At 64.6% G+C, this 111,879-nt stretch carries 108 protein-coding genes and 1 riboswitch (1 of these 109 running past the window's edge); of the genes, 69 read left to right on the forward strand and 39 right to left on the reverse strand.

The window, feature by feature from the left end:
- Positions 1–483: the 3' portion of an amidohydrolase gene (locus TQ98_RS07655; RefSeq protein WP_052659251.1), read on the forward strand. 1,152 nt of this gene lie to the left of the window's left edge; the window shows 483 of its 1,635 coding nt (coding positions 1,153–1,635); the start codon falls outside the window, past its left edge; the stop codon is at positions 481–483.
- A 112-nt stretch (positions 484–595) separates the two neighbouring features.
- Complete coding sequence (locus tag TQ98_RS07660) at positions 596–1,120, forward strand: thioredoxin family protein (RefSeq protein ID WP_044874754.1); 525 nt, start codon at positions 596–598, stop codon at positions 1,118–1,120.
- A 144-nt stretch (positions 1,121–1,264) separates the two neighbouring features.
- Here the strand turns inward: TQ98_RS07660 and TQ98_RS07665 are convergent, their stop codons facing one another.
- On the reverse strand, positions 1,265–1,708 hold the full coding sequence (locus TQ98_RS07665; RefSeq protein WP_044874755.1) for a DUF2846 domain-containing protein: 444 nt from the start codon (positions 1,706–1,708) through the stop codon (positions 1,265–1,267).
- A gap of 455 nt (positions 1,709–2,163) precedes the next feature.
- Between TQ98_RS07665 and TQ98_RS07670 the strand changes: the two genes are divergently transcribed.
- A complete protein-coding gene (locus tag TQ98_RS07670) occupies positions 2,164–3,729 on the forward strand; it encodes a PAS domain-containing methyl-accepting chemotaxis protein (RefSeq protein ID WP_044874756.1) in 1,566 nt (521 codons plus the stop codon).
- Between the two features lie 109 nt (positions 3,730–3,838).
- Here the strand turns inward: TQ98_RS07670 and TQ98_RS07675 are convergent, their stop codons facing one another.
- Positions 3,839–4,348 (reverse strand): BRO family protein, encoded by a 510-nt coding sequence (locus tag TQ98_RS07675; RefSeq protein ID WP_242443063.1) that lies wholly within the window; start codon positions 4,346–4,348, stop codon positions 3,839–3,841.
- A gap of 728 nt (positions 4,349–5,076) precedes the next feature.
- On the opposite strand from TQ98_RS07675, the gene TQ98_RS07680 reads away from it, so the two are divergent.
- Positions 5,077–5,496 carry a GNAT family N-acetyltransferase gene (locus TQ98_RS07680; protein WP_082073306.1) on the forward strand — a complete coding sequence of 140 codons (420 nt, stop codon included), beginning with the start codon at positions 5,077–5,079 and terminating at the stop codon, positions 5,494–5,496.
- Between the two features lie 227 nt (positions 5,497–5,723).
- On the opposite strand, the gene TQ98_RS07685 is transcribed toward TQ98_RS07680, so the two are convergent.
- The 4 genes from TQ98_RS07685 to TQ98_RS07700 all read right to left on the reverse strand — a co-directional run bounded on the left by TQ98_RS07685 (position 5,724) and on the right by TQ98_RS07700 (position 11,578).
- Positions 5,724–6,152: a GNAT family N-acetyltransferase gene (locus tag TQ98_RS07685; RefSeq protein WP_044874757.1), complete on the reverse strand. Its 429-nt coding sequence runs from the start codon at positions 6,150–6,152 to the stop codon at positions 5,724–5,726.
- Between the two features lie 222 nt (positions 6,153–6,374).
- Positions 6,375–6,908, reverse strand: coding sequence for a transposase (locus TQ98_RS07690; RefSeq protein WP_044874758.1), 534 nt, complete (start codon positions 6,906–6,908; stop codon positions 6,375–6,377).
- A gap of 342 nt (positions 6,909–7,250) precedes the next feature.
- Positions 7,251–8,498: a ribonucleotide-diphosphate reductase subunit beta gene (locus TQ98_RS07695; protein ID WP_044874759.1), complete on the reverse strand. Its 1,248-nt coding sequence runs from the start codon at positions 8,496–8,498 to the stop codon at positions 7,251–7,253.
- Between the two features lie 188 nt (positions 8,499–8,686).
- Positions 8,687–11,578, reverse strand: coding sequence for a ribonucleoside-diphosphate reductase subunit alpha (locus tag TQ98_RS07700; RefSeq protein WP_044874760.1), 2,892 nt, complete (start codon positions 11,576–11,578; stop codon positions 8,687–8,689).
- Positions 11,579–12,291: 713 nt separating this feature from the next.
- Here TQ98_RS07700 and TQ98_RS07705 point away from each other — a divergent pair.
- Both TQ98_RS07705 and TQ98_RS07710 read left to right on the forward strand, forming a co-directional pair.
- Entirely contained in the window at positions 12,292–13,014 is a 723-nt protein-coding gene (locus TQ98_RS07705) for a response regulator (RefSeq protein ID WP_044874761.1), read from the forward strand.
- Between the two features lie 39 nt (positions 13,015–13,053).
- Positions 13,054–14,670, forward strand: a complete 1,617-nt coding sequence (locus tag TQ98_RS07710) for an ATP-binding protein (protein ID WP_044874762.1) — start codon at positions 13,054–13,056, stop codon at positions 14,668–14,670.
- Between the two features lie 54 nt (positions 14,671–14,724).
- Here the strand turns inward: TQ98_RS07710 and TQ98_RS07715 are convergent, their stop codons facing one another.
- Positions 14,725–15,441: a 4'-phosphopantetheinyl transferase superfamily protein gene (locus TQ98_RS07715; RefSeq protein WP_044874763.1), complete on the reverse strand. Its 717-nt coding sequence runs from the start codon at positions 15,439–15,441 to the stop codon at positions 14,725–14,727.
- 403 nt (positions 15,442–15,844) lie between these two features.
- Between TQ98_RS07715 and TQ98_RS07720 the strand changes: the two genes are divergently transcribed.
- The 3 genes from TQ98_RS07720 to TQ98_RS07730 all read left to right on the forward strand — a co-directional run bounded on the left by TQ98_RS07720 (position 15,845) and on the right by TQ98_RS07730 (position 18,563).
- Positions 15,845–16,450, forward strand: a complete 606-nt coding sequence (locus TQ98_RS07720) for an outer membrane beta-barrel protein (RefSeq protein ID WP_044874764.1) — start codon at positions 15,845–15,847, stop codon at positions 16,448–16,450.
- A 62-nt stretch (positions 16,451–16,512) separates the two neighbouring features.
- The gene (locus TQ98_RS07725) at positions 16,513–17,190 is read left to right on the forward strand and encodes a response regulator (protein ID WP_044874765.1); all 678 of its coding nucleotides are present in this window, start codon (positions 16,513–16,515) and stop codon (positions 17,188–17,190) included.
- A 26-nt stretch (positions 17,191–17,216) separates the two neighbouring features.
- Positions 17,217–18,563, forward strand: coding sequence for an ATP-binding protein (locus TQ98_RS07730; RefSeq protein ID WP_082073328.1), 1,347 nt, complete (start codon positions 17,217–17,219; stop codon positions 18,561–18,563).
- A gap of 119 nt (positions 18,564–18,682) precedes the next feature.
- Here the strand turns inward: TQ98_RS07730 and TQ98_RS07735 are convergent, their stop codons facing one another.
- A complete protein-coding gene (locus TQ98_RS07735; protein WP_044874767.1) occupies positions 18,683–19,681 on the reverse strand; it encodes an AraC family transcriptional regulator in 999 nt (332 codons plus the stop codon).
- A 323-nt stretch (positions 19,682–20,004) separates the two neighbouring features.
- On the opposite strand from TQ98_RS07735, the gene TQ98_RS07740 reads away from it, so the two are divergent.
- The 4 genes from TQ98_RS07740 (at position 20,005) to TQ98_RS07755 (ending at position 24,877) form a co-directional block, all read left to right on the forward strand.
- Positions 20,005–21,300 carry a dicarboxylate/amino acid:cation symporter gene (locus tag TQ98_RS07740; protein ID WP_044874768.1) on the forward strand — a complete coding sequence of 432 codons (1,296 nt, stop codon included), beginning with the start codon at positions 20,005–20,007 and terminating at the stop codon, positions 21,298–21,300.
- Positions 21,301–21,585: 285 nt separating this feature from the next.
- A complete protein-coding gene (locus TQ98_RS07745) occupies positions 21,586–22,725 on the forward strand; it encodes an acyl-CoA dehydrogenase family protein (RefSeq protein WP_044874769.1) in 1,140 nt (379 codons plus the stop codon).
- A 92-nt stretch (positions 22,726–22,817) separates the two neighbouring features.
- On the forward strand, positions 22,818–23,648 hold the full coding sequence (locus TQ98_RS07750; RefSeq protein WP_044874770.1) for an amidohydrolase family protein: 831 nt from the start codon (positions 22,818–22,820) through the stop codon (positions 23,646–23,648).
- Positions 23,649–23,695: 47 nt separating this feature from the next.
- The gene (locus TQ98_RS07755; RefSeq protein WP_044874771.1) at positions 23,696–24,877 is read left to right on the forward strand and encodes a CaiB/BaiF CoA-transferase family protein; all 1,182 of its coding nucleotides are present in this window, start codon (positions 23,696–23,698) and stop codon (positions 24,875–24,877) included.
- Between the two features lie 57 nt (positions 24,878–24,934).
- On the opposite strand, the gene TQ98_RS07760 is transcribed toward TQ98_RS07755, so the two are convergent.
- The 3 genes from TQ98_RS07760 to TQ98_RS07770 all read right to left on the reverse strand — a co-directional run bounded on the left by TQ98_RS07760 (position 24,935) and on the right by TQ98_RS07770 (position 26,908).
- Positions 24,935–25,426 (reverse strand): SprT family zinc-dependent metalloprotease, encoded by a 492-nt coding sequence (locus TQ98_RS07760; RefSeq protein ID WP_044874772.1) that lies wholly within the window; start codon positions 25,424–25,426, stop codon positions 24,935–24,937.
- Positions 25,427–25,553: 127 nt separating this feature from the next.
- Complete coding sequence (locus TQ98_RS07765) at positions 25,554–26,153, reverse strand: Yip1 family protein (protein ID WP_044874773.1); 600 nt, start codon at positions 26,151–26,153, stop codon at positions 25,554–25,556.
- A gap of 155 nt (positions 26,154–26,308) precedes the next feature.
- A complete protein-coding gene (locus tag TQ98_RS07770) occupies positions 26,309–26,908 on the reverse strand; it encodes a DNA-J related domain-containing protein (RefSeq protein ID WP_044874774.1) in 600 nt (199 codons plus the stop codon).
- 99 nt (positions 26,909–27,007) lie between these two features.
- Here TQ98_RS07770 and ttcA point away from each other — a divergent pair, with 99 nt between their 5' ends.
- The 26 genes from ttcA to TQ98_RS07895 all read left to right on the forward strand — a co-directional run bounded on the left by ttcA (position 27,008) and on the right by TQ98_RS07895 (position 49,641).
- Positions 27,008–27,832: a tRNA 2-thiocytidine(32) synthetase TtcA gene (gene ttcA, locus TQ98_RS07775; protein WP_044874775.1), complete on the forward strand. Its 825-nt coding sequence runs from the start codon at positions 27,008–27,010 to the stop codon at positions 27,830–27,832.
- Between the two features lie 73 nt (positions 27,833–27,905).
- Positions 27,906–28,577: a DNA-3-methyladenine glycosylase I gene (locus tag TQ98_RS07780; RefSeq protein WP_044874776.1), complete on the forward strand. Its 672-nt coding sequence runs from the start codon at positions 27,906–27,908 to the stop codon at positions 28,575–28,577.
- A gap of 67 nt (positions 28,578–28,644) precedes the next feature.
- A complete protein-coding gene (locus TQ98_RS07785; RefSeq protein WP_044874777.1) occupies positions 28,645–29,409 on the forward strand; it encodes an NAD-dependent deacylase in 765 nt (254 codons plus the stop codon).
- Positions 29,410–29,488: 79 nt separating this feature from the next.
- Positions 29,489–30,109, forward strand: a complete 621-nt coding sequence (locus TQ98_RS07790; RefSeq protein WP_044874778.1) for a C40 family peptidase — start codon at positions 29,489–29,491, stop codon at positions 30,107–30,109.
- Positions 30,110–30,272: 163 nt separating this feature from the next.
- Positions 30,273–30,800, forward strand: coding sequence for a C40 family peptidase (locus tag TQ98_RS07795; protein WP_044874779.1), 528 nt, complete (start codon positions 30,273–30,275; stop codon positions 30,798–30,800).
- 8 nt (positions 30,801–30,808) lie between these two features.
- Positions 30,809–31,459, forward strand: a complete 651-nt coding sequence (locus TQ98_RS07800; protein WP_044874780.1) for a class I SAM-dependent methyltransferase — start codon at positions 30,809–30,811, stop codon at positions 31,457–31,459.
- A gap of 24 nt (positions 31,460–31,483) precedes the next feature.
- Positions 31,484–31,804, forward strand: a complete 321-nt coding sequence (locus tag TQ98_RS07805; protein ID WP_044874781.1) for a hypothetical protein — start codon at positions 31,484–31,486, stop codon at positions 31,802–31,804.
- Entirely contained in the window at positions 31,805–32,536 is a 732-nt protein-coding gene (locus TQ98_RS07810) for an NAD-dependent deacylase (protein ID WP_044874782.1), read from the forward strand.
- Between the two features lie 125 nt (positions 32,537–32,661).
- A riboswitch (cobalamin riboswitch) is annotated at positions 32,662–32,874 on the forward strand.
- A gap of 65 nt (positions 32,875–32,939) precedes the next feature.
- Entirely contained in the window at positions 32,940–34,805 is a 1,866-nt protein-coding gene (btuB, locus tag TQ98_RS07815; protein WP_044875448.1) for a TonB-dependent vitamin B12 receptor, read from the forward strand.
- A 15-nt stretch (positions 34,806–34,820) separates the two neighbouring features.
- Complete coding sequence (cobO, locus tag TQ98_RS07820; RefSeq protein WP_044874783.1) at positions 34,821–35,432, forward strand: cob(I)yrinic acid a,c-diamide adenosyltransferase; 612 nt, start codon at positions 34,821–34,823, stop codon at positions 35,430–35,432.
- A gap of 63 nt (positions 35,433–35,495) precedes the next feature.
- Positions 35,496–36,794 (forward strand): cobyrinate a,c-diamide synthase, encoded by a 1,299-nt coding sequence (locus TQ98_RS07825; protein ID WP_044874784.1) that lies wholly within the window; start codon positions 35,496–35,498, stop codon positions 36,792–36,794.
- Positions 36,791–37,441, forward strand: coding sequence for a 5,6-dimethylbenzimidazole synthase (bluB, locus tag TQ98_RS07830; RefSeq protein WP_044874785.1), 651 nt, complete (start codon positions 36,791–36,793; stop codon positions 37,439–37,441). The genes TQ98_RS07825 and bluB overlap by 4 nt, the downstream gene beginning before the upstream one ends.
- Positions 37,438–38,346, forward strand: a complete 909-nt coding sequence (gene cbiB / locus TQ98_RS07835; protein WP_044874786.1) for an adenosylcobinamide-phosphate synthase CbiB — start codon at positions 37,438–37,440, stop codon at positions 38,344–38,346. The genes bluB and cbiB overlap by 4 nt, the downstream gene beginning before the upstream one ends.
- Positions 38,339–39,331 carry a threonine-phosphate decarboxylase CobD gene (gene cobD, locus TQ98_RS07840; protein ID WP_044874787.1) on the forward strand — a complete coding sequence of 331 codons (993 nt, stop codon included), beginning with the start codon at positions 38,339–38,341 and terminating at the stop codon, positions 39,329–39,331. Before cbiB ends, cobD begins: the two co-directional genes overlap by 8 nt.
- Positions 39,328–40,797: a cobyric acid synthase gene (locus TQ98_RS07845; RefSeq protein ID WP_103102908.1), complete on the forward strand. Its 1,470-nt coding sequence runs from the start codon at positions 39,328–39,330 to the stop codon at positions 40,795–40,797. Before cobD ends, TQ98_RS07845 begins: the two co-directional genes overlap by 4 nt.
- Positions 40,790–41,311, forward strand: coding sequence for a bifunctional adenosylcobinamide kinase/adenosylcobinamide-phosphate guanylyltransferase (gene cobU, locus TQ98_RS07850; RefSeq protein WP_044874790.1), 522 nt, complete (start codon positions 40,790–40,792; stop codon positions 41,309–41,311). Before TQ98_RS07845 ends, cobU begins: the two co-directional genes overlap by 8 nt.
- Complete coding sequence (gene cobT / locus TQ98_RS07855; RefSeq protein ID WP_044874791.1) at positions 41,308–42,363, forward strand: nicotinate-nucleotide--dimethylbenzimidazole phosphoribosyltransferase; 1,056 nt, start codon at positions 41,308–41,310, stop codon at positions 42,361–42,363. Before cobU ends, cobT begins: the two co-directional genes overlap by 4 nt.
- The gene (cobC, locus tag TQ98_RS07860; RefSeq protein WP_044874792.1) at positions 42,360–42,926 is read left to right on the forward strand and encodes an alpha-ribazole phosphatase family protein; all 567 of its coding nucleotides are present in this window, start codon (positions 42,360–42,362) and stop codon (positions 42,924–42,926) included. Before cobT ends, cobC begins: the two co-directional genes overlap by 4 nt.
- A complete protein-coding gene (locus tag TQ98_RS07865) occupies positions 42,923–43,651 on the forward strand; it encodes an adenosylcobinamide-GDP ribazoletransferase (RefSeq protein WP_044874793.1) in 729 nt (242 codons plus the stop codon). The genes cobC and TQ98_RS07865 overlap by 4 nt, the downstream gene beginning before the upstream one ends.
- Positions 43,652–43,838: 187 nt before the next feature.
- Complete coding sequence (locus TQ98_RS07870) at positions 43,839–44,252, forward strand: MarR family winged helix-turn-helix transcriptional regulator (protein ID WP_044874794.1); 414 nt, start codon at positions 43,839–43,841, stop codon at positions 44,250–44,252.
- A gap of 43 nt (positions 44,253–44,295) precedes the next feature.
- Positions 44,296–45,501 (forward strand): MFS transporter, encoded by a 1,206-nt coding sequence (locus TQ98_RS07875; protein WP_044874795.1) that lies wholly within the window; start codon positions 44,296–44,298, stop codon positions 45,499–45,501.
- 171 nt (positions 45,502–45,672) lie between these two features.
- On the forward strand, positions 45,673–45,963 hold the full coding sequence (locus TQ98_RS07880; protein WP_044874796.1) for a hypothetical protein: 291 nt from the start codon (positions 45,673–45,675) through the stop codon (positions 45,961–45,963).
- Between the two features lie 177 nt (positions 45,964–46,140).
- Positions 46,141–47,439: a Wzz/FepE/Etk N-terminal domain-containing protein gene (locus TQ98_RS07885; RefSeq protein ID WP_044874797.1), complete on the forward strand. Its 1,299-nt coding sequence runs from the start codon at positions 46,141–46,143 to the stop codon at positions 47,437–47,439.
- Positions 47,440–47,615: 176 nt separating this feature from the next.
- On the forward strand, positions 47,616–47,789 hold the full coding sequence (locus tag TQ98_RS27740; protein ID WP_158249348.1) for a hypothetical protein: 174 nt from the start codon (positions 47,616–47,618) through the stop codon (positions 47,787–47,789).
- Between the two features lie 55 nt (positions 47,790–47,844).
- Complete coding sequence (locus TQ98_RS07890) at positions 47,845–48,399, forward strand: redoxin domain-containing protein (protein WP_044874798.1); 555 nt, start codon at positions 47,845–47,847, stop codon at positions 48,397–48,399.
- Positions 48,400–48,630: 231 nt separating this feature from the next.
- A complete protein-coding gene (locus tag TQ98_RS07895; RefSeq protein WP_044874799.1) occupies positions 48,631–49,641 on the forward strand; it encodes a DUF2167 domain-containing protein in 1,011 nt (336 codons plus the stop codon).
- 66 nt (positions 49,642–49,707) lie between these two features.
- On the opposite strand, the gene TQ98_RS07900 is transcribed toward TQ98_RS07895, so the two are convergent.
- The 5 genes from TQ98_RS07900 to TQ98_RS07920 form a co-directional block, all read right to left on the reverse strand.
- The gene (locus TQ98_RS07900; RefSeq protein WP_044874800.1) at positions 49,708–50,961 is read right to left on the reverse strand and encodes an outer membrane protein transport protein; all 1,254 of its coding nucleotides are present in this window, start codon (positions 50,959–50,961) and stop codon (positions 49,708–49,710) included.
- Positions 50,962–51,146: 185 nt separating this feature from the next.
- The gene (locus tag TQ98_RS07905) at positions 51,147–51,626 is read right to left on the reverse strand and encodes a hypothetical protein (protein ID WP_044874801.1); all 480 of its coding nucleotides are present in this window, start codon (positions 51,624–51,626) and stop codon (positions 51,147–51,149) included.
- Between the two features lie 242 nt (positions 51,627–51,868).
- Complete coding sequence (locus tag TQ98_RS07910; protein WP_044874802.1) at positions 51,869–52,723, reverse strand: sulfurtransferase; 855 nt, start codon at positions 52,721–52,723, stop codon at positions 51,869–51,871.
- A gap of 105 nt (positions 52,724–52,828) precedes the next feature.
- On the reverse strand, positions 52,829–54,004 hold the full coding sequence (gene metC / locus TQ98_RS07915) for a cystathionine beta-lyase (RefSeq protein WP_044874803.1): 1,176 nt from the start codon (positions 54,002–54,004) through the stop codon (positions 52,829–52,831).
- Between the two features lie 203 nt (positions 54,005–54,207).
- On the reverse strand, positions 54,208–54,684 hold the full coding sequence (locus tag TQ98_RS07920; RefSeq protein ID WP_044874804.1) for an Lrp/AsnC family transcriptional regulator: 477 nt from the start codon (positions 54,682–54,684) through the stop codon (positions 54,208–54,210).
- A gap of 127 nt (positions 54,685–54,811) precedes the next feature.
- On the opposite strand from TQ98_RS07920, the gene TQ98_RS07925 reads away from it, so the two are divergent.
- Positions 54,812–55,603: a lysophospholipid acyltransferase family protein gene (locus TQ98_RS07925; RefSeq protein ID WP_044874805.1), complete on the forward strand. Its 792-nt coding sequence runs from the start codon at positions 54,812–54,814 to the stop codon at positions 55,601–55,603.
- Between the two features lie 203 nt (positions 55,604–55,806).
- Here TQ98_RS07925 and TQ98_RS07930 read toward each other — a convergent pair whose 3' ends face one another.
- Positions 55,807–56,868 carry an SMP-30/gluconolactonase/LRE family protein gene (locus TQ98_RS07930; RefSeq protein ID WP_044874806.1) on the reverse strand — a complete coding sequence of 354 codons (1,062 nt, stop codon included), beginning with the start codon at positions 56,866–56,868 and terminating at the stop codon, positions 55,807–55,809.
- A 414-nt stretch (positions 56,869–57,282) separates the two neighbouring features.
- Between TQ98_RS07930 and dapA the strand changes: the two genes are divergently transcribed.
- The 6 genes from dapA (at position 57,283) to TQ98_RS07960 (ending at position 62,516) form a co-directional block, all read left to right on the forward strand.
- Positions 57,283–58,137 carry a 4-hydroxy-tetrahydrodipicolinate synthase gene (dapA, locus tag TQ98_RS07935; protein ID WP_044874807.1) on the forward strand — a complete coding sequence of 285 codons (855 nt, stop codon included), beginning with the start codon at positions 57,283–57,285 and terminating at the stop codon, positions 58,135–58,137.
- A gap of 110 nt (positions 58,138–58,247) precedes the next feature.
- Positions 58,248–59,375, forward strand: a complete 1,128-nt coding sequence (gene rnd, locus TQ98_RS07940; RefSeq protein WP_044874808.1) for a ribonuclease D — start codon at positions 58,248–58,250, stop codon at positions 59,373–59,375.
- 47 nt (positions 59,376–59,422) lie between these two features.
- Entirely contained in the window at positions 59,423–59,716 is a 294-nt protein-coding gene (locus TQ98_RS07945) for a YcgL domain-containing protein (protein WP_044874809.1), read from the forward strand.
- Entirely contained in the window at positions 59,716–60,645 is a 930-nt protein-coding gene (locus TQ98_RS07950; RefSeq protein ID WP_044874810.1) for a D-2-hydroxyacid dehydrogenase, read from the forward strand. Before TQ98_RS07945 ends, TQ98_RS07950 begins: the two co-directional genes overlap by 1 nt.
- A 120-nt stretch (positions 60,646–60,765) precedes the next feature.
- Positions 60,766–61,215, forward strand: coding sequence for a YcgN family cysteine cluster protein (locus tag TQ98_RS07955; protein ID WP_044874811.1), 450 nt, complete (start codon positions 60,766–60,768; stop codon positions 61,213–61,215).
- Positions 61,216–61,292: 77 nt separating this feature from the next.
- Positions 61,293–62,516 carry a hypothetical protein gene (locus tag TQ98_RS07960; RefSeq protein WP_044874812.1) on the forward strand — a complete coding sequence of 408 codons (1,224 nt, stop codon included), beginning with the start codon at positions 61,293–61,295 and terminating at the stop codon, positions 62,514–62,516.
- Between the two features lie 86 nt (positions 62,517–62,602).
- On the opposite strand, the gene TQ98_RS07965 is transcribed toward TQ98_RS07960, so the two are convergent.
- On the reverse strand, positions 62,603–63,298 hold the full coding sequence (locus tag TQ98_RS07965) for a type 1 glutamine amidotransferase domain-containing protein (RefSeq protein WP_044874813.1): 696 nt from the start codon (positions 63,296–63,298) through the stop codon (positions 62,603–62,605).
- Positions 63,299–63,327: 29 nt separating this feature from the next.
- Positions 63,328–63,702, reverse strand: coding sequence for a YajD family HNH nuclease (locus tag TQ98_RS07970; RefSeq protein WP_082073307.1), 375 nt, complete (start codon positions 63,700–63,702; stop codon positions 63,328–63,330).
- Positions 63,703–63,838: 136 nt separating this feature from the next.
- On the opposite strand from TQ98_RS07970, the gene TQ98_RS07975 reads away from it, so the two are divergent.
- Positions 63,839–64,165, forward strand: coding sequence for a hypothetical protein (locus TQ98_RS07975; protein ID WP_044874814.1), 327 nt, complete (start codon positions 63,839–63,841; stop codon positions 64,163–64,165).
- A gap of 5 nt (positions 64,166–64,170) precedes the next feature.
- On the opposite strand, the gene TQ98_RS07980 is transcribed toward TQ98_RS07975, so the two are convergent.
- Positions 64,171–66,213, reverse strand: coding sequence for a S9 family peptidase (locus TQ98_RS07980; RefSeq protein ID WP_103102909.1), 2,043 nt, complete (start codon positions 66,211–66,213; stop codon positions 64,171–64,173).
- 92 nt (positions 66,214–66,305) lie between these two features.
- On the opposite strand from TQ98_RS07980, the gene TQ98_RS07985 reads away from it, so the two are divergent.
- From TQ98_RS07985 to TQ98_RS07995, 3 genes are all read left to right on the forward strand, one after another.
- The gene (locus TQ98_RS07985; RefSeq protein ID WP_044874816.1) at positions 66,306–66,785 is read left to right on the forward strand and encodes a hypothetical protein; all 480 of its coding nucleotides are present in this window, start codon (positions 66,306–66,308) and stop codon (positions 66,783–66,785) included.
- Positions 66,786–66,923: 138 nt separating this feature from the next.
- Entirely contained in the window at positions 66,924–67,697 is a 774-nt protein-coding gene (locus tag TQ98_RS07990) for a class II glutamine amidotransferase (RefSeq protein ID WP_044874817.1), read from the forward strand.
- 393 nt (positions 67,698–68,090) lie between these two features.
- Complete coding sequence (locus tag TQ98_RS07995; protein ID WP_044874818.1) at positions 68,091–69,134, forward strand: sterol desaturase family protein; 1,044 nt, start codon at positions 68,091–68,093, stop codon at positions 69,132–69,134.
- A 91-nt stretch (positions 69,135–69,225) separates the two neighbouring features.
- On the opposite strand, the gene TQ98_RS08000 is transcribed toward TQ98_RS07995, so the two are convergent.
- Together TQ98_RS08000 and TQ98_RS08005 are read right to left on the reverse strand one after the other, a co-directional pair.
- Positions 69,226–70,404, reverse strand: coding sequence for a VWA domain-containing protein (locus TQ98_RS08000; protein ID WP_044874819.1), 1,179 nt, complete (start codon positions 70,402–70,404; stop codon positions 69,226–69,228).
- 140 nt (positions 70,405–70,544) lie between these two features.
- Positions 70,545–71,390: a MoxR family ATPase gene (locus TQ98_RS08005; protein WP_044874820.1), complete on the reverse strand. Its 846-nt coding sequence runs from the start codon at positions 71,388–71,390 to the stop codon at positions 70,545–70,547.
- Between the two features lie 222 nt (positions 71,391–71,612).
- Here TQ98_RS08005 and cysK point away from each other — a divergent pair, with 222 nt between their 5' ends.
- Both cysK and TQ98_RS08015 read left to right on the forward strand, forming a co-directional pair.
- Positions 71,613–72,587, forward strand: coding sequence for a cysteine synthase A (gene cysK, locus TQ98_RS08010; protein WP_044874821.1), 975 nt, complete (start codon positions 71,613–71,615; stop codon positions 72,585–72,587).
- Positions 72,588–72,818: 231 nt separating this feature from the next.
- Positions 72,819–73,904 (forward strand): polyamine ABC transporter substrate-binding protein, encoded by a 1,086-nt coding sequence (locus tag TQ98_RS08015; protein WP_044874822.1) that lies wholly within the window; start codon positions 72,819–72,821, stop codon positions 73,902–73,904.
- 70 nt (positions 73,905–73,974) lie between these two features.
- Here the strand turns inward: TQ98_RS08015 and TQ98_RS08020 are convergent, their stop codons facing one another.
- The 3 genes from TQ98_RS08020 to TQ98_RS08030 all read right to left on the reverse strand — a co-directional run bounded on the left by TQ98_RS08020 (position 73,975) and on the right by TQ98_RS08030 (position 77,713).
- Positions 73,975–74,883, reverse strand: coding sequence for a DMT family transporter (locus tag TQ98_RS08020; protein ID WP_044874823.1), 909 nt, complete (start codon positions 74,881–74,883; stop codon positions 73,975–73,977).
- Positions 74,884–75,133: 250 nt separating this feature from the next.
- Positions 75,134–75,865, reverse strand: a complete 732-nt coding sequence (locus TQ98_RS08025) for a TorF family putative porin (protein WP_044874824.1) — start codon at positions 75,863–75,865, stop codon at positions 75,134–75,136.
- A 102-nt stretch (positions 75,866–75,967) separates the two neighbouring features.
- Positions 75,968–77,713: an amidohydrolase gene (locus TQ98_RS08030; protein ID WP_044874825.1), complete on the reverse strand. Its 1,746-nt coding sequence runs from the start codon at positions 77,711–77,713 to the stop codon at positions 75,968–75,970.
- 105 nt (positions 77,714–77,818) lie between these two features.
- On the opposite strand from TQ98_RS08030, the gene TQ98_RS08035 reads away from it, so the two are divergent.
- Positions 77,819–78,736 carry a LysR family transcriptional regulator gene (locus TQ98_RS08035; protein ID WP_044874826.1) on the forward strand — a complete coding sequence of 306 codons (918 nt, stop codon included), beginning with the start codon at positions 77,819–77,821 and terminating at the stop codon, positions 78,734–78,736.
- A gap of 191 nt (positions 78,737–78,927) precedes the next feature.
- Here TQ98_RS08035 and TQ98_RS08040 read toward each other — a convergent pair whose 3' ends face one another.
- Positions 78,928–79,659 (reverse strand): TorF family putative porin, encoded by a 732-nt coding sequence (locus tag TQ98_RS08040; protein WP_044874827.1) that lies wholly within the window; start codon positions 79,657–79,659, stop codon positions 78,928–78,930.
- 98 nt (positions 79,660–79,757) lie between these two features.
- Positions 79,758–81,500 carry an amidohydrolase gene (locus TQ98_RS08045; RefSeq protein WP_044874828.1) on the reverse strand — a complete coding sequence of 581 codons (1,743 nt, stop codon included), beginning with the start codon at positions 81,498–81,500 and terminating at the stop codon, positions 79,758–79,760.
- Between the two features lie 107 nt (positions 81,501–81,607).
- Here TQ98_RS08045 and TQ98_RS08050 point away from each other — a divergent pair, with 107 nt between their 5' ends.
- From TQ98_RS08050 to TQ98_RS08060, 3 genes are all read left to right on the forward strand, one after another.
- Positions 81,608–82,522 carry a LysR family transcriptional regulator gene (locus tag TQ98_RS08050; protein WP_044874829.1) on the forward strand — a complete coding sequence of 305 codons (915 nt, stop codon included), beginning with the start codon at positions 81,608–81,610 and terminating at the stop codon, positions 82,520–82,522.
- Positions 82,523–82,659: 137 nt separating this feature from the next.
- Positions 82,660–84,396, forward strand: a complete 1,737-nt coding sequence (aceK, locus tag TQ98_RS08055) for a bifunctional isocitrate dehydrogenase kinase/phosphatase (protein ID WP_044874830.1) — start codon at positions 82,660–82,662, stop codon at positions 84,394–84,396.
- Between the two features lie 9 nt (positions 84,397–84,405).
- Positions 84,406–85,425, forward strand: coding sequence for an AraC family transcriptional regulator (locus TQ98_RS08060; protein WP_044874831.1), 1,020 nt, complete (start codon positions 84,406–84,408; stop codon positions 85,423–85,425).
- A 51-nt stretch (positions 85,426–85,476) separates the two neighbouring features.
- Here TQ98_RS08060 and TQ98_RS08065 read toward each other — a convergent pair whose 3' ends face one another.
- Positions 85,477–85,824, reverse strand: a complete 348-nt coding sequence (locus TQ98_RS08065) for a phage antirepressor (protein WP_242443066.1) — start codon at positions 85,822–85,824, stop codon at positions 85,477–85,479.
- A gap of 545 nt (positions 85,825–86,369) precedes the next feature.
- On the opposite strand from TQ98_RS08065, the gene TQ98_RS08070 reads away from it, so the two are divergent.
- Complete coding sequence (locus tag TQ98_RS08070) at positions 86,370–87,410, forward strand: histone deacetylase family protein (protein WP_044874832.1); 1,041 nt, start codon at positions 86,370–86,372, stop codon at positions 87,408–87,410.
- Positions 87,407–88,492, forward strand: coding sequence for an extracellular solute-binding protein (locus TQ98_RS08075; protein ID WP_044874833.1), 1,086 nt, complete (start codon positions 87,407–87,409; stop codon positions 88,490–88,492). Before TQ98_RS08070 ends, TQ98_RS08075 begins: the two co-directional genes overlap by 4 nt.
- Before the next feature lie 68 nt (positions 88,493–88,560).
- On the opposite strand, the gene TQ98_RS08080 is transcribed toward TQ98_RS08075, so the two are convergent.
- A complete protein-coding gene (locus TQ98_RS08080) occupies positions 88,561–89,481 on the reverse strand; it encodes a LysR family transcriptional regulator (RefSeq protein ID WP_044874834.1) in 921 nt (306 codons plus the stop codon).
- Positions 89,482–89,947: 466 nt separating this feature from the next.
- Here TQ98_RS08080 and TQ98_RS08085 point away from each other — a divergent pair, with 466 nt between their 5' ends.
- The 9 genes from TQ98_RS08085 to TQ98_RS08125 all read left to right on the forward strand — a co-directional run bounded on the left by TQ98_RS08085 (position 89,948) and on the right by TQ98_RS08125 (position 100,432).
- Positions 89,948–90,403, forward strand: coding sequence for a GNAT family N-acetyltransferase (locus tag TQ98_RS08085; protein WP_044874835.1), 456 nt, complete (start codon positions 89,948–89,950; stop codon positions 90,401–90,403).
- Between the two features lie 312 nt (positions 90,404–90,715).
- Positions 90,716–92,206: an aldehyde dehydrogenase gene (locus TQ98_RS08090; protein WP_044875451.1), complete on the forward strand. Its 1,491-nt coding sequence runs from the start codon at positions 90,716–90,718 to the stop codon at positions 92,204–92,206.
- 156 nt (positions 92,207–92,362) lie between these two features.
- Positions 92,363–93,418: an ABC transporter substrate-binding protein gene (locus TQ98_RS08095; RefSeq protein ID WP_044874836.1), complete on the forward strand. Its 1,056-nt coding sequence runs from the start codon at positions 92,363–92,365 to the stop codon at positions 93,416–93,418.
- 149 nt (positions 93,419–93,567) lie between these two features.
- Positions 93,568–94,554 (forward strand): ABC transporter substrate-binding protein, encoded by a 987-nt coding sequence (locus TQ98_RS08100; RefSeq protein WP_044874837.1) that lies wholly within the window; start codon positions 93,568–93,570, stop codon positions 94,552–94,554.
- A 12-nt stretch (positions 94,555–94,566) separates the two neighbouring features.
- Positions 94,567–95,370 carry an ABC transporter permease gene (locus TQ98_RS08105; protein WP_044874838.1) on the forward strand — a complete coding sequence of 268 codons (804 nt, stop codon included), beginning with the start codon at positions 94,567–94,569 and terminating at the stop codon, positions 95,368–95,370.
- Complete coding sequence (locus TQ98_RS08110; RefSeq protein WP_044874839.1) at positions 95,358–96,191, forward strand: ABC transporter ATP-binding protein; 834 nt, start codon at positions 95,358–95,360, stop codon at positions 96,189–96,191. Before TQ98_RS08105 ends, TQ98_RS08110 begins: the two co-directional genes overlap by 13 nt.
- Positions 96,192–96,390: 199 nt before the next feature.
- The gene (locus TQ98_RS08115) at positions 96,391–97,773 is read left to right on the forward strand and encodes an aspartate aminotransferase family protein (protein WP_044874840.1); all 1,383 of its coding nucleotides are present in this window, start codon (positions 96,391–96,393) and stop codon (positions 97,771–97,773) included.
- A 146-nt stretch (positions 97,774–97,919) separates the two neighbouring features.
- Entirely contained in the window at positions 97,920–99,323 is a 1,404-nt protein-coding gene (locus TQ98_RS08120) for a cytosine permease (RefSeq protein ID WP_044874841.1), read from the forward strand.
- Positions 99,320–100,432 carry a class II histone deacetylase gene (locus TQ98_RS08125; RefSeq protein WP_044874842.1) on the forward strand — a complete coding sequence of 371 codons (1,113 nt, stop codon included), beginning with the start codon at positions 99,320–99,322 and terminating at the stop codon, positions 100,430–100,432. Before TQ98_RS08120 ends, TQ98_RS08125 begins: the two co-directional genes overlap by 4 nt.
- 180 nt (positions 100,433–100,612) lie before the next feature.
- On the opposite strand, the gene TQ98_RS08130 is transcribed toward TQ98_RS08125, so the two are convergent.
- On the reverse strand, positions 100,613–101,794 hold the full coding sequence (locus tag TQ98_RS08130) for an MFS transporter (RefSeq protein ID WP_044874843.1): 1,182 nt from the start codon (positions 101,792–101,794) through the stop codon (positions 100,613–100,615).
- 109 nt (positions 101,795–101,903) lie between these two features.
- On the opposite strand from TQ98_RS08130, the gene TQ98_RS08135 reads away from it, so the two are divergent.
- Positions 101,904–102,773 carry a LysR family transcriptional regulator gene (locus TQ98_RS08135; RefSeq protein ID WP_044874844.1) on the forward strand — a complete coding sequence of 290 codons (870 nt, stop codon included), beginning with the start codon at positions 101,904–101,906 and terminating at the stop codon, positions 102,771–102,773.
- A 360-nt stretch (positions 102,774–103,133) separates the two neighbouring features.
- Positions 103,134–103,268, forward strand: a complete 135-nt coding sequence (locus tag TQ98_RS28255; protein ID WP_277949286.1) for a PA1414 family protein — start codon at positions 103,134–103,136, stop codon at positions 103,266–103,268.
- Between the two features lie 8 nt (positions 103,269–103,276).
- On the opposite strand, the gene TQ98_RS08140 is transcribed toward TQ98_RS28255, so the two are convergent.
- The 9 genes from TQ98_RS08140 to speB all read right to left on the reverse strand — a co-directional run bounded on the left by TQ98_RS08140 (position 103,277) and on the right by speB (position 111,838).
- Positions 103,277–104,002, reverse strand: a complete 726-nt coding sequence (locus TQ98_RS08140; RefSeq protein WP_044874845.1) for an MBL fold metallo-hydrolase — start codon at positions 104,000–104,002, stop codon at positions 103,277–103,279.
- A 246-nt stretch (positions 104,003–104,248) separates the two neighbouring features.
- Complete coding sequence (locus TQ98_RS08145; RefSeq protein WP_044874846.1) at positions 104,249–105,628, reverse strand: sodium:solute symporter; 1,380 nt, start codon at positions 105,626–105,628, stop codon at positions 104,249–104,251.
- Positions 105,629–105,739: 111 nt separating this feature from the next.
- Positions 105,740–106,462, reverse strand: coding sequence for a class II aldolase/adducin family protein (locus TQ98_RS08150; protein WP_044874847.1), 723 nt, complete (start codon positions 106,460–106,462; stop codon positions 105,740–105,742).
- Positions 106,462–107,193: an amino acid ABC transporter ATP-binding protein gene (locus TQ98_RS08155; protein ID WP_044874848.1), complete on the reverse strand. Its 732-nt coding sequence runs from the start codon at positions 107,191–107,193 to the stop codon at positions 106,462–106,464. The genes TQ98_RS08150 and TQ98_RS08155 overlap by 1 nt, the downstream gene beginning before the upstream one ends.
- 10 nt (positions 107,194–107,203) lie before the next feature.
- Positions 107,204–107,947 carry an amino acid ABC transporter permease gene (locus tag TQ98_RS27970; RefSeq protein WP_044874849.1) on the reverse strand — a complete coding sequence of 248 codons (744 nt, stop codon included), beginning with the start codon at positions 107,945–107,947 and terminating at the stop codon, positions 107,204–107,206.
- A gap of 75 nt (positions 107,948–108,022) precedes the next feature.
- Positions 108,023–108,847: a transporter substrate-binding domain-containing protein gene (locus TQ98_RS27975; protein ID WP_044874850.1), complete on the reverse strand. Its 825-nt coding sequence runs from the start codon at positions 108,845–108,847 to the stop codon at positions 108,023–108,025.
- A 73-nt stretch (positions 108,848–108,920) separates the two neighbouring features.
- Positions 108,921–110,441 carry a cytosine permease gene (locus TQ98_RS08165; RefSeq protein WP_044874851.1) on the reverse strand — a complete coding sequence of 507 codons (1,521 nt, stop codon included), beginning with the start codon at positions 110,439–110,441 and terminating at the stop codon, positions 108,921–108,923.
- Positions 110,442–110,465: 24 nt separating this feature from the next.
- A complete protein-coding gene (locus TQ98_RS08170; protein WP_044874852.1) occupies positions 110,466–110,870 on the reverse strand; it encodes a nuclear transport factor 2 family protein in 405 nt (134 codons plus the stop codon).
- A gap of 8 nt (positions 110,871–110,878) precedes the next feature.
- The gene (speB, locus tag TQ98_RS08175) at positions 110,879–111,838 is read right to left on the reverse strand and encodes an agmatinase (protein WP_044874853.1); all 960 of its coding nucleotides are present in this window, start codon (positions 111,836–111,838) and stop codon (positions 110,879–110,881) included.
- Positions 111,839–111,879 lie beyond the last annotated feature (41 nt).

Consider the following 111,879-nt stretch of genomic DNA (forward strand, 5'->3'; position numbering starts at 1 on the left):
TCCCTGGGCATCCTGGCCAACTTCCAGCCCCTGTGGGCCCAGCCGCTGCCCGAAGCCGACGCCATCGCCGAAGCCATGCTCGGCCCTGAGCGCAGTCAGTGGATCTTCCCCATCGGTGCCTTCCTGCGCAAAGGCGTGACCTGCATGATGAGCAGCGACTGGGGCGTGAGCACCTACGATCCGTTCCAGATCCTGCAGTCCGCCGTCACCCGGCAGAACCCCGACGCTGGCCCCGAGGGCCCTGTGCATAACCCGCAGCACCGCATCAGCATCGAGGATGCGCTGCGCGGCTACACCCTCAATGCCGCCCACGCCGCCTGGCGTGACGACTGCACCGGCAGCCTCAGCGTCGGCAAGTACGCGGACCTGATCCTGCTCGACCGCAACCTGTTCGAGATCTCGCCCTACGAAATCGGCCAGACCCAGGTGTTGCTCACCCTGCTCGAAGGGCAGGAAGTGCACCGTGATCCGGGTTTCGGCTGACTGACATCGTCTCAAGGCTGATTAATCGGAGAAGGGCGGAGGGGCCTGCCATTGCCGCCTATGGGCATTTCTGATGGGATGCCGCCTTTCTTCCTGTAATCGAGAAATCCCTATGGCCTCCTTCGAGGAACTCTTTGCCATCGGTGAGCGCTTCGACGCGTTCGTAGGCCGTGGCCTGCCGGCTGAAATCGCTGCGGTCGAGACCGTGCGGCGCAAGCTGGCTGAGCCCGGCACCCTCAGCGCCGCCGCCCGGCAACGCCTGCAAGCCATCCAGGGCCGATACCACCTGCTGGTGGTGGGTGAAATGTGGTGCCCGGACTGCCAGATCAACGTCACCGTCATGGACCACCTGCAACGCACTCAGCCGCAGATCGACCTGGCGATCATCTCCAAGGGGCGAGCCGAGGACGGCTTGCAGGAACGGCTTGGGCTGGACCGCATCTCGCTTCCCCTGGTGGCGGTGCTGAACGCCGACTTCCAACTGATCGGCCGCTTCATCGAACGGCCGCAGGATGTGATTGCGGGTGGCGATGCGGTGAAGCCGGACTACCGCGCCGGGCAGTACCTGGAAAGCACCGTCCGCGACTTTCTGGCGATCTTCGAGGCAGCGGAAGGGCGGGCAGGCGAGGGGATCTGAATCTCTGATTGGACGCAATAGCGCCTACCCCATCAACCTCGCCGATAGGCGATGTGGCCTGCTGATGGGCTGGTGGGAAGGAACTGAAGGAGGAGGCGAATCGGCCACGATTCTCCTCCTCCTGATGCTTCGGTTGGTGCTGGATCAGCGCGCCATCTTCGTTTCGGCTACGCCCTTTTGGCCCTCGGCCTCGGAAACCTGTTCCAGGTTCGCACCGCCGACAAAGACACCGAGCTTGATGTTCTGACGCACGTAGTAGTTCTTGCCCGCTTCGGCGTTCAGGTCAAGGGTGTTGTCGCTGAACTCGGACTCGGTAGCGAGCACGTGCGGGCCGGGGCTGATCAGACGATAGAAATAGGTGTTGGGTGCGGTTTCACCAATCACCTTGCCGTCGACCTTGACCGTTTTCTTGAGTGCGCCGCCAAGCGAAGTATCGCGGAAGATGTAGAGCCCAGCCTGGTCCTGCGACGGTGCCGGGAAGGCCTTGAGTTCCTGATCCTTTTCAGGGGACTCCATCGGTACCGAAGCACAGCCGGAAAGCAGCGCAACAGCCAGCGCCGCCGAACACATCATGAGTTTCTTGGACATGAATCTCTCGTTCCTGAGTGATGACTGTAAGCGGCGATATCATTTCGCCACCGCGCATACCTTAACGGGATGCGCCGAGAGTGCAAGGTCAATGCATTGACTGGCCCCAAGGAAAACCCTGATCTCATTGCCTTGGTCCGTAGTCCGTAGTCCGTAGGATGGGTGGAGCGGAGCGATACCCATCATCTGTCGCATGCATTTCACTCCCCGAAGCCGCTCAAGCACCCGCCGTCCGTCTGTGACGAACCTCCCCTTAGGTGCCTGTCGCGAAATGGAAAGTGCCTGACAGCCAAAGCGAAGTCGGGACGGAGCGCCATTCCTAGGATCTTGAGCTCTGGGCCGGGGCTGCGCCACGCAGCAACGTGGCCCCTGGCACACCGGTATTCCTTGGCCTGTCGAGGTCGGGACTCCGTGGCTCCTATCCATCCGCAACGTTGCTGTCAGCAGGAATACCGATGCGCAAGAACATGCCGATCACCCAACGGGAGCGCAGCATCGCGGCCCACCAGCATCTGACTTCGGTCACCGATTGCCGCGGCGTCATCACCTATTGCAATGACGAGTTCGCCGCTGTCAGTGGCTACAGCCGCGAACAACTGCTCGGCAGCCCGCATAACCTGGTGCGCCACCCCGACATGCCGGAGCAGGTGTTCGAGCACATGTGGGACTACCTCAAGGCTGGCAAAAGCTGGATGGGCATCGTCAAGAACCGCTGCAGCAATGGCGATTTCTACTGGGTCAACGCCTACATCACGCCGATTCTCGAGGCGGGGAGCGTGGTGGGCTACGAGTCGGTGAGGACCCGTCCTGATGCCAGTCAGGTGCGCCGCGCCGAGCGGCTCTATGCGCGACTCAATCGTGGCCGGGCGGCAGCTTCCATGGGCGAGCGGGTTGGCGTGGCTGCGCGCTTCCTGCTGCTGCCACTGCTCGGTGCGCTGCTGGGCGTGACCCTGTACGCCAAAGGGCATGCGGGGTTCGGCATTGCCAGCGTGCTTTTGCTTACCTTCGGACAAACCCTGGCTACCCTGGGCTTCGTGAAGCGTGCCTTGTCCCGGATCGCACAGGCTGCCCCCAAGGCATTCGCCAGTGAGTTGGTGGCGCGCACTTACACCGACGACACCGGGGCAGTGGCGAGCCTGCAATTGGCTCTGATCAGCGAGGGGGCGCGCATTCGTTCCGCGCTTTGCCGGCTTGGCGACTTTGCCGACCTGACCGCCAGCCAGGCCTTGCAGAATGGCCAACTGGTTCAACAAGCCGAGCAGGCCCTGCAAGCGCAACGGGTGGAGGCGGAAATGGCGGCCACGGCCATGCACGAGATGGCGACCTCAATCACCCAGGTGTCCAGCCACGTGCAGCAGACTGCCCAGGAAGCCCGACAAGTCAGCCAGCTTTCAGTGGAGGGCTCTCGACAGGCGCAGCAGAGCCGATTGGTGGTGGAGAAGCTGGCACAAACCGTGGACCAGATCAGCACGTCGGTTACCGGCCTGGCTACCGAAGCCGAGTCGATCCAGCAGGCGGCGGACATGATTCGCGCCATCGCCGAACAGACCAATTTGCTGGCCTTGAATGCGGCCATCGAGGCCGCTCGCGCTGGCGAGCAGGGGCGTGGTTTCGCCGTGGTCGCCGATGAGGTGCGCGCCTTGGCGTCCAAGACCCAGGAGTCCACCGAGGCCATCCAGCGCATCATCGCCAACCTGCAAGGCGTGGCCGGTCAGGCCGTGACGATCGCACGGCAGGGCAGCAGTGAAGCGCGCAGCGGCGTGGAACGCGTGGTTGAAACCGAAGCCGCCCTTGACGGCATCACCGTCGCGGTCGAGCGCATCCACCTGATGGCCGAGCAGATGGCCAGTGCAGCCGGAGAGCAGAGCCAGGTGGCCGAAGACATCTCGCGGCAGATCGGCACCATCTCCCAAGCGGCCGAGCACAATGCCGCGATCACCTCACGCTCCTCCCAGCTGGGCAGCGAGTTGGCCACCACCGCGAATTCCCTCCACGCGCTGGTTGCGCGCTTCAACACCTGAGGCGGGAAGCATCGTCGTAGGTTGGGTTGAGGTACGAAACCCAACGATGCGGAGTCTCGACCGGGCTCCGACGTTGGGCCTCGTTCCTCGGCGCCAACCTACGGGTGAATCAGCCGATCACCTGCGGTGGACGTTGCAGCAGGTTCGGGCAATCGCCCAGGTGCAGCCAGGCCTTGCCTTGCCAGTGCAGGACTTCGAGTTCCCGGTCGAGCCACTGGATGACCTCGCGGTAAGGGCCTTTTTCGTCGAAGCGTTCCTCCTGCCGCAGACGCGGGATCACCTCGCGGTTGATCCAGTGGCGGAGGCCGCGGTTCTCCGGGTGGTAATAGAAGATCAGCACGGCATAGACGCCGGATTCGCTGATCAGCAGTTCCTGTTCGAAGTCGCCATGGCTGTTGCGCATCCAGGCGCGTTGCACCTGGTCGTCGTCCAGGTTGCGCTGCACCCGTTCGGGCACCAGTGGATGGTTGATCAGCCGGGCCAGGTCGCTGGAGGAAAACCAGGGTTCTTCATCCAGCAGCACGGCGCGCAACTGGAGCTTGTGGCGGATGAAAGTGGCGGGCATCAGGACTTCGGCGTCCGGGGACGGGGCGGGGTGGAACTGGGGAAAGTCGGGCATATCCATTACCTCTGTGTGCAGTCGACAGCTTTCTTAGGGCTGTTGGCGTCGGGAGTTAAGAAACCCACACAGAGGCCGGGCGTATTCCCCTTTCGGGTCTTGTATTAGCCCACTCCCGACAGAGCAGAGGTTTTGTGCGGGCGCGAGTATGCCGCAGGCACAAAAAAGCCGCTGAGCTTTCGGGAGCGGTTAGTCCGCTGTGTGAGTAAGCGTTTCTTAGGCGCCGGGGACAGAGGCTATGGGCGGAGCAGTGCAGGGGCAACGCAGTTGGAGCGTGGGATTCGGCTGATTAGCCTCGTAGGGTGGATGACGCTCTTCTCATCCACCAGGCAGAGCCGATCCCGTACTCACTCGCCCCAACTTCCTGCGTCGTCTTCCGACGCGATTCCCGCCCTGTCCATCGGGTAAGTCCCATCCGGAACGAATTGCACATGACCACGTTTCACCGGATGTAAACCAACTCATCTTTGTAATGGATATTTCCTACAAAACGAAAAGGTGGTAACTGATAATCGTTCTCGTATAGCGTAGTTGCTCTATTTGGACAGTCATCGGGCCGGAAATATGAAGGGCGTACTTGCAATTGCAGCATCCTTGGTCGCTGGAAATGCCCATTCTTCAGACAAAGTTCAATCAAGATTGCAGCAGGCATCAAAAAGGGCCAAACCTCACGAGGAGTATGAGAAAATGAATAGCGAAAGTGTGCGGAAGAGAAGGAGTGTATTGAAATGAGTGGGATTTCTGTTGAGTCCGGCAGTGATGACTTGTTGGATGACAAATTCTGCAGTGATATCGCGAGAGTCTATTGTTCTGTGGGGTGGGGAGATAGCTACGAAATTTCTTTAATCAGGGAGTTGTACCTGAATTCTGGGTTCTTTGTGGTGGCAAAAAATAAGGGAGAGTGTGTTGGGGTCTTACGTGCTCTAACCGATAACTGTCTTACGACTTGGATTGCAGAGGTTGTGGTCGATCCAAAATATCAAGGATTGGGAGTGGGGACAGCATTGATGGCCGAGTTAAAGGAGCGATATAAGCACACTGCTATTTACACCGATCCACTTAAGGGGGCAGCAGGGTTTTTCGAGAAAGTGGGGGTTTCGCCTAGGGAAAAATTAGTTGCTTGTTCGCGTAGGGCTGAGCCTTTGTAAGGCTAATGCCGTTTAGATGGATGATATGAATCCGTGAACAGTTTTACCATGGCGCAGGAAGTTACTGAGTTGGCATATGCGCTTCGATCTAAGTGGGTAGGGTGGATGAAGCTATTTTCATCCACCAATCACCTCTCACAGTCACGCTCCCCAATACCCGTCTCCGCCGCCCCATTCGCCCCTACTCGATCCAGTCTGCGTGAGACGGAGCGATAGGAGCACTTGGGCTACCGTACTAATCGCTTCTGGAGAAAGAAGCGCTTATGCGTTGGGGGGAAGTCATCGATGTGACCGAATTTTGTGAAGCCATGTTTTTGGTAGAACTCTGGTGCTTGGAAATCAAAGGTATCTAGCCAGATTCCGACGCAGCCTTTTTCACGTGCAATGTCTTCCGCCATGTTCATCAGTCGCGAGCCTGTGCCTTGTCCCCTCGCTTGTTCAGGTATGGCGAGCAACTCGATGAATAACCAACGATAAAATATTTCACCATAAAGGCCACCAATGACTTCATTGGTGTGCTCGTCGCGGGCTAGCAGGGCTATCGTTTCTCGCTTTGGATCTCCCGCTTGCGAAAAATTATGAGCCCGTAATGGCCGGAGGATAGCCGAACGCTCATCTTCTCCTGGGTTTTCCGACATTTCGATACGAGTATTCATTCGCTAATCCTTTAGATATTTAAACTGATAGGGAGATGTTGAAGCCTTCAAACTCAAGACGTAGGGTGGATGACGCTCTTTTCATCCACCAAACAGGGCCAATCTCCACTCACTTGCCCCGATCCCCGGCATCAATCTCTGCTGCATTTCCCGCCCGACCGCACGTAGCCGCGTAGGGTGGATGACGCTTTTTTCATCCACCAAACAAAGCCGATCCGTCACTCACTCGCCCCAACGGCCAGCATCGTCCTCCGATGCGTTTCCCGCCCAGTCCACCGGGTAAATCCCATCCCGCACCGCACGGTGAAAGCTTGAGTACGGCCAATCCTTCACGCAGGGCACATGACCATGCTTTACGGGGTTGAAATGGATGTAATCGAAATGGCGCTGGTAGTCGAGGTCATCGCGGATCAGGTGTTCCCAATAGCGACGTTGCCAGATTCCCCGTTCCCAGCGCTTTTGTTGGGGTTCGGTGCGAGGTTCGGAATTCGCCAGACGTTTGGAGAAGGCGAACTTGATGGCCTTCCAGCGAATCGCATACGCCATGTCACCGGGCGGCAGGGTCCAGAGGCAGTGCATATGCTCGGGCAGTACGACCCAGGCATCGATATGGAAGGGGTGACGTTGTTTGACCGAGCCGACCACGTTGCGCAGTAGGTCGATTTTGCGCACCAGCAGGTCGTCGCGGCGATCGCGCAGGTTCACGGTGAAGAAGTACGTGCCGCCCGGCATCCGTGCACGGCGGTAATTGGACATGACTCCTCCTGAGTCTTTGGGGCTGGTGGCGCGGAAGCTGGTGGATGAAAAGAGCGTCATCCACCCTACACGAGCCTGAGAGTTGAGTGCTTCCAGGCTACCTCGCTGCGCGGTATATCTTCCGTTGTTTCAGACATCTTTCCCTCGTCTGGTCGCGCAATAGGAAGTCATAAAACAGTCTCTACTCTAAAGTTCTTCTTCTGGCGGTTCTCTGTCGTCCATATCTGCACAAAAACTCAAATAAAAAGCCCCGCTCTAGGCGGGGCTTTTGTCTTTCTATCGCTACCCCGAACTTCCATTTCAGGCAAAGCGTTTATGTTTTCCTAATGTCTTGACCCGGAATCAATCCCAGCTCAGCGCGCCACCAGTTTGGTACTCAATTACGCGAGTTTCGAAGAAGTTCTTTTCCTTCTTCAGGTCCATGATTTCGGACATCCACGGGAACGGGTTGCTGGTGCCCGGGTATTCCTCTTTCAGGCCGATCTGGGTCAGGCGGCGGTTGGCGATGAACTTGAGGTAGTCCTCCATCATGGCCGCGTTCATGCCCAGTACGCCACGCGGCATGGTGTCGCGTGCGTATTCGATCTCGAGCTGGGTGCCCTGGAGGATCATCTGGGTGGCTTCGTCCTTCATCTGGGCATCCCACAGGTGCGGGTTTTCGATCTTGATCTGGTTGATCACGTCGATGCCGAAGTTCAGGTGCATGGATTCGTCGCGCAGGATGTATTGGAACTGCTCGGCGGTGCCGGTCATCTTGTTGCGGCGGCCCATGGAGAGGATCTGGGTGAAGCCGCAGTAGAAGAAGATGCCTTCCAGTACGCAGTAGTAGGCGATCAGGTTGCGCAGGAACTGGCGGTCGGTCTCCGGGGTGCCGGTCTTGAACTCGGGGTCGGAGATCGAACGGGTGTACTTGAGGCCCCAGGACGCCTTTTTCGCGACGCTCGGGATCTCGTGGTACATGTTGAAGATTTCGCCTTCATCCATGCCCAGCGATTCGATGCAGTACTGGTAGGCGTGGGTGTGGATCGCCTCTTCGAAGGCCTGGCGCAGGATGTACTGGCGGCATTCGGGGTTGGTGATCAGGCGGTAGACGGCCAGCACCAGGTTGTTGGCAACCAGGGAGTCGGCGGTGGAGAAGAAGCCGAGGTTGCGCATGACGATGCGGCGCTCGTCTTCGCTGAGGCCGTCCTTGCTCTTCCACAGGGCAATGTCGGCGTTCATGTTCACTTCCTGGGGCATCCAGTGGTTGGCGCAGCCATCCAGGTATTTCTGCCAGGCCCAGTCGTACTTGAAGGGTACGAGCTGGTTGAGGTCGGCGCGGGCGTTGATCATCTGCTTGTCGCCAACCTGCACGCGCGCGGCGGAGCCTTCGAGGTCGTCCAGGCCTTCCTGGATGTCGAGGGCGTCCAGAGCCTTCTTGGCGCGGGCGACGGCGTCGGAGTCGTCGGCCGATACGGCGCGGGCGTCTTCAACGGAGCCGGCGGCTTCGTCGTCGAGCTTGTCGATGGCTTTGGCGGCGGCTTGAGCAACCGCGGGGGCTGCCTTGGCTTCGGTGGGGTCTTCTTTGTCGAATTCGTCCCAGCTGAGCATTGTTCCTCTCCTGGTGTCTGGATGCGTGAAAGGTGGCGCACGCAAAAGCGGTGGTTCATGGCCGGCGGTAGATTGCCTGGCCTGTGCACACCCGGTTTGTGGGTGTGGCTGTTTGGATTACGGTACTGCCTGAGGTTTCCCTCACCCCCGGCCCCTCTCCCGGAGGGAGAGGGGAGGAAGGCGGCCTGTTATTGGCAGGCTTCGCAGTCAGGGTTATCGATGCTGCAAGCTTTGGGGACAGGAGCCGGCTGCGGAGCAGCGGCCGGGGCGGCTTGCAGGCTTTCATCGATCACCGAGGACACGGCGTTCAGCTTGCCGGTGGTGATGGTGGACTTCTCGGTGCTGGTGGCGGCCAGGGCACGGAGGTAGTAGGTGGTCTTCAGACCACGGTACCAGGCCATGCGGTAGGTCACGTCCAGCTTCTTGCCCGAGGCGCCGGCGATGTAGAGGTTCAGGGACTGGGCCTGATCGATCCACTTCTGACGGCGGCTGGCGGCGTCGACGATCCACTTGGTTTCGACTTCGAAGGCGGTGGCGTACAGGTCTTTCAGGTCTTGCGGGATGCGCTCGATCTGCTGCACGGAGCCGTCGTAGTACTTCAGGTCGTTGACCATGACCGGGTCCCACAGGCCACGGGCTTTCAGGTCGTGTACCAGGTAGGGGTTGATCACGGTGAATTCGCCGGAGAGGTTCGACTTCACGTAGAGGTTCTGGTAGGTCGGCTCGATGGACTGCGATACGCCGGTGATGTTGGCGATGGTCGCGGTCGGCGCGATGGCCATGATGTTCGAGTTACGAATACCTTTCTTCACGCGGTCGCGCACCGGGGCCCAGTCCAGGCTTTCGCTCTGGTCGACTTCGATGTACTTGGCGCCACGGGCTTCGATCAGCAGCTTCTGGGAGTCGATCGGCAGGATGCCTTGCGACCACAGGGAGCCCTGGAAGGTCTCGTAGGCACCGCGCTCTTCGGCCAGGTCGCAGGAGGCCTGGATGGCGAAGTAGCTGATGGCTTCCATGGACTTGTCGGCGAAGTCGATGGCGGCGTCGGAACCGTAGGCGATGTGCTGCAGGTACAGGGCGTCCTGGAAGCCCATGATGCCCAGGCCAACCGGACGGTGCTTGAAGTTGGAGTTCTGCGCCTGCGGAACCGAGTAGTAGTTGATGTCGATCACGTTATCGAGCATGCGTACTGCGGTTTTCACGGTGCGGCCGAGTTTCTCGACATCCAGCTTGCCGTCGACGATGTGGTTCACCAGGTTCACGGAACCCAGGTTGCACACGGCGATTTCGTCCTTGTTGGTGTTCAGGGTGATCTCGGTGCACAGGTTCGAGCTGTGGACCACGCCCACGTGCTGCTGCGGGCTGCGCAGGTTGCACGGGTCCTTGAAGGTCAGCCACGGGTGGCCGGTCTCGAACAGCATGGAGAGCATCTTGCGCCACAGGTCCTTGGCCTGGATGACCTTGTGCAGCTTCAGCTTGCCGTAGGTGGCCAGGGCTTCGTAGTACTCGTAGCGCTCTTCGAAGGCCTTGCCGTACAGGTCGTGCAGGTCCGGGACGTCGGACGGGGAGAAGAGGGTCCAGGTGCCGTCTTCGAACACGCGCTTCATGAACAGGTCCGGAATCCAGTTCGCGGTGTTCATGTCGTGGGTACGGCGACGGTCGTCACCGGTGTTCTTGCGCAGCTCGAGGAATTCCTCGATGTCCAGGTGCCAGGTTTCCAGGTAGGCGCAGACGGCGCCCTTGCGCTTGCCGCCCTGGTTCACGGCCACGGCGGTGTCGTTCACCACTTTCAGGAACGGAACCACGCCCTGGGACTTGCCGTTGGTGCCCTTGATGTAGGAGCCCAGCGCACGAACCGGAGTCCAGTCGTTGCCCAGGCCGCCGGCAAACTTGGACAGCATGGCGTTGTCGTGGATGGCGTTGTAGATGCCCGACAGGTCGTCCGGAACGGTGGTCAGGTAGCAGCTGGAGAGCTGCGGACGCAGGGTGCCGGCGTTGAACAGGGTCGGGGTCGACGACATGTAGTCGAAGGAGGACAGCAGGTTGTAGAACTCGATGGCGCGTTCTTCTTTCTGCGGTTCTTCGATGGCCAGGCCCATGGCGACGCGCATGAAGAAGACCTGCGGCAGCTCGAAGCGGATGCCGTCCTTGTGCAGGAAGTAGCGGTCGTACAGGGTCTGCAGGCCGAGGTAGGTGAACTGCTGGTCACGCTCGTGGTTCAGGGCGCGGCCCAGCTTCTCCAGGTCGAATTCCTTCAGCTTGGGGTCGAGCAGTTCGAACTCGACGCCTTTTTCCACGTACACCGGCAGGGCCTTGGCGTAGAGGTCGGCCATCTCGTGATGGGTGGCGCTTTCGACGACGCCGAGGAAGCCCAGGGCTTCGGCGCGCAGGGTGTCCATCAGCAGGCGGGCGGTGACGTAGGAGTAGTTCGGCTCGCGCTCGACCAGGGTACGGGCGGTCATCACCAGGGCGGTGTTGACGTCCTTCTCGGCGACGCCGTCGTACAGGTTCTTCAGGGTTTCACGCTCGATCAGCGCGCCGTCGACTTCGGCCAGGGCTTCGCAGGCTTCGCTGATGATGGTGTTCAGGCGGCCCATGTCCAGCGGCACGAGGTTACCGTCGGCGCGGGTGATGCGGATGCTCGGGTGCGGCTGGGCCACGTCGGCACCGGCGCTGCGCTTGGATCGCTCCTGGGCGCGGGATTCGCGGTAGATCACGTAGTCGCGGGCGACCTTCTGCTCGCCGGCGCGCATCAGGGCCAGTTCGACCTGGTCCTGGATCTCTTCGATGTGGATGGTGCCGCCGGAGGGCATACGGCGCTTGAAGGTCGCGGTGACCTGCTCGGTCAGGCGCGCGACGGTTTCATGGATACGCGAAGAAGCAGCGGCAGTACCGCCTTCCACGGCGAGAAACGCTTTGGTGATGGCAACGGTGATCTTGTCGTCGGTGTACGCGACGACGGTGCCGTTGCGTTTGATCACGCGCAGCTGGCCCGGTGCGGTGGCAGCCAGATCCTGGTTGGAATCGGCGGCCTGCGGCGCTACGGCCTGCGGGTTCTCGCGAGTGGTGTCGGTCTGCATGGGGTTCTCCATGTTCTGATTTATGTAAGGGCGCCTGAACCGTCTTCATTCCCTTTTCACAACGCGATACGCACGGCAACGACGCCGCGTGCGAAAACGTGGTGCTTTCGGGGCTGAAGGACAGGACTCAAGTGCCTTCCTGGCCCTACAAGTCAAACGTCACGGTGTTAAACCGCCGTGACAAACACAATACCTAGTGGTGGACGCTGTTCACGCCGCACCGGCTTCCGGCCCCCAGTCACCTTCTTTGTGTCCTGGGCCGGCACCACTTGCCTGGGGCAGATGGTGGGTGATTTACCGCAAATGACGCACCGGTGGTCGGCTCTGAAAAAGCCTTTTGCGCTTGATTCTAATTGTGTCCGGTGGTACGCCCTCACCCCAATATGTAGGGGCTGGGCTCGATGGGGGTACAAGATAATGCGCTGTTGGGGGTATTGCAAGGCGAGCCCCAACATCTAGCCTGTGGATAACTTGTGGGTGATTTGTGGGTGACTGTGGAGTAACGGAGGCAAAGGCCCGGCGGCTCTAGGCTCTGCCGTTCGTCGCCGCCAAATGGCCTGTTTTTCGGCCCGAATGGTGGTGTCGACGGCGTCGCAAGCTAACACAATATCTTGTGTTTTGGTCTTCAACTGGCATGCGCTGTGCTATCGGCCTGGCATTGCTACAATGCCGACCCTTTTCCGATGGTCCTGACGCTGTCTTTGGAGTGCGTGGTGGAGCAAGAAGCCTGGCGAATCCTCATAGTCGAAGATGATCAGCGACTGGCCGATCTGACCCGCGAGTATCTGGAAGGCAACGGCCTGCAGGTGGCGATCGAGTCCGATGGCGGCCAGGCGGTGGCGCGCATCCTCAAGGAGCGCCCCGACCTGGTGGTGCTGGACCTGATGCTGCCCGGCGAGGATGGCCTGTCCATCTGCCGCAAGCTGCGCGGCCAGTACGAGGGGCCGATCCTGATGCTGACCGCACGCACCGACGATATGGATCAGGTGCTTGGCCTGGAGCTAGGCGCTGACGACTACGTGTGCAAGCCGGTACGTCCGCGTGTACTGCTGGCGCGCATCCGTGCACTGCTTCGGCGGAGCGAGGTGGTGGCCGAGGTGCCGGTGGTGGAGAACCAGCGCCGCCTGGAGTTCGGCCCGCTGGTGATCGACAACGCCATGCGCGAGGCGTGGCTCAACGAGCGCAGCATCGAGCTGACCAGTGCCGAGTTCGATCTGCTGTGGCTGCTGGCCGTGAACGCCGGGCGCATCCTGTCCCGCGAGGAGATCTTCAATTCCCTGCGCGGCATCGAGTACGACGGCCAGGACCGTTCCATCGACGTACGCATTTCGCGCATCCGTCCGAAGATAGGCGATGACCCGATGCACCCGCGCCTGATCAAGACTGTGCGCAGCAAGGGCTATCTATTTGTCAGAGAGGCCGCCGAAGGCCTCTGACGGACCGGCCGGCGGTCCGCAGTTAGCGGGCGACAGTCCATGAACTCGATCTTCCTGCGCATTTATGGCGGCATGCTGGTGACCCTGGTGCTGGTGGCACTGCTGGGCATTTTCACCATCCACCAGGTCAACCAGGTGCGCGCCGATCAGTACCGCGAGAGCCTTGCCCGCGGCACCTTCCGTCTGATGGCGGACAACCTGCAACCCATGAGTGACGTGGAGCGCCGCCGCGCCGTGGTGCTCTGGGGGCGTCTGCTGGGCATTCCTCTGGAACTGCAGCCCGTGAATGAGGTGCGCCTGGACAGCAGTGCGCGCAGCCGGCTTTCCCGTGGCCAGGTGCTGGTGGAAGAAACCGGGCCCCATGCGGCGCGCGTTTTCAGCCTGATCAGCGTCAGCGACGGACTGCTGCTCACCGGAGAGGTGGAGCAGATCAGCGAGCAACTGGCGCGGGCCACCGTCTACCTGTTGATGGACGAACTGGTGCGCTTCCCGGTCAACGAGCAACCCCAGCGACTGGCGTCCATCAAGGAGAACAAGCAGTTCGGTTTCGATCTGCGGCTGATCCCGCTCAAGGATGCCGACCTCGACGCCGACCAGCGCCGCCGGGTGGACGAGGGCGATACCGTGATGGCCCTCGGCAAGGACGGCGATTCCATCCGCGTGTTCGCCGGCATGGTGGACACCCCTTGGGTCCTGGAGATGGGCCCGCTGCACCAGATGAACCCGTATCCACCGGAGATGCTGGTGCTGATCGGCTTCCTCGGCCTGACGCTGATCGGCCTCACCGTCTACTTCCTCGTGCGTCACCTGGAGCACCGCCTGATGGGGCTGGAAAGCGCAGCCACCGACATCGCCCAGGGCAAGCTGGATGTGCGGGTACCGGCCAAAGGCGCCGACTCTGTGGGGCGCCTGGCGGCAGCGTTCAATGGCATGGCGGAGCAGTTGCAGCGCCTGCTGTCCCTGCAGCGCGAACTGATTCGCGCAGTGTCCCACGAGCTGCGCACCCCGGTGGCGCGACTGCGCTTCGGCCTGGAAATGATCGCTGATGCCGAGAGTGACTCGGCCCGGCGCAAGTACATGGAAGGCATGGACGGCGATATCCAGGAACTGGACAAGCTCGTGGACGAGATGCTGACTTACGCCCGTCTGGAGCAGGGATCGCCGGCCCTGCATTTCCAGCGGGTGGACCTGGATGCGCTGTTCGACCAGGTGATCGCCGAGCTTTCACCCCTGCGTGCCAGCGTGCGTATCGAGCGCGGCCTGTGCCTGAACGTCGGCACCGACGGCGCCTGGGTGGAGGCCGAGCCGCGCTACCTGCACCGCGCCTTGCAGAACCTGGTGAGCAATGCCATGCGCCACGCCGAATCGCGGGTGCAGCTGAACTACCAGATTGGCCACAAGCGCTGCCGCATCGACGTCGAGGACGACGGCCCTGGCGTGCCAGAAAGCCAGTGGGAGAAGATCTTCAAGCCCTTCATGCGCCTGGACGACAGCCGCACTCGCGCATCCGGTGGTCACGGTCTGGGGCTGTCGATCGTGCGGCGGATCATTTACTGGCACGCCGGCCGTGCTCAGATCGGCCGCAGCGAATCCCTGGGCGGGGCGCGGTTCAGTCTGGTCTGGCCGAGGCGGCAGAGTGAGGCGGAGAGCCTCTAGGGGCGTTGCTTGTCTGTAGGGGCGAATTCATTCGCCCCTACAAGGCATATCGCCCTATGCGGGAATGGCCACCAGGCTGAGTAGCCTTCCCTGGAACATGCAGTGGTATCCGTCCAGCTCACGTCCAGCCGTCCATTCCTCTGACAGATCAATCAACAGCCGTAGGCGTGCCCGCACGCCGTCGCATTCGAGCAGTTCCGCATCCTGGAAATAGAAGCGCTTGCCCACCAGCGGGTAGAGCGCCTTGAACAGGCTTTCCTTTATAGAGAACGTCAGGGTGATGCGTTCGGCCTGCTGCTCGGGCGACAGGCCTGCAAGGCGCTGCAGTTCGGGCTCGGTGAGGAGCTGTTTCGCCAGCCGCTGGGCGCGGGTGGCGGTCAGGGGTTCTTCCAGGTCCAGGCCGAGGCCGCGCCACTGATCGCTGCGCGCCACCAGTGCGGTGGCCAGGCCGTGGCCGTGGCTGATGGAGCCGGTGATGCCTGCCGGCCAGACCGGTGCCCGGTCTTCGCCCAGGGCAGGCACCTCAGGGCTGCCGGTGAGGGCGAGGAGGGCGTCGCGGGCACAGAGGCGGCCGGCGAGGAACTCCGACTGCCGCTTGGCCACCGAGCGCTGGATATTGTCGGGCGCGGGGATGGCGCAGCGCTGGAGATCGTCGGCGGCGAACAGGGCCGGATCGAAGCGGCAGGAGCGAATGACCACACCTGGCAGGGCGTCAGCGAAGGGCCAGGTGGAATCGAGGGGGCTGCAGCAGTCGGGGAGGTTCAGTGTCATCGCGGCATTCTGACGGGCGCTGGCGGAATCGGCCAGTTCAAACGAGCGTTTACATAATTTTGCAAATGGCAAACAAAGCGAAACGGATCGCCGGACGGGGTTTTGCCAGACTAGCCCTGCGTTTCTTCTGGAACGCAGGTGAGGTTGTAGTCTGGAGTGCTGGCAATGCCGGTTCCGGACATTTTCTCTGAATTGAGTGCGGGAGCCTGAATGGGCTCCCGTTTTTTTTTGCGCGCCGGTTGGGGCTTCCTGCTCTTCTGGTCTGCAGAAAGTGGCGTGGGACGGCGCACGTGGTTTCGTTCAGCCTTGGTTCAAGGAGGGTTCAGGAGCGGTTCAGTGGTCGCTGGGCAATCTGGTTCCCGAGTTCAGCCAACTACTCGATAACCAGAAGAGGAAACTCACCATGAACCGTACCTTCAGCCGAATCGCTCTCGCTTCCGCCCTGGCCCTCGCCGCCGTCGGCGCCCAGGCCGCGGACAACTTCGTCGGTCTGACCTGGGGCCAGACCAACAACAACATCCAGAAGTCCGACGCGCTGAACGCGAACCTGGACAACCCCAAGCTGGACAAGGTCATCCACAAGACCGGCACCTGGGGCATCCGCGCCGGCCAGCAGTATGACGGCGGCCGCTACTACGCAACCTACGAGAACTTCTCCGACAGCAACAATGGCTTCAAGCTGCGTCAGCAGAACCTGCTCGGCAGCTACGATCTGTTCTTGCCCGTCGGCGACTACAACACCAAGCTGTTCGGCGGCGCCACCCTGGGCCTGGTCAAGCTGGAGCAGGAAAGCCGGGGTCTGAGCCGTGACAGCAACATCAACTACGCGGCCGGCCTGCAGGCCGGTCTCCTCCAGGACCTGAGCAAGAACGCGTCGATCGAAGCCGGTTACCGCTACCTGCGCACCAACGTCAGCACCGACATGGCTGAGCCCGGTGGGCCGCGTCTGGGTTCCCTGGACTTGCACAGCAGCGGCCAGGCCTACCTGGGCGCCAACTACACGTTCTAAACCGTTCACGAACATCAGGCCGGGCATTCGCCCGGCCGCTTCATTTGACAGGGAGACCGCACATGAAACTGCTGGTCGTGGAAGACGAAGCGTTGCTGCGCCACCACCTCTACACCCGCTTGGGCGAGCAGGGCCATGTGGTGGACGCCGTAGCCGACGCCGAGGAGGCGCTTTACCGCGCTGCGGAATACAACCATGACCTGGCGGTGGTGGACCTCGGTCTGCCGGGCATCAGCGGGCTTGACCTGATTCGCCAGTTGCGCAGCCAGGGCAAGACTTTCCCCATTCTCATCCTCACCGCGCGCGGCAACTGGCAGGACAAGGTCGAAGGCCTGGCCGCCGGCGCCGACGACTACGTGGTCAAGCCGTTCCAGTTCGAAGAGCTGGAAGCGCGGCTCAACGCTCTGTTGCGGCGTTCGTCTGGCTTCGTCCAGTCCGCCATCGAAGCCGGTCCGTTGCTGCTGGATCTCAACCGCAAGCAGGCACAAGTCGATGGCGAGCCTGTGGCGCTCACCGCCTACGAGTACCGCATCCTCGAATACCTCATGCGCCACCATCAGCAGGTGGTCGCCAAGGAGCGCCTGATGGAGCAGCTTTACCCTGACGACGAGGAGCGCGACCCCAACGTCATCGAGGTACTGGTCGGGCGCTTGCGCCGCAAGCTGGAAGGGGGCTGCGGCTTCAAACCGATCGACACCGTGCGTGGCCAGGGCTACCTGTTCACCGAGCGCTGCCGATGACCCGCAGCAAGTGCCTTTACGTGCGCATGGGTGCGTCCCTGCGTGTGCGGCTGATGCTGGGCGCCGCGGTGATGGCAGTGCTGTTCATGCTGGCGCTGCTGCCAGCGCTGCGTGGCGCCTTCGTCATTGCCTTGGAGCAGTCCATCCAGCAGCGCCTGGCCGCCGATGCCAGCGCGCTGATCGCCGCGGCACGGGTGGAGAACGGCCATCTGCAGATGCCCGAGAAGCTGCCGAACGAGGAATTCGACAACCTCGACGCGCGCCAATTGGGCTACATCTACGACAGCGATGGGCGCCTGGTGTGGCAGTCACGCTCCTCGCGCGATGAGCGGCTGGACTACCGGCCGCGCTACGACGGCCAGACCCACGAGTTCCTGCGGATCACCGACGGTGAGGAGGGCGAGTTCTTCGTCTACGACGTCGAGGTGGATTTGCTGCGCGGCCAGAAGGCCGCCTTCAGCATCGTCACCATGCAGCCGCTCGCCGACTACAAGAGCATGTATGACGGCTTCGTCAACCAGCTCTACCTCTGGCTCGGGGCGGCGTTGCTGGTGCTGCTGGGCCTGCTCTGGTTCGGCCTGACCTGGGGCTTTCGCAGCCTGCGCGGACTCAGTGCCGAGCTGGACGAGGTGGAGTCCGGTAGCCGCGACCGGCTGAGTGACGAGCACCCCCGCGAACTGCTGCGCCTAACCAAATCCCTCAACCGCCTGCTGGACAGCGAACGCCTCCAGCGCGAGCGCTACCGCCACTCACTGGACGACCTGGCCCATAGCCTGAAGACGCCACTGTCGGTGCTGCAGGGCGTCAGCGAGACCATCGCCGCCCGGCCTGTCGACCGTGAGCAGGCACGTGTACTGCAGGGGCAGATAGAGCGCATGAGCCAGCAGATTGGCTATCAGTTGCAGCGCGCTTCCCTGCGCAAGAGCGGCCTGGTGCGCCACCGTGTGCAGTTGGCGCCTCTGCTGGACAACCTGTGCGACGCGCTGGACAAGGTCTACCGCGAGAAACGTGTGCGGATGGCACGGGACTTCGATCCCGGCCTGATGATGCCCATGGAGCGGGGCGCCTTGCTGGAAATGCTTGGCAACCTGCTGGAGAACGCCTTCCGCCTCTGCCTTGGTCATATCCGTGTCAGCGCAGAGGTGCGGGATGGGTGCTGCGAACTGCGGGTGGAAGATGACGGCCCCGGCGTGCCGGTGGACCAGCGTGATCGCATCCTCAAGCGCGGCGAGCGCCTGGATACCCAGCACCCGGGGCAGGGTATTGGCACGGCGGTCGTGAAGGACATCATCGAAAGCTACGACGGCGAACTCTTTCTCCAGGACTCGTCGTTGGGCGGGGCGGAATTCAGGATTCGATTTCCGTTGCTGTAACCACTGGCCGGCTTTCCAGTAGGTTGGGCCGAGGAACGAGGCCCAACAAAGAGCAACCCTGGGTGTTGGGCCTCGCAGTCTCGGCACTCACCCACGGGGCAGTTTCGCTGCCGAGCGGCTCAGGCCTCCTGCGCCCGATACGCCCCTGGCGTCAGTCCCGTCCACTTCTTGAAGGCCCGGTGAAAGGCGGAGGGCTCGGAAAAGCCGAGCTGCTCGGCGACGTCCTGAATCGACAACTCGTCCCGACCCAGATGGTAGATGGCGAGGTCGCGGCGCAAGTGATCCTTCAACTCCTGGAAGCTTGAGCCTTCTTCCCGCAGGTGGCGGCGCAGGGTCTGGGGGCTGGTGTGCAGTTGCCGGGCAACGTCCTCCAGGTCCGGCCAGGTGCGGCAGTCGCGGCCGAGGAGGCGGCGGATCTGGCTGGTGAGGCTGTCGCCACCGTCGGGGCGGGCCAGCAGGTCGGCCGGGGAATGTTCGAGGAAATGCTTGAGCGTGCGCTCGTCCTGCAGCAGCGGCATGGTCAGGTAGCGGGCATGGAAACGCAGGCTGGTGCAGGGCGCATCGAACCGGCGGCCGGTGGGGAAAAGCAGTTCGTACTCGCTGGCGTGGGTCGGTTCCGGGTAGCTGAAAGTGGCTTCCTCCAGACTGATGCGCTGGCCGATCAGCCAACTGCCCAGGCGGTGCCAGATCACCAGAAGGCTTTCTACGAGGAAGTGGTCCGGGTCCCGGAGCGTGGCGTCATCCACTGTCAGCACGGCGAATTCACCGTCCCGCGTGAGCGTGATACGCGGCGCATCGGGAAACAGTCCGTAGAACAGGGTGCCCCGGCCCAGCGCCTTTTCCAGCGTACGGCAATGGATGATCGCGTGGCACATCATGGCGAATGTGCCGCGCTTGCTGCGCTGTTGGCCGAAGCCCATGTACTCGTCGTCCAGCGCTTCCCAGAGCAATTGCAGCAGCCGGGCGAACTGCTCGGGCGCCACCCGCGCGCGGGGTTCGTCCAGCAGGGCTGGCTGGATGCCCGCTTCGCGCAGCACGGTCGCACAGTCCACCCCTTGGTGCATGGCGCCGCGCAGGGCGGCCCGGACGAAATGGCTGGCGATGGTGCGCTCGCGCATGGGGTTGATCCGTGGTCGGGGAGGCCGATGTTAGGGCGCTGAAAGAGGCGGCCACAAGGGCGGAAGTGGCGGAAATCCCCCTGGGGGCTTGGCGGAAATCCGCCCGAAGGGCGCCAGGGTTCATCTTGGTTATTTTATTAAGTATATGAAATATAAGGGTTTTTACTATTTTTCAGGTTTGGCACAGGGCTTGCGTAGGGACAGTGCCGTCCATTCGACTGGATCGCACAACAACAAAAGTCTCCCGGACAGGGAGATATGTCGATCACAGTGACGCCAGGCCTAGACGGAACAGGTCGGGATCACTTGAAAGGAACACTGCCATGTCCCGCCAACCGTTCTACAAGAGCCTGTACGTTCAGGTCATCGTCGCCATCGCCATCGGCATCCTCCTGGGCCACTTCTATCCTGAAACCGGCGTCGCGCTGAAACCCCTGGGTGACGGCTTCGTCAAGCTGATCAAGATGGCCATCGCACCCATCATCTTCTGCACCGTTGTCAGCGGTATCGCCGGCATGCAGGACATGAAAGCAGTGGGCAAGACCGGCGGCTACGCGCTGCTGTACTTCGAAATCGTCTCCACCCTGGCCCTGATCATCGGCCTGGTCGTGGTCAACGTCGTCCAGCCTGGTGTCGGCATGCACGTCGATCCGGCCACCCTGGACACCAAGGGCATCGCCGCCTTCGCCGCTGCCGGCGAACAGCAGAGCACCATCGCCTTCCTGCTGAACGTGATCCCCGCGACCATCGTCGGCGCTTTCGCCAGCGGCGACATCCTGCAAGTGCTGTTCTTCTCCGTGATCTTCGCCTTCGCCCTGCAGCGCATGGGTGAGTATGGCAAGCCGATCCTGGAGTTCATCGACCGCATCGCCCATGTGATGTTCGGCATCATCAACCTGATCATGAAGCTCGCCCCCATCGGTGCCTTCGGCGCCATGGCCTTCACCATCGGCCAGTACGGCGTGGGTTCGCTGGTGCAGCTCGGCCAACTGATGCTGTGCTTCTACATCACCTGCGTGTTCTTCGTCCTGGTGGTCCTGGGCGGTATCGCCCGTGCCCACGGCTTCAGCATCCTGCGCTTCGTCCGCTACATCCGCGAAGAACTGCTGATCGTGCTGGGCACCTCCTCCTCCGAGTCGGCCCTGCCGCGCATGCTGAACAAGATGGAAAAGCTGGGCGCGAAGAAGAACGTGGTCGGCCTGGTCATCCCCACCGGCTACTCCTTCAACCTGGACGGCACTTCCATCTACCTGACCATGGCTGCCGTGTTCATCGCCCAGGCCACTGATACCCCGATGGACATCACCCACCAGCTGACTTTGCTGGCCGTGCTGCTGATCGCCTCCAAGGGCGCTGCCGGTGTCACCGGTTCCGGCTTCATCGTGCTGGCCGCCACCCTGTCCGCCGTTGGCACTCTGCCGGTCGCCGGCCTGGCGCTGATCCTCGGCATCGACCGCTTCATGTCCGAAGCCCGCGCCCTGACCAATCTGATCGGCAACGGCGTAGCCACCATCGTAGTCGCCAAGTGGTGCAAGCAACTGGACGAGAACACCCTGCAGCGCGAACTGGCTTCCGGCGGCAAGACCGAAGCCCCGACGGTTCCGCAGTCCGCTGCCTGATCGACGAACAGCTACAGCGTTCTCCTCCTGGTGAGGAGACACTTTTCAGCCCGGCCCCCGTAGCCGGGCTTTTTTTGTCCCGCTGAATCGCTTCTGGCAAGGGGAGGAGGGTCCGCTGCGCGCACCGCAACTTCCCTGCTGCGCATCCGGCGCGCGGCACACCCTACGGTTGGTCCATTTCCAGCCCTGACCGATTGCGTCAACTGCCCTGAGCGCTTGCGTCATTGAGGGGCGTCGGCACCGGCGCCTAACCTGCGGCACGACTCAGGCCCAGGAGCCACTGCCATGCAGCGCATTCATTTCGAGACCGAACACAACCTGTTCCGCGATGCCTTCCGTGCCTTCCTGCAGAAGGAGGTGGTACCTCACCAGGACGAGTGGGAAGAGGCTGGCGTGGTCGATCGCGGTGTGTGGAGGAAGGCGGGGGAGATGGGCTTCCTACTGCCCTGGGCGGACGAGGAATACGGCGGCGCCGGGCTCAAGGACTTCCGCTACGAGCAGATCATGGCCGAGGAGCTGGCCTACATAAATGAGCCGGGCTTCATGATCCCGCTGCATTCGTCCCTGTGTGGCCCCTATATCGCCGAGTACGGCAACGCCGAACAGAAGGCGCGTTTCCTGCCGGGGATCATCCGTGGCGAGACTATTCTCGCCGTGGCCATGACCGAGCCTTCCGCCGGCTCCGACCTGGCCGGCATGCGCACCACCGCCATCGACAAGGGCGACCACTACCTGCTCAACGGTTCCAAGGTGTTCATTTCAAATGGCCTGCTGGCGGACCTGGTCATCGTCGCCGCCAAGACCGACCCGACGAACAAGCACGCCATGGGCCTGTTCCTGGTGGAGCGCGGCATGGAAGGCTTCGAGCGCGGCCGCAACCTGAAGAAGCTGGGCATGAAGAGCCAGGACACCGCCGAGCTGTTCTTCAACAACGTCAAGGTGCCCAAGGAGAACCTGCTGGGCGATGCCAAGGGCGGCTTCTTCTACCTGATGAACATGCTCGCCCAGGAGCGCCTGACCAACGCCTGCGCCGCGGTGGCCGGTGCCGAGGCCGCGCTGCTCGCGACCATCGACTACGTGAAGGAACGCAAGGTTTTCGACCGGCCGGTTGCGAGTTTTCAGAACACCCGCTTCAAGCTGGCGGAAATGCGCACCCAGATCGACGTCGCCCAGGTCTTCACCGACCGCTGCGTGATGGACCACAACCAGAAGAAGCTCACCCCCGAAGTGGCCGCCGAGGCCAAGCTGTTCACCACCGAACTGCTGGGCAAGGTGGTGGACGAAGGCGTACAGCTGCACGGTGGCTGGGGCTACATGTGGGAATACCCCATCTGCAAGATGTACGCGAACGCGCGCATCCAGCGGATCTTCGCCGGCACCTCGGAAATCATGAAGGAGATCATCAGTCGCGGGATGAAGCTCTGAGGTGGGCGAGCGATTCGCACGGCGCCCCCTGCGAATGTGCCCCGTAGGGTGCGCCGTGCGCACCTTGGACAGACATCATTGAGGCGATCGTCATGACTCACGCACAAGGCGCCATCGACGCATGGGCGCAATTGGCCACCGGCCGCACCCGCGAGCTGATCCCCGAAGCCGTGCGGCTGTTCGAGAAATCCGGCACCACTGCCCTGCTGGACAAGGGCCTGAGCCCCGAGGAAACCGTGGCGGAAATGGACCGCGCCGGCATCGACAAGCTGATGGTCAGCGCCTGGTGCCGCCCGGAGCGCTGGGTCAGCACCAATGACGAGGTGGCCGAATACACCCACGCCTTTCCCGACCGCTTCGTCGGCGTGGCCGCGGTGGACATGAGCAAGCCCATGGCTGCATTGCGCGAGCTGGAGCGGGCGGTGACCGAACTGGGTTTCAAGGCGCTGCGGGTCGTGCCCTGGCTGTGGAAGCTGCCGCCCAACCATCGGCTCTACTACCCGCTCTATGTGAAGTGCATCGAGCTGGACATACCCTTCTGCACCCAGGTCGGCCACACCGGCCCGCTGATGCCTTCGGAAACCGGCCGCCCGGTGCCCTATCTGGACGAGGTGGCCCTGGACTTCCCCGAGCTGCGCATCGTCGCCGGGCATATCGGCCATCCCTGGACGGAGGAGATGATCGGCATCGCCTGGAAGCACGACAACATCTATATCGACACCTCCGCCTACTTGCCGCGCTATTACCCTCAAGCCCTGATCCAGTACATGAAGAGCTACGGCCAGGACAAGGTGCTGTTCGGCAGCAACTTCCCGCAGTTGTCGCTTTCCCGCTGCATGGAGCAGGTGGCTGACATGGGGCTTCCCGATGAGGTCAGGGAGAAGTTCCTCCACGGCAATGCGCGCAAGGTGTTCAGGCTTTAGAGTGAACGGCTGGTGGACGACCGCCGGAAACGAGATCAGGAGTTGCCATGAAAGGCCCGCTGTCTTCGCTGAAAATCCTCGACTTCTCCACCCTGCTGCCTGGCCCCTTCGCCTCGCTGCTGCTGGCTGACATGGGGGCGGACGTGTTGCGGGTGGAGTCTCCCACGCGCGTGGACCTGGTGCGCGTGTTGCCGCCCCACGATGGTGGCCAGTCCACCAGTCATGCCTACCTCAACCGCAACAAGCGCAGCATTGCCCTGGACCTGAAACGGCCGGAGGCGGTGGAGATCGTCAAGCAGCTGGTGCGTGACTACGACATCGTGCTGGAACAGTTCCGCCCCGGTGTGATGGGCCGCCTGGGGCTGGGCTATGAGGACCTGAAAGCGATCAACCCGAAGCTGATCTACGTCTCCATCACCGGCTACGGCCAGACCGGCCCGTACCGCGACCGTGCGGGGCACGACATCAACTACCTGGCCCTGGCCGGCATCGCCAGCTACACCGGCCGGCGCGACAGCGGGCCATTGCCGCTCGGGGTGCAACTCGCGGATATCGGCGGCGGGTCCCTGCACGGTGTGATGGGGTTGCTGGCGGCGGTGATCCATCGCCAGGCCACGGGGGAGGGGCAGCAAGTGGACGTCAGCATGACCGACTGCGCCTTTGCCCTGCACGGCATGGCCGGCGCTGGCTACCTGGGTGCCGGGGTGGAGCCGGATATGGAGAATCAGGCCCTCAACGGCGGCAGCTTCTACGACTACTACCGCACCCGCGATGGCCGCTGGTTCTCGGTGGGCAGCTTGGAGCCGCAGTTCATGCAGCAGTTCTGTGCCGCCATCGGCCAACCGGGGCTGGCGGCCAAGGGGCTGTCGCCCAAGGCCGAGGATCAGCACGCGCTGAAGCGTGCCATCGAGATCGAGTTCGAGAAGCGGGACTTCGCCGAGTGGCTGGACATCTTCTCCGCCCTGGATGCCTGCGTGGAGCCCATGCTGCCGCTGTCGGAAGCGGTGGAGCATCCGCAGGTCAAGGCCCGCGAACTGGTGGTGGACGTGCCGCGCGATGGCCTGCCGCCGCAGAAACAGATCGCCTGCCCGATCAAGTTCTCCGCTGGCCTTCCCGTACCGCGCTTTGCCGGTGGGGCGGTGGGGTTGCATACCGCCGAAGTGCTGGCCGGACTGGGGTTGAGCGCCGAGCAGATCGACGCGCTGAAAGCGGCAAAGGTGGTGGGATAACGCGTGGGGAAAACCCTGTAGGGGCGAATGAATTCGCCCCTACAGAGAAAGCCGACCTTACACCTGGCTCTGTTCCCCGCTGAACACCAGGGTCACCCGGCAGCGTCGGCAGTAGTAGCGACGCCCGCGCGCCACCAGGGCGTGGCGTTGCGCGGAGAAGGGGTGGCCGTCGGGGCAGGCGCAGCGATAAAGGTAGCGGGTCGCCTTGCGCCGTTTCACTTCATAGGTATGGCAGCGGTTGGGTGGCAGCTCGTAGACGCCGCGCATGATCAGCTGCCATTCCTCGCCATGGGGCTGGATGCGCGGGCCGAACAATTGGTGGGCCACCAGGTGCGCCACTTCATGGGCCACGGTCTGGCGCAGGAAATCTTCCTGGTTCTCGCGGTAGAGCTGCGGATTGAAGCGCAGTTTGTTCTCGTCCAGATGGGCGACGCCGGCCTTCTGCCCGCGAAGCTTGAAACTGACCTCCGGGCGGGGGAATCGGCATTTGAAGAAGTCTTCCGCCTGCAGGTAGCAGGCTTCGACGCGGGCAAGTAGCTGCTCGGGCATAGGGCACTCCGTTGGCGCGGAATTATGCCGCAAAGCCGGGGCTGTCCGGAGGAGCTGACGCCGAGTGGTCATTCCCGGCCAAAAGAAAAGGCCGCCCCGAGGCGGCCTTTCTTGTCAGAGGGAATGCTCAGCTGGTGTACACCGGCCCCAGACCGAAGCCCCAGAGGATGACCGCCGAGGCGATCATCGCCACCAGCACCACCAGGCCTACCGCCAGCACCGAGCTGGAGAACAGGAAGCCTTCGTCCTTGGGAATGTTCATGAAGGTCGGTATGCCCACGTAGAGCAGGTAGACCGTGTAGCAGATGGCCAGGGTGCCCACCGTCGCGCCGAACCAGAGGTGCGGGTAGAGGGCCGCCAGGCCGCCGATGAACAGCGGGGTAGCGCAGTAGGCGGCGAAGACGATGCACTCGCTGATGCTCGGGTTGGCGTCGTAGGTACGTGCCATCCAGTGGATGAAGCCGCCCATTACCGCCACGCCGGCCAGCATCGCCAGGTAGGACATGATGGACATCTGCATCGCGCTGGCCTGGGTGAGCATCACGGGATCGCCCTTGCCCAGTATCCAGCCAACCTGGGTCGTGCCGATATACGCGGAGATTACGGGAATTGCAGCAAGGATCAGGACGTGGGTGAGGTACATGTGGCTGATGCTTTCTTCTTCGCCACGGATTTCCTGCCACTCTTGATCGGGATGGGTGAAGAGCCCCCAAACATGGTGAATCATGCTGAACACCTCCTCATTATTATGAGGTCGCCCCCCAGCGAAGCGCCGGAGACGCGTATCCAGCGCCGACCGGTGCTCGGCCGACCTATGCGACCTTACGTCGCAGTATAGGCAGGTTGCCCGGCTCCGCCTTAGAGCGAATCGAAGATAAGTCGTCAGCTGTAATAGCGCTGAAGTATTTCCATGGCCTTGTTGATCGATTGCAGGCGCGACGTGCTGCCGCCGCGATCGGGATGGTGCTGGCTCACCAGCTGGCGGTAGCGCTGCTTGATCACGGCCAGGCTGAGGGGCTGGCTGCCGCTGTGCAGGCCGAACAGTTCCAGCGCCGCGAGCTTCTCCTCGCTGCCCTGCATGCGGGTCCAGAAGCTCGCCAGGAGCCGTTCCACATCTTCTTCCGTGGTGTCCCGCAGGTTGTTCAGGTCCAGGTAGTACTCCCGCAGCGGGTCGAGCTCGCTGAGGGCGGCGTCTGTCCCCGGTTCATAGGGGAGCAGCTGCACGCGCAGGGGGCTGATGGACAGGTGTGCCTGGCCTGCGCCACTCAGTTGGTCCCGCAAGCGGTAGAGGGCGTTGAAGACCAGGAAGTGGGTGCGGAACAGCACCAGCTTGTCGGTGAGTTCCAGGTGGGGGATATGGGTGGAATGACGGGCCTTGAGGGCCAGGATCAACTGATGCTCGCTCAGCCCCTGGGGTGCTCCGCGCAAGAGTTCGTGGAGTTGGTCGCTCAGGTCCTGGCCGGGGTCGAGGTCGGTATTCATCGCCGGAGCCTAGCACAGCCTGACGATGGGGCTGGGGCCGCGCACGCTTTGTGCGTAAAATAGCCAGCTTTTCGCATCTCCCCCGGATTTCAGAGCACCATGGGCACCCTTTCGGTCAACCAGAACAAACTGCAGAAACGCATCCGCCGCCTGGCCGGCGAGGCCATCGCCGACTTCAACATGATCGAGGACGGCGACAAGGTCATGGTCTGCCTGTCCGGCGGCAAGGACAGCTACACCATGCTGGACGTGCTGCTGTACCTGCAGAAGGTCGCGCCGATCAAGTTCGAGATCGTCGCCGTGAACATGGACCAGAAGCAGCCCGGCTTCCCCGAGCACGTGCTGCCGGCCTACCTGGAATCCATCGGCGTGCCGTACCACATCATCGAGAAGGACACCTACTCGGTGGTGAAGGAGAAGATCCCGGAGGGCAAGACCACCTGCTCGCTCTGCTCGCGCCTGCGCCGTGGCACGCTCTACACCTTCGCCGACGAGATCGGCGCCACCAAGATGGCCCTGGGGCACCACCGCGACGACATCCTGGAAACCTTCTTCCTCAATATGTTCTACGGCGGCACCCTCAAGGCCATGCCGCCGAAGCTGCTGGCAGACGACGGCCGCAACGTTGTGATCCGCCCGCTGGCCTACTGCAACGAGGCCGATATCGAGGCGTACTCCGTCCTCAAGGAATTCCCGATCATCCCGTGCAACCTCTGCGGTTCCCAGGAGAACCTGCAGCGCCAGGTGGTGAAGGAAATGCTCAACGAGTGGGAGCGCAAGTCGCCGGGCCGTACCGAGATCATGTTCCGCGCCCTGCAGAACGTGGTGCCCTCGCAGCTGGCCGACCGCAACCTGTTCGACTTCGCCAGCCTGCGTATCGACGAGACCGCGGCGCCGCGCACCCTGGACGTCGTCAATATCTGATCCTGCTTCTTGTAGGAGCCAGCTTGGCTGGCTCCTACCGGAAACCGCACGCTCTGGCTCGAAAGGACTCCCCATGCGCGACTACCGCTGGCTCCACGAATATTGCCTGAACCGCTTCGGCTCGGCCGAAGCCCTGGAAGCGCGCCTGCCGCAGCCGCGCAGCGATGCCGAGCTGCGCGCCCTGGGCGACGACCGCTACCTGTCGCTGATGGCCCTGCGAGTGTTCCGCGCCGGCCTCAAGCACAGCCTGGTGGATGCCAAGTGGCCGGCCTTCGAAGAGGTGTTCTTCGGCTTCGACCCGCAGAAGGTGGTGCTGATGAGCGCCGAGCACCTGGAGCGGCTGATGCAGGACACCCGCCTGATCCGCCACCTGGGCAAGCTCAAGAGCGTGCCGCGCAATGCCCAGTTCATGCTGGATGTCGTGCGGGAGAAGGGCAGCTTCGGTGCGCTGGTCGCCGACTGGCCGGTGACCGATATCGTCGGCCTGTGGAAGTTGCTCGCCAAGCGCGGCAACCAGTTGGGCGGGCTGTCGGCGCCGCGTTTCCTGCGTATGGTCGGCAAGGACACCTTCATTCCCACCGACGATATGGTCGCTGCCCTCAAGGCCCAGGACATTATCGACAAGGCGCCCACGAGTCAGAAGGACCTGGCCCAGGTCCAGGCCGCATTCAACCAGTGGCATGCCGAGAGCGGTCGGCCGCTGTGCCAGCTGTCGGTGATGCTGGCGCACACGGTCAACCACTGAGCCTGCGGTTGCGCTGCGCGGCGCGCCGGGCGGACACTGGGCGCCGATCGGAACAGGGGGACCGAACATGTCGGATATCCAACGTGTGGCCGAAGCAATCAAGGCGGCCAAGCGAATCCTGGTCATCACCGGCGCGGGGCTGTCGGCCGATTCCGGCCTGCCGACCTATCGGGGCCTGGGCGGGCTGTACAACGGCGTGACGGAAGAAGGGCTGCCTATAGAAGAGGCGCTTTCCGGCCCCATGCTGCGGCGCGATCCGGCGCTCTGCTGGAAATACCTCGCCCAGCTCGGCCGTGCCTGCCTCGGCGCCCGGCCAAACGCCGGTCATGAAGCGATCGCCCAATTGCAGCGAATCAAGCCCGAGTGCTGGGTGCTGACCCAGAACATCGATGGCTATCACCGCCAGGCGGGGTCGCCGCCAGAGCGGCTGATCGAGATTCACGGCGAGCTGTCGCCGCTCTACTGCCAGTCGTGCGGGAAGGAAAGTTTCGACCTGGCCCGACATCTGGCAGCAGAAATGCCTCCCAGATGTCATGAATGCGGTGGTATTCTCCGTCCGCCCGTGGTGCTGTTCGAAGAAATGCTCCCTGAGCAAGCCATCGACAGCCTCTACGCCGAGCTCCGCAAGGGATTCGATGCGGTGATCTCGGTGGGAACCACGGCGAGCTTTCCCTACATCATCGAGCCCGTCATCCGCACCCGCCACGCAGGCGGTTTCACCGTGGAGATCAACCCGGCTCGCACCGACCTCAGCCCTGTGGTCGACGTCCACCTCAATGGAAAGGCCTTAGATGTTCTGCAAGGACTGCTAAGTCACATTTCGGGCGATTAAATTTGCAAATGAGGTTGATAGAAGGCATAGTCGCGCCTTCATCATTTTTCATTCCATTTAATTCGACACGGTCGTGCCCATGCTGAAGCGCTTCGCACCCCTCGTGCCTGTCACTTTCGCCCTGTTTCTCGCCGCTTGCGCAGGCGATGTGCAGCAGCAATCCCAGTTCCAGTCTCAGGCTCCCGTAGCCGATGGCGCCCCCGATTCGCTGCTGGCGGATCGCGAGCCCACTGCCCTGGATCTGGCGAACCTCACCGACGACGAGCCCTACCAGATGCCGTCCCTGGCCGATGGCCTGCTGGAGCGTGGCTTCCAGCTGATGGGCACACCCTATCGTTTCGGTGGCCGTTCCCTGAAGACCGGTTTCGACTGCAGCGGTTTCGTCGGTTACCTGTTCAAGGAAGAAGCCGGTATCCAGCTGCCGCGTTCCACCCGCGAGATGATCAACCTGGATGCCCCGGTGATCGCCCGCGATGACCTGAAGCCCGGCGACATCGTGTTCTTCAACAACCGTGGCCGCGGCCGCGTCAGTCACGCCGGCATCTATATCGGCGATGACCAGTTCATCCATTCCAGCAGCAGCCGCAGCGGCGGTGTACGCGTCGACAGCCTCGACGATCGCTATTGGAAGGCCAGCTACATGGAAGCCAAGCGCGTCCTGGCAATGAACACCCCGACTCGCCACCCGACGCATCGCTGATCCAGCGGGTTGCGAGACAAAAAGCCGAGGCGGCCCGATGGCCGCCTCGGCTTTTTTTCTTTCCGGAGGGAACTTTTTCCAGCCAACCCTGCAGCTTTCGCTTGCAATATCACTGTGAGATCAGCAAATTAGCGTGCATTCTTCAAGTCAGGACTGACTTGCCATGCTCGCACCGGACCGCCTCGCCATCCTTGCCTTGGCTGCGCTGCTCACCGCTTGCGCGAGCAAGGCGCCGCCGCCTTATTCCCCTCCCGTCGTCCCTTCTCCTGCCCAGCAGTTCTCACCCGTTGCCGAAGACGTGCTGTTTCGCGCCCTTGGCCTGGTGGGCACACCCTATCGCTGGGGTGGCAACACGCCGGACAGCGGTTTCGACTGCAGTGGCCTGATCGGTTACGTCTATCGCGACGTTGCCGGCATCAGCCTGCCGCGTACCACCGGTGAGCTGATTTCCATGCGCACCCCCAGCATCGGTGTCAACGCGCTGCAAAGCGGCGACCTGGTGTTCTTCGCCACCAATGGCGGCGGGCAGGTCAGCCATGCCGGCATCTATGTGGGGGAGGGTCGCTTCGTCCATGCGCCGCGTACCGGTGGAACGGTGCGGCTGGACAGTCTGTCGAACAGCTACTGGCAGAGAAGCTACCTGAGCGCCAAGCGAGTAATCTTCGATCCAAGCCTGGCGCGCACCCCCTGAGGCACCCCATGACCAACCGCACGCTGAACCTCGACGACGCCCTTTACGGCTACCTCCTCGATGTTTCGCTGCGGGAGGCGCCACTCTTGGCGCGCTTGCGGGCGGAAACCCTGGCCCTGCCCATGGGCCGCTGGCAGATCGCCCCGGAGCAGGGGCAGTTCATGGCGCTGCTGGTCAAGCTCATCGGCGCGCGGCGCATCCTCGAAGTGGGCACCTTCACCGGCTACAGCGCGCTGTGCATGGCCGCCCAACTGCCGGAAGACGGTCGGATGGTCTGCTGCGACCTTCCTGGCGACTACAATGCCATCGCCCGCCGCTATTGGCAGGAAGCCGGCCTTTGCGAGCGGATCGAACTGCGCCTGGCGCCGGCGCTGGATACCTTGCCAGGGCTGGAGGCGGACAGCTTCGACCTGATCTTCATCGACGCCGACAAGGCCAACTACCCCGCCTATCTGGAAGAAGCCCTTCGCCTGGCGCGTCGAGGTGGGCTTATCCTCTTCGACAACGTGCTCTGGAGCGGTCGGGTTCTGGAGGCTGATCCGGATTCCGAAGACACCCGCGCCATCCAGGCCCTGAACCGTGCACTGAAGGACGACGACCGCGTTGACCTGTCGCTGCTGCCGGTGGGCGATGGCCTGACTCTCTGCCGCAAGCGCTGACGCCTGGGCGACATCCCGACCACCATGCCGGAACCCATCCGTCTCCCGCCCCAGCCTGACGCCTGCGAACTCTGCCGCCGCGCCGCCGCGCTGACTCGTCATCACCTGATCCCCAAGGCCCTGCACGACAAACCCTACGTGCAGAAGCGGTTCGCCAAGGGCGAGCGCATCACCGCCACCCTCTGGGTCTGCCGGCCTTGCCACAACCAGATCCACAAGCTGTTCAGCGAGAAGGAACTGGCCCTGAACTTCAACAGCCGCGAGTCCCTGCTGGGCGATGAGCGCCTGCGTACCTTCGTCGACTGGCTGGCTGCCAAGCCGGCAGGCTTCACCCCGAGGCACTGAATGACGCCCATCCCCGACGACCTGATCCGGCACCTGCAGCAGGTCCGCCATTTGGTGATCTTCACCGGTGCCGGCGTTTCCGCCGAAAGCGGCATCCCTACCTTTCGCGATGCTCAGACCGGCCTCTGGGCCAAGTACCGCCCCGAACAGCTGGCCAGCCCCGAAGGCTTCCATGCTGATCCGCAGACCGTCTGGGACTGGTACGCCTGGCGCCGCGAGAAATGCCTGGCTGCCGAGCCCAATGCGGCGCATCTGGCCATCGCCGAGCTTGAACGGCGTCTGCCACGGGTGACGCTGATCACCCAGAACGTCGACGGCCTGCATCAGCGCGCCGGAAGCTCCGCGCCGCTGGAACTGCACGGCAATATCCACCACTTGAAATGCTTTGCCTGCCGGCGGGATGGCGGCGATTGGCCCGATGACGTGCGGACCATCCCGCGCTGTCGTTGCGGTGGCCGGATGCGCCCGGCGGTGGTCTGGTTCGGCGAAAGCCTTCCCGAGACAGTGCTGGGAGCTGCCGCCGAGGCCAGCCAGCACACCGACCTCTTCCTCAGCATCGGCACATCCAGCCTGGTCTACCCGGCGGCCGAGCTGCCCTTTCTGGCCAAGCGCCACGGCGCCTTCGTGGTGGAGATCAATCCTCAGCCCACGCCCCTCAGTGCGCGAGCCGACCTCTGCCTGCAAGGCGCGGCAGGGGAAGTGATGGCCGCGCTGCTGGCGACCAACACATAGGATGCAGTAGAGCGAAGCGAAACCCATCAACCGGACCCTGGGTTTCGCTTCGCTCCGCACCAACCCACGGATGGCGCTGAGCCCGCTCCGTCTGTCGGGTTTGACGCTCTCTCTCCGACCCTCTAACCTTCGCCGCTGCCTCAGGTGCCCCTTGGCTCATGTCGAAGGGGTGAAACAGGGAAGCCGGTCCATTCCTCAGAAGAATCCGGCGCTGCCCCCGCAACGGTAGGCGAGTAGAAAGCCGCAATCGGCCACTGTGCCCAGGCATGGGAAGGCGCGGCAAGGGAGCGAAGCTCCACTCGCAAGCCCGGAGACCGGCCTGGCGCGTTCAGCGCACGCGGAGCCTTCCGCGTGCAGTTCCCACAGATGTCGCGCGGGTGGCACGACGGAGATCCAGACTTTGATTCGCAAGCCTTTCATCGGGCCAGCGGCGTTTGCGCTGCTTGGCACTTCAGCCCTTTCCTCCAACCTGGCCGCTGCGGCCCTGACCCTCGACGAGCAGGTGGTCACCGCCACTCGCAGCGAACATCCGGTACGTGCCAGCCTGGCGGCGACCACCGTGATCGACCGCGAAGAGATCGAACTCAGCCAGGCCCGTTCCGTGCCCGAGCTGCTGCGCAAGGTGCCGGGCGTGACCGTCAGCAATAACGGTGGTCCGGGGAAGCAGACCACGGTGTCCATTCGCGGGACGGAATCCGATCACGTGCTGGTGCTGATCGACGGCGTCAAGGTGGGGTCGGTCAGCAATGGCCTTACCGCGTTCCAGGACCTGCCGGTCGAGTTGATCGAGCGCATCGAGGTCGTTCGCGGCCCCCGGTCGAGCCTCTACGGCTCGGAAGCCATCGGCGGCGTGATCCAGATTTTCACCCGCAAGGGCGGGCAGGACGGCGCCAAGCCCTGGTTCTCGGCCGGTTACGGCACCCACGACAGCTATGACGGCAGCGCCGGTGTTTCCGGTGGCGACGGCAAGGGCTGGTACAACCTCGGCCTCAGCAGCCAGGACACCGACGGCATCGACGCTCTCAATGCACGGAGCAGCTACCACGAGCCCGATGCCGACGGTTACCGCAACCTGTCCGGCAGCCTGGGCGCCGGCTATCGCTTCGACAATGGCCTGGAACTCGACGGCACGCTGATGCGCGTCAAGGCCCACAACGACTACGACCTGGTCAGTCCGTACAATCCCGGGGGAGGGCGGAACGCCAACGCCGACAACGAGCAGCGGCTTATCGGCGGGCGTGCTCGCTTCAGCCCGCTGGAGCCCTGGGATGTGACCTTGCAGGCAGGCCAGAGCGAGGACCTTAGCCGCGAGGAAACGGGTGGGCAGTTCTCCTCACGCTTCGATTCCCAGCGGAACTCGGCTTCCTGGCTGAACGACGTGACCCTGGCCGAAGGCCATGTGCTGACCCTGGGCTACGACTGGCAGCAGGACGAAGTCAGCAGCTCCACCGTCTTCGACAAGGATTCACGGCTGAACAAGGGCTGGTTCGCCCAGTACCTCGGCGAAGCTGGCCGCCAGGACTGGCAACTCAGCCTGCGCCGCGACGACAACGAGCAGTTCGGCACCCACGACACCGGCAGCGCCGCCTGGGGATACGCCCTGACCGACGCCGTGCGCTTCAGTCTTAGCTACGGCACCGCGTTCAAGGCGCCTACGTTCAACGAGCTGTACTTCCCCGACTACGGCAACCCCAACCTGGATGCGGAAACCTCCGAGACCTTCGAAGTCGGCCTGGCCGGCGAGCATGACTGGGGACGCTGGTCGGCCAATGCCTTCCGTACCGACGTGGATGATCTGATCGTCCATGACGCGAACTCAGGGCTCGGGCCCTTCGGTAGCCCTAACAACATCGGCAAGGCGCGCATCGATGGCCTCGAGCTGGTGCTGGGCAGCCAGTGGCTGGGCTGGGACTGGCAGGCCAACGCGACATTGCTCGATACCGAGAACCGAGCGAACGACGCCAATCACGGTAATGAGCTGCCGCGCCGGGCCCGGCAGGTGTTCAACCTCGATCTGGACCGCCGCATCGGCCGCTTCGGCGTGGGCGCGACCCTGCACGCGGAAGGACGGCGCTTCGACGATATAGAAAATGATCAGCGCCTCGCCGGCTATGCCACCGTGGACCTGCGCGGCGAGTACTGGCTGACCGAGGAGTGGCGCCTGCAGACCAAGGTGACCAACCTGCTGGACGCCGACTATGAAACCGCACTGGACTTCAATCAGCCCGGACAGGCAGTGTTCTTCTCCGTCCGCTACCAGGCCATTTGACCCCGAGGAATTCCCATGAGCGAATCCGCCGAACGCGATGCCCGCCACAAGGCCCGCATGCAACGCAAGAAGGCCGTGATCGACGAAAAGATCGCCCAGGCCCAGGACGAATACGGCCTGCTGCTGGTGCACACCGGCAACGGCAAGGGCAAGAGCAGCTCGGCCTTCGGCATGGTGGCCCGCGCTCTGGGGCATGGCCTCAAGGTCGGGGTGGTGCAGTTCATCAAGGGGGGCATGTCTACCGGCGAGGAGGCTTTCTTCCGCCGCTTCCCCGAAGAAGTCAGCTACCACGTGATGGGCGAGGGCTACACCTGGGACACCCAGGATCGCCAGCGTGATATCGAAAAGGCCCAACAGGCCTGGGCCGTGGCGCGTACCCTGCTGGACGATCCGCAGGTGGGCCTGGTGGTGCTGGACGAGCTGAACATCGCCCTCAAGCACGGCTACCTGGACCTGGAAACCGTACTCAAGGACATCGAGTCCCGCCCCGAGCATCAGCACGTGGTCGCCACCGGCCGTGGCGCGCCTGAAGGCCTGATCGAGGCCGCCGACACCGTCACCGAGATGTCCCTGGTGAAGCACGCCTTCAAGTCCGGCGTGAAAGCCCAGAAGGGTGTGGAGTTCTGATGCCGCGCGCCGCTGCTTTTGCCCCCTCTCCCTTCAGGGAGAGGGCGGGGGAGAGGGCAATCCATGCCTGATCAAGCCAGAAACTGTCCGGCCCTGCTGATCGCCGCCCCCGCCTCCGGCCAGGGCAAGACCACTGTCACCGCCGCTCTGGCGCGCCTGCACGCCCGTCAGGGCAAGCGGGTGCGGGTGTTCAAGTGCGGCCCGGACTTCCTCGACCCGATGATCCTCGCCCGCGCTTCCGGTGCGCCGGTCTACCAGCTGGACCTGTGGATGGTGGGCGAGGCGGAAAGCCGCCGCCTGCTCTGGGAGGCGGCCGGAGAGGCCGACCTGATCCTGATCGAAGGCGTGATGGGCCTGTTCGATGGCTCCCCCTCCGCCGCTGACCTGGCCCGTCACTTCGGCGTGCCGGTCCTTGGCGTGATCAACGGCGCCGCCATGGCCCAGACCTTCGGCGCCCTGGCCGTGGGCCTGGCCACCTACCAGCCGGGCCTGCCTTTTGCCGGCGTGCTCGGCAACCGTGTCGGCAGCCAGCGCCACAGTGACCTGATCCGCGACAGCCTGCCGGACTGGATTCGCTGGTACGGCTCCCTGCCGCGCAGCGCTGATGTGGAACTGCCCAGCCGCCACCTGGGCCTGGTGCAGGCCGAGGAACTGGCGGACTTGGACGCCCGCCTGGATGCCGCCGCCGATGCCCTGGCCGCCAGCGCGGAAGTGGCCCTGCCACCTGCCGTGTGCTTCGCCGCCCCCGAGCCCCAATACATCGGCGACGGGCTGGCCGGTGTGCGCATCGGCGTGGCGCGGGACACCTCCTTCGCCTTCCTCTATCAGGCGAACCTGGACCTGCTGCAGCGCCTGGGCGCCGAGCTGGTGTTCTTCTCGCCCCTGACGGACGAACGACTGCCCGAGGTGGACAGCCTTTACCTGCCCGGCGGCTACCCCGAGCTGCACCTGAAGCAACTCGCTGGCAACCGCGCCATGGCCGACGCCATTCGCGCCCACCACGAGGCCGGCAAGCCGACCCTCGCCGAGTGCGGCGGCATGCTCTATTTGCTGGAGTCGTTGACCGAAGCGGGCGGTGAATCCGCCGAATTGCTGGGCCTTCTGCCTGGCCGCGCGACGATGCAGAAGCGGCTGGCTGCCCTGGCCCTGCAGGAAGCATGGCTGCCGGAAGGCAGCCTGCGCGGGCACACCTTCCACCACTCGTTGCTGGATTCGCCCCTGGAGCCCATCGCCCGGGGCCTTTGCCCGAATGACAAACCGGTGGCCGAAGCGGTATTCCGCATCGGCCGCCTGACCGCCTCTTATATCCACTTCTACCTGCCGTCCAATCCCCGGGCGGCTGCGGAGCTGTTCCGACCATGAGCGAACACGCCTTCGACCCTGACCAGCGCGCGGCGGTCTACCGCGCCATCGCCGAGCGTCGCGACATGCGCCACTTCAGTGGTGGCGAGGTAGCGCCCGAACTGCTGGCGCGTCTGCTTGAGGCCGCCCACCAGGCGCCCAGCGTCGGCCTGATGCAGCCCTGGCGTTTCCTGCGGATCACCTCGAAGGACCTGCGCCGGGACATCCATGCGCTGGTGGAAGCTGAGCGCGTGCGCACCGCCGACGCCCTGGGCGAGCGCTCGGACCAGTTCATGCGACTCAAGGTGGAAGGCATCCTCGACTGCGCCGAGCTGCTGGTGGCGGCACTGATGGACGGCCGCGAGGCCCATGTATTCGGTCGTCGCACCCTGCCGGAAATGGACCTGGCCTCGCTGTCCTGCGCCATCCAGAACCTCTGGCTGGCGGCCCGCGCCGAAGGCCTCGGCATGGGCTGGGTGTCGCTGTTCGAGCCCCAGGCCCTGGCTGATCTGCTGGGCATGCCCGAAGGCAGCAAACCTCTGGCGGTGCTGTGCCTGGGGCCGGTCACGGCGTTCTATCCGGCGCCCATGCTGGCCCTGGAGGGCTGGGCGCAGCCGCGCTCGCTGGCCGATCTGGTCTTCGAAAACCAGTGGGGGCAGCGCTCATGAGCCTGGGATTCCTCACCCTCGGCGCCGTAGCGCTGGACGCCCTGTTCGGCGAGCCGAAGGGCTGGCACCCGTTGGTGGCCTTCGGCAAGTTCGCCAACCGCCTGGAACGCCGATTCAACCCCGGCGGCCGTGGCTGGCGCAGCCACGGCGTCAGCGCCTGGGTGCTGGCCGTACTCCCGCTGACCGTCGGCGCCTGGCTGCTGTCCGAGCTGCCTTATATCGGCTGGCTGGTGGGCGTCGTCGCCCTCTACGCCGCCATCGGCCTGCGCAGCCTCAACGAGCACGCCGAGCCCGTCGCCAATGCGCTGCAATCGGGCGACCTGCCGGAAGCGCGCAGGCGCGTGGGCTACATGGTCAGCCGCGAAACCCGCGAGCTGGACGAGTCCGCCGTGGCCCGCGCCGCCACCGAGTCGGTGCTGGAGAACGGCAGCGACGCGGTATTCGCCGCGCTCTTCTGGTTCGCCGTGGCCGGCGCACCGGGCGTGGTGCTCTATCGCCTGTCCAACACCCTGGACGCCATGTGGGGCTACCGTAACGAGCGTTTCGAGCGCTTCGGCTGGGCGGCGGCGCGCATCGACGACGTCCTCAACTACATCCCCGCACGACTGGTGGCCCTGACCTACGCCCTGCTGGGCAAGACCCGGCTGGCCCTGCGCTGCTGGCGCCGCCAGGCCCCGCAATGGGACAGCCCCAACGCCGGTCCGGTCATGGCCGCTGGCGCCGGTTCCCTGGGCGTGGCGCTGGGCGGGCCGGCGGTCTACCACGGCGAGTTGCACCAGCGCCCGGTGCTGGGCGAAGGCCTGGCGGCCCGCGCCGAAGATATCGGCCGGGCCATGGACCTGGTGCGCCAGGGCGTGCTGCTCTGGCTGGTAGCGTTGATCTTCGGAGGCTGGCTCCTTGCTTGAACACGGCGGACGACTGCGCGCGGCGGCGCAGCGCTATGGCATTGCCGAGGCGGACTGGCTCGACCTCTCCACCGGCATCGCTCCCTACGGCTGGGACCTGCCGGCCATCCCGGCCTCCGCCTGGGCACGTCTGCCGGAACGGGACGACGGTCTGGAAGCGGCGGCATGGCGTTACTACGGCTGCGATTGCCTGCTGCCGGTGGCCGGCTCCCAGGCGGCGATCCAGGCCCTGCCGCGCCTGCGTGGTCGCAGCCGGATCGGCGTGATTTCTCCGTGCTACGCCGAGCATGCCCACGCCTGGCGCCGTGAAGGCCACGAGCTGGAGGAACTGGACAGCGAGCGCGCCGAACGGGAGCTGGAACACTTCGACGTGCTGCTGGTGGTCAATCCCAATAACCCCACCGGCCAGCGCATTTCGCCGGAAACCCTCCTGGCCTGGCGCGCACGCCTGGTGGAGCGGGGCGGCTGGCTGCTGGTGGACGAAGCCTTCATGGACTGCACACCGGAAGACAGCCTGGCGAGCCACTGCCCGCTACCGGGCCTGGTGGTGCTTCGTTCCTTCGGCAAATTCTTCGGACTGGCGGGCATCCGCCTGGGCTTCGTGCTGGCCGAGGCGATGCTGCTGGAGCGTCTGGAAGAACTCCTCGGCCCCTGGACGGTGAGCGGCCCGGCACGGGTCCTGGCCAAGGCGCTGCTGGAAGACGAAGCCGGCCAGATGCGCCAGCGGCAAGCGCTGCTGCGGGACGGCCAGCGCCTGGAGCGCGTGCTGCGTGACGGCGGGTTTGCACCTTCGGGCGGCACGGCGCTGTTCCAGCGGCTGGTGCGTGACGATGCCGCCGTCCTGCACGAATTCCTTGCCGCCCGCGGCATTCTCACCCGGCAGTTCACTACACCGGCCAGCCTGCGTTTCGGCCTGCCGCCGGACGAGGCCGGATGGGCGCGACTGGGCCAGGCATTGAACGACTACTCCAAGGAATTCCCATGACCACCCTGATGGTGCAGGGCACCACCTCCGACGCCGGCAAGAGCACCCTGGTGACCGCCCTGTGCCGCTGGCTGCGCCGCCAGGGCGTGGCGGTTGCGCCTTTCAAACCGCAGAACATGGCGCTGAACAGCGCGGTGACCGCCGACGGCGGCGAAATCGGCCGTGCCCAGGCGGTGCAGGCCCAGGCCTGCGGGCTGGCGCCCCACACCGACATGAACCCGGTGCTGCTCAAGCCCAATACCGACATCGGTGCGCAGGTGATCATCCACGGGCGTGCCGTCACCAGCATGAACGCCGCCGCCTACCACGATTACAAGAAGGTCGCGATGACCGCCGTGCTGGAGTCCCACCAGCGGCTGTCCGCCCGTTACCCGGTGGTGATGGTGGAGGGCGCGGGCTCCCCGGCCGAGATCAACCTGCGGGCCAACGACATCGCCAACATGGGCTTCGCCGAAGCCGTGGACTGCCCGGTGATCCTGGTCGCCGATATCGACCGGGGCGGCGTCTTCGCCCATCTGGTGGGCACCCTGGAGCTGCTGTCGCCGAGCGAACAGGCGCGGGTGAAGGGTTTCGTCATCAACCGTTTCCGGGGCGATATCGCACTGCTGAAGCCGGGCCTGGACTGGCTGGAGCAGCGTACCGGCAAGCCCGTCCTGGGCGTGCTGCCTTATCTCACCGACTTCCACCTGGAAGCCGAGGACGCCATCGACCCGCGCCAGTCCGTCAAGTCGGGCGACCTGCTGCGGGTCGCCGTGCCGGTGCTGCCGCGCATCAGCAATCACACCGATTTCGACCCCCTGCGTCTGCACCCGCAGGTGCAGTTGAGCTTTGTCGCTCCCGGCCAGCCCATTCCGCCGGCGGACCTGATCATCCTGCCCGGCTCCAAGAGCGTCCGCGCCGACCTCGCTCGCCTGCGCGAACACGGCTGGGACCAGGCGCTGCGGCGCCACCTCCGCTACGGCGGCAAGGTGCTGGGCATCTGTGGCGGCTACCAGATGCTGGGGCATTCCATCGCCGACCCCCACGGACTGGAAGGCCCAGCAGGGGAGAGCGCCGGCCTCGGCCTGCTGGACGTCGACACGGTGCTGGAACCGGAAAAGCAGCTGCGCAATGTCAGCGGCTGCCTCGCCCTGGAAGACGCCGTGGTGAGCGGCTATGAGATCCATGCCGGGGTCACCACCGGCGCCGGCCTCGACCGTCCCGCCGTGGCGCTGGACGACGGTCGCGCCGATGGCGCCCTCAGCGCGGACGGCCAGGTCATGGGCACCTACCTGCACGGCCTGTTCGAATCCTCCGAAGCCAGCGCCGCCGTCCTCCGCTGGGCCGGTCTGGAAACGGTGCGGGCGGTGGATTACCACGCCCTGCGCGAACGCGATATCGAACGCTTGGCGGACCAGGTGGAGCAGCATCTGGACACCCAATTGCTTGCCGAACTCTGTGGCATTCAGGAGCACCTCCATGCCTGAACTCATCCTCGGCGGCGCCCGTTCGGGCAAGAGCCGACTGGCCGAGAAGCTCGCGGCTGAAAGTGGCCTCAAGGTCACCTACATCGCCACCAGCCAGCCGCTGGACGGCGAGATGAGCGCGCGGGTCGCCCATCACCGTGCCCGCCGACCGGACCACTGGGGCCTGGTGGAGGAGCCGCTGGAGTTGGCGCGGGTCCTGCGCGACAACGCCGCCGCTGACACCTGTCTGCTGGTGGACTGCCTCACCCTCTGGCTGACCAACCTGCTGATGCTGGACAACCCGGCGCGCCTGGACGAGGAGCGTGAAGCGCTGCTCGGCTGCCTCGCCGAACTGCCCGGCCGCGTGCTGCTGGTGAGCAATGAAACCGGCCTGGGCGTCGTGCCTTTGGGCGAGCTGACCCGGCGCTATGTCGACGAGGCCGGCTGGCTGCACCAGGCTCTGGCCGAACGCTGCGAACGCGTGATCTTCACCGTCGCCGGCCTGCCCATGATTCTCAAGGGAGAACCCCTATGACCCTGCAATGGTGGCAGGCCCCCTGCCAGCCCCTCGACCCCGTGGCCCGTGCCAAGGCCCAGGCCCGCCAGGACCAACTGACCAAACCCCGCGGCGCCCTGGGTGAACTGGAAGACCTGACCATCACCTTGGCCGCGCAGCAGGGCCGGGAACGGCCGTGCATCGACCGCCCCTGGTTCGCCGTGTTCGCCGGCGACCATGGCGTGGTGGAGGAGGGCGTGTCGGCCTATCCCCAGGCGGTGACCGGGGAGATGCTGCGCAACTTCGTTCGTGGCGGCGCGGCCATCAGCGTCCTGGCGAAAAGCCTCGGCGCCACCCTGGAGCTGGTGGATCTGGGGACCGCACTGCCGTTGGAGCCACTGCCCGGTGTGCTGCATCTGCACGTGGGCGCCGGCACCGCGAACTTCGCCCGTGAGCCCGCGATGACCGCCGCCCAGTGCCTGATCGCCCTGCAGGCTGGTCGCGCCAGCGTCGAACGCGCCCTGGGCGCCGGGGCCGATCTCTACGTCGGCGGCGAAATGGGCATAGGCAATACCACGACCGCCAGCGCCCTGGCCTGCGCCCTGCTGGACCTGCCGGCCTCCGCCCTGGCGGGTCCCGGCACCGGCCTGGACGGCCAGGGCGTGGCCCACAAGATCGACGTGATCGAGCGCGCCCTGGCGCTGCACCGCGAAGCCTGCGACAGCCCCCAGGAAACCCTGCGCCGCCTCGGCGGTTTCGAAGTGGCGGCACTTGCCGGTGCCTACCTGGCCTGCGCCCAGTTGGGGCTGCCGGCCCTGGTGGATGGATTCATCTGCAGCGTGGCGGCCCTCTGCGCCGTGCGCCTCAACCCCGCCAGCCGCGAGTGGATGCTGTTCGCCCACCGTTCTGCTGAGCCAGGTCACGTCGCCGTGCTCGCAGCCATGGAGGCCGAACCGCTGCTGGACCTTGGCCTGCGCCTGGGTGAGGGCAGCGGCGCCGCCATCGCTCTGCCGCTGCTGCGTCTGGCCTGCGAGCTGCACGGCGGCATGGCGACCTTTGCCGAAGCCTCGGTATCGGACCGGCCGGCATGAAGCTCGACCTCCTGCGCCACGGCGAAACCGAACGGGGCGGCGGCTTCCGCGGCAGCCTGGACGATGCCCTGACTGAGACGGGCTGGACGCAGATGCGCGAGGGTATCGAAGGCGCCGGGCCCTGGGATGTGCTGGTGAGTTCGCCCCTGCAACGCTGTGCCTCCTTCGCCCGCGAACTGGAACAGCGCCTCGGCCTGCCCCTGCAATTCGACGCCGACGTGCGGGAGCTGCACTTCGGCCAGTGGGAGGGGCGCAGTGCTGCCGAGCTGATGGAGGATCACGCCGAAGGCCTCGGCCGGTTCTGGAACGACCCGTACAGCTACACGCCGCCGGACGGCGAAACCCTGCTGGACTTCGAGGCGCGGGTACTGGCGGCGGGGGAGCGCCTGCGGGAGCGCTTTGCCGGGCAGAACGTCCTGCTGGTTACCCATGGCGGCGTGATTCGCATCCTCGTGGCCCGCGCCCGCCAACTGCCGCGGGCCCAACTGATGCAAGTGGACGTCGCCCACGGCGAGCTGTTCCGCCTGACCTTCGATGAACGCGGCCTGCGGGAACGGCCATGACGCCGTTGCTGATCGCCCTGCAATTCCTCACGCGCCTGCCGGTCAGCCTGCCGGGCATGCCCGAGCCCCGCGAAGTGGGCCGGTCGCTGCTCTGGTATCCGCTGGTGGGGCTGTTGCTCGGCCTGCTGCTGATCGGGGCCGGCTACCTGCTGGAGGGGCGCCCCGCGCTGCTCTCGGCGGCGCTGTTGCTCGCGCTCTGGGTAGGCCTTTCCGGTGGGCTGCACCTGGACGGCCTGGCGGATACGGCGGATGCCTGGGTAGGTGGCTACGGCGATCGTGAGCGCACCCTGGAAATCATGAAGGACCCGCGAAGTGGGCCCATCGCCGTGGTGGTGTTGGTGGTGGTCCTGCTGTTGAAGTTCGCCGCGCTGGTCGCGCTGGTGGAGGCCGGGCAGTTGCTGCCGCTGCTGCTGGCGCCGTGGCTGGCGCGGGGGATGCTGCCGTTGCTGTTTCTCACCACCCCGTATGTCCGCGCCGGCGGCCTTGGTCAGGCACTGGCGGAGCACCTGCCACGCCGTGAGCTGCCCGTCTGGTTGGCAGTTCAGGGGGCAGTGATGCTGCTGCTGGGCTGGATGGCCTGGTTGTCGCTTGTCGTGACGCTGGTGGCCTTTGCCTGGTTGCGTGGGCGGTTCGTTCAGCGGCTGGGCGGGACGACCGGGGATACGGCGGGGGCGCTGGTGGAGTTGCTGGAGGTGGTTGTGCTGGTGGCTGTGGCGCTGGCCTGAGGGGGGACCGGGAAACACGTCCTCTGCTGTCAGTCATATTGCCTCCAGGACCGCTTCTGTCTGCTGGAGGACTTCATGGCTCCAGAAACGCAGAAGCCGAGCCACTGATCGCGTATCTGGTCGGCTTCCGCTTCGCCGCTGCATGCCCGTTGACGCGTTGGCAGATGCGGGTATATACACGTACCTCATGTTGCCGACCCAATGCCTTTGCACCAAGTTGCGCCGCGCAAGCCGCAACGTGACGCGCTTCTACGACGATGCCCTTGTGGGTGTCGGGTTGAATGTCGCCCAGTATTCGCTGCTCAAGCACGTGACGCGGCTGGATCAACCCAGCATTACCAGCCTGGCCGAGGCGATGGGCCTGGATCGCAGTACCCTCGGTCGCAACCTCAAGGTGCTGGAGGCCAAGGGGCTGGTGCAGCTGGAGGGCGGCGAAGATCAGCGCAACCGCCTGGTGTCGCTGACCCCCGCCGGCCGCAAATGCATCGATGCTGCCTTGAAGGCCTGGGAAGAGGCGCAGGCGCGGATGACTGAGCGCCTGGGACCGGAACATCGGGCGGCGCTGATGGCGCTGCTGGACGACCTGGAATACATGGACTGATTTTTTGGATTAAAGCGGGTATCTACCCGCAAAGGACGTTTCTATGACTTCGGTATGGCGTACAAGCGGTTGGATCCTGCTGGGCGCGTCGTTGATCCTGGCGCTGTCCCTGGGCATCCGCCACGGCTTCGGCCTGTTCCTGGCGCCCATGAGCAGTGAGTTCGGTTGGGGCCGGGAGGTGTTCGCCTTCGCCATCGCCCTGCAGAACCTGATCTGGGGCCTGACTCAGCCCTTCACCGGCGCCCTGGCGGACCGTTTCGGCGCGACCCGGGCAGTCGTGGTCGGCGGTGTGCTTTACGCCGTGGGGTTGGTGCTGATGGGGTTCTCGGACTCGGCGCTGTCGCTGTCCTTCAGCGCTGGCCTGCTGATCGGCATCGGCCTGTCGGGCACGTCTTTCTCGGTGATCCTGGGCGTTGTGGGCCGCGCCGTGCCGGTGGATAAGCGCAGCATGGCCATGGGTATTGCCGCGGCCGCCGGTTCCTTCGGCCAGTTCGCCATGCTGCCCGGCACCCTCGGGCTGATCGGCTGGCTCGGCTGGTCCTCGGCGCTCCTGGCGCTGGGTCTGCTGGTGGCACTGATCCTGCCGCTGGCTGGGCTGCTCAAGGACAACCCGCTGCCGCCCCAGGCCCATGAGCAGAGCCTGGGCGAGGCGCTGCGGGAAGCCACCGGGCATTCGGGCTTCTGGCTGCTGGCCCTGGGCTTCTTTGTTTGCGGCTTCCAGGTGGTCTTCATCGGCGTGCATCTGCCCGCCTATCTGGTGGACCAGCACCTGCCTGCCACCGTGGGCACTACGGTGCTGGCGCTGGTGGGGCTGTTCAATGTGTTCGGTACTTACATCGCCGGCTGGCTGGGTGGCCGCCACGCCAAGCCCAAACTGCTCACCGGGCTTTACCTGCTGCGCGGCGTGGTGATCGTGGCTTTCGTCTATTCGCCGCTGTCCATCTGGAGCGCCTACGCCTTCGGTATGGCCATGGGGCTGTTGTGGCTGTCCACCGTTCCTCTGACCAACGGTACGGTCGCCACCCTGTTTGGCGTGCGCAACCTGTCCATGCTCGGTGGTATCGTTTTCCTGTTCCACCAGCTGGGCGCCTTCCTCGGCGGCTGGCTGGGCGGATACCTCTATGACCACACGGGCAGTTACGAACTGGTATGGCAGATTTCAATCTTCCTCAGCCTGCTGGCCGCCGTACTGAACTGGCCGGTACGCGAGCAACCAGTAGCGCGCCTGCAGCCCGCCGGGGCGGCATGAGCCTGCGATTCGGCTGGGTGCTGAGTGCCCTGCTGGCCGGGCTGTTGCTGGCCCTCGGCTGGTGGGGTTGGCAGCAGGGCGGACTGGCATTGATGCAGCTGGGATTCAATTGCTAGGCGACTTGCCTGGCACTGGCGCGGTCGGATCACCCGATCCGCGCCGCAGTTCGTCATGCCCGCCGTGCTCGCCCTGACGCCGATCACTCACTTCTCCATCCTGACCCGTCCCGCTGAGCCGACCCTGCAGCAGGCGCGGGAAAGCATGCCCAGGCGGCGAATATTGCCGGGGGCGGTTCGTTATTTCTGCGAAGGCGCTCGTCTGCGAGACGGGGCCGTCGCCTTCCGGTTCTCGCAGGGAATCGCGCTTGTGCAACAGGGCGTCGATGCAGTCCTGTACGTTACCTTCTTATCCCGCTTTGAGCCTCGCCTGGCGGCCAGCCGCTGTGGCGGGCTGTTCGTGTAGCGGGATTGTGAGTGGGGTGCTCCTTCGTTCGTCAGGTGCTGTAGGAGGCCCCCCTTGTTCCAGTAGGCAATAACCGTATGATTGCGTCGGCTCCCGCCAATTCTGTGAACTGGAAAAAGTTCCTCTTGCGCGATGACCGGTACGGTAACTTTTTATTGCTTCTAAGGAAGGTCCACCATGAATGCTCCTTTGGCCCGACCTTACGGGGCCTCTGATGAAATCGACTTGCTAGCGTTGTTCAAGGCGCTGTGGGGGCAGAAGTTCCTGATCCTTGCCATTACCGCACTGACATCCGCGATGGCCGTTGGCTATGCCCTGACGGCAACGCCGCAGTACCAGGTACAGAGTGTTCTCAGGCCCGCTTCCCTGAAGGATCTGGATGAACTCAACGAGTCGATGCTCTACTCGCTGGCGCCGGACGCGGCGCTACGGATGGTGGGCGATGCACTGGACTCCTATAGCCTGCGCCTGAAGTTCTTCGAGCAGCATCCCGAGCTCCTCGTCTCAATAAAGCGTGGCGACGAATCGCTGGATCAGTTGCTGGATCGCCTCAACCGAAGCGGCTTCGCAATGCTGCGCCCCGATCCGAAGAAGGGCACCGATACTTCCCCCTTCCAGGGCATCAGCCTGACGTATGCAGCGGGTGTGGATGGCGTCGCCCTGGTCAATGGACTGGTTGCCGCTGCCATCGATCAGGAGCGGGTTCGGATTCAGGAGGATTTCGAGGTCTTGTTGGGCAACAGGCTTGCGCGACTACAGAGCGAGATTGCGGCTGAGCGGGCTCGATATGAGGCAGACAAGGAAGCCCGCATCGCCGGCCTTCTGGAGGCTGACAGTCTGAAAAAGAGCACGCTTCAGGATGAGCTCACGTCGTTGCGCCAGCAAGTGCAGGCTCGTCGGCAGAATCGTATCAAGCAACTTGACGAGGCGATCCGCATCGCCGAAGAGCTAGGTATCTCGAAGCCGACGACGCCTTCTGCGCTGGGTGAAAGCACCCGGGAGGTGCAGGGCAGTGTGATTCGGACGGAAGTCAACAACCAGCAGATTCCGCTGTACTTCATGGGCGTCGATACGTTGAAGGCCGAGCGGGCGGCGTTGATCGCCCGTCGTTCGGACGATTTCACCGAGCCGCGGATCGTGGAGATTCAGGCGCAATTGAGCACGTTGGCCAACAATCGGGAAGTCGAGATTCTGAAGCGCCGCGAGAATGAAGACCTGTTCTTCAAGAACCTGGTCAAGCTGAGGGGAGAAAAGGCTCGACTGGAAGGGCTGCGGGTCGATTTTTCGCGCCTGCAGCTGGTTCATGTGGATCAGGTCGCGACCACCCCCCAACAGCCAATCAAGCCGCGCAAGGTGCTGATTGTTGCGATAGGGCTGGTTGCTGGCCTGATACTGGGTACGTTCGTTGCGCTGATCCGCTCTCTAGCGTTACGTTCTACCGCTCCGATTGAGGTGCGGAGCGAGGTTGTCGTCTAACCCCACTCCGGAAAGATCCCAAAAAAGCCAGTCAGTTTCCTGACTGGCTTTTTTGCTTTCAGGGGCCTCAGAAGCGGTAGGTCACCTGGGCACCCAGGCCGTGGGCGCTGTTCCTGCAGGTGGCGCTGACCTGGTTGATGTCGACGTCATCTTCCTTCAGGTAAGAGTAAGCAACGTTGTGGCGCGTCGTCGTTTGGGCTCAACCGGCATCGCTCGGCAGCATCGTTTTCCTGTTCCACCAGTTGGGCGCCCTTCTCGGCGGCTGGCTGGCCGGGCTGTTGCTGGCCCTCGGCTGGTGGGGTTGGCAGCAGGGCGGACTGGCATTGATGCAGCTGGGATTCAATTGCTAGGCGGGCCGACCGGCGGTAGCGTAGGCAGATAGCCTGATTCGCGCCGGAGTTCGCCATGAAAGCCTTGCCCGCCCTGTCCCTGACATTGCTCACTCTGTTCGGCGGCCAGGCCATGGCCGCCGAATGCCCCTCGCTGTTGCAGCACCAGCTGCCGCAACTTCGCTCCAAGGAAATCATCGACCTCTGCCAGCGTTTCGGCGGCAAGCCCCTGTTGATCGTCAATACCGCCAGCCACTGCGGCTTCACCCCGCAATTCAAGGGGTTGGAGGCGTTGTACAAGCGCTATAAGGACCAGGGCTTCGAAGTGCTGGGCGTTCCGTCCGATGACTTCAAGCAGGAAGCCGCCAACCAGGAAGAAACCGCCAAGGTCTGCTTCGTGAATTACGGCGTGACCTTCGCCATGACCCAGCCACAGCATGTGTCCGGTGACGAGGCGACGCCGCTCTACAAGGAACTGATCGCCCAGTCCGGGCAGACGCCGCGCTGGAACTTCTACAAGTACCTGGTGGACCGCCAAGGCAAGGTGATCGCCCATTTCTCCAGCCTGACCAAACCGGATGACCCCGATCTGCTGAAGGCCGTGGAGCAGGCGCTGGCCAGTCAGCCGTGAATCTGAGCGAGGGCGGTCGATCCGCTCCTAACGAAAACCCAGTCGGTCGCCTGACTGACTTTCTTTTTTGTTTTCCGTCCCGCCATCGAGGCCGGTGCCTGTTGTTGACCGACTCCGCTTCAAGACTGTCGGACGGATCCGAGATGTTTCGGGATTTTTCATGTGATTGCGTTTCGCCATTGGGACTCGTGCTAAGTTGCTGGCACTTTTCCAAATCCGATGGAGATTCGAATGTCGATCAAGGAATTGATCCTGGCCGTTCTGTTGGCTGTTTCCCTGCCCAGCGCCTTTGCTGATCAACCGCAGCCCAGAGAAGCAGCCGCCCAGCCCGAGCAGGGCGAAGGAGGCGGCACCATGACCGCCGAAGAGTTCGTCACCAGCTTGAACTTCCGTTCCGGGAAGGTGGTGGTGGGTGACAACCTGGCTACCTTCGATTTGCCTGAGCAGTTTGTCTTTCTGGACGGTAAAGATGTGGAACGGGTCCTGGTAGACGCCTGGGGTAACCCGCCGTCAGACGAGTTGCCGCTGGGTTTGATCCTGCCCAAGGGCGTTTCACCCCTGGCCGAGGAATCATGGGCGGTCAAAGTGGAGTATCAGGAGAGCGGCTACGTATCTGACGAAGATGCGGCCGAGATCAACTACGGCGAGCTGCTTCAGGATATGAAGGCGGATGTCGTCGCGGCAAACAAGTGGCGTGCCGATAACGGCTACGAGCCGCTCGAGTTGATCGGCTGGGCCGCACCACCGCGTTATGACAGCGAAGGCCGCAAGCTCTACTGGGCGAAGGAACTGCGCTTTGGTGACGCCCCTACCCACATTCTGAACTACAACATCCGCGTACTCGGTCGCAAAGGCGTGCTGGTGTTGAACTTCATTGCCAACATGGACCAACTGCCTATCATCGAGCAGCACCTGCCGGCCGTATTGGCGATGACCGAGTTCAATCCCGGTAATCGTTACGTCGATTTCAATCCGGAATTGGACGAGGTTGCTGCCTATGGGCTGGGTGCTCTCGTGGCCGGTAAGCTCGCCGCCAAGACTGGTCTTCTGGCGCTAGTGCTGGTGTTCCTGAAGAAGTTCTTCTTTGTGCCAGTGGCCATTGGCGGCTGGCTATGGTCACGCCTGCGAGGCAAGAAGGCTGCAGTGGCGGTCCGTTCGGAGCTCGAATCGCTGCCCGAGGCAGTGCAGCCGCCCACCGAAACAGTCATGGCCCCGAGCCGGGACGAAAAGTTCAAGGACTGATCGCAGCGTCCCCTCCCAAAAAAGCCCGGACGAGTCCGGGCTTTTTTTCATGGGGGCGATTTCCACTCAGAAGCGGTAGGTCACCTGCGCCCCCAGGCCGTGGGCGCTGTTCTGGTAGGTGGCGCGGTAGGCACCCTTGGTGGCACTGACCTGGTTGATGTCGGCGTCATCTTCCTTCAGGTAGGAGTAGGCGACGTCGATGGTCACGTCATCGTTCGGGCTCCAGCCGGCCCCCAGGCTGAAGACCTTGCGATCATCGGAGGGGATGCGCGGCGAGCGGAACTCGTTGCGGGTCGGCGACTGGTCGTAGGCCAGGCCGGCGCGCAGGGTCCACTGCCGGTTCAGCTTGTAGGCGGCGCCGACGGCGTAGGACCAGGTGTCGTGCCAGTCCTGCTCTTCGGTGATGGTGCTGAGGGCCGCTGGCAGGCGGCCCTTGTTCTCTACGCGGATTTCTTCCAGGCGGCTCCAGCGGGTCCAGGTGCTGCCGGCGTAGAGGGTCCAGGTGTCGTTCAGATCATGGGTGACGGAGAAGTCGACGGACTCCGGGGTCTCCAGATCCAGGGTGGCATCGTACTTGCCGGCCAGGGGCCCGAAAGCGCTACCGCTAAGGGTAGTGTCGCCACGCAGCGTGTAGTCCACCTTGGAGTGGTAGGTCAGGCCGAAGCGGGTGCGCGGGTCCAGCTCGAAGAGCACGCCGGCATTGAAACCCAGTGCGGTGTCGTCGCCCTTGACCTTCACCTGGCCGTCATTTTGGCCGGGGGTAGCGCGGTTGAGCGTGGCGGAGGTCAGCTCGCCGTCAATGCGGTTGATGGTGGGGCCGAAGCCGACGGACAGCTGGTCGTTGATGCGGTAGCTGACGGTGGGCTGGACGGTGATTACGCGCACTTCGCTTTTGTCAGCGAAGTAGCGGCCGGCAAAGCCGCTTTCATAGTCGGTGATCAGGCCGAAGGGGGCGTAGACGCCCAGGCCGAAGGCCCATTTGTCGTCGATCGGCTTGACGTAGTAGCCCATGGGGACGGCCACGGTGGGGACCATGTCGCCGTCATTGGTGCCGCCGAAGGTGCTATGGGCATCGTCGATATCGGTCTTGGCGAAGATCGCCGCAGCGCCTGCACTCACTTGCTCGCGCTTGAGGCGGGCCATGCCGGCGGGGTTGCCGAATACAGTGGTGGCGTCATCAGCAGAGGACGAACGGCCAGAGAAGGCGGTGCCCATGGCGCTGATGCTTTGTTCGTTGAGGGCGAAACCGGCGGCCAGGGTGTAGCTGGAAGCGGCGCTGACGGCGAGTGCGAGGGCGGTCTTGAAGACTCTGCTTATCACGATGAACTCCTGAGCGATGGTGCAAAGCGCGGCACGCTAACAGGATTCAATAGGGCTTTCCAGTTCGGTTGATGTAGGAAATTCCTTGTAAGATTGTCGAACAATTCGCCAAAAGACGTCATCTTCGTCGAACGTGAAAATAGTCAGGGGCACTTGCTCCTGACTGGTTGGTCAGTGATCGGGTTTCAGGCGACCTGGCTGAGGCCACCCACATGGCGTTGCCAGGCATCGATGAATTCCCGCAGGTTGCCCTCTGGCTGGAAGACCTGACGCCACACCGCAGCCATGCCGATCAGGTCGTCGGCAGCGGGCAGCACCAGAATGCTCGACTCCACCAGCAACCAGGCGATGGCGGTGGCGTAGCGCAGATTGACGATCAGCTCCAGGTGCGGCGCGGTGAGAAAGGCGTGCTGGCTGGCCAGCCCGCGCACCCGGCTGGCGAGGTCCGGATCGAAGGCCAGGTGCTCGTCCCAGAGTTGCTGGTGGCGCTCATCGCTGATGCGGTAGAGGCCGCGACCGTGGTTGCAATCGAGTTCTGAACCCAGGGCGGATTGGCAGGCGGCGGTACCCAGCAACAGGCGTTCGGCGGTGGGGGAGGGGCGCTGCAGGTAGAGCAGCGTCGGTCGAATTACATGCTGGCGCAGATCGCTGGCGGCAATTCCCATAGAAGCCTCGCGAAGGTTGCCGGCGGGGCGGGGGCGTTTGGCAGCTTCTCATCGTTCTATGGAAGGGCCCCGCCGGGAGCGGAGTTAGCCGCTCGATTTGAAGTCTAGTGGGAAATTTGCGCTGTAAAGGCCTGTTTTTAAACTGTTTCAGGCTTCTGGTTATTGGCGATATAGCTGTCCGTGATTAGAAAGCTGCCAGCGCGTCCGGGGCGCTGGCAGCTCTAGGTCGCGGCTTTCCGGCCTCAGTCGCCCTTGGCCAATGGGCGGTCGGGATTGGTGATCCACTCGCTCCAGGAGCCGGCGTAGAGCCGCGCCAGGGGGTAGCCCGCGAGGCTCAGGGCGAACAGGTTGTGGCAGGCGGTGACGCCGGAGCCGCAATAGGCGACCACGTCGTCCAGCGGGCGTTCGCCGATCATGGCGGCGAAGCGCTGCTTCAGTTCCCCGGCGGGGAGGAAGCGGCCATCGGCGCCGAGGTTGTCGGTGAAGGCCGCGCAGCGGGCGCCGGGGATATGTCCGGCCACCGGGTCGATCGGTTCCACTTCACCCTTGAAGCGTGGCAGGGCACGGGCGTCCAGCAGGGTCAGGCTGGCGTCCCCCAGGCGCTGCTGGAGGGTGTCGGCATCCACCAGAAGGCTGGCATCGGGCTGCCCCTGGAAGTCGCCCGGTTCCACGGTCGGTTCAACGGCGGTCAGGCACATCTCGGCATCGCGCCAGGCCTTGAGGCCGCCATCCAGCAGGAACACACCCTCGCGTTTGCCCAGCCAGGCCAGCAGCCACCAGGCACGGGCGGCGAAAGCACCGGGGCCGTCGTCGTAGAGAACGATGGTGCTGTCGGCCCGGATGCCCCAGTCGCGCAGCCGCGAGGCCAGCGCTTCCGGAGCGGGCAGCGGGTGGCGGCCGGTCACGCCACGGGTCACCGGACCGGAGAGGTCGCGTTCCAGGTCGGCGAAGCGGGCTTTGGGGATGTGGCTTTCGGCGTAGCTGCGCTGACCGTAGGCCGGGTCGTCGAGGGAGAAGCGGCAGTCGAGGATGATCAGGCCCGGTTCGTCCTGGCGGGCACTGAGTTGGGCGGGGCTGATGAGTTGTGCGAGCGACATGGCGGGTTCCTTGTCGTGATCGTTGTTGTGGCAAGCATCATAAGGACGCCCGCACGTACTGTCGCGCGCAATTGGCAGCGGCGCGGGGTACGCGCCGCCGATGGATCAGCGGCAGGCGGCGCGCAGGCGCTGCAGACCGGCGTCGAGGTCCGCGATCAGGTCGTCCGGATGCTCCAGGCCGATGTGCAGGCGCACCAGCGGGCCTTCCGCTTTCCAGGTGGTCGCGGTGCGGTGGGCGCCGGGATGGGTCAGCAGGATCAGGCTTTCGAAACCGCCCCAGCTGAAGCCCATGCCGAACAGTTGCATGCCATTGAGCATCGCGCAGATGGCCTGCTCCGGCACGTCCTTGAACACCACCCCGAAGAGGCCGCAGGCGCCGGTGAAGTCGCGCTTCCACAGCTCGTGGCCCGGCGCGCCGGGCAGTGCGGGATAGAGGATCTTCGCCACTTCCGGCTGTTCAGCCAGCCACTGTGTGATCTTCTCCGCGTTGCGCTGGTGGCGCTCCAGGCGCGTGGACAGGGTGCGCAGACCGCGCAGGGCGAGGTAGGCGTCGTCGGCGCTGACCGAAAGCCCCAGCTGCTTGTAGAAGCTGCGGACCTGCGGGAAGAGCGCCTCGGTGGTCATGATCACGCCCATCAGTACGTCGGAGTGGCCGACGATGTACTTGGTGGCGGCATGGATGGAGATGTCCACGCCATGCTTGAACGAGGCGAAGTGCACGGGAGTGCCCCAGGTGTTGTCGAGCATCACCAGGGCGCCGTGTGCATGGGCGGCTTCGGCGATGCCGGGCACGTCCTGCACCTCGAAGGTCAGGGAGCCGGGGGATTCGACGAACACCACGCGGGTGTTGGGGCGCATCAGTTCGGAGATGCCGCCGCCGATCAGCGGATCGTAGTAGGTGGTCTCGATGCCGAAGCGTTTCAGGGTCTGGTCGCAGAAGGCGCGGGTCGGGTCGTAGACCGAGTCGGTCATCAGCAGGTGATCGCCGGGCTTGAGGGTGGCCAGCAGGGCGGTGGTCAGGGCGCTCAGTCCACTGGGGGTGAGCATGGCGCCGTAGGCGCCTTCGAGTTCTGCCAGGGCCTGCTCCAGGGAGCGGGTGGTGGGGTTGCCGTGACGGCCGTAGGTATTGAGGGTGCCGTGGGTCGCCTGCAGGGCCTCCACCGTGGGGAAGAGCAGGGTGGAGGCGCGGAAGACCGGCGTGTTCACCGTTCCACCGACCTGGCCGCGTTCGCGGCCTTCATGGGCCAGCAGTGTTTCTGGGTGCAGTTTGCGGTCGTCCACCTGGTGTTTCCTCTGAATCCGAATAACGAAATGGGAGCGGCGCCTGCCGGGGCTGGAGGGCGGCTCGAGTGGTAGAAAGATTACCGATGAGGCCGGGGAAATTCTTTGCTTTGATTTGCCGGGTGGTGCTGGTCTGTAGAAATAAAATCTGTCTATTTGATGAAAAGTAGAAAAATTTCCTCAAGTTTAGTCTGATGAGGAAATCATGCCTCGCTCTGCTGGTTCAAGTGATCGAGCGGCAGGGCGGTGGTGTGCTTGATCACTTCCATGGCGAAGCCGGAACTCACGTCGGACAGATCGGCGACGCGGATCAGGCGCTTGTAAACGGCGTCGTAGCCTTTGATGTCAGGCACCACGATCTTCAGCAGGTAGTCCACATCGCCGGTCATGCGGTAGATCTCGACGATCTCGGGGATATCGCGGGTCCCTTCGATGAACTGCCGGGTCCATTCGTCGCTGTGGCGGCTGGTGCGGATCGTGACGAACACCGTAACGCCCAGCTTGAGCCGCTCGGCGTCGCAGAGGGCCACCTGCTTCTGGATCACGCCGTCCTCCCGCAGCTTCTGCAGGCGCCGCCAGCAGGGTGTAGGGGAGAGGTTCACGGCCTCGGCCAGTTCCGCGAGGGAGATGGAGGCGTCCTGCTGCAGGAGGCTGATGATCTGCAGGTCTTTCTTGTCCATGGGGCGGGGTCCGTGGCGAAGGCGTTTGGTCAGGAGGCTGGCGGGGTGAGTGTGTCGAAACGATGACAATCGGCATCATACGGTCACCCGCGATTGAAGTCGCGCGGGCAGAAGAGGGGAGCGCCCGATGCCAAGCCTGCAAATACTGAGTGAACGTGCCTCGCTGATCCGCCGTCTTGGCGTGATCCTCGGCACCCTGGCGGTGGTCTTCTACTACTGCTGTCTGGTGCTGGCGCGCGTTCCCTTCGGCCGTGTGGATCGGGCGACCGTGGACCGCTACACCCGTGGCATGTCGCGCCTGCTGCTGCGCCTGGTGCGCATGGACTTGTCGGTGCAAGGGGCGATACCCGATTTCAGCGATGGCCGGCGCTATCTGATCCTCTGCACCCATTCCAGCCACTACGACATCCCGGCCAGCTTCGTGGCGCTGCCCGGGTCGATCCGCATGCTGGCGAAGAAGGAGCTGTTCCGCATTCCATTTCTGGGGCCGGCCATGCGCGCCGCGGAGTTCCCCTCCATCGACCGGCACAACCGTCGCCAGGCCCTGGCCGACCTGGCAACCGCGCGCAGCATGATGGAAAGCGGCATCGTCCTCTGGGCCGCACCCGAGGGCACCCGCTCCGCCGATGGCCGCCTGCTGAAGTTCAAGAAGGGTTGCTTCCACCTCGCCCTGGATACCGACGCGGTGATCATTCCCGTATCCATCCGGGGCATCCATCGGGTGCTGCCGGCGCGCACCTTCCGCCTGAACCTGGGGCAGAAGGTGGAGGTGCATGTGGGCGAGCCCATCGACGCGGGCCAGTACAGCGCCGAGCGACTCGGCGAGTTGATGGCCGATACCCGCGCGCGGATGCAGGAACTGCTGGGGCAGGAGCCTGGCGATGTCGAGGCGGGTAAGTCGAGCGAGGCGGCGGCCTGACAGGGGGATGATGAGCCGTCTCTGACTGCTGAGCGGCGCGACTTTCCGTAGGAGCGAGCTCTGCTCGCGAATGCCCCGTTTTGGCAGTGGGTAGGTGGATAGCCCTCGTCTATCCACCCCTCGTTCTTTCTGCCGGGCCTTGCGGTGGACATGAAAAGCGATGTCCACCCTTGCGTTCGGCCCGGATACCGGTGCGTCCGGAATCAACGAATCTTCAGCTTTCCGATCCGATCGTTGTCCAGGCTGCCCAGATAGAGGTAGTCACCCACCGGCTTGACCGAGGTGACCATGCGCAGGTGCGTGCCGCTGGTGTCATGCAGGCTGTGGACGATCTCGCCGTTTTCGTTGATCTGCAGTGCCAGGCCATAGGGCACCGGCTTCGGCCAGAACATGCGCGGCAGCTTGGCGATCTGCGCCTTGAGCCAGGGTTGGGTGTGGAGGAAGTCGGCGTCGGCCTTGCGTGGCGTGGGCAGGGCGACCCAGAAGCTGCCGTGGTGATCGCCCTGCAGGTTGTCCGGCAGGCCCGGCAGGTTGTCGATGAACACGTCATGGCTGCCGGCTTTCTCGCCGGTCAGCCAGTAGCGGGTGATGCGGTAGCGGTAGGTCTCGTTGACCAGCACGAAGTCCTCGTTGGCCGACAGCGCCACGCCATTGGCGAAGTACAGGTCTTTCAGCAGCACGTCGGTCTTGCCGGTGGCCGGGTCAAAGCGCATCAGACGGCCGTGGGGGCGGGCTTCCAGCAGGTCCAGCAGGTAGTCGGGCTGCTGGAATTTGCTGGATGCGTCGGTGAAGTAGATGCGGCCGTCCCGGGCGATATCCAGGTCATCGGTGAAGCGGAAAGGCACGCCCTCAGCCTCGGTGGCGAGCACGGTGATCCGGCCCTGGGGATCGATGCGCAGCAGGCCCTTGTAGGCGTCGCCCAGGATCAGGTTGCCGGCGGCGTCGAAGTCCATGCCCAGCGGACGACCGCCGGTTTCGGCGAAGGTCTCGATCTGCCCGTCCGCACCGATGCGCACGACGCGGCCGTCGTGTAGGCCGGCATAGAGGCGGCCCTGGGCGTCCACGGCGGTGTCTTCCGGTCCCTGGACCTGGCCCTGGGCGATCAGCTCGGCCTTCATCAGGGTGTCGTTGGGCTCCAGCACGCCGGTCATGGCCGGGGCCTTGGGGGCGTCCCAGGCCAGCGGGGCGATGGGGGAGGGGGTGACGGCAAGGTAGACCGCCACGGCGGCGATCAGCAGGGCGAGCAGGCCCAGCAGCTTCTTCATCTTCTTGTATCCATCCAGGTGGGGGTTGGCCGGAGCCTTGTTCTTCTGCGCGGGCTTTTTAGCAGCCGCCCGTGCCCGGCGCCAGGGCTGAGTGTTGCGTTATCAGACAGGCCGCAGTTGACAGCCGTGGGCCTGCTTTCGCAGTATCCAGGCCTTCACTGCGTGTAACCGAGCCTGCAATGCCCGCAATCGCCACCGTCGCTGCCTTCTCCCTGGTCCGTTCGGCCCAGGCGCTGGCCATTGGCGTTGTCGCGAGCAAGAAATCCAAGAAACAGTCGCTCATTTGACCGGGGCGCGCTGTCCCGTCAGATGGGCTGACAGGACAGTAGGCGTGAACCGGGTCGTACCTCCCTCGAATCTCCTCCCTGCATCCCTCCGACGGTGACTCTGACGGTCAGCCAAAGGAGTTCTGCAATGCCTGTGTTTTCTGGAATCTGGGTTGCCCTGGTAACCCCCTTCAACAACGGTGCCGTTGACGTTCCCGCCCTGCGTGGCCTGGCCCGGCACCTGCTGGACGAAGGCGCCGCCGGGCTGGTGGCCTGCGGTACGACGGGCGAGGCCGCGGCCCTGTCCAAGACCGAGCAACTGGCGGTGCTGGACGCCTTGCTCGACGAGGTCCCCGGGGATCGGCTGGTCATGGGGCTGGCGGGCAATAATCTGGCCGAGCTGCTGGACTTCCAGCGCGAGGTGCAACGTCGCCCCATCGCCGGGGTGCTGGTGCCGGCGCCTTGCTACATCCGCCCGTCCCAGAAAGGCCTGCTCGCCTGGTTCGGCGCCATCGCCGATGCCTCCGAAGTTCCGGTCATCCTCTACGACATTCCCTACCGCACCGGCGTGCGCCTGGAACTGGCCACCCTGCGCCAACTCGCCCGGCACCCGAAGGTGGTGGCGATCAAGGATTGCAGCGGCAGCCCGGAAACCACCCAGGCCCTGATCGCCGATGGCGAGCTGGACGTACTGGCGGGGGAGGACGGGCAGATCTTCACTAACCTCTGCCTGGGCGGCCAAGGGGCGATCTCCGCCGCCGCTCATATCCATACCCACGAGTTCGTACGCCTGGTGGAATCCGCCGGCGCCGGTGAACTCGAAGCCGCGCGCGGAATCTTCCAGAGATTGCAGCCGCTGATCCGCCTGGCCTTCGCCGAGCCCAACCCGGCACCGGTGAAAAGCCTGCTGGCCATGCAGGGCCTGATCGTGGATGAGCTGCGGCTGCCCATGCAGCGCACGTCGGCAGAGCTGTTGCAGCGACTGCGCACGGAGCTGGCCTAGGCGTTACCCCGCCCCGTGCGGAAAGGGCGCGCGGGGCGGGAACCACGCAAGGCGCGTAGCGAGGCCCCCGCGCGATATATACTGCGCGCCACTGATTCAAGGAGAGCCCTGTGGCCATCGACATTATCTGGATCCGCGACGACGCTGCGCTGGCCAAACACTGCGCCGACTGGCGGCGCCTGCCCTTCGTGGCCCTGGACACCGAGTTCATGCGGGTCGATACCTTCTACCCCAAGGCCGGCCTGGTCCAGGTCGGTGACGGCGAGCGGGCGTTCCTCATCGACCCGCTGCTGATCCGCGACTGGTCATCCTTTGGCGACCTGCTGGCAGATACGGCCGTGCTCAAGGTCCTGCATGCCTGCAGCGAGGATCTGGAAGTCTTCCTGCGCCTGACCGGCGCACTGCCGCAGCCGCTGCTGGATACCCAGTTGGCCGCGGGCTACCTCGGCATCGGCTATTCCATGGGCTACTCGCGCCTGGTGCAGGCGGTTCTGGGCATCGATCTGCCCAAGGACGAAACCCGCTCCGACTGGCTGCAGCGCCCCCTCACCGAAATGCAGGTGCGTTACGCCGCCGAGGACGTGCAACACCTGGCCGAACTGTACGCCGCCCTGGCGCCGCGCCTCACCGAGCCGAAACGCGCCTGGATCCTGGAGGACGGTGCCGAGCTGGTGGCCAACCTGCGCCGGGAAGTCATCCCCGAGGAGCTCTACCGCGAAGCCAAGCTGGCCTGGAAACTGTCCCGCAGCCAGCTTGCCGTGCTCCGTGAGCTTTGTGCCTGGCGCGAGACCGAGGCGCGTCTGCGTGACCAGCCGCGCAACCGCATCCTTCGCGAAAACAGCCTCTGGCCCCTGGCGCGCTTCCAGCCGGACAACCTGGTGTCGCTCGCGCGAATCGACGACATGCACCCGCGCACCGTGCGCCAGGACGGCAATACCCTGCTTAAATTGATCCGCGAGGCCGCCGAGACACCGGCCGAAGACTGGCCTGAGTCCCTGCCCGAGCCTCTGCCCGCAGACGCCTCGCCGCTATTGAAGAAGCTCCGCGCGGTCGGCCAGGCCGAGGCCGAGCGCCTGGGCATGGCTCCGGAACTGATGCTGCGCAAGAAGCACCTGGAAGCCCTGCTGAAAAGCGGTTTCCCCGACGGCCCCTACAGCCTGCCCGAAGGCTTGCGCGGCTGGCGCCGCGAGCTGATGGGCCAGGCCCTGCTGGATACCCTGGCCACGGCCGGCCAATGACCCTTCAAGCCGTGCCGTCTGGCACGGCACGCCCCACGAGCCCGACCATGAAACGTATTTGCTCCATCTACAAAAGCCCGCGCAAGAACGAGATGTACCTCTACGTGGACAAGCGCGAAGCCCTCTCCCGCGTGCCCGAAGCCCTGCTGACTGCCTTCGGCGCCCCGCAGCACGCCTTCGACCTGGTGCTCACTCCCGAACGCCAGCTGGCCCGCGAGGACATCGGCAAGGTGCTGGAAAACATCGAGAAGCAGGGCTTTCACCTGCAGATGCCGCCGGCACAGGAGGAGTACATCGAGCACCTGCCTGAAGAATTGCTGCGGATGAACGACCCCCTCTGATGAAGATCCTGATCGCCGAAGAAGAATTCGCCCTCTACGCCGACCTGCTGCGCACCGAATCGGGGCTGCAACTGCACGGCGGCAGTGACGTGGGGCGTCTGCTGGAGGCGGCGCGTGAGTGCCCCATCTGGCTGGGTGAGCCCGACCTGATGGCGCAGTTGCTGCGCAAGGGCTGCAAGCCGGAGTGGATGCAGTCCACCTGGGCCGGCATCACCCCGTTGCTGGCCACCGACCTGCCCCATGACTACCGGTTGACCCGCGCAGTAGGCATCTTCGGCCAGGTGATGGCGGAGTACGTGCTCACCTACCTGCTGGCCCACCAGCGGCACGTGCTGTCGCGGGTCGCCGCCCAGACCGAGAAGCGCTGGGACAACCGCCTGCCCCGCAGCCTCGACGGCAAGCGGGTATTGATCGTTGGCAGCGGCGACATCGGCCAGAGCGTGGCCGGCTTCCTCGAACCCTTCGGCGTCGAACTCCACGGCATCGCCCGCGAACCCCGGCAACTGGAGCCCTTCGAGCGGGTCTTCGGCATGGAGGCACTGGCCGAACAGGCGGCCTGGGCCGACTGCGTGGTGAATCTGCTGCCGGATACCCCGACGACCCGCGATATCTACGATGCGGCGATCTTCGAACGCATGCGTCCGACTGCGCTCTTCATCAACGCCGGCCGCGGCGTGGCGGTGGTGGAGCATGACCTGGTGGCGGCCCTGGAGGCCGGCAAGCTGGCCGGGGCGGTGATTGATGTCTGTCGCGAAGAACCATTGCCCGCCTGGCACCCGTTCTGGACGGCGCGCAACCTGCTGGTTACCGGCCACAGCTCGGCGCCGACGCTGCCCAGCGCCATGGCTGCGCTGTTCGTCGACAATCTCAATCGTTACAGGACAGGTGGGGCGCTTCGCGGTAGGGTGGATTTCCAGCGCGGCTATTAGGTTCTGGCGAAAACGCCGGCGATCTTTCGTCCAGAACCTCCGGGCCGCGCGTCAGCCGCGCTTGGCCCTGACCCCTGACCCGACTAGACTACGCGCCCCCCGAACCAACCCCCGTACGCCATGGCCGCCAAAGTCGAACCCTTCTGGAAGCGCAAGACCCTCGAACAGCTCGATCAGGAGGAGTGGGAATCCCTCTGCGACGGCTGCGGCCTCTGCTGCCTGCAGAAGCTGGAAGACGAGGACGACGGCGGCGTCTATTACACGCGCATCGCCTGCAAGCTGCTGGACCTCAAGACCTGCCGCTGCACCGACTACGCCAATCGACGCAAATTCGTCGCCGACTGCATCCAGCTCACGCCGGCCCAGGCCGACGAGTTCCGCTGGCTGCCGCCCACCTGCGGCTATCGCCTGGTGGCCGAGGGCAAGGACCTGCCGCCGTGGCACCATCTGATCTGCAACGACCCTGAAGCGGTGCACAAGGCGGGAATCTCCCAGTCCGGGCGCATGCTGAGCGAAAACAGCGTGGCCGAGGACGATTGGGAGGATCACCTGATTTTTCGCGCAGGTTGAGTGTGGCAACGGATCAAATTGCCACCTTTCGAGTCTCACGGACTGATCGTCACACCCACCAAGGAAGTCACCCCTCGATGTCCGCCCGTTCCCAGCTGCTGCTGTCGTCCCTTCTATTGACCCTGAGCGCCCCGCTGTGGGCGGCCAAGAAGGTCGATCTCGACTATCAGGTGCGCTTCCTGCCCGAGAGTGACCAAGCGGAGGTGAGCCTGGTGCTGGAGAAGGGCGAAGTGGTGCGCAGCCTTCGCTTCGATCTGGGTGACAAGGGGTACTACAGCGACTTCAAGGCCAGTGGCGGCTGGACCCAGGACGATCCCGCCCACGGCACCTGGACCCCGGGCAACGGCAAGGCCAGCCTGACCTACAAGGTGCGCATCAGCCATCCGCGCGGCGATGGGCGTTTCGATGCCCGCATGACGCCTGACTGGGCGCTGCTGCGCGGCGACGACCTGGTGCCCAGCGCACGCCTGGACATGATCGAGGGCAGCGAACTGGTCTCGCGCCTGCAGTTCGAGCTGCCCAAGGGCTGGAAGTCGGTGGAAACCGGCTGGTCCCGCGTCGGCAAGAACCGTTTCCGCATCGACAATCCCGAGCGCATGCTCGACCGCCCCACCGGCTGGATCCTGGCCGGCAAGCTGGGCAGCCGCCGCGCCGTCCTGGGCAACACTGACGTCACCGTCAGCGCGCCGGTGGGCGAGGGCATGCGTCGCATGGACATCATCACCCTGCTGACCTTCGTCTGGCCCCATGCCCAGGAAGTCTTCCCCCGTGAGCCGGGCAAGTTGCTGATCGTCGGCGCCAACGACCCTATGTGGCGCGGCGGCCTGTCGGCACCCAATTCCTTCTTCATGCACTCGGCGCGCCCGCTGGTGAGCGAGAACGGCACCAGCTCCCTGGTGCACGAACTGGTGCATGTGCTCAGCCGGATCAAGGACACCGATCGCAGCGACTGGATCAGCGAAGGCATCGCCGAGTACTACGCCATCGAGCTGATGCGCCGCGCCGGTGGCCTGGGCGACGACCGCTACGAAGCCATTCGCAAGCAGTTGAGCCAGTGGAGCAAGAAAGTGGATAGCCTGCGCGGCGAACACGCCAGCGGTGCCGTCACCGCCCGCGCGGTGCTGCTGCTGCAGGACCTGGACAAGGAAATCCGCCTGCGCACCGACGGCAAGCACTCCATGGACGACGTCGCCCGCGGCCTGATGCGCCTGGACCAGGCCAGCACCAAGGACTTCATCGAGATCAGCGAAAACATCATGGGCGGCGCATCGGAAGTGCTGGATACCAAGTTGTTGAAGTAACGCGTTCAGGCCTCTTCGGAGGCCTTTCGCTTTTCTGTAGGGGCGAATTCATTCGCCCCTACAGGGTTCAATCAATCCCGATCGCCCTACATCTCCTCCCGCCTTCCACTCAACAGGTCCAGCAGCGCCGCCGCCGTCGATTCGGACGAGGCCGGGTTCTGGCCGGTGACCAGGTTGCCGTCGCTGACCACATGGGGCTCCCAGTCCGCCACCTTGGAGTAGTGGCCGCCGTATTGCTTGAGTGCGTCCTCCAGCAGGAACGGCACGACCTGTTCCAGGCCCACGGCGGTTTCCTCTGAGTTGGAGAAGCCGGTCACCGCATTGCCCTGGACCAGGGGCGTGCCGTCCGGGGCCTTGGCATTGAGCAGCACCGCCGGGGCGTGGCACACGGCTCCCAGCGGTTTGCCGGCGGCGTAGAAGCTTTCCACCATGACAATGGAGTGCAAGTCGTCCACCAGGTCCCACATCGGGCCATGGCCGCCGGGGTAGAAGAGGGCGTCGTAGTCGCCCGGCACCAGGCCGGCCAGCATGTGGGTGTTGGCCAGGGCGCGGCGGGCTTCGTCATCGTCGCGGAAGCGAAGGGTCGCCTCGGTCTGGAAGGCCGGGTCGTCGCTCTTCGGGTCCAGTGGCGGCTGCCCACCCTTGGGGGAGGCCAGCACCACCTCGGCGCCGGCGTCGCGGAAGGCGAAGTAGGGCGCGGCGAACTCCTCCAGCCAGAACCCGGTCTTCTGGCCGGTGTTGCCCAACTGATCGTGGGAGGTCAGTACCATCAGGATCTTCATCGTGATCTCCTTGTGGACCCTACCTGGGCCTATTCATCGCGCTTGAGCAGGTCGCCAATTCCGGCGAGCGCCTTGTAAGTGGCGCGCGGCCCTTGCCGGGCGCCCGGTTTCTCCTCGCTGTGCCACTGCTGGTCGGTGTAGCGGGAGTGTTCGTTGTCGTGGCAGTAGAGGCACAGCAGCTCCCAGTTCGAGCCGTCTGGCGGGTTGTTGTCATGGTTGTGATCGCGGTGGTGGACCGTCAGTTCGGAAAGGCGCTTGCCGCTGAATGCTCGACCGCAACGCGCGCACACCCACGGAAACAGCTTGAGCGCCTGTTCCCGATAGCTGTGTTCGCGTCTCTTGCGCTCGTCGGCGAGCAACTGGTCCAACTTGCTGGTGCCGGTCGCCGGAGGTTCTGGCGTCATTCACGGTGTTCCCATGCCGGGGTCCAGTGAAAAGTCTAGACCGGGCACCGGGGATCGCCGGCATCCCGTCGCAACGGCCGGCGCTTCGCCGACCGGCGATTAGACTCAGAACAGGTACGAGCAGGAGGCTGGCACCATGACGCTCAAACATCCCCGGCTGCTGCTGGCACTGGCCCTGATGGCCGGCACGGCGGTGGCACAGAATCCGCCGCTCCTGCGGGCGCCCTTGCAGGCGCCCGTGGGCGCACCCGGCACCGCAACCCCGCAGCCCTATCCCCAGGTGGTGCCCCGCGCGGTCACCAGCCCGTCACCGCAGAGCGGTAGCCCGCAGCTGATGAAACGGCCTGACCAGGAGCAGCGCCTGCGGGAGTCCCTGGAACAGCGCGACCAGGCGATTCCGGTGCTGGAGCAGCAGCTGGAACGCAACAGCAAGGGGCTGGGGACCAGCACCGGCAACCCCTGATCCGATCAGCCCTGGGGCAGACCCAGCACCTTGAGCAGGAAGGCGTATTCCAGGGCCACATCGCGCAACGCCTGATAGCGGCCGCTCATGCCGCCATGGCCGGCGCCGAGGTCGGTCTTGAGCAGCAGCGGGTTGCTGTCCGTCTTGCTGGCGCGCAGGCGGGCCACCCACTTGGCGGCTTCCCAGTACTGCACGCGGCTGTCGTTGTAGCCCGCCACCACCAGCATCGCCGGATAGGCTTGGGCGCGTACGTTCTCGTAGGGCGCATAGGCCTTGATCCGCGCGTACACCTCGGGCTCGTTCGGATCCCCCCACTCGTCGTACTCGGTCACGGTCAGTGGCAGGTCGGGGTTCTGCATGGTGTTGAGCACGTCGACGAAGGGGACTTCGGCGATGGCCGCGCCGAACAGGTCCGCACGCAGGTTGAGTACCGCGCCGATCAGCAGGCCGCCGGCGCTGCCGCCACTGATCGCCAGCTGCGGCGCTGTGGTGTAGCCCTCGGCGATCAGGTGTTCGGCACAGGCAATGAAGTCGCCGAAGGTGTTGGTCTTGTGCTCCAGCTTGCCGGCGCGGTACCAGGCTTCGCCCAGCTCGCCGCCGCCGCGTACATGGGCGATGGCGAAGACGAAGCCGCGCTCCAGTAGGCTCAGGCGGGCGTGGGAGAACCAGGGGTCGAGGCTTTCGCCGTAGGCGCCGTAGCCGTAGAGATACAGCGGCGCGGGCTGGCCCAGGGTTTCACGGCGAGCCACCAGACTGATGGGGATGCGCGTGCCGTCGGCCGCCGTGGCCCACAGGCGCTGGCTGACATAGGCGTCGGCGTCGAAGGGCCCTTCTACCGGCGTTTCCTTGAGCACCTGCTGCGCGCCCGTGGCGAGTTCCAGTTGGCGCACCTGGGCCGGGCGGTTGAGGGCTTCGTAGCGCAGGCGGATCACCGGGCTTTCGAATTCCAGGCTGTCCTGCACATAGAGGCTGTAGGCGGCGTCCGGCAGCTGCAGCGGGTAGGGCGCGGCGCCTTGCGGATGCACCTGGATGATCGGCAGGCCGCCTTCGCGCAGGCTGAGGATGAAGGCTTCGGCATTCAGGCTCACGCCTTCCAGCATGCGCGCTTCGTCGTGGGCGATCAGCTCGCGCCAGTGCGCGCGGCTGGGTTCGGCCTCGCTGGCCTGGTAGAGCGCGAAGTTGATGCCGGTCTGGTTGCTGCGGATCAGCCAGGTCCACTCACCGTCCAGCTTGCCGTGGTCGGCGTAGTACTCGTGGTCTTCCTCTCGCGGGGCCAGGCAGGTCCAGGTGCCTTCGGGGGTGTTGGCGTCCAGTACCCAGGTTTCGCTGGTGGTCTTGCTGTTCAGCAGGAGGATCAGCTGGCGCTCGGAGCTGGAGCGGTAGCAATTGAGGAAGAAGCGCCCGTCATGTTCCTCGAACACCTGCTCCGCGCCGGGCTGGCCGAGGCGATGGCGATGCAGGCGGTGGGGGCGGTGGGTGTCATCCAGCTCGCCGAAGAACAGGGTGGCGCTGTCGTTGGCCCAGGTCATGCTGCCGTCGCACTGCTCGAAGGGCAGGGCGTGTACTTCGCCGCTGGCCAGTTCCTTCACGTAGAGCCGGTAGATCTCGTCGCCACTGGTATCCAGGCTGTAGGCCAGGCGCGAATGGTCCGGGCTGATGCTGAAGGCACCAATGGAGAGGTAACCTCCGGCCGCCAGCGCGTTCGGGTCCAGCAGCAGTTCCTCGCGGGCGTCGTCCAGGCTCAGGGAGCCGTCCGCCGGGCGTGGGCAGCGGTAGTGGCGCGGGTATTCGTCGCCGGCGGTGGTGCGCTGGTAGTAGAGCCAGGGGCCCCAGGGCACCGGCAGGGACAGGTCGGTCTCGCGGATGCGGCCTTTGATTTCCTGGAACAGCGCCTCGCGCAGGTCCTTCTGATCGGCCAGCTCGGCCTCCAGCCAGGCGTTCTCCGCTTCGAGGTGGGCGAGCACGTCGGGGGCGTCGCGCTCCTCCAGCCAGCGGTAGGGGTCGTCACCGGATTCGATGCGGGCAATGGGGGCTTGGGGCATGGGCAATCTCGAAGGCAGGGTGGGCGACGGCAGGAGCGCCGGAACCGCGAAAAGCCGTTATCATAAGCGCCCTTTTGCCAGCCTTGCCACGGACGCCAATGACTGAACACGACTACCTGCTCGCCTGGTCCGCCTACGGAATCGCCGCGCTCGGCTGCCTGCTGGTGTGGTTCCGTCTGACCGGCTGGATGTGGCGCTGGCTGCGCGAGCCATTGCGAGTCCTGGTGGCGGTGCTGCTGCTGACCCCGACCATCGTCGACCCCGCCAAGGACATGTTCGCCCCGGCGGTGGCCATCACCGCCCTGGACATCCTGTTCAAGGTGGGCAACAACGCCTGGAAGGCGACCCTTGACCTGACCATGTACAGCATCATCGCCATGGCTGTTTACCTGGTGTTCGCCGGCATCCGCTGGCCCATCGAGAAGAAGGTCAAGGCCATCCGTGCCGAGCGCGAAGCCGCCCAGAAGGCTGAGGAAGAACCGACCCTGCAGGACGTGGCGCGCGATCGCAACCCGCAAGCGGATACCCGTTACGACAGCAACGGCGACCGCCGCCTGCGCATCGAACCCCGCCTCTGAACCGCCGGGCCTTGCAGCCCGGCCGCGGCACGTTCAGCATGAGCCATTCCCGGCTCGGAACGCCCTGATCCACGCCCCGGCCACATGTCCCCGGCACGCCGTCCATCTCGAAAAAGCCTGACGCCAGAGTCCTGAACCATGTGCGAACTGCTCGGCATGAGCGCCAACGTCCCCACCGATATCGTTTTCAGCTTCACCGGCCTGATGCAGCGCGGCGGCGGAACCGGTCCGCACCGCGATGGCTGGGGCATCGGTTTCTACGAGGGGCGCGGCCTGCGCCTGTTCCAGGACCCGGCGGCCAGCGTCGAATCCGAGGTGGCGCGTCTGGTGCAGCGCTACCCCATCAAGAGCGAGACGGTCATCGGCCACATCCGCCAGGCCAACGTCGGCAAGGTCTGCCTGTCGAACACCCACCCCTTTGTCCGCGAACTCTGGGGCCGCAACTGGTGCTTCGCGCATAACGGCCAACTGGCCGGATTCGAACCGTCGAAGACCTTCTATTGGCCGGTGGGCGACACCGACAGCGAAGCGGCCTTCTGCAACCTGCTGGATCGGGTGCGCAGGGCCTTTCCCGAACCGGTGATGGCGGAAATCCTCCTGCCGGTGCTGGTCCAGGCCTGTGTCGAGTTTCGCCAGAAGGGCGTGTTCAACTGTCTGCTGAGCGACGGCGACTGGCTGTTCAGCTTCTGCTCCACCAAGTTGGCGCACATCACCCGCCGCGCACCCTTCGGCCCGGCCAGCCTGAAGGACGCCGACCTGACGGTGGACTTCCAGGCCGAAACCACGCCGAATGACGTGGTCACCGTGATCGCCACCGAACCCCTGACCGACAACGAGACCTGGCACCTCTACCAGCCGGGCGAGTGGATCCTCTGGCGCCGTGGTGAAATCGTCGACCAGGGCCGCACCTGACCATCGGAGCGCACAGGGAATGTTGCGAAGCTACCTACGCGTGATCCCGCTCATCGGCACCGCCATTGGCGTCGGCCACAGCAGGACGGTGCAGCCAAGGCACAGGCTCTGAGCCAAAGGCGCTCCCGGAGCGCTCTTCCCTGTGGGGGCGAATTCATTCGCGATGTGCCTTGCCGGTCTGCACCAGCAGCCGAGGCCGCTGATGGGTTTCGCTTCGCTCTACCTCATCCTACGGAAGCTTCCCGGGCGTCCTCCATTTCGGGGGCGAAGAGGCACGTTCCGGACCCGCCGCTTCCGCCGCCGACGAGCGTGCGCATACGTTGATCGAGATACAGCAGCGGGTGATTCCCATTTTGATTTAAGATGCGTTTCCTTCTACCGAGGCCAGCCTCCATGGATGTTCTCTCGCATGCCTATGAGCGCCTGGCCGAGTGGGTGATCGAGCCGGTTACCGGTCAGTTCGCCGGCATTTTTGATCTGAACGGCCGTTTCGGTGTGCTGTTCCTCTTCATCTCCTACTGCATTGCCTACAGCCTGTTCCGCTATCGCAAGCATCGCGGGCTGACCGACGCGCAGTCGTTCTGGCAGTTCATCGGTGGCAGCCGGGTCTATTTCCATCCCTCGGCGTTGCTGGATTACCGCTACTACTTCGTGCGGGCCATCCTGAAAGTCGCGTTGGTGCTTCCCGTCGTCGGTCTGGTTGACCCCTACATCCTGCGCTCCGGGGACTACATCGCCTTTTTCACCAACCTTTGGGGCGCCCGCCCGCAGGTGGGCGAAAACCTCGGGCTTTCCCTGCTCTACGGGCTGGGCGTGTTCCTGGTGAAGGATTTCATCCATTACTGGGCCCATCGGGCCTTCCATACCCGATGGCTCTGGGCGTTTCACAAGGTCCACCACTCGGCGCCCGTGCTGGTGCCGGCAACTGCCAGCCGGGTTCACTTCCTGGAAAAGATCGTCGAGAAGCTGACCACCACCGTCTGCCTCGGCCTCTATGCCGGCGTCTTCTGGTACGCCTGTGGCGGGGCGATCAGCCGATACACCCTGTTCGGGGTGACCTATCTGGTGTTCATCTTCAACGGGCTGGCGGCAAACCTGCGCCACAGTCATGTCTGGCTGTCGTTCGGCCCGGTCATCGAGCATGTGATCAACAGTCCGGCCCAGCACCAGATTCATCACAGCGATGAACCCCGGCACTTCCACAAGAACTTCGGTACCAACCTGTCGCTCTGGGACTGGATGTTCGGAACGCTCTACGTCACCACCTCGAAGCCCGAGGCCATCCGGTTCGGCACCGGGGAGCCGGACGATCATCGCTACGTGACGCTCCATAGCCTGATCGTCACCCCCTTTGTGGAAACGGCGCGCAAGATCGCGCTGGCGAGACGCTCGCGGGCGGTTACACCCCGGGCTTCCGAAGCGCCTTATTCGCGATGAGTGGGGCTGGAGGCTGAAGCCGGCGCAGGGGCACCGCCAAGCGCACGCAAGCCGCGAGCATTCAAGAAAACGGGCCCCGCAGGGCCCGTTCTTATTTGGACAGAAACTTCATCCCATCTTCCAACCCCTGCAAGGTCAGGGGGAACATCTGCTCGTTGATCAACTCGCGGACGATGTTGGTGGAGGCGGTGTAGTTCCAGGTGTCCTTGGGGTAGGGGTTGATCCAGATGAGCTTCTTGTATTTCTCCATGAAGCGTTTCATCCAGACGTAGCCGGGCTCTTCGTTCCAGTGCTCGACGCTGCCGCCGGCCTGGGTGATTTCGTACGGGGCCATGGCGGCGTCGCCGACGAAAACCACTTTGTAGTCCGGGCCGTACTTGTGCAGCAGGTCCAGGGTGGAGGTGCGCTCGGAGGTGCGGCGCAGGTTGTTCTTCCACACCGATTCGTAGATGAAGTTGTGGAAGTAGAAGTACTCCAGGTGCTTGAACTCGGTCTTGCAGGCGGAGAAGAGCTCTTCGCAGACCTTCACGTGGGCGTCCATGGAACCGCCGATGTCCAGCAGCAGCAAGAGCTTCACGGTATTGCGGCGTTCCGGGCGCATCTGGATGTTGAGCAGGCCGGCGTCGCGGGCGGTGTGGTCGATGGTGCCGTCCAGGTCCAGCTCTTCCGCCGCGCCTTCGCGGGCGAACTTGCGCAGGCGGCGCAAGGCGACCTTGATGTTGCGGGTGCCCAGTTCCACCTGGTCGTCGAGGTTCTTGTACTCGCGTTGGTCCCAGACCTTCACCGCCTTGCCCTGGCGCTTCCCGGCATCGCCCACGCGGATGCCTTCGGGGTTGAAGCCGCCGGAGCCGAAGGGGCTGGTGCCGCCGGTGCCGATCCACTTATTGCCGCCGGCGTGGCGTTCCTTCTGCTCTTCGAGGCGCTTCTTGAATTCCTCGATCAGCTTGTCCAGGCCGCCGAGGGACTGGATCTGCGCACGCTCCTCATCGGTGAGCATGCGTTCGAATTCCTTGCGCAGCCATTCATCGGGAATCAGCGCCTGGAGGTAGTCATCGAGCTTTTCCAGGCCCTTGAAGTAGGCGGAAAAGGCGCGGTCGAACTTGTCGAAATGGCGCTCGTCCTTGACCAGCACCGTGCGGGCGAGGAAGTAGAACTCGTCCATGTCGGCGAACACCACGTTGTGTTTCAACGCGTTGATCAGGTCCAGCAGCTCGCGGACGGAAACCGGCACCTTGGCCGCGCGCATTTCGTTGAACAGGTTGAGCAGCATCTATGCGCCCTCATGAATAACCGTAGGGTGGGTTAGCCGCGTAGCGACGTAACCCACCATCGATGCCGCAGGCATCGCTTTGGCCAGCCTGGCGGCTGGTTGGCGGGTTACGCTTCGCTAACCCACCCTGCAAGAGCTGCTTAGCGGCTGGCGCGGCGGGCCATGAAGGCCAGGCGTTCCAGCAGTTGCACGTCCTGTTCGTTCTTCACCAGGGCGCCAGCCAGCGGCGGGATGGCCTTGGTCGGGTCGCGCTCGCGCAGCACGGCTTCACCGATGTTGTCGGCCATCAGCAGCTTCAGCCAGTCCACCAGTTCGGAGGTGGATGGCTTCTTCTTCAGGCCCGGCACCTTGCGCACGTCGAAGAACACGTCCAGCGCCTCGGCCACCAGCTCGCCGCTGATGTTGGGGTAGTGCACGTCGACGATCTTCTGCAGCGTCGCGCGGTCGGGGAAGGCGATGTAGTGGAAGAAGCAGCGGCGCAGGAAGGCGTCCGGCAGTTCCTTCTCGTTGTTCGAGGTGATGATGATGATCGGGCGCTGCTTGGCCTTGATGGTCTCGTTGGTCTCGTAAACGTAGAACTCCATCTTGTCGAGTTCTTGCAGCAGGTCGTTGGGGAACTCGATGTCGGCCTTGTCGATCTCGTCGATCAGCAGGATGACGCGCTCATCGGACTCGAACGCCTCCCACAGCTTGCCCTTCTTGATGTAGTTGCGAACGTCGTGGACCTTGTCGGAATTCAGCTGGGAATCCCGCAGGCGGCTCACTGCGTCGTACTCGTACAGACCCTGGTGGGCCTTGGTGGTGGACTTGATGTGCCAGGTGATGAGTTTGGCGCCGAAGGCTTCGGCCAACTGCTCGGCGAGCATGGTCTTGCCGGTGCCCGGTTCGCCCTTGACCAGCAGCGGACGCTGCAGGGTGATGGCGGCGTTCACCGCGAGTTTCAGGTCATCGGTGGCGACGTAGGACTGTGTGCCTTCGAACTTCATCAGGTAATCCTCGAACGTGGGGCACCGGTTGAAAAACCGGTCGGTTCAGTATTTGGGAAAGGCCTGACTATAACGCGCGACTTGGTCGACTGTGAACGCAGACGTTTCATTCAGTCACTGAATGGCAGGAATGCCCTCAAATCGCCTCCGTCGGTCGCTGGACGCTCTAGCATCACCGCCTTAGGCTTGGGCTCCTTTTTCCGGCAAGACAAGGATTCCGCCATGAGCCGCATCTTCGCAGACAACTCGCAAGCCATCGGCAACACCCCCCTGGTACGCATCAACCACCTGGGGCCCCGGGGCGTGACCCTTCTCGCCAAGATCGAAGGCCGCAACCCCGCCTACTCGGTGAAGTGCCGCATCGGCGCCAGCATGATCTGGGACGCGGAAGCCTCTGGCCGGCTCAAGTCGGGCATGACCCTGGTGGAGCCGACTTCCGGCAACACCGGTATCGGCCTTGCCTTCGTCGCGGCGGCCCGTGGCTACAAGCTGATCCTCACCATGCCGGCTTCCATGAGCCTGGAGCGCCGCAAGGTGCTGAAGGCCCTGGGCGCCGAGCTGGTGCTCACCGAACCCGCCAAGGGCATGAAGGGCGCCATCGAGAAGGCCAACGAACTGGCGGCTTCCAACCCCGAGCAATTTCTGCTGCTGCAGCAGTTCGAGAACCCGGCCAACCCGGCCATCCACGAGAAGACCACCGGCCCGGAAATCTGGAACGACACCGATGGCGCGGTGGATGTGCTGGTGGCCGGCGTCGGCACCGGCGGCACCATCACCGGCGTCTCTCGCTACATCAAGCAGACCTGCGGCAAGCCGATCCTTTCGGTGGCGGTCGAGCCGGTGGCCTCGCCCGTGATCAGCCAGACCCTGGCCGGTGAAGAAGTGAAGCCCAGCCCCCACAAGATCCAGGGCATCGGCGCCGGCTTCGTGCCGAAGAACCTCGACCTGACCCTGGTGGACCGCGTCGAGAAGAGCACCGACGACGAAGCCAAGGCCATGGCCCTGCGGCTGATGCGTGAGGAAGGCATCCTCTGCGGTATTTCCTCCGGCGCTGCCATGGCGGTGGCGGTGCGTCTGGCCGAGCAGCCGGAAATGGAAGGCAAGACCATCGTCGTTGTCCTGCCGGACTCGGGCGAGCGCTACCTCTCCAGCATGCTGTTCGATGGCCTGTTCACCGAGCAGGAACTGCAGCAGTAGGTTGGCGCCGAGCGTAGCGAGGCCCAACGGTGTGATGCCCAGGTTGGGCATCACAGTTCACCGATTCATCGCCCACCCCCGTCGCGAAGGCGGGGTGGGTTTTTCCTGATTGCCTGCTTCCTCGCGGGTCCGCTGGGACTTGCCGCGCATTGTCACTGCCGGGCCTCGCGGAGAAGCTGGAGCCCCCGCACGACGGGGTCTCGATCCACAAGCAGCCAGGACACAACGACAATGACACGTTCCTTCGCGCCCCTCCTTCTGACGCTGGCCATGTCCTCAGCCGCCCAGGCGGCCGACACGGTGAAGATCTACAACTGGAGCGAATACATCGCCCCTGACACCGTCGCCAACTTCAGCAAGGAAACCGGCATCCAGGCCAGCTACGACGTCTACGACAGCAACGAGACCCTCGACGGCAAGCTGATGACCGGCAAATCCGGCTACGACGTGGTGGTGCCCTCCAACCACTTCATGGCCAAGCAGATCCAGGCCGGCGCCCTGAAGAAGCTGGACAAGAGCCAGCTGCCCAACTGGAAGAACCTCAACCCGGTGCTGCTCAAGGCACTGGAAGCGAACGACCCCGGCAACCAGTACGGCTTCCCCTACCTGTGGGGCAGCACCGGCATCGGCTACAACGTCGACAAGGTGAAAGCGGTGCTGGGCGACAACGCCCCGGTGGACTCGTGGGACCTGTTCTTCAAGCCGGAGAACATGGAAAAGCTCGCCAAGTGCGGCGTCGCCGTGCTCGACAATGGCCCGGAGCTGCTGCCCATCACCCTCAACTACCTGGGCCTGCCGCACCACAGCCAGAACCCTGAGGACTACAAGACCGCCCAGGCCGAGCTGATGAAGGTCCGCCCCTACATCACCTACTTCCACTCCTCGAAGTACGTCAGCGACCTGGCCAACGGCGACATCTGCGTGGCCGTGGGCTTTTCCGGCGACATCCTCCAGGCCGCCACTCGCGCCAAGGAAGCCAACAACGGTGTGAACATCCAGTACTCGACGCCGAAGGAAGGCTCGCCCATGTGGTTCGACATGGTGGCCATGCCCGCCGACGCGCCTGATGAAGCGGCCGGCTACGCCTTCCTCAACTACCTGCTGCGCCCGGATGTGATGGCCGGCATCAGCAACTCGGTGCACTACGCCAACGGCAACGTCGGTGCCGACCCGATGGTGGATGCCGCCATCAAGGCTGACCCGGCCATCTATCCGCCGGCGGATGTGATGAAGAGCCTGTTCGCCCTGGAGTCCATGCCGCCGAAGATCGACCGCATCCGGACCCGCGTGTGGAGTGCGATCAAGACCGGGCGTTGATGCAGGTTCTGGGGGCTTGATCCTGTAGGGGCGAATGAATTCACCCCTACACCAATCGCCCGACCTCCGTTCACCCCGCCGACTTCGCCACCGCCGGCACGGGTGCCGGCTTCACCACCAGCCATAGCGCCAGGGCGATCAGCACGCCGCCCTGCAGGTGCGCCATGGACACCGACTCGCCGAGCAACAGCACACCCCAGAACACGCCGAAGGGCGGGATCAGAAAGGTCACGGTCATGGTCTTCACCGGCCCGACGTTGGCGATCAGGCGGAAGTAGAGGATGTAGGCGAAGGACGTGCAGATGAATCCCAGGGCTGCCAGGGCCAGCCAGGTACCGGGCTCCATCAAGGGGGCGAGGGGCATGGCGGGGGCGTCCCAGGCGAACACCGGCAGCAGGCAGAGGGTGGCGCCGATCTGGCAACCGAAGGCCACCAGGCCGCTGTCCATGCCGCCCGCCTCGGTGATCCAGCGCTTGGTCATGAAGCCGGCGAAGCCATAGCAGGTGGTTGCCACCAGGCAGGCTGCGGCGCCCCAGAGCAGTTGGACGTCGAAATTCACCGGCCCGGTGCGGGTCAGCACCGCCACCCCGGCCAGGCCCAGCAGCACACCGACGGCCTTGGTCCCGGTCAGCTTCTCGCTGAAGAACAGCGCGCCGATCAGAACCCCCATCAATGGCGTCGTGGCGTTGAAGATGGCCGAATAGCCCGCCGGCAGTACCTTCGCCGCCAGGGCGTACATGGCGGCGGGAATGCCGGAACTGACCGTGCCGATCACCAGCGTCTTGCCCAGCTTGCCGCGAAAACTCCAGTCGCTGCGGAGCATGGCGAGGATCACCGCCAGGCCGATGGCCGACAACAGCACCCGCAGGAAGGCCGTGGGCAGTGCGCCGATTTCCGGGACCAGGATGCGGATGAACAGGAAGCTGGCGCCCCAGATGGCGGCAAGGCTCAGCAGGCGGATGAGGTCGGCGGGCTTCATGGCGGGCTCCAGGCGGTGGAGCCGGCACGATGAACCCGCCCGGAGGGCGGCGCAATCTACAACTTGCTTTCAAATTGGCGGAACAGTTGTGGGGGCAGATTCGAATTGCCTGTGGGGGCTTCTCCTGTAGGGGCGAATTCATTCGCCAAGCAGGCCGAAGGCCTGCCGTTCGGTATCTGCGGGAGCACTGCGTGCTCCTTGGCGATTGAAATCGCCCCTACAGGATTTACCACCCCAGGGGCTAAAGGGATCAGAAGGTCTTGCTCACACTCGCCACCCAGGTCGCCTCGCAGACATCGGTGAAACCAAAGTTGCTGGCGCACTCCGACTCGGACAGGTCGGTGTCGATATAGGACAGGCCCCAGGTGACCCCTAGGAAGTCGCGGGTCAGCTTGGCTTCCCACTCGTGGTAGTCGTCCTCGCTCTTGCCGCTGGCGGACCAGAACATGGGGTCCTTGAAGTCATTGCGCCCATAGCGCAGCTCCAGGCCCACATCCAGGGGCAGGGTGGTGCCGTAGCCGACGTAGCTGTAGAGGATGTCCTGCTGTTCGCCGAATATGTTTTCGGCGTCGTTGGAGTAGTTGGCGCCGAGCTTGAATCCGTAGGCGGCGAGGATGGCGTAGACCTCGCTCTGGTTGAACTGGCTTTCCTTTGGGTAGGTGAACTTGAGGTAACCGATATCCAGGCTCACCTCGTCGGTGGCCTGCCAGTACCAGCCGGCGTAGTAGTCCACTTCCTGGCGCGTCTTGAGGCCGAAGCCGAAGTCGACGTTGGACGTCCAGGCCCCGGCATAGAGGCCGCTGGAGTGGATCAGGGTGGCGCCGGCCTGGGCGGCGGGGTCGTTCTGGGTCTGGGAGATGCCTCGGGTGCGGTAGTCGCTGACCAGGGCAAGGTCGACTTCCAGGGTGAAGTCGTCGTTCAGCTGGACGGCCTGGCAGGCGAGGGGAGCCAGGGTGAGGGCGAGGAGCGTGATGCTGCGCATGATGATTCCCGTTGTTGTGATTGTTATGGCAGATGCGGGCAAGGCTCCGCCCAGCCCCCGCCTTGCGGCGGGAGCGGGGCATGGAGCGGGTAGAGCTGGGTCTTAGAGAGAGGCGTTGAAGACTTCCTGGCCGGCGAACCAGGTCTGCAGGACGCGGGTTTCGGGCAGGTCCTTCTCGGCGACGTTGAGTACGTCGCGGTCGAGGATGATGAAGTCGGCCTGCTTGCCGGGGGCGAGGGAGCCGATCTGCTGCTCCAGGCCGATGGTGCGGGCAGCGTTCAGGGTGTAGGCCTGCAGCATGGTCTCGCGGTCGATGCGCTCGTCGGCGTTGAGCACGCCCTTCGGCCCTTCGCGGGTCACCGCCTGGTGGATGGCCTCCCAGACGTTGGGCGAGGACACCGGCCAGTCGCTGGCCCCGGCGATGGTCGCACCCTGTTTCAGCAGCGAGTGGGCCGGGTACTGGTAGCGGAACGCATCGGCGCTGACGTAAGGCTTGACCATGTCCACCGTGTACTCGTCACTGGCGGCCCAGAGCAGCTGCATGGAGGCGATCACGCCCAGCGGCTTGAATCGGGCGAACTCCGTGGGGTTCACCAATTGCAGGTGGGTGATGGAGTGGACGACGCCGCTCTGGCGGTCCTTGCGCGCCCGCTCGATGCCATTCAGGGATTCGCGCACCGCACGGTCGCCGATGGCGTGGATGTGCACCAGCCAGCCACGGGCATCGGCTGCGCTGACCAGCTCGCCGAAGTGAGCCGGGTCAATCAACAGTTCGCCCGGCTTGTGGGAGTTCTTGTACGGCTCGATCAGTGCCGCGCTCTGCGCCGGGTATTCCAGCACCCCGTCAGCGAACACCTTGATGCCCGGCACGGTCAGGTTGGGAATGCCCTGGAACTGCTGGCGCACCTTGTCCAGGGTGTCGAGGTCGGCGGGGCGGCTCTTCGGGTTGGCCACCAGCAGGGCGGCGACGTGGGCACTGAGCTCGCCTTTCTCTGCCAGGGCCTTATAGGCCGGCAGGACGCCGACGGACTTCTCGGTGGGCTTGAGGTCGAAGATCGCCTCCCCCGGCGCGGCGTTGGCGGCCGGGTCCATCCAGGCGGTGATGCCCTGGCTGTTGTTGAACTTCACCGCGGCCTCGCCCGCGCGCAGCAGCTCCTCGGCACTGGCCGGTGGCATGGCGGCGGCGACGCGGTCCCAGCCGGCGTCCACCACAAAGCCATTGGGCTTGCCGTCCTTGCCGGTACCGACCGTTCCCCGTTGGGCTTCTGGCAGAGCGGCAATCAGCTTCGCGTCGATGCCGGCGCGTTCCAGCATGGCCTGGTTGGCCCAGCCGGTGTGGTGGTCGCTGCCGATGAATACCACCGGCACTTTCGCCCATTCACCTTGGCTGAAGATGCGCCCCAATTCCTCGGCCTTGCTCCAGTAAGTGGAGCTCACCCCGGCCACGCTCAGTACATCGCCGTGGCGGGCCGTGCCGTCGTCGCGCCAGCCACGCAGGCGCCTCTCCAGTTCCTCCAGCGCCACGTTTTCTTCGCCATCCAGGTTGGCCGAGGTCATTTCCAGGCCGCCGAAGATGGAGTGGGAGTGGGTGTCGATCAGCCCCGGCATCAGGCGCTTGCCGGCCAGGTCGATGATCTTGGTGGACGAGTCGGCCAGGGCCTTGATCTCGGCGTCGCTGCCCACCTTGAGGACCTTGCCGTCGGCTACCGCCATGGCCTGGGCCGAGGGCTGGGACGGATCGGCCGTGTACAGCTTGCCGTTGAGTAGCACCAGGTCAGCGGCCGCCATGGACTCCGTTGAGGAAAAAGCCAGCGCCATGGCCAGCAGGGTGGGGGTGAAGCCTTTCATTGCCAAACCTCTTGTTTTTATTGATCTGGCGGCGAGACTAGCGGCTGGCCCGGGCCGGCAGAACGCCCGAACTGCGCAAAACCCTTTTTCCTGAATGGAAAAACCATGGACAAGCTTGGTGCTCTCAGCATGTTCGTTGCCACGGCGGAACACGGCAGCTTCAGCCGTGCCGCGGAGCAATTGGGCAAAACCCCATCGGCCCTGACCAAGGCCGTCACCCATCTGGAAGAGGACCTGGGCGTGCGCCTGTTCGAGCGCAGTACCCGACGCACGGTGCTGACCGAGGCCGGGCGGGTCTATCTGGAAACCGCGCGCCTGGTGCTGCAACGCCTGCATGAGGTGGGGGAGGAGCTTGGCCAATTGCAGCACGGCCTCCACGGCATGCTCAGGCTGACCGCGCCACTGGCGTTTGGCCGGGCGTTTCTCGATGACGTCTGTGCCGGCTTCCTCAGCGAGTACCCGCAGATTCGTTTGCGGGTGGACCTCACCGACGCCTTCGTCGACCTGGTGGATTCCGGCTATGACCTGGCCCTGCGGGAGGGACGCGGGGACCTGCCCGGGCTGATTGCCAGACCCGTCGGAAGCAACTGTCTGACGGTCTGTGCCAGCCCGCTTTACCTGGCCCGCAACCCCGTGCCGGTCACCCCCGAAACCCTCGATCAGCATGACTGGTTGCTCTACTACCATCCCGCCCTGGACCGGACCCATTGGTGGGTGGAACGCGATGGCCAGCGCCTGAGTTTGCTGAGGCCCACGACGCCGCGCATGGAGGGCGATAACCACGACCTGCTGATGGCCAGCGCCCTGGCCGGTGCCGGTCTCTACCATGTGCCGCTGTGGAGCGCCGCGCCTTACCTGGCCGATGGCCGACTGGTGCGGGTGATGGCCGACTACGCGATCGACCCCGACGCCTTCGGTTCGCGAATCCTCGCGGTCTACCCCAGCCACCGCCGCGCCACGGGCAAGGTGCTGGCCTTCATCGACTACCTGGCCCGGCACCTGGAGGCGCGGGGGTTGGCGTGAATTTCTCGGTCGCGCTGAATGTTGTAGGGGCGAATTCATTCGCCAAGATCCGTAGGATGGGTAGAGCTTGCGAAACCCATCGATGCCGCTGATGGGTTTCGCTTCGCTCTACCGCATCCTACGCAGTCAATCCGTAGGCCACGCAGCGGTCCGCGGTTTCGCGTCACGAATGAATCGCGCGCGTGCGCGGATCAGAAACTCTTGCTCACGCTCGCCACCCAGGTCGCGCTGCACACGTCGGTGAAGCCGTAGTTGCTGGCGCATTCGGAGTCGGACAGGTCGGTGTCGATGTACGACAGGCCCCAGGTGACGCCGAGGAAGTCGCGGGTCAGCTTGGCTTCCCACTCGTGGTAGTCGTCTTCGCTCTTGCCGCTGGCGGACCAGAACATCGGGTCCTTGAAGTCATTGCGCCCGTAGCGCAGCTTCAGGCCCACATCCAGGGGCAGCGCGGTTTCGTAGCTGACATAGCTGTAGAGGATGTCCTGCTGTTCGCCGAATATGTTTTCGGCGTCGTTGGAGTAGTAGGCGGCGAGCTTGAAGCCGTAGGCGCCGAGGATGGCGTAGACCTCGCTCTGGTTGAACCGGCTTTCCTTCGGGTAGGCGTACTTCACGTAGCCCGCGTCCAGGCTCACCTCGTCGGTGGCCTGCCAGTACCAGCCGGCGTAGTAGTCCACTTCCTGGCGGGTCTTGAGATCGAAGCCGAAGTCGACGTTCGAGGTCCACATCCCCGCGTAGAGGCCGCTGCTATGGAGCAGTGTGGCGCCCACCTGGGCGGCCGGGTCGTTCTGGGTCTGGGAGATGCCCCGCGTGCGGTAGTCGCTGGCGAGTGTGGTGTCGATCTGTAGCGAGAAGGTCTCGGAGAGTTCCAGGGCCTGGCAGGCGAGGGGAGCCAGGGCAAGGGCGAGGAGGGCGGTGCGTTTCATCGGGTTTCCCGTTGTTGTGATTGTTCTGGCAGATGCGGGCAAGGCTTCGCCCGGCCCCCGCGCGAGGCGGGAGCTGGGGAAGCAGAATTGCGTTGTTGTTAGCGAGCGGCGCTGAAGACTTCCTGGCCGGCGAACCAGGTTTTCAGGACCTGGGTGTCGCGCAGGGCTTCGGGCTCCACCTGGAACACGTCGCGGTCCAGCAGGATCAGGTCGGCCTGCTTGCCGGGGGCGAGGGAGCCGATCTGCTTCTCCAGGCCGATGGTGCGGGCGGAATTGAGCGTGTAGGCCTGGAACATGGTTTCCCGGTCGATCTCTTCATCCGGGTTCAACACACCTTTCGGCCCCTTGCGGCTGACCGCCTGGTAGATCGCTTTCCAGGGCTCGGGCGTAGTTACCGGCCAGTCGCTGGCGCCGGAAATGGTCGCGCCGTTCTTCAGCAGCGAGCGGGCCGGGTACTGGTACTGGAAGGCCATGGCGCTGATGTAGGGCTGCACCAGGTCCAGGCTGAGCTCGTCGGCGCTGGCCCAGTAGAGCTGCATGGAGGCGATCACGTTCAGCGGCTTGAAGCGGGCGAACTCCTTGGGGTTGACCATCTGCAGATGGGTGACCGAGTGGGCGATGCCGCTCTGACGATCACGGCGCGCCTGCTCGATGCCATTGAGGGATTCACGCACCGCGCGGTCGCCGATGGCGTGGACATGCACCAGCCAGCCACGGGCGTCGGCCGCGCTGACCAGCTCACCGAAATGCGCCGGGTCGATCAGCAGTTCGCCACGCTTGTTCGAGTTCTTGTAGGGCTCCAGCATGGCGGCGGTCTGTGCCGGGATTTCCGCCACGCCATCGGCAAAGATCTTGATGCCGGGGAGGGTGAGGTTGGGCAGGCCCTGGAACTGCTGGCGCACCTTGTCGAGGGTATCCAGATCGGCCGGTGTGCTCTTCGGGTTTGCCACCAGCAGGGCGGCGACATGGGCGGTCAGCTCACCCTTCTCGGCCAGCGCCTTGTAGGCCGGGAGTACGCCCAGGGTCTGGGCGGTGGGTTTGAAGTCGAACAGCGGCTCGCCCGGTGCGGCGTTGGCCGCCGGGTCCATCCAGGCGGTGATGCCCAGGCTGAGGTTGTAGCGGAGCGCCGAACGGCCGGCTTTCAGCAGTTGCTCGTCGGTGGCGGGAGGGAGTTGCGCCATCACCGGGTCCAGCCCGGCATCGGCGAGGAAGCCATTGGGCTGGCCGTCGGGATGATGGCCGATGGTGGCCTGCGCCTCGCCCTTCAGGCTCTTCACGGTGGCGGCGTCGATGCCGGCGCGTTTCAGCATGGCCCGGTTGGCCCAGCCGGTATGGTGGTCCCAGCCGAGGAAGAAGATCGGCACCTCGGCCCATTCGCCCCGGTTGAAGCGCTGTTCGAGTTCATCCAGCTGGCCCCAGGCGGCCGATGGCACACCGCTGACGCTGAGCGCGTCGCCATGTCGTGCCTTGCCGTTATCGCGCCACTGGCGCAGACGCTGTTCCAGCTCGGCTGCAGGAATCAACTGGCCGCCGAGGGAGGCCGAGTCCAGCTCCAGGCCGCCGAAGATGGCGTGGGAGTGGGAGTCGATGAAGCCGGGCATCAGCACCTTGCCGCCCATGTCCATCACACGGGTGCCGGCTTCCTTCAGCCGCAGTACCTCGGCGTCGCTGCCTACGGCGCGGACCTTGCCGTTCTCCACGGCGACGGCCTGCTGCAGGGCCTGGCCGGGTTCGGCGGTGTACACCTTGGCGTTGTGGAAGATGAGGTCGACGGCCGCCATGCTTTCCATCGAGGAACAGGCCAGGGCCGCCGCCATCAGGGTGGGGACGAAGGTTTTCATCGGGTATCTTCCGGTTCTTGTTGGTCTGGCGCTGAGCCTAACCAAGCCGGGCGGGCGGCAGAATGCTATGTTTTCGCACAACTTTTGTGCCGATCAGGAACAGATCAGTGGACAAGCTCAGCGCCCTCACCATGTTTGTCGCCACCGCCGAATTCGGCAGCTTCAGCCGTGCCGCCGAGCAACTGGGCAAGACACCGTCGGCCCTGACCAAGGCGGTGGGGCACCTGGAAACCGAGCTGGGTACCCGCCTGTTCGAGCGCACCACCCGGCGCATGGCCCTCACCGAGGCGGGGCAGATCTACCTGGAAGGTGCCCGTCAGGCCTTGATGCAGCTGCAACTGGCCGGGGAGGAACTGGACCAGTTGCACCACGAACTGCGCGGCAGTTTGCGGCTTATCGCGCCGCCGTCGTTCGGCCCGGCGTTCCTCAACGAAGTCTGCTGCCGCTTCATGGACGCCCACCCCCAAGTGCGCCTGGAGGTGCACCTGAACGACACCTTCCTGGACTTGATTGACGGCGGCTACGACCTCGCCCTGCGCGACGGCCCCACGGACCTGCCGGGGTTGATCGCCCGCCCGCTGACGGAAAACCGCATCCTCCTGTGCTGCAGCCCCGCCTACCTGGAGCGCAAGGGGCTGGAGGTGTCGCTGGAGACCTATCTGCAGCATGACTGGCTGATCTTCCGGCATCCCGTGCTCAATCGGCATTTCTGGTGGCTGCGGCTGGATGGCGAGCGTATCCGTGTGCCGCAACCCGTACCGAAACTGGCCAGTGACAACTTCGACTTCCTGCTCACCTGCCTGCTGGCCGGCCACGGGTTGCAGATCGTTCCGCAATGGAGCGCCGCGCCTTATCTGGCCAGCGGCCAACTGGTGCGCGTACTGCCTGAATACGAGATGGAGCCTGACGCGTTCGGCCCCTGGGTGCATGTCCTCTACCTGGCCCACCGCCGGCGGACCCGCAAGGTGCGGGTGTTCATCGAGATGCTGGAGGGGTATCTGCGGGAGCGGGGGATTGCTTGAGCATCGTCTGAAGGCGCACAGCTGTGGCGCCCCCACAGGGACCGGCCAGCCCTGGGCATGTCTACCGGCAGGAGCTTTTTTTCAAGTCAGCCTCTGGATAAGCTCGCCTTTCCCGTTTCCGCAGCCGAGACATTCCCATGGCGCAGCAATGGCCGGCCGAAGGCATCGCCCGACTGATCCTTGAAGGCTTCGACGACTACCGCGAGCATTTCCGCCGGATCACCGACGGTGCCCGCGCGCGTTTCGAGTTGGCGCAATGGCCGGCCACCCAGCAGGCCGCCGCGCAGCGGATCGCCCTGTACGAGGTGAAGGTGGCGGAAACCAGCGGGCGCCTGCATGAGGCCTATGCGTCGGAAGAGCTGCTGGACGTCCAGCTCTGGCCACTGGTCAAGAGTGCCTACATCGACCTGATCGACGTGCGCCTGGACGATGAGCTTTCCGAGACTTGGTACAACTCCGTGTTCTGCGGCCTGTTCAGCCACGACCTCATCAGCGATGGCTGCATGTTCATCCACACCACCCGGCCTTCCCTGCGCACTCACGAACGCGCGCCGCAGACTCGTAGCTACCGCCCTGAAGGCCGCCTGCACGCCGCGCTTTCGGCCATCCTCGATGACTACCGCTTCAACGTGCCCTACGACGACCGCGCCGGTGACCTGGAGCGCCTGGAGGTTCAGCTGCGCGAACACCTGCCGGACTGGGTCTGCAAGGACCCCGAGCTGTGCATCGAGCTCTTCGCCTCGCCGCTGTTCCGCAACAAGGGCGCGTACCTGGTGGGACGCCTCTACACCCGCGATGAGCAGTGGCCCCTGGTGATCCCGCTGTTGCACCGCGAGGGCAAGGGCATCCAGGCCGACGCGGTGATCACCGACGAGGCGGAAGTCTCCATCATCTTCTCCTTCACCCGCTCCTACTTCATGGTGGACGTGGCGGTGCCCGCCGAATTCGTCGGCTTCCTCAAGCGCATCCTCCCGGGCAAGCACATTGCTGAGCTGTACACCTCTATCGGCTTCTACAAGCACGGCAAGTCGGAGTTCTACCGCGCCCTGATCAACCACCTGGCCAATACCGACGATCGCTTTGTCATGGCGCCCGGTGTGCGCGGCATGGTGATGAGCGTGTTCACGCTGCCGGGCTTCAACACCGTGTTCAAGGTCATCAAGGACCGCTTCGCCCACGCCAAGACCGTGGACCGCAACACCGTGATCGAGAAGTACCGCCTGGTGAAGAACGTCGACCGGGTAGGGCGCATGGCCGATACCCAGGAGTTTGCCGACTTCCGCTTCCCGAAATCCAAGTTCGACCCGGACTGCCTGGCGGAACTGCTGGAGGTGGCGCCGTCCACCATCGCTGTCGAAGGCGACGTGGTGTTGATCCGTCACTGCTGGACCGAGCGCCGCATGACCCCGCTGAACATCTACCTGGAAAGCGCCAGCGACGCCCAGGTACACGAGGCGCTCTACGACTACGGCCTGGCCATCAAGCAACTGGCGGCGGCGAACATCTTCCCCGGCGACATGCTGCTGAAGAACTTCGGCGTCACCCGCCACGGCCGCGTGGTGTTCTACGACTACGACGAAATCTGCTTCCTCACCGAGGTGAATTTCCGCGTCATCCCGCCGCCGCGCTATCCGGAGGACGAGCTGTCCGCCGAGCCCTGGTATTCCGTGGCGCCCAATGACGTGTTCCCCGAGGAGTTCCCGCGCTTCCTCTTCGCCGATATCGGCCAGCGCCGGCTGTTCGCCAAGCTCCATGGCGACCTGTACGACGCCGAATACTGGAAAACCCTGCAAGCAGCCATCCGCTCCGGCAAAGTGATCGACGTCTTTCCCTACCGGCGCCAGGAACGGGAACTGACGGAAGCCATTCAGTAAGGCGTCACCATGGTCGAACACGTATTTTCCCGCGCCACCTGGCTGAACTCGCTGCACATGTCGGCGCTGACGGTCGCCTTGCTGCAGGAGGAGGGTATCTCCGCCTGCGACGTACTGACCGGCAGCGGCATCAGCGAGCAAGACCTCGCGGAGCTGCAGCGGCTGGTCAACCCCGATCAGGAGCAGGTGGTCTACGCCAATGCGGTTCGCCTGGCACCGCGCCCGGCCCTGGGGCTCACCCTCGGCCTGCGGACGCGCATCTCCGCCTACGGGCTGCTGGGCTACGCCATGTTGTCGGCGCCCACCTTCGGCGAGGCGCTGCGCATCGGCCTGAACTACCCGGTGCTGCTGGGCACCTACTTCCGCCTGGCCCTGGAGCAGGACGGCGACACCGCCTGGCTCAGCGCTACCGGTTACAGCGAGGACGAGTCGCTGCGGGCGTTCAATACCGAGGTCTGCCTGGGGTCGCTCAAGGTCACCTTTGCCGACCTGCTGGGGCAACCCTTGCCGCTGCGCGCGGTGCAACTGGACTACCCGGCCAGCAGTGGCATGGCGCGGCCCTATGCACGGGGCTTCGGCTGTCCGGTGAGCTTTGGCGAGCAACGCAGCGCCATCGGTTTCGACGCCTCGTGGCTGGCACGCCGGCTACCCCTGGCTGACCCGGTGACCCACAAGGAAATGCTCGAACAGTGCCGGCGCCAGAACGTCGAGTTCGCCGCCCGCCGCGCGTGGCTGGAGCGCGTGCGCAGCCTGATCAATGCCCGCCTGCAAGACCCGCCGGGGCTGGAGGAACTGGCCAAGCAGATGAACTGCTCATCCCGCAGCCTGCGCCGCCACCTGGCCCAGCAGCAGACCAGCTACCAGCAACTGCTGGACGAACTGCGCTTCACCCGCGCCAAGGAAATGCTCCAGCAGGGCGACATCCCCATCTACCGCATTGCCGAAGAACTCGGCTTCAGCGAAACCGCCAGCCTGCGCCACGCCTTCCAGCGCTGGAGCGGTCAGCCGCCGAGTCATTTTCGGGGGTAACAGACAGAGCGATTGCGACATCTGCATGGGTTTCGCTCCGCTCTACCCATCCTACGGTAATGCCCCAACTTCCGACGTAGGATGGGTAGAGCCTGCGAAACCCATCGATTCGATGGCAGGGGATTCGCCCGAGGTGCCCCATGGGGCTGGAATCACCTCGTGGGTCAGCCAGCGGCGCAGGTTGCGGTTTTCCGGGTGGTAGAAGCGCCGCAGCAGCAGGTCGTAGCTGCCCGATTCGCTGATCATCATTTCCTCCTCCACCAGACCACGGCCGCACTTGAGCAGGCCGGTGCGCCATTGGTCGGCGTCGAGGCCGTCGTTCAGCCGGACGTTGGCGGAAACGCCCAGCAGGCGGCCGTGGCGGAAGAAATGGCGGGTTTCGTAGAACGTGGTGCTCATGGTGCAACTCCTTGTCGAACGATGAGGAGCCGCAACCGGGTACATCCAGAGAAGGGTGGCGGACTGTGCAAGGTTGGAACCACCGGTGTAGCAGCCGGCCGGGCGAATGCCCGCCTCGCACAGTCCGCCATGACTGCCGGGTAACTGAAAGAGATGCCCAGTCGACCTGCATGGCTTTCTGCGCGCTACATCCCGGAGTTCCAGTCCGGGTCGCGACCGAAGCCGCAAAGAGGCCGGATGCTGCCCAAGGGCTTTGTAGGACGGCAATGCGGTTGGGGTGTCGGATGTTTCGGATTGGCGATGCAATCCGGTTTCGTAGGATGGGTGGAGCTTGCGATACCCATCGATCGGCGGCCGCATGGGTATCGCTCCGCTCCACCCATCCTACGGGTCGTCATGAGAGAGTGTTTCGCATTGAGAGGGGTGTTCGGCCAGATAACTTGGCCACTTTGATCCCCTATTGGCCGCCGCCGCCACTGCGCAAACACCCCTGATCCGCCACAGAATCCCCTCACCAATAACAAGACCCGAATGAGGTGCCCTCCATGCTGACCGTCTACAGCGACGATCACCGTCTCCACTTCGGCCAGTCGGAACTGGTCGATGGCAAGCTCCAGCCCTGTTTCGAAATGCCCAGCCGCGCGGACACCGTGCTGGCGCGGGTTCGCCATCAGAATCTTGGCGAGGTGATCGAGCCGAAGGACTTCGGCCTGGAGCCCGTGCTGCGGGTCCACGATGCCGCCTACGTGGAGTTCCTCAAGGGTGCCTGGGACCGCTGGGCCGCCGAAGGTCACAGCTGCGACATGCTGCCCAGCACCTTCCCGGCACGCCGCCTGCGCCGCGATGGCCCCATCCCCACCGCACTGCATGGCCAACTGGGTCACTACTGCTTCGACACCGAGGCGCCCATCACCGCCGGCACCTGGCAGGCCGTGTACAGCTCCGCCCAGGTGGCGCTGACCGCCCAGGACCACATGCGCCAGGGCGCCAACACCGCCTTCGCCCTCTGCCGTCCGCCGGGACACCACGCCGGCAGCGACTTCATGGGCGGCTACTGCTTCTTCAACAACGCCGCCATCGTCACCCAGGCCTTCCTCGACCAGGGCGCCAAGCGCGTGGCCATCCTCGACGTCGACTACCACCACGGCAATGGCACCCAGGAGCTGTTCTACGATCGCAGCGACGTACTCTTCGCCTCCATCCACGGCGACCCGCTGGTGGAATACCCCTATTACCTGGGCCATGCCGACGAGCGCGGCGAAGGTGAGGGCGCCGGCTTCAATCACAACTACCCGCTGCCCCACGGCACCGGCTGGGAGGGCTGGTCCGCCGCCCTGGACGACGCCTGCCGCAAGATCGCGGCCTATGCGCCGGACGCCCTGGTGATCTCCCTCGGCGTGGACACCTACAAGGACGACCCGATCTCCAAGTTCAAGCTGGACTCCCCGGACTACATCCGCATGGGCCAGCGCATCGCCGCCCTCGGCCTGCCCACCCTGTTCATCATGGAAGGCGGCTACGCGGTAGAAGCCATCGGCGTGAACGCGGTGAACGTCCTGCAGGGCTACGAAGGGGCCGCGCAATGAAGGCCCGCATCCTGCTGGCGGGGGCCCTGCTGGGCGCTTCGCTGAATGCCGTTGCCGACCCCCAGGTGCGCATCTACAACTGGTTCGACTACATCGGCCCGAACACCCTGAAGGACTTCCAGGCGACCTCCGGCATCAAGCCGCAGTACGACGTCTACGACAGCAACGAAGTGCTGGAGGCCAAGTTGCTCTCCGGTCACTCCGGCTATGACCTGGTGGTGCCCAGCGACGGCTTCCTGCCCAACTACATGAAGGCCGGCGTGTTCCAGCCCCTGGACAAGAGCAAGCTGCCCAACTGGAACAACCTGAACCCGGCGCTGCTCAAGGTGCTGGCCGCCAAGGACCCGGGCAACCAGTACGTGATGCCCTACATGTGGGGCACCAACGGCATCGCCTACAACGTCGACAAGGTCAAGGCGGTGCTGGGTGAGAACGCGCCGCTGGACTCCTGGGAGCTGGTGTTCAACCCGGACAACCTGGCCAAGCTCAAGCAATGCGGCGTGGCCTTCCTCGACTCACCCACCGAGGTGATTCCGGAGGTGCTGCACTACCTGGGCCTGCCGCCCAACAGCCATAACCCGGGCGACTACAAGAAGGCCGAGGAGCTGTTGGCCAAATTGCGTCCCCACGTCAGCTATTTCAGCTCGTCCAAGTTCGTCACCGACCTTGCCAATGGCGAAATCTGCGTGGCGATCGCCTGGTCCGGCGGCGCCATGCAGGCAGCGGCACGGGCACGGGAGGCGGGCAACGGCGTGAAGGTGGAGTACCGCATTCCCAAGGAAGGCACCGCGGCCTGGTTCGATGTGCTGGCCATTCCGAAGGACGCGCAGAACGTCGAGCAGGCGCATGCCTTCCTCAACTACCTGCTGCGCCCGGAAGTGGTGGCGCCCATTTCCGACTACGTGGCCTACGCCAACCCCAACCAGGCGGCGGACAAGCTGATCTCGGCGGAGCTGCGGGACAACCCCAACGTCTACCCGCCGGTGGAGGTGCAGGCCAAGTTGTTCTCGGTGGAGATGCTGCCGCCGAAGATCGAACGCATCCGTACGCGGACCTGGACCAAGATCAAGACCGGGACCTGATTTCCGAGCACTCAAAAAAAGGGCCGCATTGCGGCCCTTTCTGCTTCTCGGCTGGACTGATCGGTGCGCTACGAGGCGACCTCGACCTTCTGGGCGAGGCGCTCCCGGCAGAAGTCCACGAACAACTGCGCCGGCTTGGTCAGTTGTCCGCGCTTGAGCCGGGCCGCCACCAGACCGGAGGTGGCCACGGGTTCGGTGATGTTGACGGTGACCACCTTCTTGCCGTCGTAGGTGCATTCGGAGTGGGGGCGGGTGACCAGCAGGGAGAAGCCGAAGCCCTGGCCAACCATGCCACGCACCATCTCGATCGATGGCGAGCTGAAGACGATGTTGGGGGTCAGGCCCATGTCGTGGAACAGGCTGACGAAGTAGGTCCGGCTCGGTTGCACGTCCAGCAGGATCATCGGTTCCAGGCAAAGATCGCGCAGGGACACCTGGGCCTGGTTGGCGAAGCGGTGGTTCTCCGGCAACAGCGCATAGGGCTTCTGCGGTGGCATCAGCGGCTCGGTCGCGATGGTGCTGTCCAGATCGTGGTCGTAGAGGAAGGCCAGGTCGAAGGTGCCGGCGGTCAGGCCCTGCACCAGCTCCTGCTGCTCGCCATCGCGGATGCGGATGTCCACCCCAGGATAGAGTTCGCGGAAGCCCGCGATCAGCTGCGGCAGGTAGAGCGGGGCGACGGTTTCGAAGCAGCCGATGTCGATCTGTCCGGCGACGATGTCGTTGTCAGCCAGGGCGTTCTGCTCGAACTCGCGGGCCACCCGCAGCAGCTCCTGGGCCTTCTGGTAGAAGCGCGTGCCGCTGGGTGTCAGGGACACGCCCTGGGCGTGGTGGCGGATGAACAGCTGCACGCCGAAGCTTTCTTCCAGGCCCTTGATGGCCGTGGAAATGGACGGCTGAGCGATGTACAGCTTGCGCGACGCTTCGGCCACGCTGCCGGCCTCCACGGTCGTCACGAAATACTTGAGTTGTCGCAAGGTATAGGTAGCCACGGGCACCTCTGCTGCTCGGCCGCCGGTGCGTGCGGCGGCCCATTCTGCTTGTCGTTGTGGGTTGCACCTTACCCCAGGCAGCGCCTGTTGAACCGCATGGGCTACCGAGTTTTTTCATATGACTCGAGCATATTTTTCATATTTTTCCTCTGCCGGACGCTGGCGCACCACCTGTCTCGACGCTGTTCAGGCGGGTGGATTATCGCGTCATGGGGCTGTTCACCGCCGTCAATCTGCTGGGCGTCGATGTCGTCGACCTCCCGCGCCGCCTCGCCCATCACCTCGACGACCCGGACCGAAGTCCGGGCTACGGCTCTGGCATGTATGCGCCGTCGGGTGGACTTCTGCCCACCAACGCGATCCCTCCGCTCACACCGCCCCGGTGCGCTGCCCCGCTCAGCGCTTCAGCTCGGCAGTTCCCGGTGCTACTTTGGCCGGCCAACCCGCAAGGCCGAAGGAGCGAAGGATGGCGATCAGGAAGATGGTGCAGGCGGACATCGATGCGGTCAGCACCCTGTGCATGGCGGCGTTCAACGCTTCGGTGGCGCCTACGGTGTCCGCGCAGGGGGTCGAGACCTTCCGCAAGGTGGCATCTGCAGAGGCCTTCCAGCAGCGCATGCAGGGCGACAACTTGATGCTGGTGTTCGAGGATGCCGCCACGCTCAAGGGCATCCTCGAGCTCAGGGAAGGGCGTCATCTCGCCATGTTGTTTATCCACCCCCAGCATCAGCGCCAGGGTATCGGACAAGCCCTGGTAGCCGCGATGACCGCACATGCGCGAGTGGCGGCCATCACGGTCAAGGCATCGCTCACCTCGGTGCCGGCGTACCTGCGCTATGGCTTCCAGTGCACGGGCGATGCGGGCGAAGACGCAGGGCTGAGCTACCAGCCGATGGAGCTGCAAGTCGTCGCGAAGCCGTAGGGTGGGCATCAGCCCATCAGCGATGCTTCTGTGCACGCCGGGCTATCGGCGGACGTCGAACCCTGGTGCGTTGCCTGTTCCTCGGCAATGGCGGCCTACCCCCTGCTGAGGCCTGTCCTGGCACGTCAGATACCTTCGGCCCCCGGACTGAAGTCCGGGCTACGGCGGCGCTTTGCGCCCGCGTTCGTTACCGAGCTTTTTCTTATCCACCGAGCACATTTTTAATAATTTTCCTAAGCCGAGCTCTGGCGCACCATCTGCCTCGACCCGAATAACAACATGACCGCGCAGACGGTCGAGTGGGAGTGCAGCGTGTTCGATCTCGGCTATTGGCAGCAGAAGGCTGCCCGGCAAGGCTTCATTGACAAGGCTCTGATCGGTGGCCGCCAGGTGGCCGCCGCATCCGGCGCGACCTTTGACTCCATCAGCCCCGGCACCAACCAGTTGCTGGCCCGCGTGGCCGCCTGCGGCGAGTCGGAAGTGGACCTGGCGGTACGCACCGCGCGCCGTGCCTTCAACGAAGGCCCCTGGGCGCGCATGGCGCCGGTGGAGCGCAAGAAGGTACTGCTGCGCCTGTCCGAGTTGATGATGCAACACCGCGAAGAGCTGGCCCTGCTGGACTCCCTGAACATGGGCAAGCCGGTGATGGATGCCTACAACATCGACGTGCCCGGCGCCGCCCATGTGTTCGCCTGGTACGGCGAGGCCCTGGACAAGCTCTACGACCAGGTGGCGCCTACCGCGCCCAACGCCCTGGCCACCATCACCCGCGAAGCCCTGGGCGTGATCGCCGCCGTGGTGCCCTGGAACTTCCCCCTCGACATGGCGGCCTGGAAGCTCGCTCCGGCGCTGGCCGCCGGCAACAGCGTGATCCTGAAGCCCGCCGAGCAGTCGCCGTTCTCCGCCCTGCGCCTGGCCGAACTGGCCCTGGAAGCCGGGCTGCCGGAAGGCGTGCTGAACGTGGTGCCGGGCCTGGGTGAGGCCGCCGGCAAGGCGCTGGGCCTGCACCCGGACGTGGATTGCCTGGTGTTCACCGGCTCCACCCAGGTGGGCAAGTACTTCATGGGCTACTCGGCCCAGTCCAACCTCAAGCAGGTCTGGCTGGAGTGCGGCGGCAAGAGCCCGAACCTGGTCTTCGACGACTGCCGCGACCTGGACCTCGCCGCCGAGAAGGCTGCCTTCGGCATCTTCTTCAACCAGGGCGAAGTCTGCTCGGCGAACTCGCGTCTGTACGTCCAGCGCTCCATCCGCGATGAGTTCATCGAGCGCCTGCTGACCAAGGCGCGCAACTGGATGCCCGGCGACCCGCTGGACCCGGCCAGCCGTGCCGGCGCCATCGTCGACGCCGGGCAGACCGCGCGCATCATGGCCTTCATCGAGCAGGCGCAAGGGCAGGGCGCGAACCTGCTGGCGGGCGGCCGTCGCCTGACCTTCAACGGCTCCAGCAACTTCGTCGAACCCACCGTGTTCGCCGATGTGCACAGCGACATGGAGCTGGCGCGGGAAGAGGTGTTCGGCCCGGTGCTGGCCATCAGCACTTTCGAGTCCGAGGACGAGGCCATCCGCCTCGCCAATGACAGCGTCTACGGCCTTGCGGCCTCGGTGTGGAGCGATGACCTGCACCGCGCCCACCGTGTCGCCCGCGCGCTCAAGGCGGGCACCGTGTCGGTGAACACGGTGGACGCCCTGGACGTCACCGTGCCCTTCGGTGGCGGCAAGCAGTCCGGCTTCGGCCGCGACCTCTCGCTGCATTCCTTCGACAAGTACAGCCAGCTGAAGACCACCTGGTTCCAGCTGCGCTGAGGTCGCGATGACGACCGGGCCGCACGCTCTTTCAGCGGGCGGCTCCACCTAACAAGAAACGACTCCTGTCGCGTGGTGCCACGCGCGGGCTTACGGCTACCTGGCCGCAACTGCCTCAGCAACTGATCACAACTAACAAGTAGTGAGGGAGTTTCCATGTCCAAGTCCTTGCGTCCGTGCATTTCCGCAATCCTCGGCCTGTCGGTACTGGTTGGCACCAGTGGCCCGGCGCTGGCCGAATCGTCGAATCTCACCGTGATTTCCTTCGGTGGCGCCACCAAGGCCGCGCAGGATGCGGCCTATTTCAAACCCTTCGAACAGAGTGGCGCCGGCAAGGTGGTGGCCGGCGAGTACAACGGCGAGCTGTCCAAGGTGAAGGCCATGGTCGATATCGGCCAGGTCACCTGGGACGTGGTGGAAGTGGAAAGCCCCGAGCTGCTGCGTGGCTGCGAGGAAGGGCTGTTCGAACGCATCGACCCGGCCCTGCTCGGTGAATCGGCCAGCTACATGCCGGGCACCGTCAGCGAGTGCGGTGTGGCCAGCTACGTCTGGTCCATGGTGCTGGCCTACAACGCCGACAAACTGGCCAGCGCGCCCAGCTCCTGGGCGGACTTCTGGGACACCCAGCGCTTCCCCGGCAAGCGCGGCCTGCGCAAGGGCGCCAAGTACACCCTGGAAGCGGCGCTGCTGGCCGACGGGGTGAAGCGCGAGGACCTCTACAAGGTGCTGGAAACCGATGAGGGCGTGGCGCGCGCCTTCCGCAAGCTGGACCAGATCAAGCCCAACATCCAGTGGTGGGAAGCCGGCGCCCAGCCGCCGCAATGGCTGGTGGCCGGTGATGTGGTGATGTCCGCCGCCTACAACGGCCGCATCGCCGCCGCGCAGAAGGAAGGCTCGAAACTGGCCATCGTCTGGAACGGCAACCTCTACGACCCGGATCACTGGGCCATCGTCCGCGGCAGCCCGAACAAGGCCCTGGCCGAGCGCTTCATCGCCTTCGCCAGCCAGGCGGATACGCAGAAAACCTTCTCCAGCCAGATCCCCTACGGTCCGGTGCACAAGGACGCCCTGGCCGCCTTGCCCGCCGCCACCCAGGCACAACTGCCCACCGCGCCGGCCAACCTGGCCGAGGCGCAACTGGTGAGCGCCGAGTTCTGGGTGAACCACGGCGAGGAGCTGGAGGAGCGCTTCAACGCCTGGGCGGCACGCTGAAATTTGCGCTCCACGGGCGTCGGCGACTACGGCGACCGCCTGGAGCGCGACTGGCGAGGCCGACGCCCGTCGCGCCTCGCACGACCAGACTCGCCGGCTCCTGCGGCCAGGCGGGCCCATAACAAGTACAAGATCGGGAGACATGCCCCATGTTCAAACCCTTGCTCAATCGCATCGCCAAACCCCTGTGCTGCACTGCCCTGGCGGCCAGCATCGCCACGGGTGCGCAGGCCGGCACCCTGTCCATCGGCCATACCACCTGGGTCGGCTACGGCACCCTGTACCTGGCCCGTGACCTCGGCTTCTTCAAGGAGCAGGGCCTGGACGTCGAGCTGACCACCATGGAAGAAGCCTCGATGTACATGGCCGCCCAGGCGTCCGGCCAACTGTCCGGGTCGGCCTCGACCATCGACGAAGTGCTCAAGTACCGCTCCAAGGATTTCTGCTTCAAGGCCGTAGCGGCGCTGGATGACAGCCACGGCGGCGACGGCGTGCTGGTCGGCGACAAGGTCGCCAGCCTGAAGGACCTCAAGGGCCAGCAGGTGGCGGTCAACGAAGGTTCGGTGTCGCAGTTCTGGCTGTCCTACCTGCTCAAGCACGCCGGCATGACCATGGCCGACCTGGATGTGCAGAACATGACGGCCGACGACGCCGCCACTGCCTTTATCGCCGGTCGCGTTCCCGCCGCCGTGACCTGGGAACCGCACCTCTCGATGGTGCGCCAGAAGGGCCAGGGCAAGGTGCTGATCGACAGCACCGAGACCCCCGGCGTCATCGTCGACGTGGTGGCGCTGTCCTGCGACGTGATCGAGAAGCAACCGGACGACGTGAAGGCGCTGGTCAAGGGCCTGTACAAGGCGGTGCAGTTCACCCGCGACAACCCCGACAAGGCCCACGAGATCATGGCCAAGGGCGTTGGCGGCTACCTCTCCGACCCGGCCGAGCTGGCCAATGCCGCCAAGGGCGTGCGCTTCTATGACCAGGCCATGAGCGAGGCGCTGCTGGGCACGCCGGGCAAGCCGGGGCAGATCAAGGGCGTGATCCGCCTGGCCAACGAAACCTGGAGCAGCCTGCAAGGCAAGCGCTTCGACGTCAGCTACGACGACCTGGTCGACACCCGGTTCGTCAGCCCGTAAGCGGAGATCATCATGGCTTCCAAACAGAACTGGCTCAGCCGCTGCCTGACCCCCAAGGTCGACCTGCCGGCGCAAATGATCCTGACCGCCAGCACCCTCGGTTGGCTCCTGGTGCTCGGCCTGTGGGCCGTGCTGTCCTACGGCGGCCTGGTGCCGGCGATGTTCCTGCCCACGCCGGGCGCGGTGCTGGAGGCGGCCGGTCGCCTGGCTGCCGACGGCACCCTGGGCAAGCATGTGCTGGCCAGCGTCGAGGTGGTGCTGATCGGCTTCATCGTGTCGTCCCTGGTGGCGGTGCCGCTGGGGCTGCTGATGGGCAGCTTCCGCATCGTCCAGGCCTTCCTCGAGCCCCTGGTCAACTTCATCCGCTACCTGCCGGTGACCTCCTTCGTGCCGCTGTTCATCCTGTGGATCGGTATCGGCCTGGAGCAGCGGGTGACGGTGATCATCTTCGGTGTGTTCTTCCAGCAGCTGGTGATGATCGCGGACGTCTCCAAGGGTGTGTCCAAGGACCTGATCAACGCCTCCTACACCCTCGGTTCGAACCGTCGCGACGTGATCTTCCACGTGCTCGGCCCGGCGTCCTTGCCCGGTGTGCTGGATACCCTGCGGGTGACCATGGGCTGGGCCTGGACCTACCTGGTGGTGGCTGAGCTGGTCGCGGCCAGCAGCGGCCTGGGCTACATCAGCCTGAAGGCTATGCGCGGCTTCCAGGTGGACGTGATCTTCCTCGCGATCGCCATCATCGGCCTGCTCGGCCTGGTGACCGACCAACTGTTCCGACTGTTCCGACTGAAGGTGGCCTCATGGGCGCAGTAACCGCAATGCATACACACCCGGCCGCCGGTCAGGCGGCGAGCAGCAAGCAGCCCCGCATGCGCGTGGAGCAGGTCAGCCTGCGCTACAACACCCCGGACGGACAGACCTTCACCGCCCTGGAGAACGTCTCGCTCAGCGTGCCGGACCAGCAGTTCGCGGTCCTGGTGGGGCCCTCCGGCTGCGGCAAGTCGAGCCTGCTCTACCTCACCGCGGGGCTGTCCCAGCCCACGTCGGGCAACATCTACGTCGGCGGCCAGCGGGTGGAGGGCCCCGGCCCCGATCGCGGCATGGTGTTCCAGAGCTACACGCTGTTCCCCTGGCTCAGCGTGCGGCAGAACATCGAGTTCGGCTTGAAGCGCAAGGGCATGCCCGTCGCCGAGCGCGATGAAATCGTCAACTTCTACCTCAATGAGGTGGGCCTGACGCAGTTCGCCGACCGTTTTCCCAAGCAACTCTCCGGCGGCATGATGCAGCGCGTTGCGATTGCCCGGGCACTGGCGAACGATCCGCAGATCCTGCTGATGGACGAACCCTTCGGCGCCCTCGACAGCCAGACCCGCATGCAGATGCAGCAGTTGTTGCTGCGGGTGTGGGAGCACAGCAAGAAGACCGTGGTGTTCGTGACCCACGACATCGACGAAGCCATCCTGCTGGGCGACCGCGTCTATGTGATGGGCGCGCGACCGGGACGGATCAAGCGCGAGATGGATGTGCCCATGCCGCGCCCGCGGGACATGGATATGGTGATGGACCGCCAGTTCATCGAAATGAAGCGGGAAATCCTCGGCCTGCTGCACAACGAGATGGACGAGCCCCACTGAGGCGGCGCCGGGCGGCGTGCAATTCGTCGCCCTCGACCCTGTCCGCCAGCCTGGCACCCGGCCAGGCATCGGGCGCCAGCGCGCTCGGCGGGCAGGGCAGCTTTTTCGTATAGCTCGAAGACAAATTTAATAATTTCCCTACCCATCGGCTTCGGCCAGCATCAATGCAGCTGAAAACCGGGACGAGGAGAACCCACAGATGAACGCTCAATTCCAGGCTCAACGCGAAACCCGTGACTACCAGGCAGCGGATGCGGCCCACCACATCCATGCCTTCCTCGACCAGAAGGCGCTGAACGCCGAAGGCCCGCGGGTGATCGTCGGCGGCGAGCGTCTCCACCTCTGGGACAACGACGGCAATCGCTACCTCGACGGCATGTCCGGCCTGTGGTGCACCAACCTCGGCTACGGCCGCAAGGACCTCACCGCTGCCGCCACCCGCCAGCTGGAGCAGCTGCCGTACTACAACATGTTCTTCCACACCACCCACCCGGCGGTGGTGGAACTGTCCGAGCTGCTGTTCAGCCTGCTGCCGGGCCACTACAGCCACGCCATCTACACCAACTCCGGCTCGGAAGCGAACGAGGTGCTGATCCGCACCGTGCGCCGCTACTGGCAGATCCTCGGCAAGCCCGAGAAGAAAATCATGATCGGCCGCTGGAACGGCTACCACGGCTCCACCCTGGGCGCCACGGCGCTCGGCGGGATGAAGTTCATGCACGAAATGGGCGGCATGCTGCCGGACATTGCCCACATCGACGAACCCTACTACTTCGCCAACGGCGGCGACCTGACCCCCGAGGAATTCGGCCTGCGCGCCGCGCGCCAGCTGGAGGAGAAAATCCTTGAGCTGGGCGCCGACAAGGTCGCCGCGTTCGTCGCCGAACCCTTCCAGGGCGCTGGCGGCATGATCTTCCCGCCGGAGACCTACTGGCCGGAGATCCAGCGCATCTGCCGCAAGTACGACGTGCTGCTGTGCGCCGACGAAGTGATCGGCGGCTTCGGCCGTACCGGCGAGTGGTTCGCCCACGAGCACTTCGGCTTCCAGCCGGACACCCTGTCCATCGCCAAGGGCCTGACCTCCGGCTACATCCCCATGGGTGGCCTGATCCTCAGCAAGCGCATGGCCGAGGTCCTGGTGGAGCAGGGCGGCGTGTTCGCCCACGGCCTGACTTACTCCGGCCACCCGGTGGCGGCGGCGGTGGCCATCGCCAACCTCAAGGCGCTGCGTGACGAAGGCGTGGTGACCCAGGTGAAGACCGACACCGGCCCCTACCTGCAGCAGTGCCTGCGCGAAGTGTTCGGCAACCACCCGCTGGTGGGCGACATCCAGGGCGCCGGCTTCGTCGCCGCGCTGCAGCTGGCCGAGGACAAGGCCACCCGCAAGCGCTTCACCAACGAGAACGACATCGCCTGGCGCTGCCGCACCATCGGCTTCGAGGAAGGCGTGATCATCCGCTCGACCCTGGGCCGCATGATCATGGCGCCGGCCCTGGTGGCCACCCGTGCCGAGATCGACGAGCTGGTGAGCAAGACCAAGCGCGCGCTGGACCGCACCGCCCAGGAACTGGGACGCCTCTGAGTCCCGGCTGGCCGCCCTGACCCCGGCCAGGGGCAGGGCGGCCACCAAGCAACCTTGCGACCTTCCGCGCGCCGGCAATGGCCGGCGCGATGGAATCCCTTTGCCTGGCGCCAGACTGCCGGGTCGTTGTCACTGCGAGACCTGACATGCACAACAAAGACAATTCGCAGGCTCCCACGCTGGAACTCAGCACCATCCAGCCGATCAGCGCCGCGGAGCGCCATGGGCGACCGCGGGACCTGTTCACCATCTGGTTCGGCTGCAACCTGATCCTGCTGACCGTGATTACCGGCGCCCTGGCGGTGACCGTGTTCAAGTTGCCGTTCTTCTCCGCCCTGGCGGCCCTGGTGCTGGGCAACCTGGTGGGCGGCGTCTTCATGGCCCTGCACTCTGCCCAGGGGCCGCAATTGGGCGTGCCGCAGATGGTGCAGACCCGTGGCCAGTTCGGCTCCTTCGGTTCCTTGCTGGTGGTGGCCCTGGTGGTGGTGATGTACCTCGGGTTCTTTGCCTCCAATCTGGTGCTGGGCGGCCAGTCCCTGCACGGCCGCTTCCCGATCATCGATACCAACGTCGGCATTCTGCTGGTGGGCGCCCTCAGCCTGGTGGCGGCCTCGGTGGGCTATCGCCTGATCCACGCCTACACCCGCGTCATGACCTACCTCTCGGGTGCGGTGTTGCTGCTGGCCTTCGTCTGGCTGGTGTTCATCCACGGCCTGCCGGCGGACTTCCTCCAGCGCAACGAGACCACCCTGGCCGGTTTCCTCGGCACGCTCTCCGTGGCGGCACTCTGGCAACTGGCGTATGCGCCCTACGTGTCCGACTACTCCCGCTACCTGCCGGAAGCCACCGGCTCGCGCAGCGCCTTCTGGTCCAGTTACTGGGGTTGCTGCCTGGGCTCGCTGCTGCCCATGTTGCTGGGGGTGATGGTGGCCCTCAGCATCGACGGCGATGACGTGGTCGGCGGCCTGATCGAGGCCACCGGCGGCCTCAGTGCGCTGCTGGTTGCGGTCCTTTCCATCGGTATCGCCGCCACCAACGCCATGAACCTGTACTGCGGCGCCCTGTCCACCATCACCGTGGGGCAGACCCTGGTGCCGTCCTGGTCGGCCGGCGCCGGCGCACGCATCCTGACCTCGCTGATCCTCTTCGGTGGATCGCTGGCCCTGGCGCTGCTGGGCCAGGACGACTTCATGGTGAACTACACCAACTTCATCCTCCTGCTGCTCTACGTGCTGGTGCCCTGGAGCGCCATCAACCTGGTGGACTATTACCTGGTGGCCCATGGTCGTTACGACCTGCCGTCCTTCTTCCTGCGCGACGGTGGCATCTACGGCCGCTGCAATTGGACGGCGGTGAACTGCTACGTGCTGGGCATCCTGGTGCAGATTCCCTTCATGTCCACGGCCCTCTACACCGGCCCGGTGGCCGAAGCCATGGGGGGGGCCGACATCTCCTGGATCGTCGGGCTGGGCGTGATTTCGCCGGTCTATTACTTCGCCTGTCGCATTGGCGGACGCACCCATTCGCTGGTCCAGGGAGGTGCCCGATGAGCCGCCGTACCGGATTCTTCTTCGATGAGCGCTGCTTCTGGCATGCCGCCGGCCTGCACAGCCTGGTGTTGCCGGTGGGGGGCTGGCTGCAGCCGCCCAGTGGCTCCGGCCATGCCGAGTCGCCGGAAACCAAGCGTCGGCTGAAGAGCCTGATGGATGTGTCGGGGCTCAGCGATCGGCTGGTGCTGTCCAGCGCACCCATGGCCTGCGAGGAGGACCTGCTGCGGGTCCATCCGGCCCAGTACCTGGCGCGCTTCAAGGCCATGAGCGATGTCGGCCATGGCGAACTGGGCGAAGAAGCCGCGGTGGGGCCGGGCACCTACGAGATCGCCCGGCAGTCGGCGGGGCTGGCCATCGCGGCGGTGGATGCCGTGCTGCGCGGCGAACTGGACAACGCCTACGCCCTGTCGCGGCCGCCGGGGCACCACTGCCTGGCGGATCGCGGCATGGGCTTCTGCTACCTGGCGAACATCGCCGTCGCCGTGGAAACCGCCAAGGCCCGTCACGGTGTTGGCCGCGTAGCGGTGCTGGACTGGGACGTGCACCACGGCAACGGCACCCAGTCGATCTTCTACGAGCGCGACGACGTGCTGACGTTGTCGATCCACCAGGACAACTGCTTCCCCGTCGGTGAGGGCGCGGTGGAGGAGCGGGGCAGCGGCAAGGGGTTCGGCTACAACCTCAACGTCCCGCTCTTCCCCGGCAGCGGCGACGACGCCTATCGCTACGCCATGGAGCGGGTGATCGTGCCGGCCCTGGAACGCTTCGAGCCGGAACTGATCGTGGTCGCCTGTGGCTTCGACGCCAACGGCGTGGACCCGCTGGCGAGGATGCTGCTGCACAGCGAGTCCTTCCGCGCCATGACGGCCATCCTGCGCGAGGCCGCCGATCGCCTCTGCGGCGGGCGCCTGGTGCTGGTGCACGAGGGCGGCTACGCGGAAGCCTATGTGCCGTTCTGCGGCCATGCGGTGATCGAGGAGCTGTCCGGCATCCATACCGAAGTCACGGACCCCTTCCTGCCCATGCTCCAAGGTCAGCAACCGAACGAAGAATTCCGCGCCTTCCAGCGCCGGGCGATCGACCGGATCGCATCGACGCTACAGGGCTGACAGACCATTGCGGTGCCCGCCACCGCACAGGAGTCGGGGCTTATTCAGCCCCGCAACCGGGAACCGGCCCTCACCACCGGAACCCGGACCACAGCTGCAAGGCAGTTTTACGGCGCACGGGGTTGCTGACCCGCGCGCCGTTCTTTTTTGGGGGACTCACAGGGTGGGCTGAAGCCCACCCTAGGCGCAGGGCCGGGGGGTGAGGGCAGCGTCCTGCGGCATGGACTCAACGTTCCCCCTGGCCAACATCAATCCACCCGCCAGCAACAAGCCGGCCCCCGCCACATACAACGCAGGTTGCAGGTCGCCGCCGAGGTGGCTGCTCACGGCTGCCAGCAGCGGGCCGGCCAGTTGGCCAAGGGCGAAGGCGGCGGTGAGCAGGCCGACGTTGCGGGTGTGGCCGTGGGGATCGAGTTCACGGGCGTGGTGCATGACCAGTTGCATGCCGGCGAGGAAAGGCCCGCCGCTGAGGATCACGCCCAACATGAGCCCGGCCATCCCCGGCAGGGTGCAGGCGAGGGTGCCCAACGCTTGCAGCCAGAGGGCGGCCACCAGCCAGCGGCGGGCGCTGCCGGGACGTTGGCGGCGCAGGCTCACCAGCACCACGCCGACGGCCGCCGCCAGACCGAAGGCCGGCCAGAACAGGTCCGCCTGCCATTGCCCGTGGAAGCGTGCAGCAGCCATCTGCGAAAGGAAGGTGGCCGGGATGATGTAGCCCAGGCCCACCAGTGCATAGGCGCCGAGCAGGGTGTACAGCGCCCTGGGCCGGGCGCGGGCCGGTGCATCTGTCTGGGGTGTGGCGGCGGAGGGGGAGGGCAGCAGCGGCTGGGTGACCAGCGTCAGCACCAGCGCCAAGGCGCCGAAGGCCAGCCAGATAGCGGCCGAGCCCTGGCCTTGCAAGTTGAGTCCCAGAGCCAGCGTGCCCGTCAGTATCACGCCGAACGCCGGTCCAGCGAACACCAGGCTGCCCAGACGCGGGCGGCCTGCTTCAGCGGCGATGCGCTGGCTGATTCCAGTCACCATCACCAGCACCCAGGCGCTGGCGACCCCCAGCCCGAAGCGCAGCAAGGCATGGGGCCAGAAGCCTTCCGCCGGAACGGACGCCAGGGTGAGCAGGACGCACGCCCAGAGGCCGGCCACCAGGCGCAGGCGGGCCTGGCCCGGAGAGCGGACGTTGAGGGCGTCGAGGGCGCCGACCAGATAGCCCAGGTAGTTGGCGGCGGCCACCAGTCCGGCAGCCGTCAGACTCACCTGGCCCTCGGCGATCAGGTGCGGAAGCTGCGGGGTGAGGGCGAAGCGGCCGACGCCCATGGCAACCAGCAGGGCGAGGAAGCAGGCGAGCAGTCGGATCAGTGGGAGCATGGTGGTTCTCCGGTGCTGGTCATCGGAAATCCATGCTAGGGGCTGGATGTGTTCATTAAAAACGAATAAAACAGAATACATTCGTTCTGATTTATTGAAAGGTGTCGCCATGGAACTCAGCCAGCTCCGCATCTTCCAGGCCGTGGCCGAAGAGGGCTCCATCACCCGCGCGGCCTCGCGCATGCACCGGGTGCCCTCGAACCTGTCCACACGGCTCAAGCAACTGGAGGAAAACCTCGGAGTGGAGCTGTTCCTGCGGGAGCGCCAGCGCCTCACCCTGTCCCCGGCGGGCAAGGTGCTGCTGGGCTACGCCGAGCGGATGTTCGCCCTGCAGGCGGAAGCCGAGGCGGCCCTGCGCGGTGGTGAACCGGCAGGGGATTTCGTCATCGGGTCGATGTTCAGCACCGCCGCCATCCACCTGCCACCCATGCTGGTGGGCTACCACCGCTCCTGGCCGGCGGTGAATCTGCAGGTGCAGACGGCGCCCAGCGGCGAATTGCTGGACGGCCTGCTCAACGGCCGTCTGGACGCTGCCCTGGTGGATGGCCCGGTGGAGTTCGCCGAGCTGGACGGCCTGCCGATGTTCGAGGAAGAGATGGTGCTGATCACCGAGGCCGCCCACGGGCCGGTGCGGTCAGCCCAGGACGTCGCTGGCCTGGAGGTCTACGCCTTCCGCCAGAGCTGCTCCTACCGCCGCCGCCTGGAAGGCTGGTTCGTCGCATCGCGGGTGCCCATGTCGCCGCCCATGGAGATCGAGTCCTACCACAGCATGCTGGCCTGCGTGATCGCGGGCGGCGGCATTGCCCTGGTGCCGCGTTCCATGCTGGAAAGCCTGCCGGGACGCGATGAGGTGCGGGTCCATCAACTGGACGCACCCTTCAATCGCGCCACCACCTGGCTGATGTGGCGCAAGGGCATGCTGGGCGCCAACCTGCGGGCCTGGATCGACCTGCAACAGGGCCGGCTTGCGGTGGCTTGAACGGGGCAGGGCGGTGGTGGGACGGTGGATAGGACGGCGATGTTCAGCCTTGGCCATGAAGCTGAAGCGTAGGGTGCGCCGCGCGCACCGATCCGGCCTTGCACCCGCATCCCTGGTGCGCACGGCGAACCCTACGTTGAAACGCGTGGAGTGGGGTCGGACCGCCTTCCAGGAGTGAAGCGATACCCATCAGCATCTGCACCGGGCTTTCCCGATTACCGTTCAGCGGTTTGATTCAAGTCAGTCGGAAATTTCCTACTGCGCGTATTTTGGAACCTGCCGGGAGCAACTAAGCTCCTGCCTAGGGTGGCCCAAGAAGCACGGGCCACCCGCCCAACGTCCCAGGAAAAGGGGTCAAGCATGATGAAGCGGCTAGAAGCGTGGATGTGGCATGTGGGTGTCGCGCTGGGCCTGATCAAGGCACCGCGCCTGCAACCCATTCCGGTCCGTAGTGAAGAACAGCGCCGTCTCGCGGAGCAGCGCCGTTCGAGGTAGTAACCGGCTTACTCGTGAGCCCTGAGCCAGTTGTCCGCCAACTCGCGCAGGCGCTCACCCGAGAAGCTGGGGAAATGGCCACCATGCACGGTTCGCACCGGCAGGTCGCGCAACCGTGCGAGGCTCTTCGCGTAGTCGTCCAGGTTTGAGTGGTAGGCATTATCGATCAGCGGGCCGTCGTAGATGATGTCGCCGCTGAACAGCGTCTGCGTCTTCGCTTCCCATAGGCTGATGCCACCGGGCGAATGTCCGGGGGTATGCAGCACTTCCAGCACCCGATCCCCCAGATCCAGCACATCTCCCTCATCGATCAGCCGCGTCGCCGGCGCCGCTTTCACGCGGTACTCGGCGTAGCACAGCGGGCAGTCCGGGTGCGCTTCGAACATCTCATCACCGACGTAATCCTTCGCCAGGGTGTTGTCGCCCGTCGGCATGGCCAGGATGTCCGCCTCCGCCGGGTGCACCAGGCGCTCGGGGAATTCATGGTGGCCGGCGATATGGTCGAAATGGGTGTGGCTGGCCACCGCCAGCAGCGGCCGCTGGGTGAGCCAGGGCAACTGTTCGCGCAGGCTGACGACGCCGGAACCGGAGTCGATCAGCAGGTCGCGGTCACGTCCCTGCACATGCCAGAGGTTGCAGCGGTAGAAGGGCCGCACGAAGGGCTCGCTGATCAGGCTGATGCCGTCGTAGCAGTGCTCGACTTCGAACCATTGGTCGCGGCTGACGATTTTCATGGGGTGTGCTCCTTGCGTAGGCCGCCTGCGGGCTGAACCTGTAGGGGCGAATTCATTCGCCAAGGGCGGCGAAGCTGCCCCATGAGGTGTTGCAGGGCAGACCTTCGGTCTGCTTGGCGAATGAATTCGCCCCTACAAGATTAGGTCGCCAGGGGCGGCAGCCGGTGGAATGGGCATAAAAAAGCCCCGGTCGGCGGGCGCTGACCGGGGCGTAAAGCCGCCTCAGGGGAGAGGCGGCAGTGCATGTCAGGCCAGTTCGCCAGCGGTCTCGGTGGGACGGGACAGCAGGCTGACCACCACGAAGCTCACCAGGCCTACAGCCAGGCTGTAGTAGATCGGGGTGTTGGCTTCGAGGCCGTCGGTGAACATGAAGACCAGCGCGGTGACGCAGCCCAGGCCCATGCTGGCGATGGCGCCGGCGGTGGTGGCGCGCTTCCAGTAGATGGCGCCCAGCAGCGGGATCAGCATGCCGCCCACCAGCAGGTTGTAGGCCAGGGTCAGGGCGCCGAGCACGTCGTTGACGATCAGGGCGATGACCAGCACCACGAGGCCGGTGAGCAGGGTCAGCAGGCGGCTCATGCCGAGGGTGGATTCCTTGCCGCCACGCAGTTTGGGCAGCAGGTCTTCGGAGAGGGTGGTGGACGCGGCGAGCAGGCCGGCGCTGGCGGTGGACATCATTGCGGCCAGGGCGGCGGCGATCACCAGGCCACGGATGCCGTCCGGCAGGGAGGCCTGGACGATGGCGGCGAAGGCGTTGTTGACGTTGTCCAGGTCAGGCAGCAGCACCTTGGCGCACATGCCGATCAGGGCGCCTACCAGGCCGTAGATCACGCAGTAGACACCGGCGACGGTGCCCGCGTACTTGGCCACGCCCTCGCTGCGTGCGGTGAACACGCGCTGCCAGATGTCCTGGCCGATGAGGATGCCGAAGAAGTAGATCAGGAAGTAGGTGATGATGGTGTCGTAGCCGATGGTGGTGAAGCTGAAGGCGGCTTCCGGCAGCTTGGCCACCAGCTCGTCCCAGCCACCCACGCGGTACAGGCAGATCGGCAGCAGCAGGAACATCAGGCCCACGGTCTTGATGATGAACTGCACGATGTCGGTCAGGGTCAGGGACCACATGCCACCGATGGTGGAGTAGACCACGACCACACCGCCGCCCAGCAGGACGGAGATCCAGAAGGGCAGGCCGAACAGCACCTGCATCACGGTGCCGATGGCCAGGGTGGACACCACACCGATCATCAGCGCGTAGACGAACATGATCACCGCACTGGCCTGGCGCGCCATGGGGTTGTAGCGACGCTCGAGGATCTGGGTGACGGTGAAGATGCGCAGCTTCAGCAGCGGCTTCGCCAGGAACAGGTTCAACACGATGATGCCCGCGCCCAGGGCGGCGCAGAGCCAGAAACCGGAAATGCCATGGACATAACCCAGGCGCACGGTGCCAACGGTGGAGGCGCCGCCGAGTACGGTGGCGGCCATGGTGCCCATGTAGAAGGCCGGGCCGAGGTTGCGTCCGGCTACCAGGAACTCCTCATGGGACTTGGCGCGGCGCATGCCGTACCAGCCCAACAGCAGCATGCCGGCGGCATAGATCAGTACTACGAAAATATCCAAAGCCATTTCAGATCTCACTTTCTATTGTTGTCGCCACGGTTCGTTAGGCCGTGGCAGGTGTCGCAAGGCGCGCAACGCTTCACACTGCGCCAATGTTTTCAAGCAATCCGGCTTGTCCTAGTCCTTGTATTCGGGGCACTCCCGGTCGAGCTTGCGTAGCCAGGCTTCCCAGACCAGCTGGCGCTGCCGTTCGCTGGCCTGGAACTGTTCGCAGGCGTGCACGCTGAGCTCGTTCGGCATCTCGCGGATACCGCGCAGGGATGAGGCGGCGACCTGGATCTCGCACGCCTTGTTCAGGTAGTACATGACGTAGAAGGCGTCGGCGACGCTGGCGCCGACGCTGAGCAGGCCGTGGTGGCGCAGGATCAGGGCGATGTTGTCGCCCAGCGACGCCACCAGGCGCTCGCGCTCGCCCAGGTCCAGGGCAATGCCTTCATAGGTGTGGTAGCCGACCCGCTGGTGGAACTCGGCGCTGATCTGGTTGAGCTGGGCCAGGCCGTTGTCCGCCGCGGCCACCGCCATGCCCGCCAGGGTATGGGTGTGGATCACGCAGTGGGCATCGGCGCGGGCCATGTGCACGGCGCTGTGGATGGTGAAGCCGGCAATGTTGTAGTCGGCGTTGCCTTCCACCACGCGGCCGTGCATGTCGACCACGATCAGGTCGCTGGCGCGGATCTCCTCGAACATCAGCCCGAACGGGTTGATCAGAAAGCGCGGCTCCACTCCCGGCAGGCGCACCGAGAAGTGGGTGTAGAGGGTGTCGTCCCAGTCGAAGAGGGCGGCCAGCCGGTAGGCGGCCGCCAGGTCTCGGCGCAGGATGGCTTCGTTCTGTGCGTTCATCAGTGACGGATTTGCGAAAGGAAGGCCCGGGTGCGCGGGTGTTTGGGGTTGTCGAAGAACTCGGCCGGGGTGGCGGTCTCCACGATCTGGCCGGCGTCCATGAACACCACGCGGTCGGCCACCTTGCGGGCGAAGCCCATCTCGTGGGTCACGCAGAGCATGGTCATGCCGTCCTGGGCCAGTTCGGTCATCACTTCCAGCACCTCGCCGACCATTTCCGGGTCCAGCGCCGAGGTGGGCTCATCGAACAGCATCACCTTCGGGCTCATGCACAGGGCGCGGGCGATGGCGACGCGCTGCTGCTGGCCGCCGGAAAGCTGGCCGGGCTTCTTGTGCGCCTGGGAGCCGATGTGCACGCGGTTGAGGTAACGCAGCGCCAGTTCCTCGGCTTGCTTGCGCGACAGGCCACGCACCTTCATCGGTGCCAGGGTGCAGTTCTCCAGCACCGTCAGGTGGGGGAACAGGTTGAAGTTCTGGAACACCATGCCCACTTCGCGGCGCACGTGGTCGCTGCCGGACTTGGTGGCGATGTCCTGGTCTTCCACAGTGATGGTGCCGGTGTCGTGGGGGTTGAGGCGGTTGATGCAGCGGATCAGCGTGGATTTGCCGGAACCCGACGGGCCACAGATCACGATCTTTTCGCCCTGGCGCACGGAGAGGTTGATGCCCTGCAGCACCTGGAAATCGTCATAGTGCTTGCCGACGTTCTGCAGACGGATGATTTCGTTCATGGCGGGTTCCTCAGATACGGCGCATACGAGCCAGGGTGCGCTGCACCAGGCCGACGGACTTGCTGCTGGAGCTGGTGTGGGAATCCCACGCCAGGCGCCGTTCGAGGCCACCCTGCATCCAGGTCAGGGTGTAAACCATGACGAGGTAGTAAACGAGGGCGACGGCGTAGTACTCGGAGAACTGGAAGGTGGTGGAGACCGTCTGCGAGGTCACCGCCATCAGCTCCTGGAGGGAAATCACCGAGGCGAGGGAGGTGATCTTCAACAGGGTGATGAATTCGTTGGCCGTCGGCGGCACGGCGATGCGCGCGGCCTGGGGCAGGATCACGTAGCGGAAGATGTGCCAGCGCGACAGGCCCAGGGCGTGGCCGGCGGCGTACTGACCCTTGTCCACGGCTTTCAGCGCGGCGCGGTTGATCTCCACCTGGTAGGCAGCTTCGTTGATAGACAGCGCAATCCAGGCGGCGATGAAGGGGGTGAACCACTCTTCACGGAAGGCCGGGAAGAACTGCGGCAGGGCGTTCCACACGAACAGCAGCTGCAGCAGGGTAGGGGCGCCACGGAACACACTGAGCACCGCGCGCAGGGTGCTGCGCCAGACCGTCGGCGGACCGTCCAGGGCCAGGGCGCAGGGAATGGAAATCAGGATGCCGACCGAGTGCGACACCAGGGCCAGGATCAGGGTGATGCAGGCACCTCGGAAAAAGTGCCAGGACGTCAGGGCGTCCCAGAAGACAGTTACATCGAAGTTCATGTACGTGTCCTGCGTGAAAGGAAGCGAGCCGGTGAACCCTCTCCCCTGGGGGAGAGGGTCAGGTGCGGGCCTTGTTTACTGAGCGGCGGTTTCCAGGTTGGCTGGATCGAGCTTCCATTTCTCGGCGATGGCCTTGAGGGTTCCATCGGCCTTCAGTGCAGACACGGCGTCCTGAACGGCCTGCTTGTCTTCCGGGTTCGGACGCATGTAGGCGCCGAAGATGTCCTTCTCGGGGAAGGCGAAGAGGGTCTTGAACTGGCCGGGGGTCTGCAGTTCGCGGTAGGCCAGTTCGGTGTCCTGGGACAGGCCGGCGGCGGCGCGGCCTACCAGTACCTGCTGGGCGACGTCACTGCCTTTCGGATAGGTCTGCAGCACGGCCGGGGTCTTGCCGGCGGCTTTCAGGTCCTCATTGAGCTTTTCCATGATGGTCACGTAGCGGGTGCCGGACTGCACCGCCACCACCTTGCCGGACAGGTCTTCCAGGCTGTTCAGCTTGACGTCGCTCTTGCCGCTGCCGAAGACGATGGTGGCGCTGGCGAGGTAGGCCACGGCATGCAGCTTCTGGGTACGCTCGGGGGTGATGAGGGTGCCGCTGATGACCGCGTCGCAACGCTTGGCATCCAGGCCCGGCAGCAGGCCGGTGAACTCGGTGACGATGAAGCGCGGCTTCACGCCCCAGTGATTGGCCAGGGCGCGGATCAGGTCCGCGTCGAAACCGCTGGGTTCGCGGTCACCGGTCTTCTCGAAGAACTCCAGCGGCGGGAAGGTCGGGTCGGAGCAGACCTGGAAGCTTCCCGAACTCACGAACGAGGGCTTGCTGTCGGCAGCCATGGCGCCACCAGCCAGGGTGGTGGTGAGCAGGCCGGCGAGGGCGAGCAGTTTCAGCGGACGATTGGTCATCGTTAACTCCTTCAAGGCGTATTGCAGTGGTTGTTGTTGTAGGCAGTCGCAATAAAGTGGAGCTGATTCGTTCTTACGCCGCGTCCGGGGAGCCCTGGACGGGGGCGTGGGAGGTCTTGCCAGACGGGACCCAACGGGGACCCTTGGGACCGTAGACGGCGGCCGGTTCCGGGAAGATCGCCAGCAGTACCAGGTACAGCAGGGCGGCTGTGCCCAGAGTGACCGGCAGGCTGATATCGATGCCACCGGCCAGCTCACCCAGCGGGCCGACGAATTGGCCCGGCAGGTTTACAAAGCATAGGCCCACCAGCGCGCTCGGGATCCAGGCGCCCATGCCGCGCCAGTTCCAGCCATTGGTGAACCAGTAGCGGCCGCCGGTCTGGCCACGGGTGAAGACCTGCAGGTCGTCCGGGCAGTAGAAGCCGCGGCGGATGATCAGGCCGAGGATCATGATCACCATCCAGGGACTGGTGCAGGTGATGATCAGCACGGCGAAGGTGGACACGCTCTGCACCAGGTTGAAGGCGAAGCGGCCGATGAAGATGAAGCCGATGGACAGCACGCCGATCATCACGGTGGCCTGCACACGGTTCAGCAGGCGCGGGAAGACCGAGGACATGTCCAGGCCGGTGCCGTAGAGCGAGGTGGTGCCGGTGGACATGCCGCCGATCACCGCGATCAGGCACACCGGCAGGAAGAACCAGGCCGGGGATACGGCCAGCAGGCCGCCGACGTAGTTGTTCTGGGCGATGTAGTCAGGGGCCTGGACGGCGACGATGGTGGCGGTGACCAGGCCGAACAGGAAGGGGATCAGGGTGGCGAACTGGGCGGCGATCACCGCCAGCATGATGCGCTTCTTCGAGGTGTCGCGCGGGATGTAGCGCGACCAGTCGCCGAGGAAGGCACCGAAGGACACCGGGTTGCTCATGGCCAGCAGGGCGGCGCCGATGAAGGCGGCCCAGAAGCCTTCCTGGCCGAGGTTCACGGAACCGGCGTAGGCGGCATCGAAGGGGCCGGCGAAGGCGAAGACGCCCAGCAGGAACATGACGCTGGCGGCCCAGACGGCGATCTTGTTCACCAGCAGCATGAAGCGGAAGCCGTAGATGCACACCACCAGCACCAGCACGGCGAACAGGCCGTAGGCCAGGCCCAGGGTCAGGTCGGTTTCCGGCAGGTCGAACAGGCGCTTGGCGCCGCCCACCAGGGCGTCACCGGAGCTCCACACCGACAGCGAGAAGAACGCGATGGCGGTGAGCAGGGAGAGGAAGGAACCAACGATACGACCATGCACGCCGAAGTGCGCACCCGAGGACACCGCGTTGTTGGTGCCGTTCAGCGCGCCGAACACGCCCATGGGGGCGAGGATCAGCGAACCCACCAGCACGCCCAGCAGGATGGACCAGATGCCCGCTTCGAACGACAGGCCGAAGAGCACCGGGAAGCTGCCGAGTACGGCGGTTGCGAAGGTGTTGGCGCCGCCGAAGATCAGGCGGAACAGGTCCCGCGGGCTGGCATCCCGTTCGTTGTCGGGAATCTGCTCGACGCCGTGGGTTTCTATTCGGGTGACTGCGTGGTCGTTGTTGTTGTTATTCATCGTTCTCTCTCCCAGGGAGCATTGTCAGGTCGGGGGCAGTTGCTCCGGCATCGCCGACAAGTGCTCGTGACAGGCCAACCAGCGGCCGCTTTCTTGTTGCCGGCGGAAAACGATGGTTTCCCGTTCACGGCTTTCTATGTCTTCACCCTGGATGCGCAGGCGGGTGGCGACGTCGTGGTAGAAGATCGCCACGTCGCCCTGCAGGCTCACCACGGGGTTGAGGGATTCGCACGCCAGCACCGCAAAGCCGTCGCGCTGCCAGCTCTCCCACAGCTCGCGGTAGGCCGCGCGGGTGGGCAGCGGCTGCTCGCAGGTGTGGAAGACAAAGCTGGCGTCTTCGCTGAAAGCGGCGAAGTAGGCGTCGGTATCGTTCGCGGCGAAGGCGGCCACCAGCTTGCTGGCGGCCTCCAGGACTTGTTGTGCGCTCATGTCTGCCCTCAGCGACGAACCACGCCCGGCAGGATGCAGAGCATTTCGTAGAGCAGGTTGGCGCCCAGCAGCGAGGTGTTGCCGGTGGTGTCGTAGGGCGGGGAAACCTCGACCAGGTCGCAGCCGATGACGTCCAGGCCCTGGCAGCCACGGATGATTTCCATCGCCTGGATGGTGGTCAGACCGCCGATTTCCGGGGTGCCGGTGCCGGGCGCCCAGGCCGGGTCGATGCCGTCGATGTCGAAGGACAGGTAAACCGGGCCGCCGCCGACTTTCTCGCGGACTTCCGCCATCAGCGGCCCCAGCGACTTGTGCCAGCACTCTTCGGCCTGGACCACGCGGAAGCCCTGCTTGCGGCTCCAGTTGAAGTCTTCGGCGGTGTAGCCCTGGGCGCGCAGACCGATCTGCACCACGCGGTCGCAGTCCAGCAGGCCTTCTTCAGCGGCGCGGCGGAAGGTGGTGCCGTGGGCGATCTTCTCGCCGAACATGTGGTCGTTGACGTCGGCGTGGGCATCGATGTGCACCAGGCCCACCTTGCCGTGCACCTTGTTGATGGCACGCAGGATCGGCAGGGTGATGGTGTGGTCGCCGCCCAGGGTCAGCGGCACGATGCCGTGGCCGAGGATGCGGTCGTATTCCTGCTCGATGATGCGCACGGCTTCCAGCAGGTTGAAGGTGTTGATGGCCACGTCGCCGATGTCGGCCACGTTCAGCGAATCGAAGGGAGCCGCGCCGGTCGCCATGTTGTACGGGCGGATCATCACCGATTCGGCGCGGATTTCACGCGGGCCGAAGCGGGTACCGGAACGCAGGGAGGTGCCGATATCGAGCGGAACGCCGACGAAGGCGGCATCCAGGGCGTCGAGTTCAGCGGGGGTCTGGATATGCGGCAGGCGCATCATGGTGGCGATGCCGCCGAAGCGGGGCATTTCGTTACCACCAAGGGGCTGATGCAGTTTCTTGTCCACGGGGTGGCCTCACGATTGTTGTGGTTGTAGGAAGTGGGGCG

This window comes from Pseudomonas sp. LFM046, assembly GCF_000949385.2.
Lineage (GTDB): Bacteria > Pseudomonadota > Gammaproteobacteria > Pseudomonadales > Pseudomonadaceae > Metapseudomonas.

Bases quoted from the DNA above. Each gene is read 5' to 3' on its own strand.
- TQ98_RS07660 (WP_044874754.1), top strand. From the start codon at position 596: ATGGCCTCCTTCGAGGAACTCTTTGCCATCGGTGAGCGCTTCGACGCG.
- TQ98_RS07665 (WP_044874755.1), bottom strand. From the start codon at position 1,708: ATGTCCAAGAAACTCATGATGTGTTCGGCGGCGCTGGCTGTTGCGCTG.
- TQ98_RS07670 (WP_044874756.1), top strand. From the start codon at position 2,164: ATGCGCAAGAACATGCCGATCACCCAACGGGAGCGCAGCATCGCGGCC.
- TQ98_RS07675 (WP_242443063.1), bottom strand. From the start codon at position 4,348: ATGCCCGACTTTCCCCAGTTCCACCCCGCCCCGTCCCCGGACGCCGAA.
- TQ98_RS07680 (WP_082073306.1), top strand. From the start codon at position 5,077: ATGAGTGGGATTTCTGTTGAGTCCGGCAGTGATGACTTGTTGGATGAC.
- TQ98_RS07685 (WP_044874757.1), bottom strand. From the start codon at position 6,152: ATGAATACTCGTATCGAAATGTCGGAAAACCCAGGAGAAGATGAGCGT.
- TQ98_RS07690 (WP_044874758.1), bottom strand. From the start codon at position 6,908: ATGTCCAATTACCGCCGTGCACGGATGCCGGGCGGCACGTACTTCTTC.
- TQ98_RS07695 (WP_044874759.1), bottom strand. From the start codon at position 8,498: ATGCTCAGCTGGGACGAATTCGACAAAGAAGACCCCACCGAAGCCAAG.
- TQ98_RS07700 (WP_044874760.1), bottom strand. From the start codon at position 11,578: ATGCAGACCGACACCACTCGCGAGAACCCGCAGGCCGTAGCGCCGCAG.
- TQ98_RS07710 (WP_044874762.1), top strand. From the start codon at position 13,054: ATGAACTCGATCTTCCTGCGCATTTATGGCGGCATGCTGGTGACCCTG.
- TQ98_RS07715 (WP_044874763.1), bottom strand. From the start codon at position 15,441: ATGACACTGAACCTCCCCGACTGCTGCAGCCCCCTCGATTCCACCTGG.
- TQ98_RS07720 (WP_044874764.1), top strand. From the start codon at position 15,845: ATGAACCGTACCTTCAGCCGAATCGCTCTCGCTTCCGCCCTGGCCCTC.
- TQ98_RS07725 (WP_044874765.1), top strand. From the start codon at position 16,513: ATGAAACTGCTGGTCGTGGAAGACGAAGCGTTGCTGCGCCACCACCTC.
- TQ98_RS07730 (WP_082073328.1), top strand. From the start codon at position 17,217: ATGGGTGCGTCCCTGCGTGTGCGGCTGATGCTGGGCGCCGCGGTGATG.
- TQ98_RS07735 (WP_044874767.1), bottom strand. From the start codon at position 19,681: ATGCGCGAGCGCACCATCGCCAGCCATTTCGTCCGGGCCGCCCTGCGC.
- TQ98_RS07740 (WP_044874768.1), top strand. From the start codon at position 20,005: ATGTCCCGCCAACCGTTCTACAAGAGCCTGTACGTTCAGGTCATCGTC.
- TQ98_RS07745 (WP_044874769.1), top strand. From the start codon at position 21,586: ATGCAGCGCATTCATTTCGAGACCGAACACAACCTGTTCCGCGATGCC.
- TQ98_RS07750 (WP_044874770.1), top strand. From the start codon at position 22,818: ATGACTCACGCACAAGGCGCCATCGACGCATGGGCGCAATTGGCCACC.
- TQ98_RS07755 (WP_044874771.1), top strand. From the start codon at position 23,696: ATGAAAGGCCCGCTGTCTTCGCTGAAAATCCTCGACTTCTCCACCCTG.
- TQ98_RS07760 (WP_044874772.1), bottom strand. From the start codon at position 25,426: ATGCCCGAGCAGCTACTTGCCCGCGTCGAAGCCTGCTACCTGCAGGCG.
- TQ98_RS07765 (WP_044874773.1), bottom strand. From the start codon at position 26,153: ATGATTCACCATGTTTGGGGGCTCTTCACCCATCCCGATCAAGAGTGG.
- TQ98_RS07770 (WP_044874774.1), bottom strand. From the start codon at position 26,908: ATGAATACCGACCTCGACCCCGGCCAGGACCTGAGCGACCAACTCCAC.
- ttcA (WP_044874775.1), top strand. From the start codon at position 27,008: ATGGGCACCCTTTCGGTCAACCAGAACAAACTGCAGAAACGCATCCGC.
- TQ98_RS07780 (WP_044874776.1), top strand. From the start codon at position 27,906: ATGCGCGACTACCGCTGGCTCCACGAATATTGCCTGAACCGCTTCGGC.
- TQ98_RS07785 (WP_044874777.1), top strand. From the start codon at position 28,645: ATGTCGGATATCCAACGTGTGGCCGAAGCAATCAAGGCGGCCAAGCGA.
- TQ98_RS07790 (WP_044874778.1), top strand. From the start codon at position 29,489: ATGCTGAAGCGCTTCGCACCCCTCGTGCCTGTCACTTTCGCCCTGTTT.
- TQ98_RS07795 (WP_044874779.1), top strand. From the start codon at position 30,273: ATGCTCGCACCGGACCGCCTCGCCATCCTTGCCTTGGCTGCGCTGCTC.
- TQ98_RS07800 (WP_044874780.1), top strand. From the start codon at position 30,809: ATGACCAACCGCACGCTGAACCTCGACGACGCCCTTTACGGCTACCTC.
- TQ98_RS07805 (WP_044874781.1), top strand. From the start codon at position 31,484: ATGCCGGAACCCATCCGTCTCCCGCCCCAGCCTGACGCCTGCGAACTC.
- TQ98_RS07810 (WP_044874782.1), top strand. From the start codon at position 31,805: ATGACGCCCATCCCCGACGACCTGATCCGGCACCTGCAGCAGGTCCGC.
- cobO (WP_044874783.1), top strand. From the start codon at position 34,821: ATGAGCGAATCCGCCGAACGCGATGCCCGCCACAAGGCCCGCATGCAA.
- TQ98_RS07825 (WP_044874784.1), top strand. From the start codon at position 35,496: ATGCCTGATCAAGCCAGAAACTGTCCGGCCCTGCTGATCGCCGCCCCC.
- bluB (WP_044874785.1), top strand. From the start codon at position 36,791: ATGAGCGAACACGCCTTCGACCCTGACCAGCGCGCGGCGGTCTACCGC.
- cbiB (WP_044874786.1), top strand. From the start codon at position 37,438: ATGAGCCTGGGATTCCTCACCCTCGGCGCCGTAGCGCTGGACGCCCTG.
- TQ98_RS07845 (WP_103102908.1), top strand. From the start codon at position 39,328: ATGACCACCCTGATGGTGCAGGGCACCACCTCCGACGCCGGCAAGAGC.
- cobU (WP_044874790.1), top strand. From the start codon at position 40,790: ATGCCTGAACTCATCCTCGGCGGCGCCCGTTCGGGCAAGAGCCGACTG.
- cobT (WP_044874791.1), top strand. From the start codon at position 41,308: ATGACCCTGCAATGGTGGCAGGCCCCCTGCCAGCCCCTCGACCCCGTG.
- cobC (WP_044874792.1), top strand. From the start codon at position 42,360: ATGAAGCTCGACCTCCTGCGCCACGGCGAAACCGAACGGGGCGGCGGC.
- TQ98_RS07865 (WP_044874793.1), top strand. From the start codon at position 42,923: ATGACGCCGTTGCTGATCGCCCTGCAATTCCTCACGCGCCTGCCGGTC.
- TQ98_RS07870 (WP_044874794.1), top strand. From the start codon at position 43,839: ATGTTGCCGACCCAATGCCTTTGCACCAAGTTGCGCCGCGCAAGCCGC.
- TQ98_RS07875 (WP_044874795.1), top strand. From the start codon at position 44,296: ATGACTTCGGTATGGCGTACAAGCGGTTGGATCCTGCTGGGCGCGTCG.
- TQ98_RS07880 (WP_044874796.1), top strand. From the start codon at position 45,673: ATGCCCGCCGTGCTCGCCCTGACGCCGATCACTCACTTCTCCATCCTG.
- TQ98_RS07885 (WP_044874797.1), top strand. From the start codon at position 46,141: ATGAATGCTCCTTTGGCCCGACCTTACGGGGCCTCTGATGAAATCGAC.
- TQ98_RS07890 (WP_044874798.1), top strand. From the start codon at position 47,845: ATGAAAGCCTTGCCCGCCCTGTCCCTGACATTGCTCACTCTGTTCGGC.
- TQ98_RS07895 (WP_044874799.1), top strand. From the start codon at position 48,631: ATGTCGATCAAGGAATTGATCCTGGCCGTTCTGTTGGCTGTTTCCCTG.
- TQ98_RS07905 (WP_044874801.1), bottom strand. From the start codon at position 51,626: ATGGGAATTGCCGCCAGCGATCTGCGCCAGCATGTAATTCGACCGACG.
- TQ98_RS07910 (WP_044874802.1), bottom strand. From the start codon at position 52,723: ATGTCGCTCGCACAACTCATCAGCCCCGCCCAACTCAGTGCCCGCCAG.
- TQ98_RS07920 (WP_044874804.1), bottom strand. From the start codon at position 54,684: ATGGACAAGAAAGACCTGCAGATCATCAGCCTCCTGCAGCAGGACGCC.
- TQ98_RS07925 (WP_044874805.1), top strand. From the start codon at position 54,812: ATGCCAAGCCTGCAAATACTGAGTGAACGTGCCTCGCTGATCCGCCGT.
- TQ98_RS07930 (WP_044874806.1), bottom strand. From the start codon at position 56,868: ATGAAGAAGCTGCTGGGCCTGCTCGCCCTGCTGATCGCCGCCGTGGCG.
- dapA (WP_044874807.1), top strand. From the start codon at position 57,283: ATGCCTGTGTTTTCTGGAATCTGGGTTGCCCTGGTAACCCCCTTCAAC.
- TQ98_RS07945 (WP_044874809.1), top strand. From the start codon at position 59,423: ATGAAACGTATTTGCTCCATCTACAAAAGCCCGCGCAAGAACGAGATG.
- TQ98_RS07950 (WP_044874810.1), top strand. From the start codon at position 59,716: ATGAAGATCCTGATCGCCGAAGAAGAATTCGCCCTCTACGCCGACCTG.
- TQ98_RS07955 (WP_044874811.1), top strand. From the start codon at position 60,766: ATGGCCGCCAAAGTCGAACCCTTCTGGAAGCGCAAGACCCTCGAACAG.
- TQ98_RS07960 (WP_044874812.1), top strand. From the start codon at position 61,293: ATGTCCGCCCGTTCCCAGCTGCTGCTGTCGTCCCTTCTATTGACCCTG.
- TQ98_RS07965 (WP_044874813.1), bottom strand. From the start codon at position 63,298: ATGAAGATCCTGATGGTACTGACCTCCCACGATCAGTTGGGCAACACC.
- TQ98_RS07970 (WP_082073307.1), bottom strand. From the start codon at position 63,702: ATGACGCCAGAACCTCCGGCGACCGGCACCAGCAAGTTGGACCAGTTG.
- TQ98_RS07975 (WP_044874814.1), top strand. From the start codon at position 63,839: ATGACGCTCAAACATCCCCGGCTGCTGCTGGCACTGGCCCTGATGGCC.
- TQ98_RS07985 (WP_044874816.1), top strand. From the start codon at position 66,306: ATGACTGAACACGACTACCTGCTCGCCTGGTCCGCCTACGGAATCGCC.
- TQ98_RS07990 (WP_044874817.1), top strand. From the start codon at position 66,924: ATGTGCGAACTGCTCGGCATGAGCGCCAACGTCCCCACCGATATCGTT.
- TQ98_RS07995 (WP_044874818.1), top strand. From the start codon at position 68,091: ATGGATGTTCTCTCGCATGCCTATGAGCGCCTGGCCGAGTGGGTGATC.
- TQ98_RS08000 (WP_044874819.1), bottom strand. From the start codon at position 70,404: ATGCTGCTCAACCTGTTCAACGAAATGCGCGCGGCCAAGGTGCCGGTT.
- TQ98_RS08005 (WP_044874820.1), bottom strand. From the start codon at position 71,390: ATGAAGTTCGAAGGCACACAGTCCTACGTCGCCACCGATGACCTGAAA.
- cysK (WP_044874821.1), top strand. From the start codon at position 71,613: ATGAGCCGCATCTTCGCAGACAACTCGCAAGCCATCGGCAACACCCCC.
- TQ98_RS08015 (WP_044874822.1), top strand. From the start codon at position 72,819: ATGACACGTTCCTTCGCGCCCCTCCTTCTGACGCTGGCCATGTCCTCA.
- TQ98_RS08020 (WP_044874823.1), bottom strand. From the start codon at position 74,883: ATGAAGCCCGCCGACCTCATCCGCCTGCTGAGCCTTGCCGCCATCTGG.
- TQ98_RS08025 (WP_044874824.1), bottom strand. From the start codon at position 75,865: ATGCGCAGCATCACGCTCCTCGCCCTCACCCTGGCTCCCCTCGCCTGC.
- TQ98_RS08030 (WP_044874825.1), bottom strand. From the start codon at position 77,713: ATGAAAGGCTTCACCCCCACCCTGCTGGCCATGGCGCTGGCTTTTTCC.
- TQ98_RS08035 (WP_044874826.1), top strand. From the start codon at position 77,819: ATGGACAAGCTTGGTGCTCTCAGCATGTTCGTTGCCACGGCGGAACAC.
- TQ98_RS08040 (WP_044874827.1), bottom strand. From the start codon at position 79,659: ATGAAACGCACCGCCCTCCTCGCCCTTGCCCTGGCTCCCCTCGCCTGC.
- TQ98_RS08045 (WP_044874828.1), bottom strand. From the start codon at position 81,500: ATGAAAACCTTCGTCCCCACCCTGATGGCGGCGGCCCTGGCCTGTTCC.
- aceK (WP_044874830.1), top strand. From the start codon at position 82,660: ATGGCGCAGCAATGGCCGGCCGAAGGCATCGCCCGACTGATCCTTGAA.
- TQ98_RS08060 (WP_044874831.1), top strand. From the start codon at position 84,406: ATGGTCGAACACGTATTTTCCCGCGCCACCTGGCTGAACTCGCTGCAC.
- TQ98_RS08065 (WP_242443066.1), bottom strand. From the start codon at position 85,824: ATGAGCACCACGTTCTACGAAACCCGCCATTTCTTCCGCCACGGCCGC.
- TQ98_RS08070 (WP_044874832.1), top strand. From the start codon at position 86,370: ATGCTGACCGTCTACAGCGACGATCACCGTCTCCACTTCGGCCAGTCG.
- TQ98_RS08075 (WP_044874833.1), top strand. From the start codon at position 87,407: ATGAAGGCCCGCATCCTGCTGGCGGGGGCCCTGCTGGGCGCTTCGCTG.
- TQ98_RS08085 (WP_044874835.1), top strand. From the start codon at position 89,948: ATGGCGATCAGGAAGATGGTGCAGGCGGACATCGATGCGGTCAGCACC.
- TQ98_RS08095 (WP_044874836.1), top strand. From the start codon at position 92,363: ATGTCCAAGTCCTTGCGTCCGTGCATTTCCGCAATCCTCGGCCTGTCG.
- TQ98_RS08100 (WP_044874837.1), top strand. From the start codon at position 93,568: ATGTTCAAACCCTTGCTCAATCGCATCGCCAAACCCCTGTGCTGCACT.
- TQ98_RS08105 (WP_044874838.1), top strand. From the start codon at position 94,567: ATGGCTTCCAAACAGAACTGGCTCAGCCGCTGCCTGACCCCCAAGGTC.
- TQ98_RS08110 (WP_044874839.1), top strand. From the start codon at position 95,358: ATGGGCGCAGTAACCGCAATGCATACACACCCGGCCGCCGGTCAGGCG.
- TQ98_RS08115 (WP_044874840.1), top strand. From the start codon at position 96,391: ATGAACGCTCAATTCCAGGCTCAACGCGAAACCCGTGACTACCAGGCA.
- TQ98_RS08120 (WP_044874841.1), top strand. From the start codon at position 97,920: ATGCACAACAAAGACAATTCGCAGGCTCCCACGCTGGAACTCAGCACC.
- TQ98_RS08125 (WP_044874842.1), top strand. From the start codon at position 99,320: ATGAGCCGCCGTACCGGATTCTTCTTCGATGAGCGCTGCTTCTGGCAT.
- TQ98_RS08130 (WP_044874843.1), bottom strand. From the start codon at position 101,794: ATGCTCCCACTGATCCGACTGCTCGCCTGCTTCCTCGCCCTGCTGGTT.
- TQ98_RS08135 (WP_044874844.1), top strand. From the start codon at position 101,904: ATGGAACTCAGCCAGCTCCGCATCTTCCAGGCCGTGGCCGAAGAGGGC.
- TQ98_RS28255 (WP_277949286.1), top strand. From the start codon at position 103,134: ATGATGAAGCGGCTAGAAGCGTGGATGTGGCATGTGGGTGTCGCGCTG.
- TQ98_RS08140 (WP_044874845.1), bottom strand. From the start codon at position 104,002: ATGAAAATCGTCAGCCGCGACCAATGGTTCGAAGTCGAGCACTGCTAC.
- TQ98_RS08145 (WP_044874846.1), bottom strand. From the start codon at position 105,628: ATGGCTTTGGATATTTTCGTAGTACTGATCTATGCCGCCGGCATGCTG.
- TQ98_RS08150 (WP_044874847.1), bottom strand. From the start codon at position 106,462: ATGAACGCACAGAACGAAGCCATCCTGCGCCGAGACCTGGCGGCCGCC.
- TQ98_RS08155 (WP_044874848.1), bottom strand. From the start codon at position 107,193: ATGAACGAAATCATCCGTCTGCAGAACGTCGGCAAGCACTATGACGAT.
- TQ98_RS27970 (WP_044874849.1), bottom strand. From the start codon at position 107,947: ATGAACTTCGATGTAACTGTCTTCTGGGACGCCCTGACGTCCTGGCAC.
- TQ98_RS27975 (WP_044874850.1), bottom strand. From the start codon at position 108,847: ATGACCAATCGTCCGCTGAAACTGCTCGCCCTCGCCGGCCTGCTCACC.
- TQ98_RS08165 (WP_044874851.1), bottom strand. From the start codon at position 110,441: ATGAATAACAACAACAACGACCACGCAGTCACCCGAATAGAAACCCAC.
- TQ98_RS08170 (WP_044874852.1), bottom strand. From the start codon at position 110,870: ATGAGCGCACAACAAGTCCTGGAGGCCGCCAGCAAGCTGGTGGCCGCC.